Consider the following 107832-nt stretch of genomic DNA (forward strand, 5'->3'; position numbering starts at 1 on the left):
GGACCCCAATAGGCCCCCGGGGAAACCGGGGGCACGGGGGGCCGTTTGTGGCACCCAACCCACCCCCCCGGTAACCCCGGCCCCCCGGGGGGCAAGAGCCCCCGGGGGCCGCCGTTTGCTCTGACAGCAAAGAGTACCGGCGCACAAACGCGCCGGTACTCTTTCTCTCGCGGATCAGCGGATCTTTTTGGCCTCCATATAGTAGCGCTTCTCCTGGGCCTCGCCCATGGAGAAGGTCTTGCGGGGCAGGACGCCGTCCAGCACCACGCCGCGGAACAGGTCCTCCTTGGCCAGCTCGGGCAGCTCGAAGCCCAGGTTGCCGCTCTGGGCGGACAGCCTCTCCAGGGCGGCGCTGCCGTGGATATAGTCGATCTTGGCGTCGGGGGTCTTGCTCAGGTAGTCGTCCAGGAAGGCCTGGAGGGAGGCCACGGGCAGGGCCCACTTGGAGTTCTCCACCACCAGGTAGCTCACGCCCTTCTCGGTGGTGCAGGGGAACACCTGGGCGCAATCGCAGGCGGGGCGCTCCTGAGCCACATAGGCCTTGCCGCCGTTGGCGGCGAAGAACTCGCCGGCGGCCTTGAGCACGCAGTCGGGGCAGACGTTGAAGAGCACGCGGTGGATGGGCTCGATGAGCAGGCTCTCGTCATGGATGTTGACCACCTCGGCCAGCACCCAGCGGGCGGGATGGTCCACCTGCTCCTCGGGGGACAGGGTGGCCTTGACCTTCTCCCAGTTGGCCTTGGCGGTGGCCATGGAGTGGTTGCCGTCGCCGGTGGCGAACTGCAGCAGGGGGGCCTTGCCGTCCACGCCGTACTTGGCCTCGAAGGAGGCACGGTCGCACAGGGCGTCCAGCGCGGTCTGCACCTGCTCGGTCAGCTCGCCCTCGGGGATGAACCAGCCCTCCAGATGGCCGCCGTTCAGCATCAGCTCCACGTCGTATTTCTTCTCCAGCTCGGCGGCCCTGGCGTACACCGGCTCGATGACGGTGCGCTGGGGATCGTCGATGAGGAGCATGATGTGGGGCAGCTCCATGGGGGCGTTCTCACGGACCTTCAGGCGGGGCGGGATGCGCTCCACCACGGTCTTTTCGGTGGGCCGGATCAGGGAGGTGGAGCCGGGGGTGTACTCATAGGCCTCCAGGTCGAAAGCCATCACCAGGCCCAGGCGGGCGCAGGCGCCGCCGGTGTCCCGGCTGAGGAGCATCATGCCGGCGGGCAGCTCCTCCAGCACGCCGTCAGCCATGTACTGGTCCATGGTGGCGTTGATCTTGCTGATGCGCTCTTCCACACCGGGCTGCTCCAGATAGACCTCGGGCAGGGTGATGCGGAGGGTGGAGGGTGCGTCGCCCACGATCTCCTCGGCCTGGGCCCAGTACTCGGGCTCGGAGGTATACTGGTCGCAGGCGATAACGGACCACTTCTGCAGGTCGGTGCCCTTGCGGGGGAAGAGGATCTTGGCGGTTTTGGTGCAGCGGTTCATGGGGTTTTACCTCCTACAATTCAGATAAGGAAAACGCCAGCCTGACCCGGCAGGCGGACAGGCTGGCGTTTGATGGGATCAGGATCAGATCACGCGGACACGGAGCACGCCGGGCAGAGCCTTGACCTCGCCCAGGCAGACGTCGCAGACCTTGTTCACGTCGGCCAGGATGCAGCAGTAGTCGCCCTTGACGGCGGAGGTGCTGTTGGCCACGTCCAGCTTGCTCAGCACGGCGTCCACATCCAGGCCCTTGCCCAGAATGGAGACACGCTGGCAGCTGCCCTTCTCGCCCAGGGAGACGGCGGGGTAGTTGACGGAGTTGCGGATGTTGCCGTTCTCCACATAGTCCCGCAGCTGCTCCACGGCCATCTTGGCGCAGTTGTCCTCGGACTCCTCGGTGGAGGCGCCCAGATGGGGGATGACGATGGCGCCGTCCATGTTAGCCACGGCGGCGTTGGGGAAGTCGGAGACGTACTTGCCCACCTTGCCGGAGGCCAGGGCCTCGGCCAGGGCGGCGTCGTCCACCAGCTTGTCGCGGGAGAAGTTGAGCAGGATGGCGCCGTCCTTCATCTTGGAAAAGACGTCGGCGTTGATCATGCCCTTGGTGGCGTCGCTCAGAGGCAGGTGCAGGGAGATGTAATCACAGTTTGCATAGATCTCCATGGGATCGGACACGCAGTTGACCTCGGCGGAGAGCTTGGCCTTCTTGTCGTCGGTCAGGTGACGGGTGTAGCCATAGACCTCCATACCCAGGGCCGCGCCGGCGTTGGCGACCTTGATGCCGATGCCGCCCAGGCCGATGATGCCCAGCTTCTTGCCCAGGATCTCGGTGCCGGCGAACTTCTTCTTGGCCTTCTCGGCGGCCTTGCCCACCTCGGGGTCTTCCTTATTGGCCTTGACCCACTCGATGCCGCCCACCACGTCACGGGCAGCCAGCAGCATACCGGCCAGGACCAGCTCCTTCACGCCGTTGGCGTTGGCGCCGGGGGTGTTGAAGACCACGATGCCCTGCTCGGCGCACTTGTCCAGGGGGATGTTGTTCACGCCGGCGCCGGCACGGGCCACGGCCAGCTGACACGCGGGCAGCTCCAGGTCGTGCATGGCGGCGGAACGGACCAGGACCAGCTCGGACTCGGCGTACTCGGCGCCCACCTCGTACTTGTCGTCAAACAGGCCCAGGCCCAGCTTGGAAATGGGGTTGAGACAACTGACTTTCATGCTTTTGTCCTCCTCGTCTTAGGCGTTCTCGGCCTCGAACTTCTTCATGAACTCCACCAGGGCCTTGACGCCCTCGATGGGCATGGCGTTGTAGATGGAGGCGCGCATGCCGCCCACGCTGCGGTGACCCTTCAGGTTCACGAAGCCGGCAGCGGTGGCCTCGGCCACGAACTTGGCGTCCAGATCCTTGTCGCCGGTGACGAAGGGAACGTTCATCAGGGAGCGGTCCTCGGGGACCACGGTGCCCTTGAACATCTTGCTGGAATCCAGGAAGTCATAGAGGATCTTGGCCTTCTCCTCGTTGTGCTTCTGCATGGCCTCCAGGCCGCCCATCTTCTTGATCCACTTGAAGACCTTGCCGCAGATGTAGATGCCGTAGCAGGGAGGAGTGTTGTACATGGAGCCGTTGTCGGCGTGGGTCTTGTACTTGAGCATGGTGGGCACGTAGTCGGCGGTCTCCTCGGGGATCAGGTCCTCGCGGATGATGGCGATGACCACGCCGGCGGGGCCGATGTTCTTCTGCACGCCGCCGTAGATGACGCCGTACTTGGTCACGTCAACGGGCTCGGACAGGAAGCAGGAGGACACGTCGGAGACCAGGATCTTGCCCTTGGTGTTGGGCAGAGTCTTGTACTTGGTGCCGTAGATGGTGTTGTTCTCGCAGATGTAGACGTAGTCGGCGTCCTCGCTGATGGGCAGGTCGGAGCAGTCGGGGATGTAGGAGAAGGTCTTGTCCTCGGAGGAGGCGATCTTGTTGGCCTTGCCGTACTTCTGGGCCTCCTGCCAGGCCTTCTTGGCCCACTGGCCGGTGACGATGTAGTCGGCCACGCCGTTCTTCATCAGGTTCATGGGGATCATGGCGAACTGCTGGGAAGCGCCGCCCTGCAGGAAGAGCACCTTGTAGTTGTCGGGGATGTTCATCAGCTCGCGCAGGTCCTTCTCAGCCTCGTCGATGATCTGCTGATAGACCTTGGAGCGATGGCTCATCTCCATGACGCTCATGCCGCTGCCCTGATAGTCCAGCATCTCGGCGGCAGCTTCCTTCAGGACCTCCTCAGGAAGCACGGCGGGACCGGCGGAAAAGTTGTACACTCTGCTCATTGCAATCGACTCCTTTACGTTTGATTCATTTCGGACCGTCCCTCCCGGGAGGGCATGCCCGTTTTTCACTGGATCTCCGTGCCGTCCCTCGGCTTAAGGCCGGCGCGGTCCGTCTTTGCAGGAGCTGTGTCCGCGGGACGCCGCCTGGCACAGCTGTACTGTCAACTCATTATAACAGATGGGCGTGATTTTTGCAATAAAATTACTTAGCTGCTGCATAGAAAAACAAAATAATCGTTTAATGGCTTTCTATGGCGGACGCTATTTGCGTTTTTGTCTGTTTTGTCATAATTTCCAGATAGTAAGGTCGATCTTTTATCTATTTTATTGTCTCAAATCGTCCTTTATGCGGAAAGCCCGGCCCGGCGGATGCCGGGCCGGGCTTTCCGGTGCAGGCTTATTTCTCGTAGAACAGGTTGGACCGGGTGACCGTGGCGGGAGGCGCGGGGTCCAGGTGTTTCCCGGCGATGCCCAGCACGTCCTCGGGCCGGATCCAGGGCCGGTTCTGGATGGCGCTGGTCTCCTCGTGGGTCAGCTTGCCTTTATAGACCGTCAGGCTGCGGCGGTAGAAGCCGTCCTTCTCACAGCAGCCGGCCACGCCGTCATTGAGGATGCTGAGGATCATGGGCAGCATCTCGGCGGCATAGGCGGTGGAGGTGGAGTTGGCCACGGCACTGGGGATGTTGCTCACGCAGTAGTGGACCACGCCGTTGACCACATAGCGGGGATCGTCAAAATGAGTCTCATGGCTGGACTCGATGGCGCCGGGATCGTCGTTGGAGATGTCCACCAGCACGGAGCCGGGCTCCATGAGCTTGAGCATCTCCTTGTCAATGAGGAAGTCCTTGCGCTCCTTGGGCCACTTGACGCAGTTGAGGACCATGTCGGTCTGGGGCAGCACGGAGGCGATGGTCTCACGGTTGCAGAACATGGTGTCGATGGTGCCCTTGTACTGGTTCATCAGAGTACGCAGGATGCCAACGTTGATGTCCATGACGGTGCACTTGGCCCCCAGTGCGTGGAGGACCTGAAGGGCCGCCTGGCCCACGGTGCCCGCGCCCAGGATGAGCACGTTCATGCCGGGCGCGCCGGCAAAGCCGCCCACGTATTTGCCCTTGCCGCCGTTGACGGTCATCATGGACTCCAGGCCCAGCAGCGCGCCCGCCTTGCCGGCGGCCTCGCAGTTGGGGGAGCCGTAGCGGTGGGCGTCCTCCGCGGTGAAGGCGATGCAGCCGCTCTTCAGCAGGGCGTCCACCTCCTCCGGGTGGGCGGCGGGATGGATGCAGCCCAGCAGGATCTGGTCCTTGCGGATCAGGCCGAATTCAGGGGTCTGGAACTCCTTGACCTTGGCGAGCATGTCGCAGCCGGCGTACATCTCCTCCATGCTCTCCACGATCCGGGCCCCGGCGGCGGCGTAATCCTCATCGGAGAAGCCGGACAGCTTTCCGCAGTCATGCTGGGCCCACACCTCGTACCCGGCGGCCACGATGCTGCGGACCTCCATGGGAGTGCAGATGACCCGGCACTCCCCTTCCTTGATATCCTTCAGAATGCCAAAAACCATAGTTTTGCACCCGTTCCTTTCACGGCGCGCCCTGTGCGCCCTTTTTTGCAGATAAAGGATAGCACTTGTCCGCAGGAAATGCAACGGCTCTTTGCGGTTCCTGCACTTTTTTGTAATTCCCGGCACATTTCATTTCCTTTTCTCTTATTCCCTTTATAAAAATGGGAAAAATTCAAATTACAGAGCGGTATATATTGACACATGACTGCATATTTGATAAAATTTTTACAAATGTTTTATTGTTTCAGCGTGCAAAAGTATCTGGAGCAATGATGCAATGGTAGAGGCGCGGAACGGATCAGTAGCCGGACGCAGGGGCGGGCGCCCCCCGGCGAAAGGACGCTCCGCCGAAGGGCCGTCCACCGCCCGGGGGACGGTTGCCTGGGCTGCGGGAGAATATCCCCCAGACTGCCACATTCGTGGAGCGTTATCATTGACTGTTTTTATGGGCCGCCGCCTGTATTCTGCCATGGATGTTCCGCCGGTGTGGGATTATCCGTGGCTTTTATTTTACGTAAGGAGGAACCAACCATGCAAAAGACCCCCATTCGCGTACTCAGCGCCCTGATGGCGGCCGCCATGCTCATGGGCGTTCTCAGCGCCTGCGACGGCGGCGGCAACCAGCCCCAGCCCAGCAGCGGCGCCGCTGCTCCCGCCGCCTCCGCTTCCGGCGGCTTTGTGGAGGGCACCGGCGATGACCGGCTCGGTCAGGACAGCACCGCCGAGGAGGCCAAGTACGGCGGCACCATGAAGCTCAACTTCAACGGCGCCACCAACTCCCTGGACCCCGCCCAGTTCAACACCAACCAGAACTACACCCCCGGCTATCATATCTACGAGTCCCCGGTCCAGGTGGCCGACGACGGCTCGGTCTGGGCCAGTGTCTGCACCTATGAGCTCAGTGAGGACAACCTGCAGCTCACCCTCACCGTGCGGCCCGACGTGAAGTTCCACAACGGCGACACGGTGGACGTAAACGACGTGGTGGCCTCCATCGAGCGCTTCCTGGTCTACTCCACCAGCGGACAGGCCAACTTCGGCGACTACATCGCTTCCACCGACGTGAAGGATGACATGACCGTGGTCTACACCCTGAAGGACGTGGCCCCCATGGCCCTGCTCACCATCGGCGAACTCAAGGGCGGCTGCAAGGTCATGCCCGCCGAGATTGCCCAGGCCCACATGGACTCCTACATCACCGACGACGCGGAGATCGTGGGCACCGGCCCCTACATGCTGGAGACCTGGAACCGCGAGGTGGACCTGACCCTGAAGCGGTTTGAGGATTATGTGCCCTACGAGTCCGGCGGCACCGGCCCCGCCGCCGCCAAGAAGGCCTACTTCGACAAGATCTACTGCAGCGTGGCCAGCGACCAGACCGCCCGCACCAACGGCATGATCGGCGGCAACTTCGACTACTCCACCTCCATCCTCACCGACATGGCCCCCCAGCTGGAGGCCGCCGGCTGCTGGAGCGACAAGAACTGGAACGGCTGGTCCCCCACCATCGTCTTTAACCTGAGCGCCGCCAACTCCGGCAGCATCGTGCAGAACGTGGACTTCCGCCGGGCTGTCCGGGCCTGTCTGGACGCGGACCAGATTCTGCTCTCCACCAAGACCGATCCCAGCCAGTATGAGGTGGGCTCCTGCCCCGTGATGCCCTCCAGCGCCTACTACAATGAGCTTGCCGACGCCAACATGGGCCAGGATCTGGACAAGGCCAGGGAGTATCTGGCCGCCTCCGGCTACAACGGCGAGACCATCCGCTGGTGGTGCGCCGACTCCGATTCCTACTACACCACCGCCCTGCCCGCCTCCGAGATGCTCAAGGCCATCGGCGTGAACGTGGACCTGCAGGTGAAGGACGTCACCACCTACGAGACCAACTACAATGACCCCGCCTGCGCCGACTTCGACATCTGCTGCCGCGAGACCCAGAAGTCCTATCTCCACCCCCTGCTGAGCCAGTTCGTGGCCAGCTACGCCATGTGGGACACCCCTGAGCGCACCGCGCTGGTCAACAAGCTGGGCACCACTGCCGCCGGCAGCGAGGAGAGCATCCAGGCCTTCGCCGACTTCTGCGCCCTGCTGGACGATCAGGTCCCCTACATCATCCTGGGCGACTTCGGCACCGTGTGCTGGTACTCCTCCGACATCATCCCCGACCGCCAGGGCGTGGATGTGTACTGGTGGAACTCCTACTTCAAGGCCCAGTAAGGCTTCACACCATACCGCTCATTTCAGGCAGGGGAGGCGTCATGCCTCCCCTGCCTTCCCGGTAATACCAGGCCGGTCCAAAGGCCGAGAATTTCCCCATAAAGGGAGGAAGGTATCCTGTGTTAAAATACACCGTCAAGCGCATCCTCTCCGCCATCCCCGTGCTTCTCATCGTGGTGTTCATCACCTTTTTCCTGATGCGGATGCTCCCCGGCGACGTGGCCGTTCTCATTCTGGGCAAGGACGCCGCCCCCGGCGACCTTGCCATCCTCCGGGAGACCCTGGGTCTCAACGAGCCCAAGCTGGTCCAGTTCGTCCACTACATCCAGGACCTGCTGCGGGGCGACTGGGGCGTGTCGCTCTACAACAGCATGCCGGTGTTTGACAACATCCGCGCCAGCCTGGAGCCCACCATCCTCATCATGGTCCTCAGTGTCCTCATCTCCATCGTGGTGGGCATCCCCGTGGGCATCATCAGCGCCGTCAAGCGCAATTCCATCTGGGACTATCTCCTGATGAGCGTGTCTGTGCTGGGATTGTCCATCCCGGTGTTCTGGAGCAGCATCATGCTGGCCTATTTCATCGGCGCCGTCCAGGGCTGGCTGCCCAGCATGTACTACACCCCCATCGCCCAGGCTGGCTTCTGGGGCGCTTTGAAGTGCGTCATCCTGCCCTCGGCGGCTTTGGGCTTCCAGAGCATCGCCTCCATCGCCCGCTATACCCGCTCCACCATGCTGGACGTGCTGGGCGACGACTATATCCGCACTGCCCGGGCCAAGGGCCTGGCCGAGCGTGTGGTCCTCTACCAGCACGCGCTGAAGAACGCCATGTCCCCCGTCATCACCCATGTGGGCACCAACGTAGCCTCTCTCATGGGCGGCGCCTGCGTGTGCGAGACGGTGTTTAGCATCAACGGCATGGGCAAGCTGGCCTACGATTCCCTGATCCGCCGGGACTATCCCCAGGTCCAGGCCATCATCCTGGTGGTGGCCATGGTGTATATCGTGGTCAACCTGGTGGTGGACCTGCTCTACAAAGTGTTCGACCCCCGGGTCGAGCTGAATTGAGGGAGGTTGGAATATGCGTCGTCAATCACAGCTTTCCGCCTCCCAGAAGCGGCCTTTCCGTAAAAGGGCGGCTGTTTTCCTGCGGAAATACGGCCGTATCCTGCTGGGCGGCGGCGTTCTGGCCGCCATCCTCTTCGTGTCCATCGCCGCCCCCCTCATCACCACCTACGACCCCAACGCCGTCAACCCCTACGACCAGAAGCTCTTCCCCAGCGCCGTCCACTTCATGGGCACCGACCGCTTCGGCCGGGACATCTTCTCCCGGGTGCTCTACGGCGGGCGCGTCTCCCTGCTGGTGGGCTTCTGCGTGGCCGCCGTGTCCACCGCCGGCGGCATCGTGCTGGGCCTGCTGATGGGCTACTACAAGACCCTGGACAAGATTGTCATGCGCATTCTGGAGGGTATCTCCGCCTTCCCTGAGATGCTGCTGGCCCTGACTCTGGCCTGTATCTTCGGCAACGGCGTGGACAAGGTAATCATCGCCCTGTCCATCGTGGGCACCCCCAGCGTGGCCCGCATCGTCCGCAGCCAGGTCCTCTCCATCAAGGAGAGCGAGCATGTGGAGAGCGCCCGGGCCATGGGCGCCACCGACCTGCGGATCATGTTCCGGTACATCCTGCCCCTGTGCGTGTCCCCCCTCATCATCCGCTTTACCACCACCATGGCCAGCGCCATTCTGACCGAGGCCTCCCTCAGCTTCCTGGGCGTGGGCGTCTCCCCCACCATCCCCACCTGGGGCGGCGTGCTCAGCATCGCCAAGACCTTTGTCATCTCCCACCCCTATATGGCCATCTATCCCGGCCTCGCCATCGTGATCACGGTGCTGAGCATCAGCATCCTGGGCGACGGCCTGCGGGACCTGCTGGACCCCAAAATGAAGTAAGGGAGGCGGACCATCCATGAACGACGAGAACATCGCCCTGCGGGTACAGGACCTGCGGGTACAGATCGAGACCGATACCGCCACCCTGGACATCCTCCACGGCGTCAGTTTTGACATCCACAAGGGCGAGACCCTGGGCATCGTGGGCGAGTCCGGCTGCGGCAAGAGCATGACCGCCCTGTCCATCATGCGCCTGACCCAGAAAAACGCCAGGGTCACCGGCCGCATCGAGCTGGACGGACAGGATCTCCTCTCCATGCCCATGAAGGAGTTCCGCAAGATCCGGGGCAACCGGGTGTCCATGATCTTTCAGGAGCCAATGACCTCCCTCAACCCCGTCTTTACCGTGGGCCACCAGCTGATGGAGGTCTTTCGCCTCCACCAGGGGCTGGACAAGAAGGCCGCCCGGCAGCAGGCCATCGAGGCCCTGCGGATGGTCAACGTCCCCATGCCCGAGAAGCGGGTGGACTGCTATCCCTTTGAGCTCTCCGGCGGCCTGCGCCAGCGGGTGATGATCGCCATGGCCCTGGCCTGCCGGCCGGAGCTCCTCATTGCCGATGAGCCCACCACCGCCCTGGACGTGACCATCCAGGCCCAGGTGCTGGACCTGATGTGCAAGCTACGGGACGAGCTGGGCACTGCCATCGCCTTCATCACCCACGATCTGGGCGTGGTCAGCGAGCTGTGTACCCGCACCGTAGTCCTCTACTGCGGCGACATCATGGAGCAGGGCGCCACCGAGGAGATCTTCACCGAGCCGCTCCATCCCTATACCCAGGGACTGAAGGCCTCTCTGCCCCAGCGGGGCAGCCGGGAGAAGCTCCACGTCATCCCCGGCGCGGTGCCCTCCGCCCTGGACTTCCCCAAGGGCTGCGTGTTCGCCCCCCGGTGTCCCTATGCCACCGAGCGGTGCCAGTGCGAGAAGCCCCCGCTTTACGATTTGGGCAACGGACACACGGTCCGCTGCTTCCGGTATGAGGAGGTGGCCAGGTAATGGAACAGACCGCCGACCGCAAGATCCTGCTCCAGGCCAGGGACGTATGCAAATGGTTCCCCATCAACGGCTGGTTCTTTGAGAAAAAGCGCTATGTCCAGGCCGTCGATCACATCAGCTTTGACCTCTACCAGGGCGAGACCCTGGGTCTGGTGGGCGAGTCCGGCTGCGGCAAGACCACCCTGGCCCGCACCGTGCTCCGGCTCATCGAGCCCACCGGCGGCCAGATCCTCTTTGACGGCAAGGACCTGATGGCCCAGAGCAAGACGGAGTTGCGCGCCCTGCGCAAGGACATGCAGATCGTTTTTCAGGACCCCTACAGCTCCCTTCATCCCCGCATGAGCGTCCGGCAGATTATCGAGGAGCCCATGCGCATCCGTGGCCTCTACACCGGAGCGGGAGAGCGGGAGAAACGGGTCAAAGAACTTCTGAATATGGTGGGCCTCAACGAAACCCACATGGACCGCTATCCCCACGAGTTCTCCGGCGGCCAGCGCCAGCGCATCGTCATCGCCCGTGCCCTGGCCACCGAGCCCAAGCTCATCATCTGCGACGAGCCGGTCTCCGCCCTGGACGTGTCGGTCCGGGCCCAGATCCTCAATCTCCTGCGGGAGCTGCAGGAAAAGCTGGGGCTCACCTATCTCTTCATCAGCCATGACCTGAGCGTGGTGGAGCACCTGTGCGACCGGGTGGCCATCATGTATCTGGGGCAGATGGTGGAGCTGGGCAGCACCGACGCCATCTTCAGCCGTCCCCTTCACCCCTATACCAAGGCCCTGCTTTCGGCCGCCCCACAGGTGGGCCGCTTCGGCCGCCGGGACCGGATGCTGCTGGAGGGCGATATCCCCAGCCCTGCCGATCCTCCCTCGGGCTGCCGCTTCCGCACCCGCTGCCCTTACGCCACCGATGCCTGTGCCCAGCTTCCCCAGTGGGAGGAGGTCGAGAGCGGCCACTCCGTGCTCTGCCACCGCTTCCGGGAGCTGGAGGACATTCATTGACCCCATTGAAAAACGCCTGTGTCTCTAAGGGAGACACAGGCGTTTCTGTTTTGTTATTTCTGATACTCAAATTCCAGGTTGTAGAGGGAGACGATATCCCCGTCCTGGATCCCCATCTCCTCCAGCCGGTCGTACAGGCCGGACTGGCGCAGCATCTTGTCAAACCAGCTCCGGGACTCAAAGTCGCCGAAGTTGACGTTGGCCATGAGCCGCTGGAGCCAGGGTCCCTCCACAATCCAGGTGTCGTCCTCGTGGGCGATGTCCAGCGGGGCGCTGGTGTCCACCTCCGGGGGCCGCTCCACATAGGTGGGCTCGTACACCGTGATGGGGGGCAGCTCCTTCAGCCGCTGGGCGGCGGCCATCACCAGCTCCCGGGTCCCCTGGTGGGCGGCGGCCGAGAGCTCGAAGAAGGGCATCCCCAGCCCCTCCACATGGGCCTTCAGGGCCTCCAGTCCGGTCCGGTCGGCGGCGATGTCCACCTTGTTGCCCGCTACCATCATGGGCCGGGCGGCCAGCTCGGGGCTGTACTCCTTCAGCTCGGCCTGGATGGCCTCGAAGTCGGCCACCGGGTCCCGTCCCTCGGAGCCGGACACGTCCACCACGTGGATGAGGAGCCGGCAGCGGTCGATGTGGCGCAGGAAGTCGTGGCCCAGGCCGGCGCCCTCGCTGGCCCCCTCGATGATGCCGGGGATATCGGCCAGCACGAAGGAGACCCCCTCCTCCACATACACCACGCCCAGGTTGGGGAAGAGGGTGGTGAAGTGGTAGTTGGCGATCTTGGGCTGGGCCTTGCTCACCACCGACAGCAGGGTGGACTTGCCCACGTTGGGGAAGCCCACCAGTCCCACGTCGGCCAGGAGCTTGAGCTCCAGCAGCACGTCCCGGGTCTGGCCGGGCAGGCCGGCCTTGGCGAAGTTGGGTACCTGGCGGGTGGGGGTGGCGAAGTGCTTGTTGCCCCAGCCGCCCTTGCCGCCCCGGGCCAGGATAAAGGGCTCGCCGGAGGACATGTCGCAGATGATCTCCCGGCTCTCGGCGTCCCGGACCACGGTGCCCCGGGGGACCTTGATGACCAGGTCCTCCCCGTCCCTGCCGGTGCAGCGCTTGCCGCTGCCGTCCATGCCGTTGCCGGCGGTATACTTGCGCTTATAGCGGAAGTCCATCAGGGTGGAGAGATGGTCGTCCACCTGGAGCACAATATCTCCCCCCCGGCCGCCGTCGCCGCCGTCGGGTCCGCCGGCGGCCACGTACTTCTCCCGGTGGAAGGCCACCGCGCCGTTGCCGCCGTTGCCGGAGCGGACGGTGATCCGGGCGGTATCAATAAATTGAGGCATAGCTGCCCCCTCCTTCTCATAAATAGGCGGGCCGTGCCGCCCCGTGTCCTAGTGTGTCCGGTTTCAGGACGCCCATCCCGGCGTCCCGCGGCGCCTCTTCCGCAAAAAGAGCCTCGAACGCATCCCGTCCGAGGCTCTTTCAATACCCGATATTACTGGGCGATCTCCACGATAGAGACCTGCTTGCGATCCTTGCCCAGGCGCTCGAATTTGACCTTGCCGTCCTTCAGAGCGAACAGGGTGTCATCGCTGCCCTTGCCCACATTGACGCCGGGATGGATGTGGGTGCCGCGCTGGCGGACCAGGATGTTGCCGGCCAGAACGAACTGACCGTCCGCGCGCTTGACGCCGAGCCGCTTGGACTCGGAATCGCGGCCGTTACGGGTGGAGCCGACGCCCTTCTTGTGGGCGAAGAACTGAAGACCGATGTTCAGCATTGTCGTACACCTCCAAACGTGTGTCGATGATCCGCGGCGGGGAGGTCACTCCTCCGCCACCACGAGAATATTTTCAGGATACTCCTCGTGCAGCTCGGTGAGATAGAGCATGAGCGCGGTCAAAAGGGTCTGGCCGGTGCTCTCGCTGGTCTGACTCAGGCCGCCGGGGAGCTTGAGGGAAATGGAGTCGTCCCGCACCTTGACCGACGCCTCCAGGCCAAGCACGTCGTTGAGGGCGCACTCAGTCATGCGGATGGCGCTGGTGATGGCGGCGCAGACGATATCGCTTCCCGCTTCGGCGTAGCCGCTGTGGCCTTTGCATGTAAAGCCGGTCACACGGCTGCCTTCCATGTGAAAGGATATGGTAGTCATATCCTTATTACACGGAGATCTTGCCGATGGTCACCTTGGTGTAGGGCTGACGATGACCCTGGCGCTTGTGATAGCCCTTCTTGGGCTTGTACTTGAAGACCAGGACCTTCTTGCCCTTGCCGTTCTTCACCACGGAGGCGTCCACCTTGGCGCCGGCCACCACGGGGGTACCGAAGGTGGCCTTCTCGCCGTCGATGACGGCCAGGACCTGATCAAACACGATGGCGTCGCCAGCCTCCACGGGCAGCTTCTCGACGAAAATGGTATCGCCCTCAGCCACCTTGTACTGCTTGCCGCCGGTCACAATGATTGCCTGCATTCTGTTTTTCACTCCTTTATTACGGGCTCGCTATCGGGGGCGGGAGCAAACTCCACTTGCAGACCCATTCAAAGCGGCTTTAATAGTATATCAATGCTCTTTTGGATTGTCAATCATTTTTCCGAAAAACCGTGCCTTTTTTGTGGAAACCCAGTGTTCTGCACCCCTCACCGCCGGAGCCGACCTCCGTACCAGCCGGTGACGCCGTCCTTTTTGCACAGGCAGCCCCGGGAGGTGGCGCGGACAATGGACAAAACATCCCCCGGCTCCACCGGCAGGCGGTAGTCGGTGGAGTCCTCGCACCGGGTGACGCCGCCCTTTTCGTAGATGTATTCGGTCAGGATATCCAGCACCCGGCCGCTGGCGATGTGGCGGCAGCGGCAGAACTCCTCGCCCCGTTCCAGCACCTCCACCGGGTTCTCGCTCCAGCGGATGTTGATGGAGCCGGTGCTCGCCTCCTGCCGGTCCAGGGCCACCCCGGTGGGGAGCCCGTCGTACCGCTGCCAGGAGAACTCCTCCGATGTCCCGTCCGGGATGATGAGCATGTTGAGCTGGCCGTCCCACTTGAGCTGGCAGCCGCCGTCGATGCTGATGATATGCCGCTCGGGCAGCACCATGGGGTCGGCGCCGGGGATGTCGGGGCGGTACAGGGTCACCGGCCAGTGGCCCACCACCACCCACTTGTGAAACGCTCTGCCAAGACTTAGAAAATCGTCGTTCTTCATGCACCGCCAGGCGGCCAGGGTCTCCATGTGCTCCTCCCGGAAGATGCCTCCATGGACGAAAATAAACCGTTCCGTCTCGATGATGGTAGGCAGCCCCCGGAGAAATTCCAGCTCCGGGACGTACCGCTCCCGGATCACCCGGCGCAGGGCGGGGAAATCCGCGGGGCTCTCCAGCCGTGTGCCGGTCTCCTCCGCCATCTGCCAGAGCACGCACTTCCTCCCCCAGCCGAACACATAGTTATCGTAGAATTCCGGCGGGATGTCGGGGATCTCGTCCACGAAATTATAGGCCAGGTTGTCGCAGTTGCCGCAGAGCATGTGGACCTCGTAGTCCTTTTGCAGCTCCATCACATAGCGCAGGGTCTCCAATCCCCGCTCGCCCTTTTCCAGCACGTCCCCCAGAATGATGAGGATGTCGTTCCGGCAGAAGCCCACCTGCCTCAGCAGAGCCTGAAAAAAATCCAGATTCCCGTGGATATCGCTGACCGCCAGCACCCGCCGCCCGGCGGGCAGCTCCAGTTTTTGTACCTTTGCCAGTTCCATGGCCCGACCTCGTCTTATCTGTCAGAATTTTTTTATTTTATCACAGTTTTTCCGGTATGAAAAGCAGGGATGCAGAATACCGTTCCGGCTTGCAGATCCACCGGACGTATTGTATCATGGCTTCAAGGGGACATGCCCCATATTTTCTAATGACAGGAGCGCTGCACCATGGGATCCAGCCGCCGTTTTGAGACTACCTCCATGTCGCTGCACGTCATAGCCATGGCGTGCATGCTCTGCGACCATCTGTGGGCCACCGTGGTCCCGGGGAACGACTGGCTCACCTGCGTGGGCCGCCTGGCCTTTCCCATCTTCGCCTTTCTGATCGTGGAGGGCTACTTTCATACCGGAAGCCTGCGCCGCTATGCGGGGCGGCTGCTGCTGTGCGCTCTGCTCTCCGAGGTTCCCTTTGATCTGGTTATGGGCGGTACGGTCTTCTACCCCTTCCACCAGAACGTGCTGTGGACCTTCCTCATCGCGCTGCTGCTCATCCGGCTCAACGAACGGGCCAGGGCCACCGGTCGGCTGTGGGTACGGCTGCTGACCGGGGCGGGCACACTGGCGCTGGGCTATGTGCTGGGGCTTCTGTCCATGGCGGACTACCACTTCGCCGGGGTGTTCACCGTTCTGGCCTTCTACTTCTTCCGGGGCCGCGGATGGCGGCAGTTCGCCGGCCAGGCGCTGGCCCTGGCGTGGATCAATCTGGACATTCTGAGCGGCTATTGTTACCAGTTCATCCTGGCCGGGCATACCGTTCTTCTGCCCCGGCAGGGGCTGGCCCTGCTGGCCCTCATCCCCATCTGGCTCTACCGGGGCCGTCAGGGGCCCCACGGCAGGGGACTTCGTATCCTCTTCTATTCCTTCTATCCCGCACATCTGCTGCTTCTTGGCCTGATCCGGATGCTGTAAGCCCTGTACTGCGCCCCGCCTGTCGGAAAGGCGGGGCCTTTTTCCGTCCGCCCGAATTTGTAAACATTTTTTGAACCCCCTTGAAATTTTCCATGCGAAGGGCTATCATACGTTTAGCACTCATCCATTCAGAGTGCTAACATTTCGGTTAACAAATTATGTTTTTATATGGAGGCGCACACACCATGGAAAAGAAAGCGTTTCAGGCCGAATCCAAACGGCTGCTGGACCTGATGATCAATTCGATCTACACCCACAAGGAGATCTTCCTCCGGGAGCTCATCTCCAACGCCAGCGACGCGGTGGACAAGCTGGCCTACAAGGCCCTCACCGACGACCAGGTGGGGCTGGACCGCTCCGATTTCAAGATTACCATCACTCCCGACCAGATCGCCCGCACCCTGACCATCTCGGACAACGGCATCGGCATGACCCGTGACGAGCTGGAGTCCAACCTGGGCACCATCGCCAAGAGCGGCTCCCTCCAGTTCAAGCAGGACATGGCCCAGCGGGAGAACGGCGAGGGCAAGAGCGACGTGGACATCATCGGCCAGTTCGGCGTGGGCTTCTACTCCGCGTTCATGGTGGCCGACAAGGTCACCGTCCTCTCCAAGGCCTACGGCAGCGACGAGGCCTGGCGCTGGGAGTCCGAGGGCGAGGACGGCTACACCATGGAGCCCTGCGAGAAGGCGGGCGCCGGCACCGACATCATCCTCCACATCAAGCCCAACACCGAGGATGACCACTATGACGAGTATCTGGAGCAGTACCGCATCGCTGACCTGGTGAAAAAGTACTCCGACTATATCCACTATCCCATCGTCATGCTCATGCACAAGTCCCGCCAGAAGCCCCGCCCCGAGGACGCCGGCGACGACTACAAGCCCGAGTGGGAGGATTACGACGAGTGGGAGACCCTCAACTCCATGGTACCCCTGTGGCAGCGGCCCAGGAGCGAGGTGACCGAGGAGGAGTACAACCAGTTTTATAAGGAGAAGTACGGCGACTGGGAGGATCCCATGAAGGTCATCCACGTCAGCGCCGAGGGCGCTGTGGACTACAAGGCCATGCTCTATATCCCCTCCCACGCTCCCTATGACTTCTACACCCGTGAATATGAGAAGGGCCTGCAGCTCTACTCCTCCGGCGTACTCATCATGGACAAGTGCGCCGACCTGCTGCCCGACCACTTCCGCTTTGTCCGCGGCGTGGTGGACTCCCAGGACTTCTCGCTGAACATTTCCCGCGAGATGCTCCAGCATACCCGCCAGCTGAAGGTCATCGCCTCCAACCTGGAGAAGAAGATCAAAAACGAGCTCATGAAGCTCCAGAAGGAGGAGCGGGAGAAGTACGAGCAGTTCTGGAAGGCCTTCGGCACCCAGATCAAATACGGCATCCTGGGGGACTACGGCGCCCACAAGGACCTGCTGAAGGACCTGCTGCTCTTCTGGTCCTCCAAGGAGGGCAAGCTGGTCACCCTGGCCGAGTACAAGGAGCGGATGGGTGAGGACCAGCCCTATATCTACTACGCCAGCGGCGAGAGCGTGGACAAGATCGCTCAGCTCCCCCAGACCGAGCGTATCCTGGACAAGGGCTACGAGATCCTCTATCTCACCGAGGATCCGGACGAGTTCATCATGAACATGCTGGGCGAGCTGGACGGCAAGGCCTTTAAATCGGTGAACGACCAGGACGCCCTGCCTGAAAGCGACGAGGAGAAGGCCGACGCCGAGAAGAAGGTCCAGGACAACAAGGACGTGCTGGACTTTGTCAAGGAGGCCCTGGGCGACCGGATCAAGGAGGCCCGGATCTCCCGCATCCTCAAGACCGGCGCGGTGTGCATGACGGCCGACGGTCCCGTCACCCTGGAGATGGAAAAGTACTTCCGCCGCACCGACCCCGAGCACGCCGGCGAGATGAAGGCCCAGCGGGTGCTGGAGCTCAACCCCGATTCCGAAGCCTTCGCCGCCCTGCGGCAGGCCATGGAAAACGACCCCGACAAGGCCAGGACCTACGCCGAGGTGCTCTACCATCAGGCCCTGCTCATCGCCGGCCTGCCCATCGAAGATCCCGCCCGATATACCGAGCTGGTATGCTCCCTGATGCGGTGATCCTCCGATTCTTTACTTTGGAAAAGGAAATATTCTCGGCCATTTTACCAAAACAGCGCTGTTTTTCCTCGTTCAAAACTGGCCGAAAAAAACTCATATAATCTTTCACTTTTTCAGCCCGTGTAGTATAATAACAGCAGGAATGTACAACAGGGGGAATCACCGATGGTCATTACAAAGACGTTCTCCACCACGGAGGACATCCAGCGTCTCCGGGATCTGGCGCTCACTGTACCCGAAGAAGTTATCATCCGCTCTCTGGACGGGGAGATCAGCCTGAATGTCAAATCTCCCATGGGCATCTATGCTCTGGACTTTTCCCAGCCGGTAGAGATCGTTACCGACTCCGCGGCGCTTCTGCAGGAGATGGAGCGCTGGTAAGCATCCTCAGCACGACAGGACCAGGTCCGCGCCGCAAAACGGCGCGGACCTTTTATTTTAATGCGTACTGAACAAAGCCGCAAGCCTTGAAAGCCAAGGCTTGCAAGGCTCATTAGCTTTGTTCAAGTGCAAGGTTTTTGGACTAAATTGTCCAAAAACCTTGCACCTTCCACTGGAGCGCCGCGGTACTCCAGTGGAAATACGCATTGTAACAATGGCTGAATTCCATAAAAACGGCTCCTTTGAGCCGTTTTTATGGAATTGCGCGGCCGCCGCCGCGCGAATAAACCGCAAAGCGGTTTATTCAGTAGACATTATTTTACCTTAATTCACTTTCCTTCTTGCACTTATTCGATATTTCCTCCTTGTTGTCTGTAAATTTCATTTTACATTAATCTTACTTTATATATGACCATCTATTTTGCTTGTATATCACTTTTAATTTCCTACCATCTTTATATAAGTTTACTATTGATTGATTATCTGCCCCGTGATATACTCTCGTTCGAACAAGGAGGTATGACTTATGGTCATCGAAAAGAAATTCAATTCCATTGAAGAGCTTGCCGCCTTCCAGCGTCTCGCCAGCATGGCGGATAAGGACGTGTTCATCGCCAATCAGGACGAATCCATTAAGGTGGACGCACGCTCCTTCGTGGGCCTGTTCGCCCTGGATTTCACCAAGCCCGTGAAGATCATCACCGATTCCCTCTATGTCTTCCGTATGGTGGACCTGGACCTGCGGCAGCATGCGGCTGCGGCCGTCTGATCATTCTTGCTTTTTCTCTTTCCCCCCTCACAAATATATGCGTGACAGCAAAGGACGCGGCGCCGGTTTTCCGCCCCCGCGTCCCTTTTTGCCCGATGCCCTCTTTTCTCTCCTTTAAAGGGGGCGGCTCGGGGTTGTTACTTGCCTTCTCCCTGTGTTATAATAATGCGTACTGAACAAAGCTGTAGGCCTTGAAAGCCAAGGCTTACAAGACCAAACAGCTTTGTTCGGGTGCAAGGTTTTTGGGCGAAACCGCCCAAAAACCTTGCACGTTCCGATGAAGCGCTGTGGCGCTTCATCGGAAATACGCATTGTAACAATGCCTGAATTCGATCAAAAGGGCCGAGAATGGCCCTTTTGATCGAATTGTGCGGCTGCTGCCGCACGAATAAACCGCAAAGCGGTTTATTCAGCAGACATTATAATAACGTTTACCGCATAACCGCATTGCGGCTTCGTCCGGTACGCATTATAATGTTCTCAGTGAACCGCGCCGCTTTTCCGCATGGTCTGCATATATTACCGGGACCGCTTCCCGTGAATGGAGGATCTCCCGCCTATGGACAAGACTCTTTTGCAGCAGCTTCCCAAGATGGACGTGCTCCTCGCCCACCCTGCCATTCTCTCCGCCCAGGAGGAACTGCCCTACCACGCCCTGAAGGAGGCCGCCCGGACGGCGCTGGACAGCCTGCGCCGGGCCATCCTGGACGGTTCGGCCGCCGCTCTTCCCACCCTGGACGCCCTGGCGGAGGACACGGTCCGCCGCGCCGCGCAGGCCTGCCGTCCCCACCTGCGTCATGTGATCAACGGCACCGGTGTGGTGCTCCACACCAACCTGGGCCGCGCCCCCATGGGGGAGGCGGTGGCCCGGGCGGTCTATGACGCCGCCCGGGGCTACTCCAACCTGGAGTACAACATCGACAGCGGCGCCCGGGGCAGCCGCTTCTCTCACGTGGACCGGCTGCTCTGCTCCCTCACCGGCGCGGAGGCGGCCCTGGCCGTCAACAACAACGCCGCGGCCGTGTTCCTGATGCTCTCGGCCCTGGCCGCCGGGAAAAAGGTGGCCATCTCCCGGGGCGAGCTGGTGGAGATCGGCGGCTCCTTCCGGGTGCCCGAGATCATGGCCCGCAGCGGGGCCGAGCTCATCGAGGTGGGCACCACCAACAAGACCCACCTGTCCGACTACCGCCGGGCCATTGAGGAGCAGGGCGCCCAGATCCTGCTCAAGGTACACACCAGCAATTTTCAGATCATCGGCTTTACGGAGGAGGTCTCCATCGGTGAGCTCACTGCCCTGGGCCGGGAATTCGGCGTGCCCGTGTTCCACGACCTGGGCAGCGGCGCCCTCTTTTCCGACGCGGCCCTGGGCGTGCCCGCGGGGCCCACGGTGGAGGACAGCATGCGCGCCGGGGCCGACGTGATCTGCTTCTCGGGGGACAAGCTGCTGGGCGGCCCCCAGGCCGGCATCGCCATCGGCAAAAAGGCCTGTATCGAGGCCATGAAGAAAAACCAGTTCGCCCGGGTGGTCCGTATCGACAAGCTGACCCTGGCCGCGCTGGAGACCACTCTGCGCTTCTATCAGGACCCGGCCCTGGCCGCCCGGAGCATCCCGGTGCTCTCCATGCTGGGCGCCCGGCCGGAGGAGCTGGAGCGGGAGGCCCGGTCCCGGGCCTCCGCCCTGGAGGAACGGTTCGGCGCCCACTGCGCCTTCACCGTGGCCGCCGACAACGGCGAGGTGGGGGGCGGCAGCCTGCCCGGCGTTCCCCTTCCCACCTGGGTGGTGGAGCTCTCGCCCCACGCCATGACGGTGGACCAGCTGGAGCAGCGTCTCCGCCTGGGCGAGCCCCCCATCGTGGGCCGCATCCGCCGGGACCGTTATGTACTGGACGTGCGCACCCTCACCGCCGCCGACTGGGACGAGATCGAAGCCGCACTCAGCCGTCTGTTCAACCGATAAGCACAGGAGGTAGTTCCCCATTATGAAGCATATCATCATCGGCACCGCGGGCCATGTGGACCACGGCAAGACCTGCCTGACCCGGGCTCTTACCGGCGTGGATACCGACCGGCTGAAGGAGGAACAGAAGCGGGGCATCACCATCGAGATCGGCTTTGCCCAGCTCACCCTGCCCAACGGCCAGACCGCCAGCATCATCGACGTGCCCGGCCACGAGAAGTTCATCCGCAATATGCTGGTGGGCGCGGCGGGCATGGACGTGGTGCTCATGGTCATCGCCGCCGACGAGGGCTTTATGCCCCAGACCCGGGAGCATCTGGGCATCCTCTCCCTGCTGGGGGTGCAGAACGGCATCATCGTGGTCACCAAGGCCGACATGGTGGATGAGGAGTGGCTGGAGGCCATTGAAGAAGAGGCCCGGGAGACCGTCCAGGGCACCTTCCTGCAGGACGCGCCCATCATCGCCGTCTCCTCCTACACCGGCCAGGGCATCGAGGAGCTCAAGGCCCTCATCGTCCAGCTGGTGGAGGGCGCCGAGCAGCGCAACCAGGACCGGCCCTTCCGCCTGCCGGTGGACCGGGTCTTTTCGGTAGACGGCTTCGGCACCGTGGTCACCGGCACCCTCATCGAGGGCTCCATGCAGCTGGGGGAGGAAGTCTGCATCTATCCCTCCGGGAAGAAGGCCCGTATCCGGGGCCTTCAGAACCACGACAAGCCTGAAGAGCGGGCCAGCGCCGGCATGCGGGTGGCCGTCAACCTGTCGGGCATCGACAAGGCCGATATCCATCGGGGAGACACGGTGGCCAAGCCTGGCTCCATGGTCCTCTCCCGCCAGATGGACGTGCAGCTCACCGTTCTGAAGGACTCTCCCTATCCCATCAAGAACGACACCCAGCTTCATTTTCACCATGGCAGCCGGGAGCTGGTGTGTAAATGCGTGATTTTGGGGCAGGATATTCTGGAGCCCGGCAGCACCGGCTTTGCCCAGCTCCGGTTCCAGGAGGATGTGGCCGTCAAGAACGGCGACCACTATGTGGTCCGCTTCTTCTCCCCCATGGTCACCGTGGGCGGCGGCGTGATCCTCAACGCCGATCCCGGCCGCCACAAGCGCAGCGACCCCAAGATTCTGGAAGGTCTGGCCGCCCGGGCCTCCGGCTCCTCGGAGAAGCAGGTGGTGGAGGCCCTGCGTCAGGCGGGTTCCTCCATGCTGAAAAAGCACGACCTGGCCAAGGCCGCCGGCCTCACCGAGGCTGAACTGGACGAGGCCCTCTCCCTTCTGATGGAGGAGGGGAAGGTGGTGGAGCTGGGCGGCCGCTATGTGGATCACGACACGGTGGAGGCCCTGTGGGAGAAGGCTGTGAAGCTGCTGGGCAGCTATCACAAGGCACAGCCCCTCCAGCCCGGTATGAACCGGGGTGAGTTCCGGGGCAAACTGCTGCCCACCGCCTCCCCCGTGGCCATCGACGCCCTGGTGGACTACTACGCCTGGCACCGGGGCCTGCGGCTGGAGGGCCCCACCATCGCCCTGCCCGACTTCCAGGTGGTGTGGAACTCCTTCTATTCCGGACTGAAGGACCAGCTTCTGGACCTGTACGGCAAGGCCGGGCTCAGCCCGGAGAATCTGGATGACATTCTCTCCTCCTTCGGCAAAAAGCAGGACGGCGCCCGCCAGGTGGTGCAGCGCCTGCTGTACGACGGAGACCTGGTGGCCCTGACGCCCCAGATCCTGCTGCGGAAGGACCACTACCAGTCTGCCGTGGCCGGCCTCCTCTCCCTCTTCGACCAGAAGCCCGAGCTGCTGCTGGCCGAGTTCCGGGACGCCCTGGGCATCTCCCGCAAGTACGCCCTTGCCCTGCTGGAGTACTGGGACGGCACCGGCGTCACCCGCAAGACCGGCGACGTCCGGGTCCTGGTCAAGCGTCCCTGACGCAAAATTTCCAGGGGTTTTATGGGGAAAGTGATACGGTTCCGGTTGACCTTTTCCCGGTTTTCAGCTATAATAACATCTGTTGTATGCGGCCGTCCTCAATAGCGGCCTGTACAGCGGATGATATGGGAGCAGAAGGGTATCTGGTGAGCCCCGCGGTCTTCAAAACCGTAGAGGGCGGCGATCCCGCCTTGGTGAGTTCGATTCTTACCTGCTCTCGCCAAAAAAGCTCCGTTCCGAACTTCGGAACGGAGCCTTTTTTATTTATTCTATTTTCCCTCCGGGGGCGTCCGCCCGGCGATGAGGATGGCCTCGTGGACCGGGTCCAGCTCCCGCTCGGGGATGACGCCCCAGGCAAGGTCGAAGCGGCGCAGGATCTGGGCCAGGTCCTCCGGCAGGCGGGAGAAGGCCTCCTGCTTCCAGGCCTCATCGACGCCGTAGTACCCCTCGGCGATGCTCCCCGCGATGGCGGCGAGGGTGTCGCTGTCGCCCCCCAGGGAGACGGCGGTGCGCAGCACATCCTCGAAGCTCTCCCCCTCCAGAAAGGCGGTAATGGCCTCGGGCACAGTCTCCTGGCAGCTCTCCACATGGCGGTAGTGCGGGCGGATCTCATCGCAGGTGCGGCTCAGGTCGTAGCCAAAGGTACCCTCGATGCAGCCCCTGATCTCACTCTTGCTATGGCCGGTGCGGGCCAGAAAAATGGCCGCCGCGGTGGCCTCCGCTCCCTTTATGCCTTCCGGATGATTATGGGTCACCTCCGCGGAAAGCCGGGCCGCATGCCGGACAGAAGCCAGATCATCGTAGAGCCAGGCGGCCGAGGACACCCGCATGGCCGAGCCGTTGCCAAAGCTGTTGTACGGTCCGGATCCCTCAAAAGAGAGCCAGGCGCCGAACCGTGCCCCGTAGCCGGCATCCGGATACCGCCGACCCAGCTCGTGCATGGCGCGGGCGATGCTCTGCCGGATGGTATCGTCATCTGCACCGGGGGGAGCATCCATAAATCCCTTCGCCACCGCCAGGGTCATCACGGAATCATCGGTAAACACAGAGCGGCCGCTGAACAGCGGAAAATTCTTGGTCTTGATGTTATTGCAGTCGAACTCGTAGGGGCTGCCCACGATGTCGCCCAGGATGGCTCCGAACATTTTTATGCTCCCCCTCTCTTTTCCCATTTCCGCCGGGCAGGCCGGGCTCAGGTCCCGGTCTGCTCCAGGTCAGCCTTGAACTGTTCCCATGCCTCCGGGTGCTGAACGTAGTAGCGGGGGCACTCCTTTCCGGTCACGTCATAGTGCCGGATGATCTGCTCCCCGTCCAGGTCAAATTCCTCCTGGAGCCACCGGACCAGCCGCAGCAGGGACTGATAAGTGGCGTCGGTAAATGCTCCCCCGTCGTCCGGGTGGCAGCACTCGATGGAGATGGTGTCCCGGTTCCGCTCCCCCGTGCAGTAGGCCCACTCGTCCAGTGGGATGCACTGGATGATCTCCCCGTCCAGTCCGATGAGGAAGTGGCTGCTGGCGGACACCGTATTCTCCGCCCCCTCGGTCTGCTCGGCCAGGCCGGCGAAGAAGCTGCGGTTCTGCTCCGCCGTGGTGCCGGGATTACCCACATAGTGGACCACCACGCCGTTCACTTCCTCCAGCCCGGTCCCGGGACGGGAGAAGGGATTCACCGGCAGATACTCCTTTGTGACCCACTCGGGGGCGGGATGCTTTTCCCGCGTCTCCCCTCCGGCTGTGGAAAACCGCTCCAACCCCAGCTTGACGCCCAGCAGGAGCACTACGACCACCGCCAGTATTCCGGGGAGAAGCAGGGGGCTGCGCCCCTTTTTCCGTCTTTTTGCTCTGGGCGCCACCCGCTTTCCGCCCCGCGCCGCCTGTGCCATACGCCATCTCTCCCCTGCGCCGTCTTTCCGGCCGATTTTTCTCCATTATAATACCAATCTCCAAATTAAAATGCAATATATTGCATTTTAATCCCATGGCTGTGGCCGTGGGATTAAAATCATGTCTGCTTTTCATTGCGAATAGTATAACAGGTTTTGCGACACGGGTCCTTAAAATTTTCTGAAAATTCCCCGGCCCCAGGCAGGCAAAAAGCCCCTGCCGGACACGGCGGCGTCCGGCAGGGGCACGGTTCGATTTTCTATGCCGCTCTTACGGCGCGGCGGAACGGAGGTACTCCTCCACCGCCCGGCTGTCGTCCAGGACCATGGCGGCATCGGCGGTGCGGGCGGCGGCGTCATCGCTCCAGCGCCCGATCTCCCTGCGGACGGCCAGCACCGCGGAGGGGCTGACGCTGAACTCGTCCAGTCCGAAGGAGAGCAGCAGCGGAATCATGGCCGGGTCGGCGGCGGCCTCGCCGCACATGCCCACCGGGATGCCCGCAGCCTTTCCGGCGGCGATCACACTGCGGATGCTCCGCAGCACGGCGGGATGGAAGGGGGAGCACAGCCCCTCCACCCTGGCGTTGCCCCGGTCCGCCGCCACGGTATACTGGGTCAGGTCGTTGGTGCCGATGGAAAAGAAGTCGGCCTCCCGGGCCAGCAGGTCGGCCACAAGGGCGGCGGCGGGGGTTTCGATCATCACGCCCAGGGGGATGCGGCCGTCAAACTCCCGCCCCTCGGCGGTGAGCTCGGCCTTGCACTCCTCCAGCAGGGCCCGGGCCGCCCGCAGCTCCTGCACGCCGGAGACCAGGGGCAGCATGATCTTGATGTTGCGGTGCTCCGCCCCCGCCCGCAGCAGGGCCCGGAGCTGCACCTTGTAGAGCTCGGGACGGCCCAGGCAGTAGCGGATGGCACGGTATCCCAGGAAGGGGTTCTCCTCTTTCTCCATCTCCAGATAGGGGATGCCCTTGTCCCCGCCCACGTCCAGGGTGCGGATGATGACCTCTCTGCCCGCCATCTGTCCGGCCACCGTGCGGTAGGCCTCATACTGCTCCTTCTCGGTGGGAAGGGCGGTCCGGTCCATAAAGAGGAACTCGGTGCGGAACAGGCCGATCCCCTCCGCCCCGGCGGCCGCGGCGGCCGCGGCGTCTGCTGTGCCGCCGATATTGGCGTACAGGTCCAAACGCCTTCCGTCGGCGTTCACCGTGTCCCGTCCCCGGTAGAGCTGGAGGAGCAGCTTTTCCCGGTCCTGCTTCCTGCGCCGCTCCAGATATTCCTCCTGTATGCCGGAGTTGGGGTCCAGCATGGCATACCCTTTCCCGCCGTCCACGATGACCAGCATCCCATCCCTGGTCTCGGAAAGAAGGTCGGGGATGCCCAGCACCGCCGGCACTTCCAGCGCCCGGGCCAGGATGGCCGAGTGGCTGGTCTTTCCCCCCACCTCGGTGAGGATGGCCTCCACGTTTTCCCGCCGGAGGCCCACCGTCATGGAGGGCGTCAGGTCATGGACCACCAGCACGGTGTGTTCCGGCAGCTCAGAGAGATCCACGTTCCCGCTCCCCAGCAGGATGCCCAGCATGCGGGTGCGGATGTCCTCGATATCGGTGGCACGCTGGCGCATCATCTCGTCGTCGATGCCGGAGAACATGTCGATGAACGACCGGCACACGGCGTCCAGCGCGGCCTCGGCACAGAGCCCGCCGCCGATCTGCTCCTCCATCTGGGAGAGCAGAAAGGGATCGCCTAGCATCACGATCTGGCCGGAGAGGATCTCCGATTCCTTCTCACCCACCCGGGCCTTCACGTCGTCGGCCATGGCCTGGGTCCTGGCACAGAAGGTCTCCATTGCCTCTTTCAGCCGTGCCTTTTCCCGCTCCGGTCCGGAAAAGGCCACGTGGGAGTAGTCCAGATCCTGCTCCCGGACGCACACTGCGGTCCCAAGCCCGATCCCCGCGGAGGCGCCAACGCCACGTAATACCATCGTCATGTTCCTTTCTGTTAAAAGATGTTCAGCGGGGGCCGGGCCTTACTCACCCAGGCCGGACTCCACCAGGGCCACGGCGGCCTTCAGGCACTCGTCCTCCCGCTCGCCGTCGCAGCGGATCTCGATCTCGGTGCCCTGCTTGATGCAGGCGGCCATCAGGTTCATGATGCTCCGGGCGTTGATCTCCCGGCCGTTGGCGGCGATGGTCACGTCGCAGGCGAAGGGGGTGATAGTCTTGACGAATAGCTGGGCGGGGCGCATATGCATGCCCATGGGGTTGATGACGGCAGTCTTGGCTGATACCATGTCAGATCTTCCTTTCTTTTTTTGCGGGGTGCGGCCCCGGTTTCAGTCTCGTTTTTTCTTCAGCAGGGCCAGCAGCACCATGCCTACGGCGGAGCCGATGGCCAGCGCCGCGATATACATCAGCGCGTTGTGCATAACGGGGAATACAAACAGGCCGCCGTGGGGCGCGGGGGAGGCACAGCCGAAGAGCATGGACAGAGCTCCGGCCACGCCGGAACCCGCGATGCAGGCGGGCAGCACATGGAGGGGATCCGAGGCCGCGAAGGGGATTGCGCCCTCGGTGATGAAGCACAGGCCCATGATATAGTTCACCGGGCCGGACTTGCGCTCTTCCTCGGTAAAGCGGTTCTTGAAGAAGGTGGTGGCCAGGGCGATGGCGATGGGGGGCACCATACCGCCGATCATCACCGCCGCCATGACGCCGGAGCCTCCGGCAGCGATGTCGGCCGCAGCCAGGGTGGACGTGCCGAAGAGGTAGGCCGCCTTGTTGAAGGGGCCGCCCATGTCGATGGCCATCATGGCGGCCACCACGAAGCCCAGGGCGACGCGGCTGCCCTCGTTCATGGCGGCCAGGCCGCTGTAAAGGGCGTTGTTCAGCATGCCCACAAAGGGGTTGACCACGCACATGAACACGCCGATGAGCACCAGGCCCGCCACCGGGTAGATGAGCACCGGCTTGATGCCCTCCAGCGCCCGGGGCAGCTTGTCGCACAGGCGGCGCATGCCCAGCATCAGGTAGCCCGCGGCAAAGCCGGCGATGAGGGCGCCCAGAAAGCCGGCGGAGGTGGAGCCGCCGCCCGGTGCGGCGAAGGTGGCGCCCGAGACTGCCAGTGTGCCGCCCACAAAGCCCACCATCAGCCCCGGGCGGTCGGCGATGGCCATGGCGATATATCCCGCCAGGATGGGGAGCATGAAGTTGAAGGCCGTGCCGCCGATGTTCTTGAACCAGGCGGCCACAGGGGTGTTGGTGCCGAAGTTGGCGTAATCAATGCTGGGATCGTCCAGCAGGAAGGCCAGTGCGATGAGGATGCCGCCGCCGATGACAAAGGGCAGCATATGGCTGACGCCGTTCATCAGCTGTTTGTAGAGCTTCCGGCCCAGGCTCTCGCTGACCTCCTCCCCGGCGGTCTCGCCCACATGGTGGTAGACAGGGGCCTGCGCGGCCTTGCGGATCAGTTCCTCCGGCCTGTGGATGCCGTCGGCCACCGGGACCCGGAGGACGTGCTTGCCGTCAAACCGGGCCAGATCCACCTTTTTGTCGGCGGCGATGATGATGGCGTCGGCCTTCCTGATCTCCTCCCGGGTCAGAACGTTTTTGGCCCCGCCGGAGCCCTGGGTCTCGGCCTTTACCGGGACGCCCAGCTCCCTCCCCTTTTTCTCCAGGGCCTCGGCGGCCATGTAGGTGTGGGCGATGCCGGTGGGACAGGCGGTGACGGCCAGAATACGGAAGCCCTCTTTCCCGCTCTCCTCCGCCGGGATCTCCGCAGCGGAGACCTCGTCGGGGTACTTCTCCCGCTCCTGCCGGTCGATGCAGGCCAGAAATTCCTTTACGTCCCGGACGGCCAGCAGCTTTTGACAGAATGCCTCGTCCATTAGCATCACCATCAGCCGGGACAAAATCTCCAGATGGGTGTCGGCCCCCGCCTTGGGGGCGGCGATCATGAAGAAGAGCCTGGAGGGCAGGCCGTCGGGGGCGTTGTAGTCCACGCCGGCGGGGACGGTGATGGCCGCCAGTCCGGGCCGCCTGACCGCGGCGCTCTTGGCGTGGGGCACGGCAATGCCGCTGCCGATGGCGGTGGTGCCCTGGGCCTCCCGGGCCAGGATGTCGGCCTTGTAAGCCTCCCGGTCGGTGAGGTTGCCTGCACGGTCCTGCAGGCTCACCAGCAGGTCGATGGCGGCGTTCTGATCGGCGGGGGCGGCCCCGAGCGCGACGCCCTCGGCTTTGAGAAGGTCGGTGATACGCATAACGCTCATCCTTTCCTGTTTGAATGTGATCTACATGGTCCTCAGAAGAGCTTCCACCTGCTGCCGGGTGGCCAGTCCGTCGGAGAAGGCGGTGGCGCTCCCGGTGGCGGCGCCCATACGCAGGGCCGCGGCGTAGTCCCCGGTGCGGAACCATCCGGTGAGAAACCCGGCTACCATGGAGTCGCCGGCCCCCACCGAGTTGCGGACGGTCCCTCTGGGCGCGGCGATCTTGTGGAAGGCGCCCGTCTCGTCCAGCAGGATGGCTCCGTCCCCCGCCATGGAGACCAGCACATTCCGCGCGCCCTGCTGCTGCAGCTCGGCGGCGCACGCCCGGATCTCCCCGTCGGTATGCAGCTCCCGGCCAAAGATCTCCCCCAGCTCCAGACTATTGGGCTTGATGAGGAAGGGCCGGTATCGGAGCACGCTGCACAGCAGCTCCCGCTCGGCGTCCACCACTGCCTCCACGCCCCGGCCGTCCAGCCGCTCCAGGATCTGCCGGTAGATGTCCCCGGGCAGGCTGGCCGGGATGGACCCGGCCAGCACCAGCACGTCCCCCTCCCCCAGCTGCTCCAGGCGGCGGAAGAGCTGCTCCAGCGCCTCAGGGCCGATCTCAGGCCCCCGGCCGTTAATCTCGGTCTCGGTCCCGGCCTTAATCTTCACATTGATCCGGCTGAACCCCCGGTCCAGGTGGATAAAGTCAGTGCGCACCCCGGAGCGGGACAGGCCCTGCTCGATGGCATGGCCGGTGAAACCCGCCAGAAAGCCCAGCGCCACATTTTCCACCCCCAGGTTCCGCAGGACGCCGGACACGTTGATGCCCTTGCCCCCGAACTGGATCAGTTCCTCCGCCGTCCGGTTGACGGCCCCCGGCTCCAGGGCATCCATCCGCACCACATAGTCAATGGCGGGATTGAAGGTCACGGTATAGATCATTCCTCATCCACCCCCACTTCCTTGACCACCGCGTACTGCCGGTAGCTCTCCTCGGGCAGCCGGTCCGTGATGATGCACACGTCCTTCAGCGGGCAGATCGTCACCGCGGTGACCTTTCCGAATTTACTGGAATCCGCCAGCACGTAGGTCATGTAGGCCTGCTCCGCCGCCCGGGTCTTGACGGCGGCCTCCTCGATGTCCGGGGTGGTGCAGCCCTGCCGGACGGTAATGCCGTTGGTCCCCAGAAAGGCCTTAGTGAAGTTATACTGCCCGATGGCGGCCAGGGCCTCTGCTCCCACGATGGCCTCGGTGCCCAGCTTGAGCCGTCCGCCCACCACATAGACCTTGCACCCCAGCTCCCCCAGCTTCCGTGCGCATGCGATGCTGGTGGTGACGAAGGTAGCCTTGGAGCCTTCCAGGTAGTTGGCCATAGCCAGGGTGGTGGTGCCCGCGTCCAGGAACACAAAGTCCTCGTCGTAGACCAGAGCGGCGGCGTAGCGCCCGATACGGTCCTTCTCGGTCACGTGGCGCTGGGCCTTCGTAGGGAGGTCGGGCTCCTCCGGATCAAATTCGCCGCCCAGAGCCATGGCCCCGCCGTGGACCTTGGTCAGCTTGCCCTGCCGGTCCAGCAGGAGCAGATCACGGCGGATGGTGGCCTCGGAAGCCCCGGTCTCCCGGCACAGCTCCGCCACACTGATGGCCCGCCGCTTTTCCACTGCTGCCAAAATGGCCGCCAGTCTCTCTTCTGCCAGCATCTGTCTTGCCCCTTCCTGATTGTATTTGATTGTTTTTGATTTGTTGTGACGCTATTGTAGCACGCAATCCAATCAATTTCAATCATTACCAATCAATTTCCCGCTCTCGTTTTTCACAAAAATGTGCTGCCCTTTTTATGCACTTTGGCTGCACCTCTTTCCCGCCATATCTTCTCTCCTCTTTTTACCCAAATAAACGGAACTTATTCCCTACCTGCCGAATGGCACGGACCGGGAAGGCAGTGCGCTTTCCGGCCCAAAAAATACTTGCATTTCCCTTCGGTCCATATTATACTGATTCCAATTTCTGATTGGAGTCTATCCGGTCAAAGATAATGACCGCTCTCCTCCGGGAGAGCCAAGGCTACACGGACGGCCGGGTCAAATGCCGAAAACCCGTCGAAGAGCCGGGGACCGCACCGCGGGTGCGGGTTGGCAACTTTCGTTGCCTTATTGATTGAGTTAAAAGCTCAAATTTTATAAGTTGGAACAGGTCAACTTGTGAAACGGTCAATAAGAGTAGTAAAAGTATCTTTGCTGTATAGACTCTGAACTGCCAGCCGGTCCCGGCCTCATGCCCGTTTTGGGCGGATGTGGTCGTTTGCTTTCACAGGTGACACGTTTCCATACGTGTCACCTGTTTTTTTATAGATCCATCTATTCATCCAAGGAGGAAACACGATTGAAAAAAGTCCTGACCGCGCTGCTCACATTTGCCCTGCTTTCCGGCCTTTCGGCCTGCGGCCCCACACCTTCCGATCCCGTTGAGACTTCTGTCCAGGCAGCTGTGCCCTCTCTGGAGGAGCAGTACACGGGCTATCTGAGTGCCGTCTCCTCCAGCTTTGCCTATGAAACCGCCCTGGAGCTGACCACCAATCCCGCCTACTTCAACTCTGCGCAGGGCGGACGAAATGCCGGCAGCGACGCCGAACACGCCGCCGCCGATTATCTGGCCGGCCTGATGGAGGATATCGGCCTGACCGATGTGGAAAAGGCTGCCGCCCAGTGCGACCGCTGGCAGTTCAACGGCGCCAGCTTCACTGTGGACGGAAAGGACTATCCGGTCTATTCCTACGCCGCTGCCGCCACCCCGGCGGAGGGCATCACCGCCGAGCTGGTCTATGTGGGCAAGGGAACCATGTGGGATTACGAGGGTCTGGACGTGACCGGCAAGATCGTTCTCATCGATATCGACCAGCGCAATGACTGGTGGATCACCTATCCCATGCTGGAGGCCGAGCACCAGGGGGCCGCCGCCGTCCTGGCCGCCAACACCGGCGGCTTTGCCCAGATCGCCGATGACGCCCTGAACTGCCAGGATATCTGCGGCCCGGACAACATCCCCACCCTGTCCATCAGTCTGGCCGATTCCCGCCAGCTGCAGGAGAAGCTGAAGAGCGGCCCCGTCACCGCCACCCTGACGGTGGACAACGAGGTGGACGTGGACGCCGGCACGACCTACAACATCACCGGCGTACTCAGGGGCAAGTCCTCCGGCCACCAGATCATCGTGGGCGGACACTACGACGCGCATTTCTGGGGCTTCCAGGATGACAACTGCGCCGTGGGCCTGGTGCTCTCCATGGCAAAGGCCATGATCGACTCCGGCTACCAGCCTGAAAACGACATCGTATTCTGCCTCCACGGCGCCGAGGAGTGGGGCTCCTCCTACACCCAGTACGACTGGACAGTGGGCGCCTGGGAGATGATCAACAACGTCCATCCCGAGTGGGTGGGCAGGACCCTGGCCTTTATCAACTTCGAGCTGCCCGCCTATGAGTTTGACACCTACACCAGCACCTACTCCGCCCCCGAGATGTTCACCATGCTAGATTACTTTGCCAACGAATATGAGTACTCCCCTGACCCGGAGGGCTGCTTCCCCGACGGCGTGCTTACCGGGGGCTATCAGACCTACACTTACTCCGATGACTTCTCCTATTATGCCGCAGGCGTCCCTTCCACTGTCAACGGCTTCCTGCTGCAAAAGGATATGGAGACTGTATTCCCCTTCTATGTGGACATCTACCACAGCCAGTACGACACTCCGGATACCTATAACGAGGCCGTCATGAACTTCAACCTCCGCTACTACGGCGCCCTGGCCATGTACATCGACCAGACCCCCGCCCTCTATCTGGATTTTACCGCCCAGTATGACCGGGTGCTGGCCTCCATGGACGAGGAGCTGATGGCCGAGGCCGGGGTGGACATGGCCGCTTTCCGTTCCGCGCTGGAGGAGCTGAACACCGCCGCCCAGGCTATGAAGGAGCGGGTCGAGCAGGTCAATCGGGATTACCGCCGGGCCCTGGAGGAAAATGACGCCGAAAAAGTGTCCTCCCTCCGGGCTGAGGGCGCCCAGCTCACCGACCGGAACCTGAAGGCCTTTGAATACGCGCAGAAGCATCTTCTGGGCCTGATGTACGAGCGGCCCATCGTTCCCCACGAGGCGCCTCAGGAAAACGTCCGCCTCTGCCGGGACATCATCGCCTGTCTGGAGACCGGCGACGTGGCCGCCGCGGTGGATGAGTACGCCTGGACCGTGAACAACGTGCTGGAGTGGTATGCCATGTACTTCTCCCCCGAGGTCATCGCCGTACAGGACGACATGCTCTGGGGCGAGGGCAACCGGGACAACCTGTACTGGGGCACCGGCATCGGCTTTGCCAAGGCCGACGTGGACGCCGCCACCCGCAGCATCTTTGCCCGCTATGATGAGACGGGCGGGGACTTCTCCTCCGAGATCGCCGTCTACCAGGCCGCCGCGGAGGCCCAGCTCCGGATCCTCCGGGACCTGGGGACCCGGGAGACCGGGGCCATGTCCGAGCTGGCCGGCCTTCTGGCCTGACATCTAGTCAAAACGCCCCACAGCATACGAAAAAAGGGGGCCTCCCATGGGAGGCCCCCTTTTCATGGCTCAAAAAACGGCACGGATATCCTCTCACCGTTCTGTCCCTGCACGCGCGGGCGCAGGAACAATGCGGGCTTCACAGGCATCCTCTTTCCGGTCGGGGCAGAGCCTGCGCAGCCTGCGGATACACGCCGCACATGCGGGCACCAGAAACAGGTCGGCACACACCCAGGCCGCCGGGGAGGCGAAGCACGCCGCCGTATAGCCCATGGCTGGGACAAAGAAGCGGCCTGCCGCTGCCCGGGCCGCCATCTCCATCACACCGGCCAGGACGGCAAAGGAGCTAAAGCCCATACCCTGAATGGAAAAGCGGAAAATATTCACCAGGGCCAGGGCGAAGAAAAAGGCGCAGCTGGTGACGATATACCGGCTGGTCAGGTCCACCAGCAGGGTCAGTTCCTGTTCTTTGGGGTCCAGAAACAGCATGGCGCATTGGGGAGCCAACACCAGCATGGCGGCAAAGGCCATCACGGCATAGACAAATCCCATGAGCGTACAGGCCCGGACGCCCCGGCCCAGCCGGTCCAGCCGGCAGGCCCCTGCATTCTGGCCGCAGTAGGTGGCCATGGCGGCACCCATGGCGTCATAGGGACAGGCCAGCAGCTGAAAGAGCTTGTTCCCGGCGGCCACCGCCGCCACATAGAGGCTGCCCAGTCCGTTCACCGCCGTCTGCAGGACGATGGAGCCGATGGCAGTGATGGAATACTGCAGGCCCATTGGGATCCCCATGGCGCACAGCACCCTGCAGGAGGGAAGGTCCAGCCGCCGCTCCTCCCGGCTCAGGTGCAGGATGGGGTACTTTTTCCGCATATAAAACAGGCAGGCCACCCCGGATACGCCCTGGGACAATACTGTGGCTGCCGCCGCTCCCGCCACCCCGGCATGAAACCAGAGGATCAGGGCAAAGTCCAGAAATATATTCAGGAAGGAGGACATGGCCAGGAAATACACCGGCGTCCTGCTGTCCCCCAGGGAGCGGATAATGCCCGCCAGCAGATTATAGAGGATGGTGGCCGGGATGCCCATGAATATGATAAAAATGTAGGCGCGGGAATCTTCAAAAATATCCGCCGGGGTATTCATGGCCGTCAGGATCGTCCGGCACAGAAGGCCGGTAGCCACTGTCAGCACCAGGGCGAAAGCGGCCGCCAGATAGGCGGCATTGGCCACGCATCTGCGCATCTTTCCCGGCTCCTGCGCCCCCATCCGCTGGGCGACCGGAATGGCGAACCCGCTGCACAGTCCCATGCAGAAACCGATGACAAAAAAGTTAATGGATCCGGTGGCGCCCACCGCCGCCAGGGCGCGGGCCCCCAGCAGCTTACCCACCACCATGGTGTCCACCAGATTGTAGAGCTGCTGGAACAGCATCCCGAACAGCGTCGGCACAGTAAAGCCCAGGATCAGCCGCATCGGGCTGCCCCTGGTCAGGTCCTTGGTCACAGAGATCCCCTCCTCAGGGCGTTTCACCGTCTTGCTTAAATACCGCACTATTATAGCCATCTCAGGCAGGGCTGCATAGCGCCGTTTTTCACAATCTTTCCCGGTTTTTCCCTGAAAAATGCCGCCGAAACGGCGAACACAGCGCGGCGGATCGCGTCCAAACGTGAAGGGAGCGTGTATCCGTATCTCCAGGAAGTCCCTTGGCAAACAGCCGGACCGCCCTGAACTGTGATCGGTATCATCAGGAAGATCGAAGTTTGGCCCAGGCTGCAGACTTTCCGTTTTTCAAACCCGCAATATGATACCGTATCAAGTGCCTTAATCTAATCAACTTCAAGAAGTCCATGAGATATACCCCCCTGGCCTACATCCGGTCAGAGGAAGATATCCTGAAGCTGGTGAACGCCCTGTAGTCACGAAACGCTATGCGTACATTCTGGATGAGGACCGAAGAATGTTAACTTCTGAAATAGAGCAGCAATTCTATCAGCAGGGCGGCACTGCAATACAGCCAGCAGCAACAGAAAAAGCGCCCGCGATGGACGCAGATGCCCTGGCTGCGCTGATTCCCAACAGGCACGACCAGCCGGCAGGCAGTTCGGAAAAGGTGGGAAATTCAAATTAGCAAACTCCCGTTTTTTCTTAGCAAACTGGTGAAAACCGTTCAAATCCAATTAGCAAACATACATCATGCAGCGCATAAAAACCTCCCAGCTTCGGAGAACCGGCTGCCGTGAGAAATGAGAACAAAAAACGCTGCAAGCCTTTGGAAAAAGGCTTGCAGCGTTTCTTTTGGCACCCCCGACCAGACTCTAACTGGTGGCCTACCGCTTAGGAGGCGGTCGCTCTATACAACTGAGCTACGGAGGCATATACAAGAATTATTCAGTTTTCCGGCTTAGCAGGACTCGAACAAACTGCCGCTTAGGATGTGGCCGCTCTATCCGGTTGAGCTGCAGACGCGTATGACAAAATCGGGAAATACGTTTTAAAAGCGGACACCCCATCCAGTTGAACGATCAGGGCATGCCCTATCCCTCCGGGAGAATTACTTTTCTATTGTAACCCAAAGCTCCGCCGGTGTCAACGCCCGCCGGCCCGCCGGGGCGGAGATTTGTCCGCCGCAAAACCGCCTGTATCCTCCGCCGGAGCCTCCCGTTCCATTGGGAAAATAGCTGAAACAACACTTTTTTGAGAATTAAAGTTGCGCTCTTTATTGCATTCGGTTATAATAGATGGTCGGAATTACAGAGATCCTGTTTTTTCGCTTCCCAATGGCCGGACAGAGCCCCGCTCTGCCCTGCCCGGGTCTCCATTCCCCGCGTTATTCATATGTCCGCCGGACAGGGCCCCGGTAAGGGGGCGTCCGGTGGTCTTGCCATACAGGAGGAAGTTCAACTATGCAGAACACAAAGCTGAGAAACGTAGCCATCATCGCCCACGTCGACCATGGCAAGACCACGCTGGTGGACGAAATGCTCAAGCAGGGCGGTATTTACCGTGACAACCAGGCCACGGTGGAGCGGGTGATGGACTCCGGCGACCTGGAGCGTGAGCGCGGCATCACCATTCTGGCCAAGAACACCGCTGTCCACTACAAGGACGTGAAGATCAACATCGTGGATACCCCGGGCCATGCCGACTTCGGCGGCGAGGTGGAGCGCATCCTGAAGATGGTCAACGGCGTCATCCTGCTGGTGGACGCCGCCGAGGGCCCCATGCCCCAGACCCGCTTCGTCCTCTCCAAGGCCCTGGAGCTGGGCCACAAGGTCATCGTGGTGGTCAACAAGATCGACCGCCCCGACCAGCGCATCCACGAGGTCATGGACGAGGTGCTGGAGCTGCTGCTGGACCTGAACGCCACCGATGAGCAGTTCGAGTCCCCCACCCTGTTCTGCTCCGGCCGCCAGGGCACTGCCTCCTATTCCCCCGACGTGCCCGGCACCGACCTGACTCCCCTCTTCGAGACCATCGTCAACTATATCCCCGGCCCCGAGTCCGACGACGAGGGCCCCTTCCAGATGCTGGTATCCTCTATCGACTACAATGAGTTCGTGGGCCGGATCGCCATCGGCCGCATCGAGCGGGGCACCATCAAGCAGAACCAGGAGATCGCGGTGTGCAACTACCACGATCCCGACGCCCCCGCTCAGAAGGCCAAGGCGGTCTCCCTCTACCAGTTCGACGGCCTGGGCAGGGTACCCGTGACTGAGGCCACCTCCGGCAACATCATCGCCATGAGCGGCATCGGCGACATCACCATCGGAGACACCATCTGCGCTCCCGACTGTGTGGAGCCCATCGAGTTCGTGAAGATCTCGGCCCCCACCATCGAGATGACCTTCTCGGTCAACGACTCCCCCTTCGCCGGCCGGGAGGGCAAGTTTGTCACCTCCCGCCAGCTCCGGGACCGCCTGTTCCGGGAAACTCTGAAGGACGTATCCCTGCGGGTGAGCGAGACCGACTCCACCGACGCCTTCAACGTGGCCGGCCGGGGCGAGATGTCCCTGTCCATCCTCATCGAGACCATGCGCCGGGAGGGCTATGAGTTCCAGGTCTCCCCCCCCCGCGTGCTCTTCCGGGAGATCGACGGCAGGAAGTGCGAGCCCATTGAGCGTCTGGTGGTGGACGTGCCCGCCGACGCCATCGGCTCGGTGATCGAGGCCATTGGCCGCCGCAAGGGCGACCTGCTGGACATGAACCCTGTGGGCGAGCGGATGAAGGCCCAGTTCCTGGTGCCCTCCCGTGGCCTGTTCGGCTACCGCAACGAGTTCCTCACCGCCACCAAGGGCGAGGGCATCATGGCCTCGGTCTTTGAGAATTACGCCCCCATGAAGGGCGAGATTGCCCGGCGGAACACCGGCAGCCTGGTGGCCTTCGAGACCGGCGAGGCCGTCACTTACGGCCTGTTCAACGCCCAGGAGCGGGGCACCCTCTTCATCGGCGCAGGCGTGCCTGTGTACGGCGGCATGATCGTGGGCGAGTGCCCCAAGCAGGAGGACATCAGCGTCAACGTCTGCAAGAAGAAGCAGCTGACCAACATGCGGGCCGCCGGCTCTGACGACGCCCTGCGCCTGGTCACCCCCCGCACCCTCAGCCTGGAGCAGTGCCTGGAGTTCCTGGCAGATGACGAGCTGCTGGAGGTCACCCCCGAGAACCTGCGCCTGCGCAAGCGGGTGCTGGACCACGGCGACCGGATGCGCATCGCCAGCAAGAAGAAGTAAAATTTGAGCCCGCCGCGAAAGCGGCGGGCTCTTCCTTTGCCTGCTCGGGGGATGCGCCCGCCCCGTGGGCAGGACAGGATATAAACGGGCAGCCACAGGGGCTTATTGAGACTTAATAGACCTGGATATCCGCGATCGCGTGGCTGCCGCCGTTGAGCACGATCTTCATCTGAAGCGCATTATGGATATCTACCTCAAAATGTTTGGGCAGCTCATCCCAACTCATATCCGCTGAAAAGGCCAGCTCTCCATCCAGATAGATATCTACCTGCCCTTCTCCCCACGAGTCACCGCCGTCCTCATGGCCCATATCAAAGCTGAGAGTTTTATATTGACCATTCAGGTTGAACAGCGCCGTGGCGTCCATCTGTCCATGAATACATTTCATCACGTTTGCATACTTTTTTCCGCCCATTTCCAACGTAGCGGGCATTTCCACGCTGCTCGTCTGATACGGCGGGCAGACAGTGAGCAGGTACTGCTTCATCCCCGGGGCCTCGCCGATATAGACCCGCTGGTTCTTGCCGTCGTAGCTGACGGCCTTGCCCAGGTACTGGCTCACCGCCCGGAGGGGAACGTAGGTGGTGCCGTTGTAGACGAAGGTGTCCACCGGCTTGCCATTGGCATCGGTGGGCTTCATCTCCACTCCGTCCACGTAGATATCCACCCCCGTGAGGACCTGGATGGTCTTGCCCGCCAGGGCCGCCCCGGCGGGGGAGGCCAAAGCGAATACCAGGGCCATGGCAAGGGCTCCGGTCAGGATATCGCGCACTCGGTGCATTTTTTTCATATGGTTTCCTCCTCTTTGTTTGATTTCATTTCAATATACGAATAAAACGACAATCCCCGCCTTGCCAAAGGCGGGGAATTCCCGTATAATTGCCATGCGGTGCGGCGAATACCGCCGTCAGGCGCCGAAGCACCTGCAAGTTCCGTTTTAAGGCGTGTCTCCCCTTGGACGTGCCGTATTTTCCAGGGATGATTTTACCATATTTCAGTGCAAATTGCAACCGGTGCAGGGCCCTGTGGGCGGCCTCCGCATCGGAAAAACAGCATGTCAGAAAGGACCTGATCTCCTTGTCCATCCTTATCCGCAACGTGACCCCCGCCGACCTGGACGGGGTGTGTGCCGTGGAAAACGCCGGGTTTCCCCCGGCGGAAGGGGCCACCCGTGCCGCCTTCCAATACCGCATCTCCGCCTTCCCCCAGTGGTTCCTGGTGGCCGAGGACGCCGGCCAGGTGGTGGGGCTGCTCAACGGACCGTCCACCGGGAAGCGCTTCCTCTGCGACGAGCTGTACGAGCCCGGCGGGGCCGACGAGGGGGGCGACGCCCTGGCCATCCTGGGCCTGGCCGTACTGCCCGCTTACCGGAAACAGGGAATCGCCGCCCGGCTGATGGAGGAGTACATCGCCAGGGCCCGGGCGGCGGGCAAGCGCCGCATCGTGCTCACCTGCAAGGAGGGGCTCATTCCCTACTACGAGAAGTTCGGCTACCAGAACCGGGGCGTGTCGGCCTCGATCCACGGTGGGGTCGTGTGGTATGATATGGAGCTGATCCTGTGATCTTTCCCCCAATCGGGCGAATTACGGTACAAAAGGGGCGTGTCTGCGGACACGCCCCTTTTTCGCGCAAAAATTTTACTTGACATTCTGCCCCGCTGTGATTACAATATCGCTTAAATCATTTTAATTAAATTTTTTTAATTAAAATAGTTGAATCAACAAAACCGGCAACTGCCGAAAGGAGCCAATCACCATGTTTGAAAAAGTCCGCGATATCATCGTCAGCAACCTGAACTGCGACCTGGAGGCCGTGACCCCGGAGGCCAAGCTCACGGATGACCTGGAGCTGGACTCTCTGGACGCGGTGGACCTGATCAGCGCCCTGGAGGAGGAGTTCGACGTGACCATGCCCGATGACGCCGCCGTCTCCTTCCAGACCGTGGGCGACATCGTCCGCTATCTGGAGGCCAACGCCCAGTAATCATGGAGCTCAACGACATTTTCGCCCTGATGGACCGGCTGGAGGGCAGCTCCCTTACCCGCCTGGAGCTGGAGGACGGGGACTTTAAGCTGGTCCTGGACCGGACCGCGCCCTCCGTCTCCGCTGCCGCCGCCCCGGCTCCGGTCCCGGCGGCAGCCCCCGCACCGGCTGAACCTGTCCGGGAACAGGAAGCCCAGCCGGAGGGAGCCGTAATCCGCGCCCCGTTGGTGGGTACCTTCTACGCCGCCTCCGCCCCCGGCGCCGCCCCCTTCGCCCCGGTGGGCACGGCGGTGAAAAAGGGCCAGACGGTCTGTATTCTGGAGGCCATGAAGATGATGAGCGAGGTCCCCGCCCCTGCCGACGGCGTGATCGCCGAAGTGCTGGCCGCCGACGGCGAGCTGGTGGGCTTCGACCAGCCCCTCTTCCGGCTCAAGTGAGGAAACGTTTATGTTCAAGCGCGTTTTGATCGCCAACCGGGGCGAGATCGCGGTGCGTATTATCCGGGCCTGTCAGGAGATGGGGGTGGAGACGGTGGCGGTCTACTCGGCTGCTGACGCCGACTCCCTCCACGTACAGCTGGCCGACCGGGCGGTGTGCGTGGGCCCGGCCCGCTCGGCGGAGAGCTATCTCAACATCCCCGCCCTCCTCACCGCCGCCCTGGAGAGCGGGTGTGACGCCCTCCATCCCGGCTACGGCTTTCTCTCCGAAAACGCCGACTTTGCCGATCTGTGCGTGAGGAGCGGCCTCGTTTTTATCGGCCCCACCGGGGACATGATCCGGCAGCTGGGGGACAAGGCCGCCGCCCGGGCCCTGATGCGCGCCCACGGCGTGCCGGTGGTGCCCGGCTCCGACGGGCCGGTGTCCGGCCCCGCCGCCGCCCTGAAGCTGGCGGAGCAGGTGGGCTATCCCGTGCTCCTCAAGGCCAGCGCCGGCGGCGGCGGCCGGGGCATGCGCCGGGTGGACGCCCCCGGGGACCTGCCCCGGCTTTTTGACGAGGCCGCGGGCGAGGCCCGCTCCTGCTTCGGCAACGGGGAGCTCTATCTGGAAAAGCTCATCCTCCGTCCCCGGCACATCGAGTTTCAGATCCTGGCCGACACCCAGGGCCATGTGATCCACCTGGGGGAGCGGGACTGCTCCATCCAGCGCAAGAACCAGAAGCTGGTGGAGGAATCCCCCTCCCGCGCCCTGACGCCCCAGCTGCGCCGGGCCATGGGAGAGGCCGCCCTGTCCGCCGCCCGGGCCGCCGGGTACGTCAGCGCCGGCACGGTGGAATTCGTACTGGACCAGGAGGGAAAATTCTACTTCATCGAGATGAACACCCGCATCCAGGTGGAGCACCCGGTGACCGAGCTGGTCTCCGGCCTGGATCTGGTGAAGGAACAGCTGCGCATCGCCGCGGGGCTGCCCCTCTCCCTGGCGCAGGAGGACGTGACCCTCACCGGCCACGCCATCGAGTGCCGGGTCAACGCCGAGGACCCGCGGAAGGGCTTCCGCCCCTGCCCCGGCCGGACCGAGTTCCTCCACCTGCCCGGCGGGCCCGGCGTGCGGGTGGACACCCTGCTCTACAACGGCTGCGAGGTCAGCCCCTTCTATGACAGCCTGGTGGCCAAGGTCATTGTCCACGCCCCCACCCGGCTGGAGGCCATCCGCCGGATGCGCCGGGCCCTGGCCGAGCTCATCATCCAGGGCTATCCCACCACCGCCCCCTTCTGCTACCTGTTGCTCCACCACCCGGACTTCGTCCAGGGCCGGTACGACACCGGCTTTCTGGCCGGGCACCTGGAGGAACTGCTGGACTGGGAGGACGGGGCGTCGTGAACGCGTAAGGAGGAAGACCCACTGTGAACCATCTCTTTCGAGCCCGCCGGGAGCATCTGGATCAGCTGCGGGAGCGCCGGGGCCTGCGGGAAAAGGCGGATATTCGCCGCCGTCCGGAAGCCGCCGTGTTCCAGCAGTGTCCCGCCTGTGGGACCATGGTCTCGGAGCGGGATCTGGCCCGGGCCCTCTACGTCTGCCCCCGCTGCGGACACCACCATAAGATCAGCGCGTACCCGCGCCTGTCCATGCTGCTGGATCCCAACACCTTTCAGGAGCTGGACGAGACTCTCACCGGCGGCGACCCGCTGGACTTTCCCGGCTATCCCGACAAGCTCTCCGGCCTGCGGGAAAAAACCGGCCTCACTGAGGCGGCGGTCACCGCCCGGGGAAAGATCAACGGCCGTCCGGTGGCCGTGGCCGTGCTGGACAGCCGCTTCCTCATGGGCAGCATGGGGGTGGCCGTGGGGGAGAAGATCGCCCGGCTGGCCGAGCTGGCCCGAAAGCAGCGCCTGCCCCTCATCATCTGCTCGGCCAGCGGCGGCGCCCGCATGCAGGAGGGCATCCTCTCCCTGATGCAGATGGCCAAGACCAGCGCCGCCCTGGAGCGGTTCTCGGCCGCCGGGGGGCTGTATATCTCAGTGCTCACCCACCCCACCACCGGGGGCGTCACCGCCTCCTTCGCCTCCCTGGGGGACATCACCCTGGCCGAGCCCGGCGCCCTCATCGGCTTCGCCGGGCCCCGGGTCATCGAGCAGACCATCGGCCAGAAGCTCCCTGAGGGCTTCCAGAGCGCCGAATACCTAGAGGAGCACGGCTTTGTGGACCAGATCGTCCCCCGTGCCCAACTGCGGGAGACCATCTCCCGGCTGCTGGTCCTCCACGAGAAGGGGGGCAGGCTCCGTGATTAAGGACTGGGAGGCCAGGATCGAGGCCATGGACCGGGAGCTCGCTGCCCTGGAGGGCAGCGAAGAGGCCGCCGCCCTCATCCGCCGTGCCCAGCTCCGGCGGGACCGGGACGAGCTGCTGGAGGCCTGCCGGGACTGCACGCCGGAGGACCGGGTCTATCTGGCCCGCCACGCCGGCCGCCCCGGCACGGCGGATTTTATCTCCGCCCTGTGTACCGGCTTTTTCGAGTGCCGGGGGGACCGCCAGTGCCGGGAGGATCCCAGCATCCTGGGGGGCGCGGCGCTGTACCACGGCCTGCCCGTCACCGTCATCGGCCACCGGAAGGGCAAAAACCTGGAGGAGAACATGGCATACAACTTCGGCATGCCCTCCCCCGAGGGCTACCGGAAGGCCCAGCGGCTCATGCGCCAGGCGGAGAAATTCCGCCGTCCGGTGCTCACCTTTATCGACACCCCCGGCGCCTATCCCGGTCTGGAGGCCGAGGCCAGGGGCCAGGGAGAGGCCATCGCCTCCAGCCTGGCCCTGATGAGCTCCCTCACCGTTCCGGTGGTCTCGGTAGTCATCGGCGAGGGGGGCAGCGGCGGCGCCCTGGCCCTGGCGGTGGCCAACCGGGTGCTCATGCTGGAAAACGCGGTCTACTCCGTCCTCTCTCCGGAGGGGTTTGCCTCCATCCTGTGGAAGGACGCCGCCCGCTCCGGCGAGGCCGCGGGGCTGATGAAGCTCACCGCCGCCGACCTCTTTTCCCTGGGGGTGGCCGACCAGGTCATTCCCGAGCCCCCCGGCGGCGCCCACCGGGACCCCCGGGCCGTCTTTCAGGCGGTGGACAAGGCGGTGTACGCCCATCTCTCCCGGCTGCTCAAGCTGCGGGACCCGGCGGCCCACCGCTATGAAAAATTCCGTGCCATGGGCCAGTGCGCCCGAAAGGAGGCCCCATGAGAGGACTTCGCATCGTCTCCACCGGCCGCTGTCTGCCCGCCCGGGTGGTGACCAACGACGACCTGAGCCGTCTGGTGGACACCAGCGACGCGTGGATCCGCTCCCGCACCGGCATCGGGGAGCGCCGCTTCTCCCGGGAAGAGACCGCCTGGGACCTGTGCGCCGGGGCGGCCCGGCAGGCGCTGGAGCGCGCCGGCGTCCACCCCGAAGAGATCGCCGCCTGCGTGACGGCCACCTGCACCCCCGGCTGCTCCGCCCCCGCCAACGCCTGCATGGTGCAGGCCGCCCTGGGTCTGCCGGAGGATATTCCCTGCTTCGACCTGAACGCCGCCTGCTCCGGCTTTGTCTATGGACTGGAGACCCTCCGGGGCCTGCTGGCCGTGAGCGAGCGGAAATACGCCCTCCTTGTCGGCGGCGAGCAGCTCAGCCGGGTGCTGGACATGTCCGACCGCAGTACCTGCGTCCTCTTTGGGGACGGCGCCGGCGCGGCGGTGGTGACCCTCACCGACGGGCCGTGGCACGCTGCCCTGGGCTGCCGGGGGAGTGCCGATCTTCTCCGGATCGACGGAGCGGGACCGGAGCGCGCCTATCTGCACATGGACGGCCCCGGCGTCTACCGCTTCGCGGTGGAGGCCCTGCCCGCCTGCGTCCGCACCCTGCTGGAGCGCAGCGGCCTCACTCTGGAGGACATCGACTGGATCGTCCCCCACCAGGCCAACCGCCGCATCATCGACACGGCGGCCAAACGCCTGGGCGCCCCTGTGGACAGGTTCTATCAGAACATGGAGCGCTACGGCAACACCTCCGCCGCCAGCATCCCCATCGCCCTGGACGAGATGGCGGAGCAGGGCCTGCTGCGGCGGGGACAGAAGATCATCTGCGCCGCCTTCGGCGCCGGCCTCACCTGGGGCGGCGTTCTCTTTGAATGGTAGCGGAAAGGAAGGTTCCAATGAAACTCAACGAGCTGCTGGGGACCGAGTTCCCCTTTATCCAGGGCGGCATGGCCAACATCGCCACCGGCGAGTTCGCCGCCGCCGTGTCCAACGCCGGGGCTCTGGGCCTCATCGGCGGAGGCGGCATGACGCCGGAATCCTTCCGGGAGCACATCCGCCGCTGCCGCAGCCTGACCAATAAGCCCTTCGGCGTCAATATCATGCTCATGCACCCCCAGGCCGCCGATATGGCCCGCATCGCCGCCGAGGAAAAGGTGGCCGTGGTCACCACCGGCGCGGGCAGCCCCGGCCCCTATGTGTCCATGTGGAAGGAGGCGGGGGCCAGGGTGTTCCCCGTGGTCTCCGCCGTGTCCCTGGCCAAGCTGATGGCCAAGGCCGGAGTGGACGGCGTCATTGCCGAGGGCACCGAGAGCGGCGGCCACGTGGGTGAGACCACCACCATGGCCCTGGTCCCCCAGGTGTGCGACGCGGTGGACATCCCCGTCATCGCCGCCGGCGGCATCGCCGATGGACGCCAGTTGCTGGCCGCCTACGCCCTGGGAGCCTGCGGCGCCCAGCTGGGCACCTGCCTGCTGGTCAGTGAGGAGTGTCCCATCCACCCCAACTATAAAGAGGCCCTGCTCAGGGCCAAGGATACCGGCACCACCGTCACCGGGCGCATCGCCGGCACCCCCGTCCGGGTGCTGAAAAACCAGATGACCCGGGACTACATTGCCCACGAGAAGGCGGGGGCCGATAAGATGGAGCTGGAGCAGTTCACTCTGGGCAGCCTGCGCCGGGCCGTGTTTGACGGCGACACCAAAACCGGCAGCCTGATGGCCGGCCAGGTGGCCGGTATGCTCCGGGAGATCCGCCCCCTGCGCGCCATTTTCCAGGAGCTGCAGGACCAGGCTGGGGAGCGCCTCAAAGAACTCAACGCCTGACCCGGGCGGCTCCCCTCCGCCCCGGAATATCCCTCCCTCTCTCCACACCAACCGACAAGGAGCGCACCCGATGAAACTCGCTTTTCTATACGCCGGCCAGGGCGCCCAGCATGTGGGCATGGGCCGGGACTTCTATGACCGTTCTCCCCTGTTCCGGGAGGTCTTCGATTTGGCCCCCGTGGATTTTGATCTGAAGGCCCTGTGCTTTGACGGACCGGAGGACCGTCTGGCCGACACCCGTTATACCCAGCCCTGTATGGTGGCCTTTGCCGCCGGGGTCACCGCCCTGCTCTTTCAGGCGGGCGTCCGCCCCGCCATGGCCGCGGGGCTGAGCCTGGGGGAATATTCCGCCCTCCAGGCCGCGGGGGTCTTTACTCCCGCCCAGGCCATCGCCCTGGTGGCCTTCCGTGGGAAGGCCATGGCCGAAGCCGTTACCGGCCGGGACACCGGCATGGCCGCCGTGCTGGGGCTGGACCGGGAAACGCTGGCGGCGGCCTGCGCCGCCGCGTCCCCCCTGGGCACGGTGGAGATCGCCAACTACAACTGCCCCGGCCAGCTGGTCATCGGCGGCGACGCTCCGGCAGTAGACCGGGCCGGGGAGCTGGCCCGTCAGGCCGGCGCCCGCCGGGTGGTGCCGCTGAAGGTCAGCGGTCCCTTCCACACCTCGCTGATGGCCCCCGCCGGAGAAGCCCTTCGCCGCCGCCTTCAGGACACCGTGTTCGGCCCCATGGCCTTCCCCGTCCTCTTCAACTGCAAGGGGGATGTGATGGAACCGGGGGACACCATCCCCGCCCTGCTGGAGCGGCAGGTGCAGTCCAGCGTCTACCTGGAGGACACCATCTGCGCCATGGCCGCCCACGGCGTGGACACCATTGTGGAGATCGGCCCGGGCAAGACCCTCTCCGGCTTTGTCCGCCGGACCGTGAAGGACATCCAGACCTATTCCATCGACACGGCGGAGGACTTTGACGCCGCCGTGTCCGCCCTGAAAGGAGCGTAACGCTATGGATCTCACCGGAAGAAACGCCCTGGTCACCGGAGGCAGCCGGGGCATCGGCCGCGCCGTCTGCCTGGAGCTGGCCCGCCGGGGGGCCAATGTGGCGGTGAACTACGCCGGAAACGCCCGGGCCGCTGAGGAAACGGCGGCAGCCTGCCGGGAGTTGGGCGTACAGGCCTTTGCCGTCCAGGCCGACGTGTCCGACTCCGCCGCCGCCGGGGCCATGGTCAAAGCGGTCATTGAGCGCTTCGGCCGGCTGGACATCCTGGTCAACAACGCCGGGATCACTCGGGATAAGCTGGCCCTCCAGATGAAGAACGAGGATCTGGACGCCGTGCTGGACACCAACCTCAAAGGGGCCTTCTACTGCATGCGGGCGGCCTACCGGCCCATGATGAAGCAGCGCTACGGCCGCATCGTCAACCTCTCCAGCGTGGTGGGCCTGCGGGGCAACCCGGGCCAGGCCAACTACGCCGCCAGCAAGGCCGGGCTCATCGGCATGAGCAAGTCCATCGCCAAAGAGCTGGCCAGCCGCAACGTCACCGTCAACCTGGTGGCCCCCGGCTTTATCGACACCGACATGACCGCCGTCCTCCCGGAAGCCGCCAGGGAGGCGCTCCTCAAGTCCATCCCAATGGCCCGGCTGGGCCAGCCGGAGGACGTGGCCCGGGCGGTGGCCTTCTTCGCCGCCGAGGACGCGAGCTACATCACAGGCCAGGTCCTGTGCGTGGACGGCGGTATGGCGGTGTAAGGCCGCCTGTGACCCAATCTCTCCGAAAGGGGCTGTCTGAATGAACAAACGACGTGTGGTCGTCACCGGCATGGGGGCAATTACCCCCCTGGGCGGGACGGCCGGGGACTCCTGGGCCGCCGCCAAAGCGGGCGTGTGCGGCATCGGGCCCATCACCCTCTACGATCCCTCGGCCATGAAGGTCAAGCTGGCCGGCGAGGTGCGGGATTTTGACCCGGAGCGCTATATGGAGCACCGGGAGGCCCGGCGCATGGACCGCTTCACCCAGTTTGCCATGGCGGCCGCCGCCCAGGCGGTGGAGCAGAGCGGCCTGGATATGGAGCGGGAGGACCCCGCCCGCTGCGGCGTGATGGTCTCCAGCGGCATCGGCGGCATGAACACCATCCAGTCCGAGTGCGCCAGGGGGGCGGCCAAGGGCTATGACCGCATCTCCCCCTTCTTTATCCCCATGATCATTCCCAACATGGCGGCGGGACAGATCGCCATCAAATACGGCTTTCAGGGCATGTGCGTGTGCCCGGTGGCGGCCTGCGCCGGCGGCGGCAACGCCGTGGGCGACGCCTTCCGTCACATCCGGGACGGCTATGCCGAGGTGATGCTGTGCGGCGGCGCCGAGGCCGCCGTGGCTGAGATGGGGGTGGGGGGCTTCACCGCCCTCAAGGCCCTGACCACCTGCGCCGATGTGGAACGGGCCTCCATTCCCTTTGACGCGGAGCGCTCCGGCTTTGTCATCGGCGAGGGGGCCGGCATCCTGCTGTTGGAGGAATACGAACACGCGAAGGCCCGGGGCGCGGTCATCCTGGGCGAAATAGCGGGCTACGGCGCCAACTCCGACGCCCACCACATTACCGCCCCCGCTCCCGGCGGCGCCGGCGGCGCGGCCTGCATGCGCCTGGCCCTCTCCGACGCGGGTGTCAATCCGGAAGAGGTGGACTACATCAACGCCCACGGCACCTCCACCCACATGAACGACGTGTGCGAGACCCAGGCGGTCAAGGCCGCCTTCGGCCCCCATGCCCACACGCTGATGATGAGCTCCACCAAGTCCATGACCGGCCACCTGCTGGGGGCCAGCGGCGCGGTGGAGGCCATCTTCTCGGTGCTGGCCCTGCGGGACCAGTTCGTCCCCCCCACCATCCACTACGCCGTACCCGACCCGGAGTGCGACCTGGACGTGGTACCCAACACCGGCCGCGAGGCCCGGCTGCGCTATGTCCTCTCCAACTCGCTGGGTTTCGGCGGGCACAATACCAGCCTCATTTTCAGGCATTGGGAGGGATAAAGCATGGAGCTGAACATCGAACAGATCATGGAGATCCTGCCCCACCGGCCGCCCTTCCTGCTCATCGACCGCATCACTGACTGTCAGCCCGGCCATTCGGCCGCCGGCATCAAATGCGTCACCATGAACGAGCCCTTCTTCACCGGCCACTTTCCCGGCAGGCCCATCATGCCCGGCGCCCTTATCATCGAGGCCCTGGCCCAGACCGGCGCGGTGGCCGCCCTCAGCCTGCCCGAAAACAAGGGCAAGCTGGCCATTTTCGGCGGCATCAAAAACGCCCGCTTCAAGCACCCGGTGACTCCGGGGGACGTGCTGGAGCTCTCCTGTGAGCTCATTGAGCAGCGGGGCCCCGTGGGGTATGGAAAGGCCGTGGCCCGGGTGGGCGGGAAGATTGCCGCCCAGGGGGAGCTCACCTTCGTCATTCAGTAGTCCGGTTGCTCCCGCGGCCAAAATCTGCTACAATAATGTCTGCTGAATAAACTGCAGCGGGAGGGATCTTATGCTGGACCAGGCCTTTGACAGCGTGTATACCAAATTCAAGCTTCACTTCTACCGGGCGGTCTTTTCCCGGTTCCAGAAGCGGGAGGCCAGCCTCACCACGGTGGAGACCTTCTGTATGGAGATCATCATGGCCCTGGGCCGCCCCACCATCAATGAGTTCGCCCGCTTTGTGAACATCTCCCCGCCCAACGCAGCCTACAAGGTGAACAGCCTCATCCAGAAGGGCTATGTCCGCAAGGAGCAGTCCCCCGAGGACAAGCGGGAGTACCATCTGGAGGTCACCCAGAAATATATCGACTACTATAATATCAGCTATGGCTACCTGACCACGGTGATGGACCGGATCAAAAACCGGTTCCCCGAAGAGGACGTGGACCGGCTGGAGCAGATGCTGCGCGTCATCTCCTCCGAGCTGATGCCTGAGATCTCCCTCCCCGCCCACGCGGAGCAGTCCCGCTGACCATCCCGCCGGAGGTCCCCTTTTTTGGGGGCCTCCGGTCTTTTTACCGCACCGACCCTCCCGGCACAGCATATGGTGGAATGAATGAAATCAGCGAAACGGAGGGTCTTTTATGGCTGATAACCCACAGGTCCGGTTTTATCTGGGGGCCAACTCCCCCTCGGGCTTTTATTCTCTTTATGACCAGCTCATCGATCCCGCCCAGGCCGAAGACTATTTCCTCATCAAGGGCGGGCCGGGCTGCGGCAAATCCACCCTGATGCGCCGGGTGGGCCGTGCCATGGAGGAGCACGGGCTGGAGGTGGAGTACATCCAGTGCTCCGGCGACCCGGACTCCCTGGACGCGGTGGCCGTCCCCGCTCTCAGGTCCGCCCTGGTGGACGCCACCGCGCCCCACGTCATCGAGTCCAAATATCCCGGCGTCACCGAGCGGTATCTCAACCTGGGCGAGTGTTACGACACTCCCGCTCTCAAAGAGATCAAAGACCAGATCATCGGCTGCATGAAGGGCTATCAGGGCTGCTATGCCCGGGCCACCCGCTGCCTCTCAGCCGCCGCCGAGATCGACGGGGACTGCCGCACCCTTCTCCTTACCCCGGCACTGGAGGAGAAGCTGGCCAAGCGGGCCCGGGGCATCCTGTCCCGGGAGTGCAGGCGGACCGGCGGCGGGCCGGGGAAAGCCGTCCAGCGCTTTCTGGACGCGGTCACCTGCCAGGGTGTGCTGTGCAATTTCGACACCGCGGAGGCCCTGTGCAAGCGCATCTACGAGCTGTGTGACACCTACGGCCTGGCCCATACCCTCCTCACCCACCTGGCGGCCGGGGCCATGGCGGCGGGTTACGATGTGATCGTCTGTCCTGATCCCATGGCTCCCCAGCGGATGCGCCACCTGCTCATCCCCGCCCTCTCCCTGGGCTTTGTCTCCAGCAGCGGAGAACTGCCCTATACCGGCCGGCGGCCCTACCGCCGCCTGCGTCTGGACCCCATGACCGATCCGGAGCTGCTGCACCGGAACAAAGCCCGTCTGCGCTTCTCCCGCAAGGTATCCGCCGCCCTGGTGGGCGAGGCGGTGGAGTCCATGGCCCAGGCCAAGGCCATGCACGACGAGCTGGAGGCCCTCTACAATCCCCATGTGGATTTTGAACGGGTGAACGCCATCGCCGACCATATTGCGGAGGAACTGCTTTCCCATCTTTGAAATGGCCTCCTTTCTTCCCAATATTCTCCGTATCTCTCGTTCTAAGTTACAAATTTTTTCTTTAAAAAGGAAAAAACTTGTTTCAGTATTCCATCTTGTATTCCGTTCTTTACAGTGGTAAAACTTTATCATCACAGACAGAGACATGCTGCGAACGGGACAGACCGCAGGGAATTCTTCCTTTCAGAGAGCCGCCGGATGGTGTGAGACGGCAGGGACCCTCTGCGGCATCACCCTGGAGCTCCTCACCGAGGCTGCGGCGGTAGGCTGAGGCGGTATCCCACCGTTACCCGGGAGACGGCCTTACGGCCGGGAGCGGCCGCGGCAAAGCGCGGCAAGCAGAGTGGTACCACGGAAGAGTGATCTTTCGCCTCTGCAGTCCGGACAGACGGACTGCAGAGGCGTTTTTGCTGTGCAAAGCGCAGCAAAAACAGCCATGTGATCCCCCGGCACAGCAGGTACTGTTTGCAAATGGGAATAGAAATGAGGGAACACTATGAACGGAATCCTGATGATGATCATCGCGATCGTCGTCCTGGGCGGCGCCTATCTGCTTTACGGGCGCTACCTGGAGAGAAAATGGGGGATCTCCCCCGACGCCAAGACTCCCGCCTATGAGCTGGAGGACGGCGTGGACTATGTCCCCGCCGACACCAACGTGGTCTTCGGCCACCAGTTCGCCTCCATCGCCGGAGCCGGCCCCATCAACGGCCCCATCCAGGCCGCCATGTTCGGCTGGCTGCCCGTGCTGCTGTGGGTGCTGCTGGGCGGCGTGTTCTTCGGCGCGGTGCAGGACTTTGCCGCCATGTACGCCTCGGTGAAGAACAAGGGCCGCACCATCGGCTACATCATTGAGGAATACATCGGCAAGCTGGGCAAAAAGCTCTTCCTGCTCTTCTGCTGGCTCTTCTGCATCCTGGTGGTGGCCGCCTTTGCCGACGTGGTGGCCGGCACCTTCAACGGCTTTACCACCGACGCCAGCGGCGCCGTCACCCAGGTGGCTGCCAACGGCGCTGTGGCCACCACCTCCATGATCTTCATCGTGGAGGCCGTGGCCCTGGGCCTGCTGCTGCGGTACGGCCGCCTCAACAAGTGGCTCAACACCGTCATCGCCATCGGCCTGCTGGTGGCCGCTGTGGCGCTGGGCATGAACTTCCCCGTTTTCGTGGGCCGCGGCACCTGGCACATTATCATCTTCCTCTATGTCATGGTCGCCTGCGTGGTCCCGGTGTGGGCCCTGCTCCAGCCCCGTGACTACCTGAACAGCTACCTGCTGGTCTTTATGATCCTGGCCGCCATCGTGGGCGTGTTCGTGGCCAACCCGGCGTGCAACCTGCCCGCCTTCACCGGGTTCAATGTGGACGGCCAGTATCTCTTCCCCATCCTCTTCGTCACCATCGCCTGCGGCGCCGTGTCCGGTTTCCACTCCCTGGTCTCCTCCGGCACCGCCTCCAAGCAGATCAAGAGCGAGAAGAGCATGCTACCCGTGTCCTACGGCGCCATGCTGATGGAGAGCATGCTGGCTGTACTGGCCCTCATCGCCGTGGCCTCCTTCGGCCAGGGCGAGGCCGCCGCCCTGGGCCTCAAGACCCAGCCTCAGATCTTTGCCGGCGCCATCGCCAACTTCCTGGTGGCCACTGGCCTGCCCTATCAGTTGGTGTTCACCCTGATCAACCTGGCGGTCTCCGCCTTCGCCCTCACCTCTCTGGACTCGGTGGCCCGCATCGGCCGCCTGTCCTTCCAGGAGTTCTTTGTGGACGACGACACCGATCTGGAGCATGCCGGTCCCGTCCTCAAGCTGGTCACCAACAAGTACTTCGCCACCGGCCTGACCCTGGTGCTGGCTTACCTGCTGGCCAAGGTGGGCTACGCGGAGATCTGGCCTCTCTTCGGCTCCGCCAACCAGCTTCTCTCTGTGCTGGCGCTGGTGGCCTGCGCCGTATTCCTGAAGAAGACCAACCGCCAGGGCGCCATGCTCTGGTTCCCCATGGGCTTCATGATGGCCGTCACCTTTACCGCTCTGAGCATGACCATCTACAAGCTGGGTAAGGCCTTCCTCACCACCGGCCTGACCCTCGGCACCACCCTGCAGCTCATCTTTGCCGTGCTGCTGCTCATCCTGGGCGTCCTGGTGGCCATCCAGGGTATCCATAAGCTGACCGAGCGCAGCCCCAAGAAGGCCGCGCAGGCCTGATCCCCGTCCCATCCGCGCATGCAAAAGAGGCTCCATCCTTCCGGATGGAGCCTCTTTTTTCGTCCGATTCAGTCCAGCGCCCCCAGCAGCAGGGCGCACAGGGCAGTGCGCTGCCGGATGGAGGGGATGGACACCTTTTCCTCTGTGGTGTGGATGCCCTCCGCCATGGCGGAGAGGGCGTCCACCGTAGGTACGCCGAAGGTGCTGAGGTAGGCAGCGTCGGTGGCGCTGGGGTCGGAGATCTCCAGCGGTTCCAGCCCCATGGCCCGGGCGGCCGCCGCCGCGTACTCCCAGGCCCGATGGTTGGCCGGGCTCTCCTCCATGGCGGGGAAAAGGGTGCGGTAAGTCACCCGCACGGTGCAGCCCTCCACCGTCACCTGCTCCGCCATACCGTCCAGTTTGGCCCGGATGGCGGGGAAATCGGCGTTGGCGGGGATCCCGGCGCAGCAGAACTCCCCCCGGGCCTCTCCGGCCACCACGCCGTTGGGCCGTCCCCCCGAGATGGGGGCCACATTGAAACAGATCCCCCGCTCCTCGTCGTTGAAGGAGTAGAGCCGGATGATCTGATGGGCCAGCTCCAGCACGGCGCTGCGCCCCTCCCGGTAGGCCTTTCCGGCGTGGGCCTCCCGGCCGGTCACGTCAATGGCCCCCAGGATGACCCCCCGGCGGGCGGTGACGAAGGCGGGATGCCCCTCCCGCTCCCGGCCTCCCTCAAAGACCAGGGCCAGATTTGCCCCCTCCGCCTCCCGCCGGTAGACCCTGCTGCCCGACTGTGAGCCGGTCTCCTCGTCACAGGTCAGGCAGTACACCAGCTCCCAGGGCGGCAGCAGCCCGGCCTCCTTCAAAATCAGCGCCCCGAACAGGGAGATGAGCACGCCGCTCTTGCAGTCCCCAGCTCCCAGGCCGTGGGCCCAATCCCCCTCCATATGAAAGGGGAAGCGGGCCGCAAAGCCCGGGCCGAACACCGTATCCAGATGGGCGGAGAGCAGGACTTTACCCTTGGATGCCCCCGCAGGCCGCACCCGGGCCACCAGATGGGTCCCCAGGCCGGGTTCTGTAATCTCCTCCACCTGGGCGCCCAGCTCATGGAGCACCGGGCGCAGCAGCTCGATGACCTGCCGGTTCCCCGCCTCGTTCCCGGTGCCGCAGTCCACCGAGCACAGCCGCTCCAGCAGCTCCAGCATCCGGGGCAGGACCCGTTCCGCTCCCGCCAGGGCGGCGGCGCACAGGCTCTCACGCTTTTCCACGGCTTACTCCCCCAGCAGGTCCACCATGACCTCCGCAGGGTCGAAGGTGGTCTCGATCATGCCGGTCTCATAGAGCCAGTCGATGTTCTCCTGCCACACCGCCGCGTCCTGGGACAGGAAGGGGGTGCCCTCCTTCTCCATAATGGGGAGGAGCACGTCAAAGCTCTTCCGCTCCACCGACTCGGTAAGGGGGAAGTTCTCAGCGTTCTGGTTCTCCATCATCAGCTTGAGACTGCCCTCCGGGTCATTTTTCATGTCCTGGAAGCCCTTTTCACAGGCCCGCAGGAAGCGGGTATACTTGTCCCGGTTCTGCTCCAGCTGCTTTTCTCCGGTGACCAGCATCAGGGCGTAGTAATTGGGTACGCCGTAGTCGGGCAGCTCCATATAGTCCATCTCAAAGCCCTGTTCCTCCAGGGCGGGGATCTCGTGGTTGACAAAACAGCCGAAGGTGGCGTCCACGTTGCCGGTGGTCATGGAGCTCATCAGGTCAAAGCCCACATCGATCATGGTCACGTCGTCCAATGTGGCCCCCGCGCCTTTCAGCAGCTCCGCCACCGCCACCTCGGCAAACTTGGTGCCGGAGTAGCCGATGGTCTTGCCCACCAGGTCGGCGGGAGTGGTGATGCCCTTCTCCTTCAGGGCGGCCACGATGCTGATAGGCTGCTGGACCACCGAGCCAAGGACCTTCACCGGTACATTCTCATTGGCCTTGGCAATAATGGTGTCCTCCTGGTAATAAAAGCCGATGTCCGCCTTGCCCGCCGCAGGCATGGTCAGAGGGTCGCTGGCGTTGGAGGGGAAGAGAATGTTGACCTGCAGGCCCTCGTCGGCAAAATATCCCTTATCCATAGCCTGGTACACAAAGGCGTGGACCGCGTTGGGATACCAGTCCAGCACCACGTCCACCGTCTCCAGCTTCTTCTCTTCCGGCCCGGAGGAGGAGCCGGAGCAGCCCGCCGCCGTCAGCAGCAGTGCGGCAGCCAGAAAGAGCGTCAATTTCCGTTTCATATCATGTTCTCCTTTCCGTGATGGGGCGGCGCTCCCGCCGCCCTAGCCCCGCCAGCGGACCAGCCTGCGCTCCAGCAGCTCCACCGCCGCCACCAGCAGCATGGCCGCCGCCGACAGGAGCACGATGGGGGCGAACACCCCCGCGCCGTCCAGCTGGGTCATCATCCGCCGGGAGAAGTAGCCCAGGCCGCTCTGGGCCCCCAGCCACTCGCCGATGGCGGCGCCGATGATGCTCATGGGGATGGCCATCTTGATGGCCGAGAAAAAGTAGGGCAGGGCGCAGGGGGCCTTGACCTTCCAAAACACGGTCCAGCGGCCGGCCCCGTAGGTCTCCAGCAGCTCGGCCATCTCCCCGTTGGCCGAGCGCAGGCCGTCATACACCGTGATGGTGACGGGGAAAAAGGTGATGAGCACCGTCACCAGCACCTTGCTCCAGATGCCGTAGCCGAACCAGAGCACGAAGAGCGGCGCAATGGCGGTGGTGGGGATGGTCTGGGAGGCCACCACCACCGGGTAGAGCATCTTCTGGATCAGGGCGCTGCGGTCCATGGCCACCGCCAGTGCCAGGCCCAGCCCCACCGAGATGGCAAGGCCGATGGCGGTGACCTCCATGGTGGCGGGCAGGTGGACGGTGAAGAGGGGCCCCCGCAGCTCCCACAGCTTCTGCACGATCTGCGCGGGGGTGGGCAGGATATAGGCCGCGTCCAGCTCCATGGCCCCCAGCTGCCACAGCATCAGCAGGGCGAAGAGGAACACCAGGGCAGGCAGATTCCCTTTACAGGCTCGTTTCATGGCTGCACCTGCTTTCTCAGCGTGGCGATGAGGGACTCCTTCAGCCCGGCCAGCTCGGGCCGGGCCAGGCAGGACCGGTCCCGTGGGAAGGGCGCAGGCACGGGGACTTCCTCCAGCCGCCGGATGGGGGTCTCCGCCGCCACCAGCACGCTGGAGGAGAGGAACACCGCCTCCTCCACGTCGTGGGTGATGAAGAGAATGGTCTTTTTATGCCGCTGCCACTGCTCCAGCAGCCACTCCTGCATGGAGATGCGGGTGAGGAAGTCCAGGGCGGAGAAGGGCTCGTCCAGCAGCAGCAGGTCGCTGCCGGTGAGCATGGTGCGGGCAAAGGCCGCCCGCTGCCGCATACCGCCCGAGAGCTCCTGGGGCATCTTTCCGGCGCACCCGGCCAGGCCCACATCGCCCAGGGCCTCCTCCACCCGGTCCCGGCGCTCCGCCCGGGTCAGCCCCCCGGCAATCTCCAGGGGCAGTCCCACGTTCTCCCCCACCGTGCGCCAGGGAAAGAGCAGGTCCTTCTGGGGCATATAGCCGCAGTAGCGCTTCTGCTCCCCGATGGGCTTTCCTCCCACCAGGATCTCCCCGGCCTTGGGCTTGAGCAGACCGTTGGTCATGCGGAAGATGGTGCTCTTGCCGCAGCCGCTGACGCCGATGATGCAGTGGAAGGATCCCGGCTCCACCCGGAAGGAGAGCCGGTCGATGATGTCAAAATCCTCAGAGGGATATTGATAGGAGACCGATCGGAATTCCAGCATCTCAGTACTCCTGCTTCCAGGCCATGTCCCAGAAGCCCAGCTCATACCGGCTGCAGGCCACAAAGATATCCTCCAGCCGCCGGTACTCCGCCTCGGAACAGCCCCGGGCCAGTTCATCCATCAGCTTCACCAGGGCGCCGTTGGTGGCCTGATATTCCGCTCCGGCATAGCCGCGCACCCACTCGCCATAGAAGGAGTGGTCCGGAGAGGCGGGATACCGCTCCGCCAGCCGGGCGCCGATCTCGGCATAACTCCAGGAGCAGGAGAGGATGGCGGCGATGATCTCGGCCGGGCCGCCGGCGGCGGCCACTGAGAGCATATAGTTGGTGTAGGACAGATTGGCCAGGGCGGGCTTCACCGCAAAGACCTGCTCCTCGGTAATGCCCAGCCGGGCCATATAGGCCCGGTGGATCTTCATCTCGCCCCCCAGGATGCTGTCCACATTGGCCGAGAAGGTGCGCATCAGCTCCGGGTCCCGGGCCTTGATGACCCCCCAGGCGAACACCCGGGCGTAATCGAAGAGGTACAGGTAATCCTGGAGCAGGAAAAAGCGGAACTTCTCCACATCCAGGGTGCCGTCCCCCATCCCCCTGACGAAGGGGTGGTCGTGGCATTTCTGCCAGATGGGACGGGCGGCCTCGTAGAGGCGCTCTGTCACGGTCATCGGGCCTTCCTCCAATCTGAAATGGTCTCGTCGGCCAGGGCGGATATCCGCCCCCAGTCTTTGTCATAGGCCGGCTCGTAAATACCGACGGTATAATACCCTGCCTGCTTTGCGGTCTGTACTGCATAAAGGGCGTCCTCAAAGACGGCAATCTCCGCCGGAGGGGCCCCCAGCCGCTCCGCGGCCAGGTGGTAGATGTCGGGGCGGGTCTTGCCCACGCCGATGGTCTCGCAGCTCAGGATGAAGTCAAAGCAGCCGTCCACCCCCAGCCGGGAGAGGCAGGCGTGGGACAGGGGCTCGGCGGTGGCGGTGGCCACGCACATGCGCACCCCCCGCTCCCGCAGCTCCTCCAGATATTCCTTTACCCCCGGCTTCAGGGGCACGTCGTTCCGGTAATGGCTGTCCATCACGGCGTGCATCTCGTCCACAATGCGCTGGGCCGGACCAGCAATGCCGAAGGTCTCCATAAAATAGGCGGCGCTCTCCAGCATGGTCATGGGGCCGATGGGCTCCAGCTGCTCCGCCGTGGCGCGCACCCCCAGCCCGGCCAGATAATCCCGGCCCAGGGCCTTCCAGTAGCCCATGGAGTCCACCAGGGTGCCGTCCATGTCAAAGATGGCGTACCGCTTATCCATGGGAGGCCACCATCTCCCGGGAGAGGGCCAGCAGCTTCCGGGTGGCCTCCCCCACGTCCTTCTGGGCGAAGATGGCGGAGACCACGGCCACGCCGTCCACCCCACTGCCTTTGAGCTCCAGAATGTTCCCGGCGCTGATGCCGCCGATGGCCACCACCGGGATGGTCACCGCGTCGCAGATGGCCCGGAGCTGGGGCACGCTCAGGCATTTGGCGTCCTTCTTGGTGGTGGTGCCGAACACCGCCCCCACGCCGATATAGTCGGCCCCGGCCCGCTCCGCCGCCAGGGCGGTCTCCACCGTGTTGGCCGAGATGCCCAGGATCTTGTCCGGACCGATCATGGCCCGCACGTCCTTGCCCACGATGTCGGACTGGCCCACATGGACCCCGTCAGCCCCGATCTCCAGGGCAATCCCGATATCGTCGTTGACCACAAAGGGCACATGGTACTCTTCGGCCAGCGCCTTCAGCGCCCGGGCCTCGGCGAGAAAGGAATCGCGGCAGAGCTCCTTCTCCCGGATCTGGAGGAAGGTGGCCCCGTTTTTCAGCACCGTCTCCACCTCCTGGGCCAGGGTGTGCTCCCCCAGCCAGGTGCGGTCAGTGACGGCGTACAGCAGCATGGACTGCCGGATCTCATCCCTGGTAAATCTCATAGCGTACTCCTTGTATCAGTTGTGTCTCGGTCAGGTTAAAGACCGCGTCGATCAGATCGTTGCGGAAGGTGGCGTTGCCGGTGCCGTTTTGAAGGCGGCGGACCTCAGCCGCCTCTCCCGCCACGCCCATGGCAGCCATGGCGGCGGCCGCCGCGGCCAGGGGCCGGCCGGGACTGGCGGCGCAGAAGGCCCCGGTGAGGGCGGTGAGCATACAGCCGCTGCCGGTGATGCGGGCCATGGTGGGACAGCCGCCCCGCAGGAGGATGGTCTCTTCCCCGTCAGTGACGATGTCCACCGCGCCGGACACCGCCGCCACCGTGCCGGTGCGCCGGGCCAATCCCCGGGCCAGCTCCACCGTCCGGGACAGATTTTCTTCGGTCACCGCGTCGGCGGCGCTGACGTCCACCCCGCTGCCGCCGCTCCCGCCGCCGGCCAGTGCCTTGATCTCGGAGGCATTGCCCCGGATGACGGCAAAGCGCAGGTCGGAGAGCAGCCGGGCCGAGGCCTCCCGCCGCAGGGTGGTGACGCCGGCGGCCACCGGGTCCAGCACCACAGGTATGCCCAGCTCATTGGCCTTTTTCCCGGCCAGAAGCATGGCCTCTACGTCCCCGATGGCCCCCAGGTTGCACACCAGGGCGTTCACACCGGCCACTGCTTCCTCCACCTCCCGGATGTCGTGGGCCATGGTGGGGGAGCCGCCGGCGGCCAGAATGATGTTGGCGCAGTCGTTGACAGTGACGAAATTGGTGATGCACTGCACCAGGGGCGCGGTATCCCGCACCGCCCGGAGGCAGGCGGCAAAATCGGTCTCTCGCATGGCCGGCCTCTTACCGGTTGAGCTGGTCCAGCATCCGGTCCAGGGTGCCGGAGCGCTTGAGGATCAGGATCACCGCGCAGCCCAGCAGACCGCCCATCAGGGAGGAGGGGGTGTAAGCCGGGATATAGAAGAAGGGGGAGTGCTTGGGCAGGCCGTAGAACATGCGCATCAGGGGATAGGCCACCATGGCGCTGATGAAGCCGGTGCCGATGACCTCGCCGATAAGGGCGGCCCACAGCTTTTTGGTCTTCTGGTAGAGCAGGCCGGAGAGGAAGGCGCCGAAGATGGCGCCCACCACCGCCTGGATGGTACGGCCGGTCATCATGCGCATCAGTCCGGTGAGCAGGGCGGCGGCAAAGCCGTACCAGGGCCCCAGGAACACGGCGCCGATCACGTTGCAGAAGTGCTGGAAGGGCGCCATGGAGGGGAAGTACACGAAGGTGGAGAGCACGAAGCCCAGGCAGGCCAGCATGGCGGTGAGCACCATCTTGCGCACGGAGAGGGTCCCCCGGACCACAGCAGTTTTACTTGCAGTAGATTTCATAGTAAACATTCCTTTCCGTTGTTATGATTTCTGGTATTTCGCGGTCTTATCGTCGATGGTCCACACGCCGCCGGGCTTGTAGCTGATCTTCACATAGCTCATGACGCTGGGGGCCCCCGCCCGGATGCAGATGCGCTGGCACTCCTTCACGATGTCCATGAGGGCGTCCAGTTCCCCCTCCAGAGTGGTCTCAAAGGGGCCCACCACATAGTGTAACCCGGTGGAGGCAATATAGGCGATGACCTCGTCCACGATGCGGCGGGTCTCCTCCTGCTCCAGCACCTTGGGCAGGACCTGAATGGCAACGCTGGCGTCCATCACTGCACCGCGCCCCCTTCCGGCACGGCGTAGTTGTGCTTGAGGGGGCCGCTGCCCGCGCCCAGGTCCAGCCCGGCCTCCATGGCGGCGGTGATGTAGGCCTTGGCCTTCCCCACCGCCGTGGGCAGATCGCAGCCCAGGGCCAGGAAGGAGGCGATGGCGGAGGACAGGGTGCAGCCCGAGCCGTGGTTGTTGGGGTTGTCCACCCGGGGAGAGCGGTACCAGTGGGCCTGTCCGTCCAGCCACAGCAGGTCGTCCGCCGTGTCGGTCAGGTGGCCGCCCTTGATGAGCACGCCGCCGGCCACCGAAGGGGCGATGGCCCGGGCCGCCCGGAGCATGTCCTCCTCCCCCTCGATGGCAAAGCCGCACAGCCGCTCCGCCTCCGGGATATTGGGGGTGATGACGGCGGCCAGGGGGAAGAGCTCCCCGGTCAGCGCGGCGACGGCGCCCTCCTGCATCAGGCTGCTGCCGCTGGTGGCCACCATAACGGGGTCCACCACCACATGCCGGGCCTTGTACTCCCGCAGCTTGGCGGCGATGGCCCGGATGATATCCCCGTTGGACACCATGCCGATCTTCACCGCGTCGGGCCGGATGTCCTGAAAGATGCAGTCCAGCTGGAGGGAGACAAAGTCCGGCGTGGCCTCCATCACGCCGTAGACGCCGGTGGTGTTCTGGGCGGTGAGGGCGGTGATGGCGCTCATGCCGTACACCCCCAGGCAGGTCATGGTCTTGAGATCGGCCTGAATGCCGGCCCCGCCGCTGGAGTCGCTGCCCGCGATGGTAAGTACCTTCTTCATATCATCAGTCCTTTCCAAAAATCCGATGCGGTAAATGAAAAAGCGGGACGTCCCTTCCGGGACGTCCCGCCTCAAGCGTCGTCAGAATCCGTTTCCTCCATGCGGAGGAGACTCCGCACGTTACTCTGTGCCGCGTCCCTACGTTGGCATTACCCACATCAGGTAAGGTCGAGGGACTCGCCCCTCCTCTCAGCCTCCTCGCGGAAGCTCCCTTGCGGTTTTTATTGTAGGACAAACCTTTGTCCCTGTCAAGAAAAAAAGAGGCATGCCGCGGGCATGCCTCCTTTGGTGCCGGGACCATCTGCCGGGCACTTACAGTCCCAGCAGGTCCTTCAACATCCGGATAAAATGAAATTTCTGCTCATATCCCACGACAAAGATGATGAGCACGATGACGGGCAGGATCCAGGTGAAGTAGAACCGCAGGCTCGCCGGGAATTTGATGCCCTCGCCGGTGTCAGCCTCCTTCAGGAACTTGCGGTAGCCCCAGCCAAAGCGCTCCGGCGTCACGCAGAAGAGCAGGTAGAGCAGTGAGCCCAGGGGCAGCAGGTTGTTGGAGACGATGAAATCCTCCACGTCCAGCACGCCGCCCACCATGGGCACCTGGAGCCCGGAGAGCACATTGAAGCCCAGCAGGCAGGGCAGGCTGAGCAGGAAGATGAGCACGGTGTTCACGGCCACCGCCTTGTTCCGGCTCCAGCCCCACTTGTCCATACAGCAGGAGAGGATGTTCTCAAACACGGCAATGACGGTGGACATGGCCGCGAAGGACATGAACACGAAGAACAGCGCGCCCCACAGCCGGCCGCCGGGCATGGCGTTGAAAATATTGGGCAGGGTGATGAAGATCAGGCTGGGGCCCGCGTCGGGCTGCACGCCGAAGGCGAATGCGGAGGGGAAGATAATCAGGCCCGCCACAAAGGCCACGCCGGTGTCCAGCAGCGTTACGTTGATGGCTTCACCCATCAGACGGCGCTCCTTGCCGATGTAGCTGCCAAAGATGGCCATGGCGCCAATGCCCAGGCTCAGAGTGAAGAAGGCCTGGCCCATGGCGGCAAACACTGTCTCGCCCAGGATAAAGTCCCCCTGGGCGTTATGAACGAGATTGCCGAAGTCGGGTTTCAGGTAAAACTCCAGGCCTGCCCCGGCGCCGGGCAGAGTCACCGCCCGGACGGCCAGCACCACCATCAGCACCAGCAGGCAGAGCATCATGGATTTGTTGACCTTCTCCACGCCGTTCTGCAATCCCCGGCTGCACACCAGCATGCCCAGGGCCACTACCAGGCCCATAAACAGGATCTGGATGCCGGGGTCGGCCGTCATATCCCCAAAGATCTGCGCCACGCCGGCGGCGTCATGGCCCACAAAGTCGCCCTTGGCCATCTTGATGAAATACAGGAGCAGCCAGCCGGCAATGGTGGTGTAGAACATCATCAGCAGGTAATTGCCCGCCATGCCGAACCAGCCGTACCAGTGCCATCTGGTCCCTTTGGGCTCCAGCTCCTGAAAAGAGCAGACCACGCTCTTCCGGCTGGCCCGGCCCACGGCAAATTCCATGACCATGATGGGCAGGCCCATGATGAACAGGAAAAACAGGTACACCAGAACGAAGGCCGCGCCTCCATACTGTCCCACGATATACGGAAAACGCCACACGTTCCCCAATCCGATGGCGCACCCGGCCGATATGAGCACAAAGCCCAGCCGGGAGGCAAAGGTTTCTCTCTCCTTCACAGGCGGTATTCCTCCTCACATTTCCTCAGGGGTGCGGCGCTCTCTCCCGCCGCATTCCGAACATATGGTGACATTTTACCTGTTTTCCCCCCTATTGTCAACGAAATCAGGCGTTCCGCCCCCGCCGGTTTGACATTTGGGCTCTGTTCCGATAGAATAGTTTCTACTTGGAAAAAGGTGGTGCGTTTTGTGGCCTTCCTCTCCGCCCGCTATCTGCTGTTCTTCCCGCTGGTGACAATTCTGTACTACCTGGCGCCCGGCCGGGCCAAGGCCCCCCTTCTGCTTGCGGCCAGCTGGGTCTTTTACCTGTGCACCGGGCCCCGGTATTTCCCCTTCCTGCTGGCTGTGATCCTGATCTCCTACGCCGCCGGGCTGCTCATGGAGCGCCGGCACAAAAAGGCGGTGCTGGCTGTCTCCCTGATTCTGTGCATCGGGATACTCTTCGTCTTCAAGTACTTAAATTTTGCCCTGGAGCTGCTCTCCGCCGCCCTGGCCGCCGCCGGGCTGTCCTTCTCCTCTCCGGCGCTGGAGCTGCTGCTGCCGGCGGGCATCTCCTTCTACCTCTTTCAGGCCATGGGCTATCTGATGGACGTATACCGCGGCAAGGAACAGGCCCAGCGCTCCTTTATCCGCTATGCCCTGTTTCTCTCCTTCTTCCCCAGCCTGCTCTCCGGGCCCATCGCCCGCTCGCCCCAGCTCATGCCCCAGCTGGGGCGGCCCCGCCCCTTCTCCCGGGACGACCTGCGGGAGGGGCTCTTCCGCTTCCTGTGGGGCGCGTTCCAGAAGCTGGTGCTGGCCGACCGGCTGGCCGTTCTGGTGCGCACCGTGTTTGCCGCGCCGGAGTCCTTCGGCCGTCTGCAGATCCTCTCCGCCGCCGTGGCCTTTTCCCTCCAGATCTACTGCGACTTCGCCGCCTACTCCAACATGGCCATCGGCTCTGCACGGGCCATGGGCTTCACCCTGACGGAGAATTTCCGCACCCCCTATTTCTCCCGCTCCATTCAGGAATTCTGGCGGCGGTGGCATATCTCCCTGTCCTCCTGGTTCCGGGACTATCTGTACATCCCCCTGGGGGGCTCCCGCCGGGGGACTGCCCGAAAGTATCTGAACGTGCTCATCGTCTTTGCCGTCAGCGGCCTGTGGCACGGCGCCGCCCTCACCTTCGTGGTCTGGGGGCTGCTCAACGGGCTCTATCAGGTGGCCGGCGCGGTCACCGCTCCCCTCCGTGCCCGGGTGCGGCGGTTCTTCCGTCTTTCGGACGACGGTCTGCCCACCGTGCTGCTTCAGACCGGGATCACCTTTCTTCTGACCACCGCCGCCTGGGTCTTTTTCCAGGCCGGCAGCCTTTCCACCGCATGCAGCATGTTTGCCGGGCTCTTTACCGGGCCGGTGTGGGTGTATACTTCCATGGGCCTGGACTGGAAGGAGCTGCTGGTGGCCGCTGCCGGGCTGCTGCTCCTGCTGGCCGCCGACCTCTTTTCTCTCCGCCAAGACCTGTGGGAGAGCTGGCGCACCTCCCCCCGGCCGGTACGCTGGTGCGCGGTGTGGGTCCTGCTGCTGGCCTCGGTGATCTTTGGCAGCTACGGGCCGGGCTATGACGCCCAGTCCTTCATCTATTTTCAGTTTTAGGAGGTGGCCGCCATGGGCTCTCGCAAGCCACTGCGGGAAGCGGGCTTTGCCGCCCTCTTCCTGCTGCTCACCGTCTTTCTCCTTCAGCTGGCCGGGGCGGTCCTCCGCCCGCCCCAGGTCTCCTTCGGCTCCACCTGGCGGGCCTACCGGGCCGAGCCGAAGAATTCCATAGATGTCCTCTATTTCGGCAGCTCCTATGCCTACTGCGACTACGACCCGGTGGAGGTCTACCGGGAGACCGGCCTCACCGGCTATGTGATGGGCGGCTCGGAGCAGACCATGTCCATCACCTACTGGTATCTCCGGGAGGCGCTGGCCACCCAGACCCCCTCGGCAGTGGTCATCGAGCCCACCGGCGTGTTCTTTGAACGATATCAGAGCTTTACCCAGACCAACCTGGTGTACATGCCCTTCTCCCTCAACAAGCTGGGGGCCGTCTTTACCGCCGCCGAGCCCGCTCTCCGCCCGGGACTGCTCTTTGACCTGTGGTTCTATCACGACCGCTGGCGGGAGGTCACCCTTTCCGACGCGCTGGAGCGTCTTTCCCCCGCCCGGCCCGACGAAAAAAAGGGCAATACCCCCGTCCAGGGGACCGCTCAGGAGCTGCCCGGCGCTCCCGTCCGCTCCGGGATGTCCATCTCCGGGGAACAATATCAGGAAAACCTGAACTGGCTGGACCGCTGCCTCTCCCTCTGCCGGGCGCGGAAGATCCCCGTCCTGCTTCTGGTCAATCCCACCTACAGCCAGTATCTCCCGGAGGTCTACGGCGAACTGGAGGAGCACGTCCGCCGGACCGTGCCGGAGGCACACTTCGTCAACTGGAGCGACGCCTGGGACGCTCTGGGCCTCACCCCCGCCCTCCACCTGTATGACGGCGGCCACCTCAACCACGACGGCGCCATCCTGTATTCCCATGCGGTGGGCCGCCTGCTTCAGGAGGAGTTGGCCCTGGTCCCCCGTCCCCAGTCCGGCGCCAACGCCGCCGCCTGGGACGCTCTTCTCCAGCGCTGCGACGCCCCAAATGCGTGAAAAAGGCCGGGTCATCCCCGGCCTTTTTGCTGTAACATGCGATTCAACATCAGAGCCAGTCCTCCACCACATCCCTCAGTGAAACAGGCGTCACCACATTGCGCGTCAGCAGCTCCATCAGCTCGTCGATGCGCGATATGCTCACCGTAATGTTGGGGAGCTCGGCCGCGTCACCCCGGTCAGAAGCGGCTATCTTCACGCCATAGCTCTCGCACGCGAAGCCTTCGGACATCTCCATCTGATCCACCAGAATGTAGTAATCAAACCGGTAGCGCTGTCCATCCTCTCCTTCCTTTTCGCGCTGGTCAATATACAGTTCCCTCATTCCATATGTTCCCCCTCGGTTTATGATATCTTCCCTGCCATTATATTGCATTTTATGCCTGCCGCAAAGAACTATCGACCGCAATTATCGTCATTTTTCGTTCTTATTCTCTCTGATTTTACAATATTTTATCCAATTTCACGCTGTATTTGTCGAAACATAGGAGAAATGCACGTACCTTGACGTACGATTCCTCCTTGCCAATTCCGTGATTTACCGCTTGTGTCTTCCCGGTTTCTCTGATACGCTCCGTTTAACAAGGAGTGAACTGTGCTATGGATTTTCTCTCGATGCTTCGCCGTGTATCCCCTCTGTCCAGACTCTTTATGGAGCTGGGTACCCGGCTCTGCGCCGCCATGCTCTCGGCCGCCCTTTTGATCCTGGTGTGGGCCGACGCGGCGGATGGGCGCACCGCCCTCTTGCTGGATTATGCCCAAACCATGACCGCTCTGGCTCTGGTTCCTCTGGCCGCGGGCCAGATCGGTGCGGCCCTGCTGGAAGATATTCTGTGGAGCACTACATAAAAACGCGGGGGCGTGACCGCCTCCGCGTTTTTCCATTCTATGATTTTCCTTTCCTGCAGTCCGCCCCGCCTCTGCCATTGAAGTCCCGGTCGAACCACGCTGAGAGGGGCGCCCCGGTGGAGACACTCGCCATAAACTCCCGCAGATGGGCAGCGGCTGCCGGCACCTCGCTGTGAAAGAGCTCCAATATCCGGTCGCCACACTCCCGGCTCTCCGGCGCGGGCTCCCGCCGGAGGATGACCCCCCTGAGCTCCCGGCAGGCGGGGATGAGCCCGATCACCTTGTCGGCCAGCCAGCCGCCCCGGGTGCCGTACCGCTGGGCAAGGAGACGGCTGTAGTACCGCATGGCCTCATAGCCCCGGCGCAGCTGGGCCGGGGCAGCCGTCTCATAGGCGGCGGCCGCCGCCGTGTAGACATGCTCATCCTCAATGGGCGGCAGGTAGACCCGCCCTGCCGACACCAGGCCCCGGTTCTCGATGAGACGCCGGTCCAGCTCTGCCTCCATGGCCAGATGGGCGATGCGCCCGGCCTCAGCCTGAGACCGGATAAAGCCGTGACAGGCGGCATCCAGCGCAAAATGGCACAGGAAACCGGCGGCATAGCTGCCGCTCTGGGGCACGCCGTCCCGGATGGCCCCGGCCAGCCGCTGGAATACCGGCAGGGCGCTCTCTCCGTGCAGGCGCATGGCCTCCCGCCGGCAGGCGGTCACCAGGGCAGGACGGTAGAAATACAGCGGATCCGGCCCCAGACACCCCAGGTTGAAGGCCTCCCGCTCCCGGCGGATGGGGTCGGAGAGCTCCTCCGGCGTCTCCCGCAGGACTTTGGCCCCAAAGATCAGATGTGCGAAATAATTGGGCATGCCGCGCTCACCTCCCTCCGCCGCGCCGCTTGATCTGAACGCAGCCCGGTCCCTTAGTTTACCACGTTTTTTCACTTCAAATCATGGAATGTAAAGGAAACCAGCTCCCGGCCGGAGGGCCGGGAGCTGGTTCTTCTTCCGGTAGTCGTTCGGTCAGCCGCCCAAATAGGCCTTCTTGACGGCCTCGTCCTCCAGCAGCTCGGCGCCGGTGCCGGTGGCCACGATCTTGCCGGTCTCCAGCACATAGCCCCGGTGGGCGATGGACAGGGCCATCTGGGCGTTCTGCTCCACCAGCAGGATGGTGGTGCCCGCCCGGTTGAGCTCCTTGATGATGTCGAAGATCTGCTCCACCAGAATGGGAGCCAGGCCCATGGAGGGCTCGTCCAGCATCAGCAGCTTGGGACGTGACATGAGGGCACGGCCCATGGCCAGCATCTGCTGCTCGCCGCCGGACAGGGTGCCGGCCACCTGCCTGCGCCGCTCCTTCAGGCGGGGGAAGCGCTCATACACATCGGCCAGGCCGGGCTCGATGGTACTGTTGGGCTGGGTGAAGGCGCCCATCTCCAGGTTCTCCTCCACGGTCATCTGGAGGAAGACCCGCCGCCCCTCGGGCACCTGGGCCAGACCGTGGGCCACCACTTTGTGGGGCGGTACGCCCACGATATTCTTGCCCATGAACTCGATGGACCCGGTGCGGGTGTGGAGCAGGCCGGAGATGGTCTGCAATGTGGTGGACTTTCCGGCGCCGTTGGCGCCGATGAGGGTGACGATCTCGCCGTCGTTGACCTCGAAGGACACGTTCTTGATGGCGTGGATGGCGCCGTAGTAGACGTTGATGTCATTGACCTTCAGCATACCGCTCACGCCTCCTTCTTCTTTTTCTGGCTGCCCAGATAGGCCTCGATGACCTTGGGGTTGTTCTGGATCTCCTCCGGCGTGCCCTTGGCGATGATGCGGCCGAAGTTGAGCACGCAGATGCCCTCGCAGATGCCCATGACCAGGTTCATATCGTGCTCGATAAGCATGATGGCGATGTGGAAGGTATCCCGGATCTTCAGGATATTCTCCATCAGGTCGGCGGTCTCGGAGGGGTTCATGCCGGCGGCGGGCTCGTCCAGCAGCAGCAGGGAGGGATTGGTGGCCAGGGCCCGGACGATCTCCAGCCGGCGCTGTGCGCCGTAGGGCAGGCTGCCCGCCTGATGGTCGGCCAGATTCTCCATGTCGAAGATGTGCAGCAGTTCCATGGCGCTCTCATGGGCCAGCTTCTCCTTCTTCCAGTAGCCCGGCAGGCGGAAGATGCCGTCCCACATGGGATAGCGGATCTGGTTGTGGAGGCCGATCTTCACGTTGTCCTCCACGCTCAGCTTGTCGAACAGGCGGATGTTCTGGAAGGTACGGGCGATGCCGGCCTGGTTGACCTGGGCGGTGGTCATGCTGTGGGTGTCCTTCCCGTCCAGCAGTATGGTGCCCCGGGTGGGCTGGTACACCTTGGTCAGCAGGTTGAATACGGTGGTCTTGCCCGCGCCGTTGGGGCCGATGAGACCGGCGATCTCGGTGCGGCCGATGGCCATGTCAAAGCTGTCCACGGCGGTCAGACCGCCGAAGTCGATGCCCAGATTGCGGCACTCCAGGATGGGCCGCTTGTCCACGTCCCGCTCAGGGACCATGTTCACGCTGGGCACCGGGACCAGCTTGGTGGGGGTGCGCTTTTCCATTCGGCTCATGCCTGTCTGCCTCCTTTCGCCTGGACGGGGTTCTTACGGGCCCGCTTGGTCAGGCCAAAGCGGCCGAAGAATTCCTTGATGGTGGGATTGTTGGTGGCCAGCATCACCAGGATGAGCACGATGGCGTAGACCAGCATCCGGTAATCGCTGAACCGGCGCAGCATCTCAGGCAGCACGGTGAGCAGGGTGGCCGCCACAACGGAGCCCCACATATTGCCCAGGCCGCCCAGCACCACAAACACCAGGATCAGGATGGAGGTGTTGAAATCGAACTTGTTGGCGGTAATGGTGGAGAAGTTCATGCTGAACAGCGCGCCCGCCGCGCCCGCCAGAGCGGCGGAGATGACGAAGGCCATCATCTTGTACTTGGTGATGTTGATGCCCACGCTCTCGGCGGCGATGCGGTTGTCCCGCAGGGCCATGATGGCACGGCCGGCACGGCTGTTCACCAGATTGAACACCACCGCCAGGGTGATGAGGATCAGGATAAAGCCGGCGGTGAAGGTGGAGATCTTGGCCACGCCGGACACGCCCATGGCGCCGCTGATGAGGACCTTGCCGCCCTCGCCCAGCTTGAGCTCATTGGCGTTCTGGAGCATGAGGCCGAAGTGGAGGCCCCGGCCGTCCACGCCCACGTAGAGGTTGTTGATGATGCTCTTGATGATCTCGCCGAAGGCCAGGGTGACGATGGCCAGGTAGTCGCCGTTGAGCCGCAGCACCGGGATGCCGATGAGGAAGCCGGCCACAGCGGCGCACAGCGCGCCCACCGCCATGGCGACCGCCAGGCGCAGCGGCGCGAAGGGGATGGCCTCGGCCAGGCTCATGGCCGCCACCACGCCGGAAAAGGCGCCCACGCTCATAAAGCCGGCGTGGCCCAGAGAGAGCTCGCCCAGCACGCCCACTGTCAGGTTCAGGGAGATGGCCATGACGATATAGGCGCAGATGGGTACCAGCTGGCCCTTCAGGGAGCTGCTGATGCTGCCGCCGGCCAGCAGGAGCTGGATGACCACGTAGCCTGCGATGACCAGGGCATAGGTAAACAGACTGCTGCGGGTGCTCTTTTTCATACGTTTGATCTGTTTCATGACCGCCACCTCAGACTTTCTCACGGATCTGCTTGCCCAGCAATCCCGCGGGCTTGACCAGCAGAACGATGATGAGGACGGCGAACACGATGGCGTCGGACATCTGGGTGGAGATCAGGCCCTTGGCAAAGATCTCGATGATGCCCAGCAGGATGCCGCCCAGGAACGCGCCGGGGATGGAGCCGATGCCGCCGAACACGGCGGCGGTGAAGGCTTTGATGCCGGGCATGGAGCCGGTGGTGGGCTGCAGGGTGGGGTAGGCGGAGCAGAGCAGCACGCCGGCGATGGCGGCCAGGGCCGAGCCGATGGCGAAGGTCACCGAGATGGTGGTGTTCACGTTGATGCCCATGAGCTGGGCCGCACCCTTATCCTCCGAGCAGGCCCGCATGGCCTTGCCCATCTTGGTCTGGCCGGTGAAGGTGGTCAGCGCGATCATGATGACCACACAGGCCGCGATGGTCACCAGAGTGGTCAGGGACACGGAGATGGGGCCCAGGGACAGGCTCACATTGCCGAAAATGCTGGGGAACACCTTGGGGTTGGAGCTCCAGCGCAGCTGGGCCGCGTTCTGCAGGAAATAGCTCATACCGATGGCGGTGATGAGGACAGCCAGGGAGGGAGCCTGCCGCAGGGGCTTGTAGGCCAAGCGCTCGATGACCACGCCCAGCACCGTGCACACCGCCATGGCGGCCAGCACGCCCACGATGGGGGGCAGGTGGTAGGAGTTGATGACGAAGAAGCAGATGTAGGCTCCCACCATGATGACGTCGCCATGGGCGAAGTTGAGCATCTTGGCGATGCCGTAGACCATGGTATAGCCCAGGGCGATGATGGCATAGACGCTGCCCAGACTGATGCCGTTGATCAGGTAGGTCACGAAGGTCAGAAGATCCATATGCACACCTCAATTTCTCTCTTGGGATGGGCTGATCGGAAAAAAGCCGGACCGCCCGCCGGCGCTTTTCCGATCAGCCTTTTCTTTGCGGAAAACAGAAGAAAGAGGGCTGCCGTTTCCGGCAGCCCTCCTGGAACTTCCGTAAAGGGCAAATCGCTTGGGGATGCGGTGCGGGGGATCAATCCATGCCCACGTAGCCGCCGTTCTCGATGACCATGCCCTTGGGGGCCTTGGACACGGCGCCGGTCTGATCCCAGGTCATGCCCTCGCCGGTCAGGCCGTCCAGGGTCACGCCCTCATGGCCGTCATAGGTGGGGAAGGTCTCGACCAGCTTCTCGCAGATGTCCTGGGCGCTCATGTCGGGGGTGCAGCCGGCCTTCTCCAGGGCGGCTGCGTAGGCGTAGACGCAGTCATAGGCGTCGGCGGCGAACTGGTTGGGGATCTCGCCGAACTTGTCCTGATAGGTCTTGACAAAGTTCTGGGTCTTCTCATCAGTGGAGTCGGCATTGAAGGGGGTCAGGAGCATGACGCCCTCGGCCAGGGAGGTGTCGAAGCCCTCCAGGGTCAGGATGCCGTCCATGCCGTCCACGCCGAAGAACTTGGGCGCGTAGTTCATGGCCTTGGCCTGGGAGAGGATCAGGGAAGCGGGGGTGTAGTACATGGGCAGGAAGATCAGGTCCGCGCCGGCGCTCTTGGCCTCGTTGAGCTGCACGCTGAAGTCGGTGTCGTTGCCGTCGGCGAAGGCGCCCTCACTGACCACCTCAAGGCCCAGCTCGGCGGCCTTGGACTTGAAGGTGTCGGTGATGCCCATGGAGTAGACGTCGTCGTTCTTGTAGATGATGCCGATCTTGGTGCCCAGCTTCTTGTCAAAGATATACTGGGCGGAGGCGGAGCCCTGGTTGGGGTCCACGAAGCACATCTGGTACATATTATCCTTACCCTCCAGAACAGCGGTGGAGGAGGCGGAAGGAGTCAGGGCGAAGATCCGGTCGGCAAAGGTCTCGGAGCTGGTGGCCTCGCAGGGCTTGGAGGTCACGGAACCCAGGGAGATCTGCATGCCCCAGTCCTTCAGGGCGTTGTAAGCGTTGACAGCCTTCTCGGCGTCGTGGGTGTCGTCCTCGTACTTGAGCTCGAACTGGATGGCGCCGCCGGCGGCGTTGATCTCGTCCACAGCGATCTGGGCGCCGTTCTTGGCAGCGTTGCCGTAGATAGCGGCGCCGCCGGTCAGGGGGCCGGTGCCGCCCAGCTTGAAGGCAGCGGAAGCGGAGCCGGCCGGGCTGCTGGACTCAGGCTGCTTGGCGGTGCCGCCGCCGCAGCCAGCCAGGAGCGAAAGGCTCATCGCGGCTGCCATTGCAAGAGACAGAAAACGCATCTTTTTCATATTCATGTACCCTCCTTACAGGTTGTTGACATTATACGCCGTGCCCAAAAAGTTGTCAACCTGTTAAAATAGCCAATGCGGTCTCCTGCCCCATGGGGATTCATGTCAGTAAAGCACAAAATCAGATCAAAATACCGCCATTGGGGCTCAAGACCTGCCCAGTCATAAAGGAAGCGGCCTCCGACGCCAGGAAAAAGACGCTCTCCGCCACGTCCTCCGGCCGGCCGATGGTCTCCAGAGGCGTCTCCTGCCGGAGAACTTCCAGATCTTCCGGCGTCAGATTGCCGTTCATCTCGGTGTCGATGACCCCCGGGGCCACACAATTCACCGTGATCCCGGAGGGCCCAACCTCCTTGGCCAGAGCCCTGGTAAGGCCGATTACAGCGGCTTTTGAGGCCGAATAGGCCACCTCGCAGGAAGCGCCGGTCAGTCCCCACATGGAGGACATGGTGATGATCCTTCCCGCCTTCCGGTGAATGAAATGGGGCAGCACCGCCCGGCAGCAGCGGAAGGTCCCATCCACATTGACATTGAAGAGCTCCCGCCAGTCCCGGTCGGAAATATCGGTGAAGAGCTGCTGTTTTGCCACGCCTGCGTTGCACACCAGAATGTCAAGTTGACAAAATTTATCCAACACATTGTCAACCATTCGCTCCACCTGCGCCGTATCGCCCACGTCGGCCTGAAAGAGTTCCACCCGGGCTCCCGCCGCCCGCAGCTCCTCCGCCAGAGCCAGGGCCCGCTCCTCCGCACGGCAGTAGTTCAGCGCCACCCGGTCCCCCGCCGCGGCAAACCGCCGGGCACAGGCCGCGCCGATCCCCCGGCTGGCCCCTGTGATGAGCACTGTCCTTCCACGTTCCATGCTTCTCCCTCCTTATCCAAACAAAAAAGAAGCACCTGCGGGCAGGTGCTTCTTTTTCTGGTGGACGATACAGGACTTGAACCTGTGACCTCCCGCACGTCAAGCGGATGCTCTACCAGCTGAGCTAATCGTCCAAACAGCGTAGTTTATTATAGCGGAAGTATTCTTTGTTGTCAACCCCTTTTTTATCTTTTCCTGCTTTACGGCCGCCGTACCGGAGCAAGCTCCGGCACGGCGGCCGTTTTTGCGATACAGGGCGGCAGACGGGTACTCAGATCCGCTCCCCTTCCGGAGCATCCGGCTTTTTGATGATCTTCATCATGGTGCCGTCCTCTTTCCAGACCAGCTCGTCCAGATTGAGGAACTCTTTTACAAAATCCCCGGCGGGATGCCGGTAGATATGGTAGGGCGTGTCGTTCTGGATCAGCCTGCCCTGTTCCATAATGGCCATGGAGTCAGAGAGGATCATGGCCTCCTCCTGGTCGTGGGTGACGAACACCATGGTCATATCCAGCTCCCGCTGGAGCTTTTTCAGCTCGGCGCGCATTTTGACCCGCAGCGCCGCGTCCAGGTTGCAGAAGGGCTCATCCAGCAGGCAGAGCTTGGGCTCCACGATGAGGGCCCGGGCCAGGGCCACCCGCTGCTGCTGTCCGCCGCTGATCTCATGGATCCGGGCGCCGGCATAGTCGGTGAGGCCCACCATATCCAGATATTTCATTCCCTTCTCCCTGGCGGCGGCTTTGCCACAGGACTGGAACTTCAGCCCGTACATCACATTCTGCAGCACCGACATGTGGGGAAACAGGCTGTAGGACTGGAACACCGTGGTCACCGGCCGGCGCTCCGGCGGGAGCGCCGTGATGTCCTGCCCATCCAGCCGGATGGTCCCCCCATCCGGCATCAGGAAGCCGCCGATCATGTTCAGCGTGGTGGTCTTGCCGCAGCCGGAGGAGCCCAGGATGCACAGCAGTTCTCCCCGTTCCAGGGAAAGAGAGAGGTCCTGGACCACCTCTTTTTCGCCAAATCGCTTCTTTAAGTGGCTCAGCTCAAGATACACGAGGTCTCGCCGCCTTCCATGAGATGAGATAGGCCAGTCCCTCCACCGCCAGCACGATCACGATGATGAGCGTGGAGATCAGGGAGGCCAGCGCATAGTCGCCCGCGTACACTGCGTCGAACAGTTTGAATACCGCCAGCTTCTTCCCGGGGTTTATCAGGAAGAGGATGGCCCCGGCAGTGGTCATGCTGCTGGAAAAATTGTAGACAAAACAGCTCAGGAACGCCGGACGCAGGCTGGGCAGGATCACGTCCCGCATCACCGCAAAGGGGCCGCCCCCCAGGTCCCGGGCTGCCCGCTCCAGGGATTCGGGCACCTGGGTCAGGGTAGCCGTGCAGATCTTGGTGCAGGTGGGCAGCTGCTTGAACAGCATGTTGGCCAGAACGATGACCGCCGTGCCGGTAAGCTTCAGCGGCTGGGAGTTGAAGGCCAGGATATAGCCGATACCGAAGCAGGTGCCGGGCAGCATGTAGGGCAGAGTCACCAGACAGTCGAAGAAGCTGCGCCCCGGCACGTGCCGACGCTCCATATAATAGGAGAACAGGATGGCGAACAGCGTACCCGCCAGAGAGACGATCAGGGCGTACCAGATGCTGCGCAGCATGGTGGAGGCGTCATATTTCAAAAGCTGCTCCAGATACCGGGTGGTAAAGGCGTACTTTCCCCGGGTGCTCTTGAGGAATCCGGAGAGGAAGATACAACCGTACTGCAGCACCATCATCCCGAAAAAGAGCATACTCACTCCAATGGCCGCGGCACCCATGGGACCGCAGCGGGAGAGCTTGAGCTCCAGCCCCTCCTGCCGTCCCCGGCTCCCCTCGGTCAGGCGGTCAGACTGGCGCAGCAGATACCGGTAGAGGAAAAACGCCGCGATGGAGGGCAGCAGCAGGAACATGTTCATGGCGGAGGCCTTTTCCAGATTGGAATAGCCCACCAGCTGAAGGTAGATCTCCGACGCGATGGTGGAGAACCGGCCGCCGATGATCACCGGCGTGCCGAAATCGGCCAGCGAGCGGACAAAGGAGAGCAGCAGGGACACCAGGATGCCCGGCCGCATCAGGGGGAGCACAATATCCCGCAGGATGGCGGCGGGACTGGCCCCCAGGTCCCGGGCGGCCTGCAGGCTGCCCCCGTCCAGCTTGGAGAGGATCCCGCCCAGGAACAGGGCGTTGAGGGGCACGAAGGAGATGCTCTGCATCCAGATCACGCCCCAGCAGTTATAGGGGTCCCAGGACAGGTGCAGCAGCCGGTAGGTGATCCACCCCCGGCGGCCGTAGAGCTGGATATAGGCCAGCGAGGACACAAAGGGAGGCGAGACCATGGTGATGAGCAGCAGTCCCATACACAGCAGCCTGACCCACCCCCGCCTGGTGGCGATAAACAGCGCCGTGGCCACCGACAAAATGGTGCAGAACACCGCCGTCAGTACACCCACAAAGACGCTGTTCCAGAGATTGACGCGGTATTGCTCCCACACCGCCTGATAGGCCCCCGCGCCGAAGCTCCCGCCCCCCTGAAAGCTGCGCAGCAGGATGCACAGCATGGGGTAAAAAACGAACAGGCACACGCTGCCCAGCAGCGCCAGCAGCAGGAGCTTGTCCATACCATAGCCGCAAGCGTGAAAAAGGGCATCTCTCGATGCCCTTTTCGCGGAAACGGAACCGCTTCGATCATTCATTGGCAGCCTTGTCGCCCATCAGGGTCTCAAAGCGCTCCAGGATCTCGGTGCGCTGGGCGCCGAACAGGGACAGGTCCTCCTCCATCAGGATAGAGGTGTCATAGCCCAGCTCCACACCCTCCAGAGAGGGCTTGACCAGCTTGACGCCGTCCTTCTGGTCGATCTCGGCCAGCATGCGCAGGTTGTCGTCGTTGCTGAAGAGCCACTCCACGAAGTACTTGGCGGCCTCCACATTGTCGGCGTTCTTAAAGACGGCCACTCCCTCGGGCACCCAGGGGATACCGTCGGTGGGATAGACGATGGAGACAGGGTACTCCTCGGTCAGGGCCTCCACGCCCCGGTCGATATAGGAGATGCCAATGGCGTACTCGTCGGCAATGGTCTTGTTCTTGGGGTCGGAGCCGCGCTTGCCGTAGTAGGCGATGTTCTCGTTCAGGCCCTCAAAGTACTTCCAGCCCTCTTCCTCGCCCATGGTCTGCAGCAGGGCGTTGACCACGGCGTAGTTGGTGCCGGAGACCGCGGGGTTGGACATGATGATCTCACCGGCATACTCGCTCTTGAGCAGGTCAGTCCAGGAGGTGGGAGCCTCCAGCTTCAGCTCCTCCAGGAGCTTGTCGTTGACCAGGAAGCCCACGATGGTGATGCCCTTGGAGTACCAGTAGCCGTCAGCGTCCTTATAGGTGTCGGACAGATCGGCCGCCGCGTCGAACTGCACCTGCTCCAGCAGGCCGTCGTCCTTGGCGCTCATGAAGGCGTCGATGCCGCCGCCGAACCACAGGTCGGCGGCGGGGGTGCCGCCCTCGGCCCGCAGCTTGGAGAGGACCTCGCCGGAGGACATGGAGAGCAGCTCCACCTTCACGCCGGTCTCCTCGGTGAACTTGTCAAAGAGCGTCACATAGTCTTCGCTGGTGGCGACCACCTTCATGGTGCCGCTCAGCTCGGGCGCGGCAGCCTCCGGCGCGGGGGTGGCAGTGGGGGCCGCAGTGGGGGCGGGGGTGGCGCTGGGTGCGGCGGAGCCGCCGCAGGCCGCCAGTCCAAATACCATGGCTGCGGCCAGGCAGAGGGAAAGCAGCTTTTTCTTCATTTTTAAGTACCTATCCTTTCATGCTTGTCGGCAAAGCTGGCCCGCACGTCGGTCTCTGACGCCTGGACCGGTCTTTTGCAGGAGCCACTATAGCACACCCGACTTCACTTTTCAATTCCCCATCGTCATTATAGGATAATTCAATAAATTTCTGCCGTGTCATTATCAATCGCCTTTTACGAAAAATCAGCTCCGCAGGGTGGCCCGGAGCCGGTCGGGCCGGAGCAGCAGATCCAGGCCGCTGACCGCTGAGGGGACCAGTACATCCGCGCGGGACAGCAGGGCGGCGCACACCCCCTCCTCCTCCAGCACTGCCACCGACAGGGCGGCAGCGTCAAACATGGGGATGTCGTTAAAGCCGTTGCCCAGGCAGACCGCTCCTCCCCCCAGCTCCCGCACGATCTCTGCTTTACAGGCCGCCGCCCCCTCCCGGGGGAAGGTGCGTACCTCCACCCCCAGCGGAGCGCACTGTTCCCGCACTGTCCCATAGGTGTCCGCCGTCAGGACCAGGATCTCCAGCCGGTCTTTCAGGGCCGCCAGCCGGTCCGCCACGCCGGGCAGCAGAGCCCCATCCACCGCGATGGTGCCGTTATAATCCAGCACCAGATAGTTCAGCTCCAGTGTCTCCCGTCCAGGGATCGAAACAGTCAGCATACCCATCTCTCCTTCCGTCTCTCCGCACGCTTTGGCGCTTTTATTCTTATTATGACTGTATTGTCCGGAGCTGTCCAGCCGCTTTGGTCCTGCGCGGCTCTTTTTTATTGTTTTGGTCAGAATGTCCAAAATTCAACCGAACAGAATAGGAAAACTTCCGAATCTTCACATGGTGCTTGACTTTCGAATATGTCACTCATATAATAGCGACATAGCGAACAACCTATCAAGCGATAAAGAAAAGGAGCTGGTAGATTTGAAGATCACCAAGATCGAAGTATTTCGCCTCCCCACCGCCAATAGCAAGCAGAACAGCCCCATCGGCTGCCGCATCCACACGGACGCCGGCATCTGCGGCGACGGCGAAGCCGGTATGGCCTACGGCGTGGGCGGCACCGCCGCCTTCGGCATGGTGTGCGACCTGGCCGAGCTGGTGGTGGGCATGGATCCCCTCCAGACCGAGCTGATCTGGGAGACCATGTACAAAAAGACCTTCTGGGGCCAGAACGGCGGTCCTGTGGTATTCTCCGGCATTGCCGCCATCGACGTAGCCCTGTGGGACATCAAGGGCAAGTTCTTCAACGTTCCCGTGTACCAGCTGCTGGGCGGCAAGGTCCGGGACAAGCTGCGCACCTATGCCAGCCAGCTGCAGTTCGGCTGGGGCCAGGTGGGCGTCAGCGAGCACCTGTGGGCCGTTACCCCCGAGGATTACGCCCACAACACCAGGCTGGCAGTTGAGGAAGGCTTCGACGCCATCAAGGTGGACTTTTTCGACCGTGACGAGGAGGGCAAGCCCCTCAGCTTCCTGGACACCACCGGCATTCTCACGCCCAAGCAGCTCAAGATGGTGGAGTCCCGCATGAAGGCCGTCCGCGAGGCCGCCGGCGACGATGTGGACATCATCATGGAGAACCACTCCTATCCCGACGCCCTGGGCGCCGTGCAGCTGGCCAGGCTGGCTGAGAAGTACAACATCATGGCCTTTGAGGAACCCAACACCCCCACCACCCAGACCGTGGAATACATCGCCAAGTACACCAGCGTGCCCATTGCCAACGGCGAGCGGCTCTTCTCCCGCTGGCAGTACGCCGACTACTTCAAGCGCAACCTGCTCCAGCTGGCCCAGCCCGACATCGGCAACTGCGGCGGCATCTCCGAGGTCAAGAAGATCTGCGACATGGCCCACGCCTATGACGCCGGCATCCAGGTCCACGTGGCGGGCAGCCCCCTGGCCACCAACGCCGCCCTGCATGTGGAGTGCACCATCCCCAACTTCATTATTCATGAGCACCACACCTGCAACCGCATGGACACCTGCCTGGGCCTGACCAAGTACAACCTGCAGCCTGAGAACGGCTACTTCACCGTTCCCGACCTGCCCGGCATCGGCAACGAGTTCCTGCAGGAGGCCATTGATAAGGCCACTCTGTACAAAGTCGTGGAAGCTCCGGTATAATTCTCCCGAATAACCGTTCATTCTGGTAAAATGCCATGGCATTTTGCCGGCGCGTGCGCCGGCAGTGTCCTTCCCCGTGATTTCCGGCATTGTCTCCCGGAGAGGCGCCGCTCCGGGAGACAATGCATCACCCGCTTTTGAATTGAGTATTGGAGGAGTCATTATGGCAATTAAGGTAATCCGCGAAAAAGAGCCCGGTCCCGGTACGCTCGGCAAGCCTGAGCTGTACGCGCTGGCAATCGGCCAGGTCATCGGTGCCGGCGTCATCACGCTGATCGTTCCCGCCATCAAGATGACCGGCTATTCCGCCTGGCTGGCCTACTTCATGGCGATCATCATGGGCTTTTTGATGATCCTTCCCACAGTGTTCATTTCTTCTACCGTCCGAATGGGCGGCGGCAACTACTCCATGCTGTGCGGCATGGCCGGTCCCCGTGTGGCCGGTGTGTTCGCCTTTATGTACCTGACCCAGTGTGTCAGCCTGTCCCTGTTCGGTGCCTCCGCCGCCGCTTATCTCGGCGACATCATCCCCGCTCTTGGCACTCCCGTCGCCAAGGTCATCGTAGGCGCCTCTCTGCTGACCTTCTTCTATGTGGTCAACCTGATGGGCGTGGATATCATGGCCAAGGCACAAAAGCTGATGACCTGGCTGCTCATCGCCGCCCTGATCCTCTTTGCCATCGTAGGCATCTTCAAGATCCGTCTGCCCATTTTCGATTTCTCTGATCCCAACTTCCTCATCAACGGCTGGGGCATCACCTTCACCAACGGCCAGATCTCCGGCGGCTTCTGCGGCGCGGTGCTGCTGTTCGTTTACTCCACTCAGGGCTATGCCCATGGTGGCTGTATTTACAGCCATTTCGTTTCTCTACTACGGTCTGCTTCAGCTTTTGTCCGTCCCGTGACCTGTTTTCCTGCCGTTTCCAGATATTCTGAAAATACAGGGTGACAAACCGAGGTTTTTTCTATATAATTAGAATGTAAAATAACATAAAAACCCGTTTGATATGGAATGTTCCTCAGCGGGAAAGTAAGTCAGGTGGATACTGAAATGGAAAACGAACGGGTTCGGCCGGCCCGGAAACGGCAAAAAATCACCCGTATGTCTGTGGTGGATCAGGTATGTGCCTCCATCAAGCAGGACATTGCGGACGGCGTATGGAAAGCAGGGGACAAGATCCCTTCGGAAGGGGAATTTGCGGAGCTGTTCGGCGTCAACCGTCTGAGCGTCCGCATGGCCCTGCAGAAGCTCAGCACGCTGGGTATCATCGAGACCCGGGTGGGCGAGGGTTCCTTCGTCCGTTCCTTTTCTCTGCGGCCTTTTCTCAGCGAGATCGCTGTCTTTTACGATGATGACGAAAAATACCGCGAGGTGCAGCAGCTGCGCAACCTGCTGGAGGGCGAGTGCATGAATCTGGCCATCCAGTACGCCACGGAGGAGGAAAAGGCCCGGCTCCATGAACTGCTGGAGCAGTACAACGCGGACACGAAGGAATTTCACAGGAACATTGACGACCAGGAGCTGCTGGACCGGGTGGTGGACGCCGATTTGGCGTTTCACTACCAGGTGGTCAAGATGGGCCATAACAGTCTCTATAAGGACGTCTATTTTATGGTGCAGCAGCTCATCCGGCGGCATATCGCCCACATGGTCAGCACCCGCACCCATCGGAGGGTGGAGGCCGGCCTGTCTCCGGACGCCATGGACGATACCCATATCCGGATCTATGAAAGCATTGTTCACGGCGATGCAGAGGCCGCCCGGCGCGCCCGGGAGGAAGTCCTGGGCATCGTCCCCGTCCACGGTATGGATGTGTTTGACTGATACTAATTTCAAATGAAAGCTTTCATTTGAAATTCCGTGCGCTGCGCGCACTGGCATCATGCGTTCCGCATGATGCCGCGCCAGGTTTTAGTGTGAGCGTCCTTTTTTAAATGGCAAAAGCCGAAGCCCATCCGGTTCGGATGGGCTTCGGCTTTTTTGAAAAGAGAGAGAGGAGGTAAATGAAAAACACGTATTTAACTCTATTTAGAAACACAGGCACGCCCATGTTGTCTTTTGTCCGCCCCCGCAGCCTGGGGCGGTGTTGTTTGGGTATTCCCTGACTGCACCTATAGGATACCACGCTTTCCCCGCCAAGAATTGGACAGTTTTTAAATCGTCTGTGAATAATATGTAAACTCATTCCGCTCCGTCTGTGCTCTGCCTCCCCCATCGGCATACGATATACATTCCGCAGGAGAGGATGACAGGCGGGGACAGCACCCGGAACAGGCCAACTGAGCAGAACCAAAAGTGCTCCGCGGGACTTTTCTCCCGCGGAGCGTTTTGTTTGCAGCATATGGTCTCAGGGCCGCAGTATCAGGCGAAGTAGGCCGCGCCGCTCTCGAAGAGGGGCTGGTGCTTGTCGCCGGGGATGTTCTTTCCCACGTACTCGCCCCGCCGCTCGGAATGGCCCATCTTGCCGAACACCCGGCCATCCGGGGAGAAAATGCCCTCGATGGCCATCAGGGAGCCATTGGGGTTCACGTCGATATCCATGGAGGGGATGCCGTCGGCGTCCACGTACTGGGTGGCCACCTGGCCGTTCGCCGCCAGCTGGTCCAGCAGGCTCTGGGGGGCCACAAAGCGGCCCTCGCCGTGGCTGATGGGGATGGCGTGGAGGTCGCCCACCTGGCTCTTGAGCATCCAGGGGGAGCGGACCGACGCGATGCGGGTGGTCACATACCGGCTCTGGTGGCGGCCGATGTTGTTGAAGGTCAGGGTGGCGCAGTTCTCGTCCATGGGCCGGATCTCGCCGTAGGGCACCAGACCCAGCTTGACCAGGGCCTGGAAGCCGTTGCAGATACCCAGCATCAGGCCGTCCCGGTTTTTCAGAAGGTCGTGTATGGCGTCGGTGATGCTGGGGTTGCGGAGGAAGGAGCAGATGAACTTGGCCGAGCCGTCGGGCTCGTCGCCGCCGGAGAAGCCGCCGGGCAGCACCACCATCTGGGCGGAGCGGATGGCGCTCTCCAGGGCCTGGGCCGACTGGGCCAGGGTGGCCGAGCTCAGATTGCGCACCACCAGGATCTCCGGCGCGATGCCCGCCCGCTCGCAGGCGGCGGCGGTGTCATACTCGCAGTTGGTGCCGGGGAACACGGGGATGACCGCCCTGGGCCGGGCGATGCGGCTCCCGGCCACAATGGGAGCGCGCTGGGCGCAGGTGAGCAGGGGCGGGGTGCCGGCGTCGCAGGTGCGGGTGGGATAGACCTCCTCCAGCACATGCTCGGAGATGGTCAGCAGTTCGGAAATGGGAGCCTCCTCGCCGGGCAGTTTGATGACGGGCTCCTCGGTGGTGTAGCCCAGCAGGAGGCCGCCCTCCACCTCGCTGTCACACTCGGCGATGATGGCCCCGCTTCGCACGCCGTACCACACGTTGGGCACGTCCTCCCGGGCGGCAAAGCCGATCTCATTGCCGAAGGACATCTTCATGATACCCTCGGCCACGTTCTCCTCCACCGCCCAGGCGGCCTTCACCTGACCGGCGGCGCACAGTTCATGGACATGGGCAAAGCACTGGTTGATCTCGCCGCAGTCCAGGGCGTTTTCCGCCTGGAAGAGGTACACCGGGTGGCCGGCCGCCTTGAACTCGGGGGAGAGCACGTCCCCGGCTTTGGCGGGGGCGATGGCGAAGGAAATGAGGGTGGGGGGCACGTCCATGTCCAGGAAGGAGCCGGACATGGAGTCCTTGCCGCCGATGGCGGCCACGCCCAGGCCCAGCTGGGCGGTCAGGGCGCCCAGCAGCGCGGCGAAGGGCTTGCCCCAGCGCTCCGGCTCGTCCCGCAGCTTTTCAAAATACTCCTGGAAGGAGGCGTAGGCCGCCTTGGGATCGCAGCCCGCGGCCACCAGCTTGGCCATGGAGGTGAGCACCGACACGAAGGCGCCGGTGTAGGGGTTTCGTTCCATCAGGTAGGGATCGAAGCCCCAGGCCATCACCGAGCAGGTGTCGGTGGTGTGGCCGGGACCCACGGGCAGCAGGGCGGCCATGGCCTGGGCGGGGGTGCGCTGCGTTTTGCCGCCGAAGGGCATGAGCACCGAGCCCGCGCCGATGGAGCCGTCGAACCGCTCGACGAGGCCCCGGCGGCTGGCGGTCTTGAGGCTGGCGGCGGTGGAGCGCAGGCTTCCCTTGTGGAACAGGCTCTCAGGAGTAAAGTAGTCGGGCACGGTGACGCAGGTATGCTTGGCCGCGCCGTTGGTGTTCAGGAAGGCCCGGGAGAGGTCGGCCACCTTCCTGCCCCGCCAGGTCATCACCATGCGGGGCTCCTCAGTGACCCGGGCCACAATGTAGGCCTCCAGGTTCTCGGCCCCGGCGGCGGCGATGAACTTGTCGGCATCCGCCTCAGCCACCACCACGGCCATGCGCTCCTGGCTCTCGGAAATGGCAAGCTCGGTGCCGTCCAGGCCGTCGTACTTCTTGCGCACCGCGTCCAGGTCGATGGACAATCCGTCGGCCAGCTCGCCGATGGCCACGCTGACGCCGCCGGCGCCAAAGTCGTTGCACCGCTTGATCATACGGGTCACGTCGCCGTTGCGGAACAGGCGCTGGATCTTGCGCTCCTCGGGGGCGTTGCCCTTCTGCACCTCAGAGGCCATGGTGGCCAGAGATTTCTTGTTATGGCTCTTGGAGGAGCCGGTGGCGCCGCCGATGCCGTCCCGGCCGGTGCGGCCGCCCAGCAGGATGACCACATCGCCGGGGGCGGGGACCTCCCGCACCACGTTGGCCGCGGGAGCGGCGCCCACCACGGCGCCCACCTCCAGGTGTTTGGCCACATAGCCGCTGTGGTAGACCTCGGCCACATGGCCGGTGGCCAGGCCGATCTGGTTGCCGTAGGAGGAATAGCCCGCCGCGGCGGTCTGGGCCAGCCTGCGCTGGGGCAGCTTGCCCTCGATGGTCTTGCTCAGGGGGGTGCGGGGGTCGCCGCAGCCCGTGACGCGCAGGGCCTGGTAGACATAGGAGCGGCCGGACAGGGGATCCCGGATGGCGCCGCCGATGCAGGTGGCCGCGCCGCCGAAGGGCTCGATTTCGGTGGGGTGGTTGTGGGTCTCGTTCTTGAACATGAGCAGCCAGTCCTGCTCCTCCCCGTCCACCGTAGCGGTGACGTGGACCGAGCAGGCGTTGATCTCCTCACTCTCGTCCAGGTGCTTCAGCACGCCCCGCTTCTTGAGCACCTTGCCGGCAATGGTGGCAAGGTCCATCAGAGTCTGGGGGCGGACGGCGGCCTTTTCTTTCCCATAGACCTCCTCCCGGGCGGAGAGGTACATCTGATAGGCGGCCTTCACGTCCTCGTCCAGGATCTCCACCGAGTCGATGTGGGTGGAGAAGGTGGTGTGGCGGCAGTGGTCGGACCAGTAGGTATCCACCACCCGCAGCTCAGTCAGGGTGGGGTCACGGCGTTCCTCGTCCCGGAAATACGCCTGGAGGAACTTCAGGTCGGCCAGGTCCATAGCCAGTCCGTAATCGGAGAGCATGGCGGCAAGGCCCTGCTCATCCTTGGAGCAGAAGCCCTCCAGCACCGCCACGTCGGCGGGGACGGCGTACTCCCGCTTCAGGGTGTCCACCCGGTCCAGTCCGGCCTCCCGGCTCTCCACCGGGTTGATGAGGTACTTTTTGACCCTGGCCAGCTCCTCCTCGCTGACCTGGCCCTGGAGGATATATACGGTGGCGGCGGCCACCAGGGGCCGCTCCCCGCCGGTGAGCAGCTGCACGCACTGGGAGGCCGAGTCGGCGCGCTGGTCGTACTGGCCGGGCAGTGCCTCCACGGCAAAGAGCCGGTCGTCGCCGGGGACGTCGGGGAAGGTCTCGTCATACGCCGCGTCCACCTGGGGCTCGCTGAGCACGGTGGTGCGGATGGCCTGATAGGTGGCCTGATCCACGCCCTCCACGTCGTACCGGTGGAGGATGCGCACCCCGGTCAGTCCCTCCAGCCCCAGCTCGTTCTTCAGCTCGCCGTACAGGCGGCGGGCCTCCACATCGAAGCCGGGCTTCTTTTCTGCGTAGCAGCGAAATACGTTACCCATTTCCATAACCCCTTTATGTCTATGTCTTTCGTTCGGTTTCGTCGCGCTGGTCTCTCTGTATCCACGCCGGAAACGGCGGGCCTGTTTTTCCATTCCTATTGTAATGCGTCCAGGGCCAGGCCGCAAGCCGGGAAAATGCCGGGCTTTTGCCGAAAATCCCGCTTTATTTTGTCACTTCCCAGTCCGCAAAGCGGTAAAACAGGTTCTGCTGGGTGGGCGTCATGCCCGACACCTGTCCCCACTGGGTCAGGGCCGACCGGTTCTTGAAGCAGAGCACCGTAAAGGGCACCTCCTCCAGCAGCCTGGTGTAAAAGACCCGGCCTGCCGCGGTCCGGGCCGCCCCCTGGGCCGCCCGCCAGGCGGACAGGGCGCCGGTCAGCTCCCCGCCGGTATACTTTCCGTAGTTGAGGGCGCCTCCCGCCAGCAGCGGCGAGGGGTCGAAATCCCCGGTGAGCAGCACCTCACCCAGATAGAGGTCGAAGTCGCCCCTCTCCAGCGCGTCCACATAGTCGCTCCAGGCCAGCTTCTTCACCGTCACCCCGACGCCGGCGGCCGTCAGCTCACGGGCCAGCTCGTCGGCCACGTCCAGCTTGCAGGCGCTGTCCTGGTTCACCAACAGCGTCAGCTCCATCTGCCGGCCCCAACGGCTGTATTTCCCGCCGCTCTTACTCCAGCCCGCCTGCTCCAGTCCCTGGGCCATGGCCTGTGGGGAATAGGCCGCCGTCTCCGCCAGTGTTTCGTCGTAGGCGGCGGAACCCGGGTGGACGGGCAGCACGGCCTCCGCGGCGTGGCGGGAGAGCAGGCCGGTACAGATGGTGGTGCGGTCCATCCCCAGGCTCAGCGCCCGGCGGACCGCCGCGTCCCGGCACACCCCGCCGGCGGTATTGAAGCCCACAAAAAGCATATCCGCCGTGGGGTAGTCCACCGTCTCAAAGCTGCCGGAAAAGCCCAGGGAGTTGGTCCCGGTGAAGTCCGTGTCCGCCAGGGAGATCTCCCTGGTATCGAAGAGATAGACCAGGTCCTCGGCCTGCTCCACCGGACGCAGGGGGATGGTCTCGGGCTCCGGCGTGCCCTGCCGCCAGCCGCCGGAGCGGCGGCGGAGGCTCAGGCCGGTGTCGTCTCCCTCCAGTACATAGAGTCCGGTGCCCGCCGGACGCTGGTCGTTCCCCTGCCGGACAATGGGGACGTCCAGCAGGGCGGGCAGGGCGCCGTTGGGGGCGGACAGAGTCAGCTCCACCGTCCCCTCTCCCGCCCGCACCCCGGCCACCTGGGCCAGCCGGGCGGCGTAGAGGGCGCTGGAGCGGGCCAGATCCAGGGAATAGACCACATCGGCGGGGGTCAGGGGGCTGCCGTCGGAGAAGGTCACCCCCTGCCGCAGGGCAAAGGTCCACACCAGGCCGTTTTCCGACACGGTATGGCTCACCGCCAGGGCGGGCCGGGGCTCAAAGCTCTGATCCAGCTCGTAAAGTCCGTCGTACATCAGCCCCGCCAGGGCCAGGTTGGTCCGCCCCGTCCCCGTGATGGGATGAAAGCTGGCCTGGGGATAGCAGGGCAGGGCGAATTCCATGGGCCGGGCCTGCGGCGTGGGGCTGGGGCTTTCCGTGGCCGCCGGTGTTGGCGACGGCTCCGGCGGAGTTCCGCAGCCGGCCAGTCCCGCCGCCAGCAGCAGGGCCAGGGCCCCCAGGGCCATACGCTGCCGTTTTCCCATCACAGCAGCTGGATCATGGCGGCCTGGCTCCCCCGCTCGCCCCTGGTGTAGCGGTGGGACCAGAAACGGTCATGCTGGCACATGGTGCATACATCGGACACGGCGATATGCTCCCGCTCCAGGCCCAGCTTCTCCAGCCGCAGGGCGTTGAGGCCCTTCAGGTCCACGTGGAACTTGCCGTCTCCCCCCATCTCCATGTGGCGCAGCGCGGCAGCTCCCAGAGCCCCGCTCAGGGCGTTGGGCACGTCCTCATCGGTCTCAAAGCAGCACTTGGAGATGCCCGGGCCGATGGCGGCCAGGATGTTGGCCGGCCGGGAGCCGTAGACGTTCACCATCTTCTCCACCGCCCGGTTCACGATGCCGTTAGCAGTGCCCCGCCAGCCGGCGTGGACCGCTGCGACCACACGGCGCTCCGGATCGTAGAGCAGGATGGGCAGGCAGTCGGCCCCGAAGATGGTCAGGCACACTCCGGGGATATCGGTGATGAGGCCGTCGGCCTCATAGTCCCCCTTGCTGTGGATGCCCCTGCCCCGGTCGGCCAGGGTCACCGTGCGCACCACGTCCCCGTGGACCTGATTGGAGAGGACCAGTCCCTCATAGTCGGTGCCGATGGCCCGGCACCAGCGCCGGTAGTTCTCCAGCACCTTTTCCCGGTCGTCCCCCCGGCAGAAGCCCAGGTTCAGCGAGGCGTAGATCCCCTCGCTGACGCCCCCCTCCCGGGTGGAGAAGCCATGGGCCACCCCGCCGGCGGCGTCAAAGCCGTCGCAGTGCAGAACGGGGATGCCCTGTTTGACAGATTCCGTAATTACCATACTCAGATCCTCAACAAGCGAGAAAAGCAGAATGGGCCCTCTCCGGCCGGGCCGGTCTGTCTCATTCCGCTTCTCTCATATATCACAGTCATGCTCCGCCGGGCCCCGCGGCCCGGCGGCTCTCTTTGTTATTGATACTCAGGGCCGTGGTACCCGGAAGGCGCGGGCGTTTTCTGCGGAAAACGCGTCGCTTCGCTTCCCGGCCGCGCCTTCCAGGGGGAACCAGTTCCCCCTGGATACGCGCCGCACAGCGGCGCGATACCCCCTCCGCTCTCCGAGGGGGCTCAGGTTTTGCGGATATGCGGCTCTTCCTTATTGATACTCGGGGCCGTGGTACTCGGCGCAGTCGCACTTTTTCCACTTCTTTCCGCTGCCGCAGGGGCAGGGGTCGTTTCGGCCGATCTTGCCCTGCTTCTTGACCGGCTGCTTCTTCACGGTCTGGTCGCTGCCGCCCGACTCGCCGGTGACCTTGGCCACCCGCTCGCGCTTGACCGCGCCGCCTACCTGGACCCGGGCCAGATAGATGCGGCGGATGGTCTCCTCCTGGATGGCCGCGATCATGTTCTCGAACATCTCGTAGCCCTCGCGCTTGTACTCGACCACCGGGTCGCTCTGGCCGTAAGCCCGCAGGCCGATGCCCTGGCGCAGCTCCTGCATGGCGTCGATGTTGTCCATCCAGTACTCGTCCACCACCCGCAGCATCATCACCCGCTCCAGCTCACGCATCAGGGGCTCGCCCAGCTCCTTCTCCTTGCGGGCATAGATGTCGGTGGCCCGCTCCAGCAGCATGTCGGAGAGCTGCTGGGGGGTGTACTGCTCCAGCTCGCTGTCGGTAAACTTGAACTCGTCAGGCCGCAGGAACAGTCCCCGGAAGGGCGCGCACACCTCCCGCCAGGTCTCGGCGTCCAGGTGCTTCTGCTCGCCCACGTGGCCCATAACGGCGTTCTCCACCACGGTGCGGAGCATCTTCTGGATGTTGTCCTTCAGGTTCTCGCCGTCCAGTACCTGGCGGCGCTGCTTGTAGATGACCTCGCGCTGGGTGTTCATCACGTCGTCGTACTCCAGCACCGTCTTACGGGTCTGGAAGTTGCGGGACTCCACCTGCTTCTGGGCGTTCTCGATGGCGCCCGAGAGCATCTTGGCGTCGATGGGGGTATCCTCGTCCACGCCCAGCTTCTCCATCATGCCCATGACCCGTTCGGAGCCGAACAGGCGCATGATGTCGTCCTCCAGGGACAGGTAGAACCGGGTCTCGCCGGGGTCGCCCTGGCGGCCGGCACGGCCGCGGAGCTGGTTGTCAATACGGCGGGACTCGTGCCGCTCAGTGCCCAGAATGAACAGTCCGCCCACGGAGCGGACCTTCTCGGCCTCCTCCTTGATGGACTCCTTGTACTTGGCCTCGGCCTCCTTGAACATGCGCCGGGCCTCCAGGATCTCCTGGTTGTCGGTCTCGGCAAAGCCGGTGGACTCGGCAATGAGCTCGTCGCTGAGGCCCGCCTTCTTCAGGTCGGCCTTGGCCAGGAACTCGGCGTTGCCGCCCAGCATGATGTCGGTGCCGCGGCCGGCCATGTTGGTGGCCACGGTGACGGCGCCGAATTTGCCGGCCTGGGCCACAATTTCGGCTTCCTTCTCGTGGAACTTGGCGTTGAGGACGTTATGCTTGATGCCCTTGCGCTTGAGCATTTCAGAGAGCTGCTCCGACTTCTCGATGGAGATGGTGCCCACCAGCACGGGCTGGCCCTTCTTGTGGCACTCCTCGATCTGGCCCACAATGGCGCGGTACTTGCCCCGCTCGGTCTTGTAGACCACGTCGGGGTTGTCCTTCCGGGCCAGGGGCTTATTGGTGGGGATCTCCACGATATCCAGAGAGTAGATGGTGCCGAACTCCTCCTCCTCGGTCATGGCGGTGCCCGTCATGCCCGAGAGCTTGCCGTACAGGCGGAAGTAGTTCTGGAAGGTGATGGTGGCCAGGGTCTTGGACTCCCGGGCAACGGTGACATGCTCCTTGGCCTCGATGGCCTGGTGCAGGCCTTCGGAGTACCGGCGGCCGTACATCAGGCGGCCGGTGAACTCGTCCACGATGATGACCTCGCCGTCCTTGACCACGTAGTCGATGTCCCGCTTCATCAGGCCCCGGGCCCGGATGGCCTGATTGATGTGGTGGGACAACGTGGTGTTCTCCACGTCGGCCAGGTTCTCCAGATTGAAGGCCTGCTCGGCCTTTTTGATGCCCCGGGCCGTCAGGGTGACGGTCTTGGCCTTTTCGTCCACGATGTAGTCTGCGTCCTCGTCGGGGTCCTCCTCCTCCTTGGTGTCCACGCTGGCCACCCGCTTGCCCTTCAGGCGGGAAACAAAATTGTCCACGATGGTGTAGAGCTGGGTGGACTGGTCGCCCTGACCGCTGATGATGAGAGGGGTGCGGGCCTCGTCGATGAGGATGGAGTCCACCTCGTCCACGATGGCGAAGGAGTGGCCCCGCTGGACCATCTCGCCGGCGTAGATAGCCATGTTGTCCCGCAGGTAGTCAAAGCCGAACTCGTTGTTGGTGCCGTAGGTGATGTCGGCCTGGTAGGACGCCTTGCGCATCTGGGGGGGCACGTCGTGGATGATAAGACCCACGGTCAGGCCCATGAAGCGGTACACCTTGCCCATCCACTCGCTGTCGCGCTTGGCCAGGTAGTCGTTGACGGTGACGATGTGCACGCCCTCGCCAGCCAGGGCGTTGAGGTAGGCGGGCAGGGTGGCCACCAGGGTCTTACCCTCGCCGGTCTTCATCTCGGCGATGCGGCCCTGGTGCAGGATGATGCCGCCGATGAGCTGCACCCGGTAGGGCTTCATGCCCAGCACACGCCAGGCCGCCTCCCGGCAGGCGGCGAAGGCCTCGGGCAGGATGTCGTCCAGGGTCTCGCCGTTCCGGAGGCGCTCCTTGAACTCCGGCGTTTTGGCCTTGAGCTGCTCGTCGGTAAGGGCGGAGTACTCCGCGTCCAGCTTCTCGATCTTATCCACAATGGGATTGATGGCCCTGAGCTCCTTGGCGGAGCTGTTGCCAAACAGCTTTTTGAGAATATTCATGTCTGGTCAGATCACCTTTCTCGCATGGTACGGGGACAACCAATGTCTGCAAAATATCAGGTTAAAGTATATCACAACCCATCCCGATAAAAAAGGGGAAAATTATGAATAAATCCATGTCCCTCCCCGTTCCCGGTATCCATTCGGTATTCTCCCGGTAAAAAAACAGAGAACCCGCTCCCGGCGTATCGACTTTTCCGCCGTTTTGCGGTAAACTATGGTAGAAGGGCGGTCCTATGCCCCGGACCGCCGGTTCTTCCGCCATATCGTCTGTAAAGGAGTGGATCTCATGAAAAAACGTCCCCTGCGCACGCTTCTGACCGCCCTCATGACGGCGGCCATGCTGCTCTCCCTGATGCCGGCCGCCTTTGCCGCCGGCGAGACCCATATCACCATCCTGGGCACCTCCGACATGCACGGCAACATCTGGGGCTACAGCTATGAGGACAACAAGGAAAGCGCCAACAACGGCATGGCCCGCCTCTACACCTACATCCAGCAGGTTCGGGACGAGAATCCCAACACCATCCTCATCGATGCCGGCGACGATATCCAGGGCACCATCATGACCGACGACATCTACAACAAGACCCCCGACCAGCCCCATCCCGTCATCGCCGCCATGAACTTCATGGGCTATGACGCCATGACCCTGGGCAACCATGAGTTCAACTGGGGCATTTCCACCATGCGCAAGATCCTGGGCCAGGCCGACTTCCCGGTGCTGGCCGCCAACGTCAAGGACGCCGGCGCCAAGCCTGTCACCGGTGCCGGCTGGACCATCGTGGAGAAGGGCGGCGTGAAGGTGGCCGTCATCGGCGTGGTCACCCCCGACGTGCCCATCTGGGACGGCGGCAAGGAGGGCGTTGAGGACTGCGCCTATTCCGCTGCCAACACCGCCGTCAAGGCCGCCATTGCCGAGATCGGCGGTCAGGCCGACGTGATCGTGGTCTCGGCCCACATGGGCATGTATGCCGAGTTCGACGAGGAGAACGGCTCCGACTCCGCCCAGAAGATCCTGGACGACAACCCGGAGGTCGACGTGCTCCAGGTGGCCCATAACCACGTGGTGGTCAAGGACCAGCAGGGCTCCACCGTCATCGGCGGCGCCCGCAACGGCGGCCGGGATATCGTCCGCTTTGACCTGACGCTGGACAGCGCCAAAAACGTCACCGCCTCCTCCGTGGAAGTGGTTGACATGAACGGCGTCACTCCCAGCGAGGAGATCCGCTCCATCCCCCTGGTGAAGGAGGCCCATCAGAAGACCATCGACTTCATCCAGGGCGGCTCCGGCGCGGACGGCGAGGGCGGCTCCGCCCTGGGCACCACCACCGCCAAATTCCAGCCCGCCAATGAGATCGCCGGCCTGCCCCAGGGCAAGCTGGAGGACACCGCCGTCATGGATCTGATCAACCGCATCCAGCTGGAGGCCTCCGGCGCCGACGTATCCGCCGCCGCCCTGTTCAAGGACACCAGCGACCTGCCCGAGGGCGACATCAACTACGGCAATATCTTTGACATCTACAAGTTCGACAATACCCTCTACCGGGTCCCCGTCACCGGCAAGGAGCTCAAGGCCTACATGGAGTGGTCCGCCGAGTGCTACAATCAGTGGGTCCCCGGCGACCTGAGCATCTCCTTCGACCCCGAGTACCCCGGCTATCTCTACGACATGTTCGCCGGCGTGGACTATGAGATCGACCTGTCCCAGCCCAAGGGAGAGCGCATCAAGAACGTGATGTTCCAGGGCGCTCCCCTGGCCGACGACCAGGAACTGACCCTGGCGGTGAACAACTACCGCTACTCCTCCGCCCTGAAGAGCCAGGGCCTCGTCTCCGGCAAGAAGGAGTGGGAGTCCTCCAACGCCATCCGTGACATGATCGTGGCCTATTTTGCCGAGCACTCCCCTGTGGCCCCCGCCGTGGACAACAACTGGAAGATCACCGGCGTGGACCTGCAGCTTGACAATCCCGCCCGGGCCAAGCTCATCGCTCTGGTGAACAACGGCCAGCTGGAGACCCCCTACAGCGCATCCCTGAATCTGGACGCCTATGCCGGCGTGCTCTCTCTGGCGGATAACGTGACCCTGGCCGGAGGTCAGACCGGCACCGCCGCCGCCATCACCCTGGCCGACGGCACCACCTACTACCGCCTGCGTGACCTGGCCTTCCTGTTCTCCGGCAGCGAGGCCCAGTTCAACGTGGGCTGGGACGGCCGCGTGACCGTTACCACCGGCGCGGCCTATGACGGCGCCGTGGTCACCCTGCCCATGCAGGCCCCCGCCGCCCAGTCCCCCGCCGACATCACCGTCAGCGTGGACGGCAGGGACGTGACCGTGTCCGCCATCGCTTTTGAGGGCCACTACTACCTCTCCGCCGCCGGCGTGAACGCCCTGCTGGGCGCCTCTCCCCTGGCTGGCTGAGTCCTTTATTCTCCCGTACTGCCGGGGCCCGGCGGCGGTTGCCGCCGGGCCCCTTTTATGTTAAGATAATGTCTGCCGAATAAACCGCTTTGCGGTTTATTCGTGCGGCAGCAGCCGCACAATTCGATCAAAAGGGCCATTCTCAGCCCTTTTGATCGAATTCAGACATTGTTACAATGCGCATTAAGATAAGATGATCTGATTTTAAGGGATAAGGAGTGGGGACCATGGCCCTGCCGAAACTGATCGTGATCCTGGGCACCACCGCCTGCGGCAAGAGCGGGCTGGGGGTGGAGCTGGCCAAGTGCGTGGGGGGCGAGATCGTCTCAGCCGACTCCCGCCAGGTGTACAGGGGGCTGGACCTGGGCACCGGAAAGGTAACGGCCGAGGAGATGGACGGCGTGCCCCATCACCTGCTGGACGTGGTGGAGCCCAACGAGTCCTACTCGGTGGCCCAGTTCCAGCGGGACGCCTATGAGGCCATTGACGGCATCCTCTCCCGGGGGAAGGTCCCCATCCTTGTGGGGGGCACCGGGCTCTATGTCCGCTCTGTCACCGAGGGCTATACCTTCCGGGACGCCCGGCCCGACCCTGCCCTGCGCGCGGAGCTGGAGGAGAAGAGCGCCGACGAGCTCTACGCCCTGTTCCGGGAAAAGACCGGCCGCACCCTCTCCGGCGGCGAGGAGAAGAACCATCAGCGCCTGGTGCGCACGCTGGAAAAGCTCCTCTCCGGCGAGGAATTGTCCGAGGCCCCCCGCTCTCCCCGCTACCAGTGTCTCCTGCTGGGGGTCAACTACCCCCGGGAGGTGGTGTGCCGCCGCATCGACGAGCGGCTGCACCGGCGCATCGACGCCGGCATGATCGACGAGGTGGCCCGGCTCCGGGAAGCGGGCGCTACCGACGCCTTTCTGGACGCTTTGGGGCTGGAGTACCGCTACATCCTCCGGTATCTTACCGGGGAGATACCCTCTCCGGACGCCCTGGCCGACGAGCTGGGCCGGGCCATCAAGCGCTTTGCCAAGCGGCAGGTGGTCTGGTTCAAAAAGGACAGGGACGTGCTCTGGCTGGACATGGAGCACGATCCTCTGGAGCAGGCTCTGGGAGCCTCCCGGTCTTTTCTGGCCCAATGATGCAGGAAAAGCCGCCGCGGACAGTGTTCCGCGGCGGCTTTTTGCCGTACCGGGTCTCCGGAAATGGGCCTCAGGTCAGCGCCTGGAAGCCCAGGACCACCACCCCCAGCACCACCAGGATCACGCCGGTGGCCCGGTTCAGGGTGCGGGGGTCGGCCCGGTTGGCCAGTCTGGCGGCGACGCGCGCCCAGAGCAGGGTGAAAAGTACACATAGCGCCAGGACCCGCAGGTCGGGCATCCCGCCGATGACAAAATGGCTTACCGAGCCGGTGAAGGCGGTAAAGGCCATGATGAATACGCTGGTCCCCACCGCGGTCTTGAGCTCATACCCCAGGACGCTGGTGAGGATGAGAAGCATCATCATTCCGCCGCCCGCTCCCACGAAGCCGCAGATAAAGCCCACCAGAACGCCGCACACCACCGACTGCATGAACCGCTTCCGGGGGCTGACGGCCGCCATGGCCTCCTTGCTGGTCATCACGGGGCGGACGATGAACTTGACGCCCAGCAGCAGCGTCATGAACACGGAGAAGCTGCCCATGGTCTGATTGGGCACCCGGCTGGAGACCCAACTCCCCACCATCGTGAAGCACAGGACGGAGATCATCATCACCAGCCCGTTCTTTACGTCCAGATTTTTATTGCGGTGATAGATCCAGGCGCTGACCGCGCTGGCCAGTACGTCGCTGGCCAGCGCAACGCCCACGGCCTGATAGGCGTTCATGTGCAGAAAGGTAATGAGCACCGGGCTGATCACCGCCGCGGCGCTCATACCGGCAAAACCGGTGCCCAGACCGGCGCCGGCGCCGGCCAGAAAACAGACGAGAATGGTATAAAGCATGCAGGGTCTCTCCTTTTAAAATGGCATCTCTTCCAGATTGCGGGCCATCCGGGCCAGGCCGCGCTCCACGCTCCGGATCTCCTCCGGCTCCAGCCCCCGGGTCAGCCGGGCAAAAAATCGCTCCTGGGCGGCCCGGCCCGCCGCCACCGCCTCCCCGGCGGCAGGCTGCACCGCCAGATGGACCCGCCTGCGGTCTCCTCTGGAGATGATCCGGCGGAGAAAGCCCCGGCGCGCCAGATCGGCCGCCGCCAGGGACACATGGGACTTGCTCAGGCCCTGGCGCTCAATGATATCTGCGGCCGTATCCAGATCGGGATGCCGGTCCAGAAAGAGCAGGATATTCAGCTCCATGCGGGTCAGGCCGTAAGGCACGGCGGCTTCCTCCAGGGCCTGCGCGTAGAGGCGGCGGGCCAGAGACAGGATGTTCCAGAAATCAGGGGACATGATGGCCTCCTCTAAATAGTTCTATTTTGAACATATTGTATGATAAACACGCGCTCCCCATTTGTCAAGTCCATCCGGGGAGCGCGCTGTTTTATTTCTGCGCCGCCGCAGGCACGTCTTTCACCTTTCGCTCCGTCTCCCGCAGGGCCTCCTCTCGCAGCTCCTTCAGGAAGGGGAAGGGGGCGCACTCTTCGGAGGCATAGGTGCGGTTCAGGTCATACTCCAGCGGGAGCCAGGTGTCCAGCGGGGCCTCGTTGTGCTGAATGACGGCCTCCAGCTTGTCCAGGGCCTTGTACACGCGGGCCTCCGCCGTCTCCATGGCGTCCATCTCGGTGAAAAGGGCCGAGAGTTCCTCCCCCGCCTTGCCGGAAAGCTGGAGGAGCAGGCCGGCCACCGCTATATTCTCCACCGCCTCGTCCACCTCTTTTTTCTCAAACGCAGGGATGTCGCCGGTGACCGCCTCGCCGAAGTCGTGGATGAGACACATGCGCATCACCTTGTCCATATCCACGCCGGGCATGGCCTCCCGCAGCAGCAGGGCCATCACCGCTAGGCGCCAGGAGTGCTCGGCCACCGACTCGTGCCGGCCGGTGGAGGTCCAGGAATGGCGGGTGTTGCACTTGAGGGCTTCGATGGTATGAAGAAAATCCATCAGTGCGCCCGGCTCCAGCGGCGTATTGGGTTCCAGCATCATTTTCTTTCCTTCCCTTCCCGGCCCGGCCGGCCGTTTCTCTATTTTCCCACGCAGAAGCGCTCAAAGATGCGGGCCGTCACGTCCTCCCGCAGGCTGCGGCCGGTGAGCTCTCCCAGGGCTTCCATGGCACCCTCCACGTCCACCAGCACCGCGTCGGGGGTCATGCCGGCGGCCAGGCTCTTTCGGGCAGAACGCACCCCCTCCAGGGCCCGGCCCGCCGCCCCGGCCTGCCGGGCGTTGGTGAGCATTTCACCGCTGTCCTGGGCGGCGTCCGGCGGGAACAGGGCTTCAATGGCCTGTTCCAGACGGTCCAGGCCGTACCCGGTCCGGCTGCTGATCTCCAGCACCGGCGGCAGGTCCTCCCCCGCAAGGACAGGGGGCGTGTCCGTCCCCTCCCACAGGTCCTGCTTGGTAAGGAGGAGCAGCACCCGCGGCACCTGCTCCATGGCGCAGCGCAGCAGGGCCATATCCTCCTCCCCTACGTCGCCGCCGTCCACCAGCACCAGCGCCAGCTCGGCCCCCTTCAGGGCGGCCCGGCTGCGCGCCACGCCCATGCGCTCCACCGCGTCCCCGGTCTCCCGGATGCCCGCCGTGTCAATGAGCCGCAGCAGCCGCCCGCCCAGGGTGCACCGCTCCTCCACCGTGTCCCGGGTGGTGCCGGGAATATCGGTGACGATGGCCCGCTCGTACCCCAGCAGGGCGTTGAGCAGGGAGGACTTGCCCGCGTTGGGCCGGCCCACGATGGCGCAGGGGATGCCCTCCATCAGCAGCTTCCCCCGGCGGTAGGTATCCAGCAGGGCGGAGAGCTCCCCCTCCGCTGCCGCCAGGGCCCGGTCCAGGCTGTCCGCCCCAAAGGCGTCGATGTCCTCGTCCGGGTAGTCCAGCACTGCGTGGAAATGGGCGCTTACGTCCACCAGCGCCCGGTAGATCTCCTCCACCCGGCGGCTGAGCCGGCCGGAGAGCTGCCCTCCGGCGCAGCGGGCGGCCTGGGCGCTCTCGGCGTCGATGAGGTCGGCCACCGCCTCGGCCTGCAGCAGGTCCAGCCGGCCGTTGAGAAAGGCCCGGCGGGTGAATTCCCCCGGCCCCGCCTGGCGGACTCCCTGGGCAAAGAGGGCCTCCAGCCCCAGGGCCAGCACCGCCGGAGAGCCGTGACACTGCAGCTCGGCCGTATCCTCCCCGGTATAGCTCTCCGGTCCCCGGGAGATGGTGGCCAGCACCTGGTCCACCGGACGGCCCTCCCGGTCCAGCAGGTTTCCCAATACCAGCCGGCGGCTCTCATATTCCGCCAGGGGCCGCCCGCTTTTGGCCCGAAAGACCGCTCCCGCCGCCCGGATGGCCTCCGGCCCGGACAGGCGCAGTATGCCGACCGCGGCCCGGGCAGGCCCTGTGGCGATGGCGGCAATGGTATCCCTCATCCGATCCACCTTCCTCACCCGCGCTCCGCGGGGATATCTGTCCCATTCTACCACGCATCCCCCATCCGGGGCAAGCCGCCTTCTGTTTTGCGCCCTTTTCTTTTTTAGTCGATTTTACCATCTTTTTTCCTTCTGTTTACTTTATGTAAACGCTTAGCTGCATATTGTGTCCGCTTTTTCTTTCCACATGTATGTGGATAACTGTGTGGATAATGTGGAAAAGCCTGCGCTGCAATCCACCCCTTTTTCTTCCAATTCTTCTTTCGTGCATATCACTTTGCATAAGCGCCTACAAAACCAAATTATTTTTTTGCCGGCAGATATAAAGTCTCTCCTTTTCTCCCAATTTAAGTCATATTATGTCTTTTTTTCGTGTAAAAACCTTTGGACAAGTCATATTAAGTGTACTATAATCTAAACTGGAGGTATCAATTTTATCAGCCGCGCTTGCAGCGAAGGCGCGGAGGGGAGCGGAGTTCTTTTCTCATCTTACTTCACCCCTATGCCTGTATACTGATCCGGCCGGTTCTCCGCCCGCGGGCGGGGAAATCCCACCGCCGGCTGACAGGTAAGCGGCATATCCCACATCCCCGGATCATGCCGCTTCGTCCGCAACGAGATGAGATAGCTTGGAGGGGACCGTCCCCTCCGTCGGACATCCTGTGGAGGGATATCTAAATTGAATATCAAACAGAACACAGCAAAGAGCAATGCCATCTATGAGCTGGATGGACGCCCGTCCATCCTCCAAGCCTTCCCCCTGGGACTCCAGCAGCTGCTGGCCATGTTCGTGGGCAACATCGTCCCCATGATCCTGGTGGCCAGCGCCGCCGGAATGAGCAGTGCGCAGGGTACCCTGCTCATCCAGTGCTCGGTCCTGGGCGCGGGCGTCGCCACCCTGATCCAGGCTTTCCCCCTCAGACTGGGAAAGATCCGCATCGGCTCCGGCCTGCCTGTCATGATGGGCCTGACCTATACCTTCCTGCCCATCTGCCTGGCCATCGCCACCAACCAGTCCCTGGGACTGGGCGTGCTCTTCGGCGCGCAGCTGGTGGCCGCCTTCACCTCGATCTTCGTGGCCTTCATCCTGCCCTACATCCGCAAGTTCTTCCCGCCCATCGTCACGGGCACCATCATCGTATCCATCGGCATCTCCTGCTTCCCCATCGCGGCATATAACCTGGCCGGCGGTCAGGGGGACCCCGCCATCGGCCAGCTTCACAACTGGCTCATCGGCGCGCTGGTCATCGTGGTCATCGTGGCCTGCTCCGCCTTCGGCAAGGGCATGGTCAGCGCCGCGGCGGTGCTCATCGGCATCATCGCCGGCTACCTGGTAGCCGCCTTCGCCGGATACGTTGATTTCTCCCCCGTGAAAGAGGCGGCATGGTTCGCTATTCCCCGTCCCCTGGCCTTCGGCGCGCTGAAGTTCGATGTGACCATTATCCTGGTCTTTATCCTGCTCTACTTCATCAACGCCGTGGAGATGGTGGGCGACATGACCGTGTCGGCCACCGGCGGCCTGGGCCGTCAGCCCAGGGACGAGGAGCTCTCCGGCGGTATCATGGGCAATGCTGTTGCCTGTATGTTCTCTTCTATTTTCAACTGCTTCGCCACCGGCTCCTACAGCCAGTGCTCCGGCATCGTGGCCATGACCAAGGTCTGCTCCCGCTATGTCATGGGCGCCGGCGGCCTGACGCTGGTGGTGGCCGCCTTCTGTCCCAAGCTGGCCTCGGTGCTCTCCACCATCCCCAACTGCGTGGTGGGCGGCGCCACCATCGTGGTCTTCTCCATGATCACCATGAGCGGCATGAGCCTGGTGGCCAAGAGCCGCTTCACCAGCCGCTCCATGCTGGTGTGCGGCATCTCCCTGACGCTGGGTCTGGGCATCTCCTTCGCCAAGGACAGCCTGGACGTCATCGGCGGCTATGTGCAGATGTTTTTCGGTGAGTCCAGCATCATCCTGGTGGCTCTCACCGCCATCGTTCTCAATATCGTTCTGCCCAAGACACAGGAGGACCGGGACGCCGAGGTGTCCGCCGACTGATTAACAGAAAGGAGCACGTACATCATGATCGACCATCTGCTGAAAAACGGTATCATCGTCACTGTCAATCCCGACCGGGAGGTGTTCTTCCACGGCGCTGTCGCCGTCCAGGGCAACAAAATCGTGGACGTGGGCGAGAGCGCCGCGCTGGAGGCCAAGTATCCCGACGCGGCCCAGGTCACCGACCTGGAGGGCAAGATCGTCTTCCCCGGCTTTGTCAACACCCACAACCACCTCTTCCAGACCCTGCTCAAGGGCCTGGGCGACGACATGGTGCTCAAGGACTGGCTGGAGACCATGACCTTCCCCGCCGCCACCAACCTGACCCGTGAGGACTGCTACCTGGCCGCCATGCTGGGCTGCATGGAGGGCCTGCACAGCGGCATCACCACCATGCTGGACTACATGTATCCCCACCCCACCGGTGAGCTCTCCGACGGCGTCATCGACGCCATGCGTGAGCTGGGCATCCGCGGCATCCTGGGCCGGGGCTGCATGGATACCGGCGCGCAGTTCGGCGTCCATCCCGGCATCATGCAGGACATGGATACCATCGAGAAGGACCTGCGCCGCCTCTTTGAGACCTATCACAACAGCGAGAACGGCCGCATCAAGATCTGGGTGGCCCCCGCGGCCATGTGGTCCAATTCCCGCCCCCTGCTGGAGATGCTGTGGCGGGTGACCAATGAGTACAAGTCCGGCTTCACCGTCCATATCTCCGAGACTCCCTTCGACCGCGACGCCGCCGAGGAGCTCCACGGCAAGCCCGATGCCGAGCTGCTGGAGGAGATGGGCATCGTAGGTCCCAACGTGCTCATGGTCCACTGCTGCTACCTCACCGACAAGGACATCGCCATGGCCAAGAAGTATGACATGAAGGTGTCCCACAACGTCTGCTCCAACCAGTACCTGTCCTCCGGCGTGGCCGATGTGCCCAAGATGCTCAGAAACGGCATCACCGTCTCTCTGGGCGTGGACGGCGCCGCCTCCAACAACGCGCAGGACATGGTGGAGCTGATGAAGTTCACCGCCCTGCAGCACAAGGTGGCCACCCGGGATCCCCTGGCCATGACCGCCGAGAAGGTGCTGGAGATGGCCACCATCGACGGCGCCCGGGCCCTGGGCATGGAGGATGAGATCGGCTCCCTGGAAGTGGGCAAGAAGGCCGACCTGGTCATCTTCGACCCCGTGGAGTGCCCCAAGGCCATTCCCATGCACAACCCCGTCTCCACCCTGGTCTACTCCGCCTCCATGAAGAACATCGTGGGCGCCATGGTGGACGGCAAGGTGGTCATGGAGAACGGCGTCATCACCACCGTCAAGGACGAGAAGGAGATCTACCGCCGTGTCCAGAAGTGCGCCGAGGACCTGTGCGAGCGCGGCCACATCACCAACCGCCGCGAGGGCCACAAGTGGAACCGCTCCTTCGGCTGAGCCTTACCCCGTAAAAACATCCGGCCCGCCTCCTCCGGGAGGCGGGCTTTTTTTCTTCCGGCACCCGATTGTGGTCACATATTTTGGCTGTCTATTTCATTTTTGTATCCATTTTGTTACCGTACTGTGACCATCCTCTGCTATACTGTCCCCATCTTCCGGGCCGCGGGCGGCCCGGCCCGCGACAGGAGGGCTCTTCATGACGTTCCGGAACCGCGCCTGGAAACGGGGCGCGCCCCATCCTTATCCCATCCGTCAGGCCCTCTGGGATTACCAGCTGGAGGAGGCGCGCCAGCTCCCCGGCCACTGCCTCCGGCGGCTGGGGCTGGCCGGGGACGCGGTGTGGGCCGTGACCATCGACTGCTTCTTCTTCCACACCCGGGACGGTTCCGCCCTCTTTGCCCCTCCGGTACTCGATCCGGTCAGGGACCGGTACTGCTTCTCCCTGCCCATCCCGCCGGAGGAACTGACCGGTGTGGAGATCCATCTGACCTGTTATCAGGGGCCCCGGCGGAAGCGCCGCGCCGCCGCTCTCTCCTTTCCCCTGTGGGAGCTGTCCTTCGCCCGTGTTTCCCCCCGGCTGCTCCGGTTCACCCTGGCTCCGGGGGACACCGGCTGCTCGGTGGCCGCCCCCCTCCCGCTCAGGGAGGGGTGGGAATCCACCGTCTGCTCCGCGGACGGCGGCGTCCACTGTTTTGCCTTTTCCTCCCCTCCCGGCTGACCGCATCCCTGCCAGCCGGGCAAAAACGCGCCCCCGGTCTTTTGAGACCGGGGGCGCGTTTTCTTCTTTCACAGGTCACAGGCAGGCCGGCTCACGCGCCGGTACCGCCGCCGAATTCCCGCAGCGTCAGGTTTTTGTTGCGCTCCGCCGTCCAGTCGATGGCCCACTGGGATCCGAACAGCAGGAGCTGGTTGCCCTTGTAATCCTCCACCAGCTTGGTGTCGGAACCCAGGATCAGGTCCTCCTCCTTCAGCGGCTCGGCGTCCTCCTCTTCCCGGACGATCCAGCGCAGGTACTCGTAGGGCAGGCCCTCCATGTAGAGGTCCACGTTGTACTCGTTCTTCAGCCGGTACTCCAGCACGTCGAACTGCAGGGTGCCCACCACGCCCACGATGACCTCCTCCATGCCGGTGTAGGGGGTCTTGAAGATCTGGATGGCGCCCTCCTGAGCGATCTGCTCCATGCCCTTGAGGAACTGCTTGCGCTTCATGGTATCCAGGCTCCGCACCCGCTTGAAGTGCTCGGGGGCGAAGGTGGGGATGGGATCAAATCTGAACTTCTTCCCCGGGGCGCACAGGGTGTCGCCGATGGAGAAGATGCCCGGGTCAAACACGCCGATGATGTCGCCGGCGTAGGCCTCCTCGATGATCTCCCGCTCGGCGGCCATGAGCTGCTGGGGCCGGGAGAGGCGGAGCTTCTTGCCGCCCTGGACATGGTAGACTTCCTTATCGGCCTCAAACTTGCCGGAGCACACCCGCATAAAGGCGATCCGGTCCCGGTGGGCCTTGTTCATGTTGGCCTGGATCTTGAACACAAAGGCGGAGAAGGAATCGTCCATGGAGTCAACGACCTCGTCCCCGGCCTTCCGGGGCAGGGGGGCGGTGGTCATGCGGAGAAAATGCTCCAGGAAGGGCTCCACGCCGAAGTTGGTCAGGGCCGAGCCGAAGAACACCGGCGAGAGCTTGCCGTGGCGCACCCGGTCCAGGTCGAACTCGGCGGCGGCGCCGTCCAGCAGCTCGATCTCGTCCACCAGCTGCTGGTGCAGGCCCGCGCCGATGAGACCGTCCAGATTGGGATCTCCCAGCTCCACCTCGGTGGCGGTGGCCGCCTTGGCGCCGCCGTTGCTGGTAAAATGGATGATCTTTCCGGATCCCCGGTCGTAGACGCCCTTGAAATCCTTGCCGCAGCCGATGGGCCAGTTCACGGGATAGGTCTCGATGCCCAGCTCCTTCTCCAGCTCCTCCAACAGCTCAAAGGAGTCCCGGGCCTCCCGGTCCATCTTGTTGATGAAGGTGAAGATGGGGATGTCCCGCATGGCGCAGACCTTGAAGAGCTTCCGGGTCTGGGCCTCCACGCCCTTGGCCGCGTCGATGACCATGACGGCGCTGTCGGCCGCCATCAGGGTGCGGTAGGTGTCCTCAGAGAAGTCCTGGTGGCCCGGAGTATCCAGGATGTTGATGCAGTATCCCTCGTACTGGAACTGCATCACCGACGAGGTGACAGAGATGCCGCGCTGCTTCTCAATCTCCATCCAGTCCGAGGTGGCTGCCCGGGTGTTCTTCTTGCCCTTGACCTGGCCGGCCTGGGCGATGGCCCCGCCATAGAGCAGGAACTTCTCGGTCAGCGTGGTCTTGCCGGCGTCGGGATGGGAGATGATGGCGAAGGTGCGGCGGCGCTTGATTTCCGCTTCATATTTTGACAAGGGATGTCCCTCCAAACCTAAAATAGCCTATATCGCAATACATAGCGTAATATTTTATCATATCTTTCGGTATATCACAAGGGAATCTCCTCCTGTTTCTCCGCAAAACCGTCCTCACCGGGGCTGTGCAGCCCCGCCAGCAGCCCGGGCAGGTCCCCGAAGGCCCTCAGGACCGGATATTTCCCCTCCACGGTCCCAAAGCCGTAGGCCGCGTGGATAAAGGGCACTCCCGCCGCCTCCGCCGCATTGCAGTCCCCCTGGGTGTCCCCCACGTAGACCGGGTGCTTCAGACCGTTGCGCTCCGTCACAAGGCGGATATTGGCCGCCTTGTCCAGCCCCGTGCGGCCGGGGCACTCAAAATCCCGAAAATACCGGCCCAGGCCGGTGACGGCGAAAAAGCCCTCGATATACCCGCTCTGGCAGTTGCTTACCACGAAGAGGGGATACCGCCCGGCCAGCCGCTCCAGCGTCTCCTCCAGCCGGGGATAGAGCCTGCCGCCGTGGACCGCCAGATACTCCGCCTGCCGCCGGGCGCACTCGGCCATCACCCGCTGCCGCTCCTCCGGCTCCAGCCAGAGCATCAGCCGGTCGGCGATGTCCCGCAGCAGCATGCCCATGCAGGCGCGCACCTGCTCCGGCTGAAAGCGCCGGGTCTGACCGCATGCCGCCAGAGCCAGGTTCCAGGCGGCGCAGATGCTGTCCACCGCGTCCCAGAGCGTGCCGTCCAGGTCAAAAAGCACTCCGTCCACCATATCCGGACCTCCTGTCCGTTGTGATCTCAACTTATTTTACCACGGCCCGGCAGGGGCATACAATGGGGCAGACGGTCAAAAAAAGCCGGCCCTGCGGCCGGCTTTTCAGCATGTCGATCACTCTTTCGCCTCGTCGATATAGCTGTACAGGGTGTACTTGGAGATGCCGAAGAATTTGCACACCTTGTCGCCGCTCTTGGTGATGAGAAAGGCCCCGGTGTTGTTGAGGAACTGGATGGCCTTCACCTTATCCTCCTTGTTCATCAGCGCCACCGGCTTGCCCACCACCCGGACGCTCTGCTCAATGAGCTCGTCCAGCAGGTCGCTGACGTTGCGGGCGATGGGCTCGGGCTCCCGGGTCTCCTGCTCCGTACTGGTGAACTGCTTGAGATTGTTCTCCATGGCCAGCATCAGGGTGATGTCGTAGTTGATGCCGAAGATGCCCACGGCCTCCCCGCTGTCATCCCGGATATAAAAGGTGCTGGACTTGAGGATCTTGCCGTCCTTGGTGCGGGTCAGGTAGGCTACATGGTCTTTCAGCTTGGTGCGGTCGCTGTTCAGGGCCTCCAGCACCACATGGGAAGGTCCGTCCCCCACCTTCCGTCCGGTGACATGGCCGTTCTCGATGGCCACGATGGAGCTCTCTGCGTCGTTGGAGATCAGGTCGTGGACCACCACCTCGCAGTTTGGCCCGAACTGCTGGGCGATCCCCTTGGCCAGCTGAAACAAAAACTGGAGCACAGATGCCTCAGGCATAAAACATCTCCTCCTTTTCCGGTGTATGGCGCGGTCCCGGAGCCGGGCGGATGGAGGAATATTTCCCACACCATCGGATTTTGCCGCGCTGTATCATTTTTATCTATTTTATCATATCAGGTCACAATTACAAGAAAAAATCTGTTTGCTAAAAAAATTTTTGCCAAGCTGAAAAAGGGTTGATTTTCTCAAAATAATATGTTAGACTGTGAGTGTAAAAAGAGTTATATCTATGCAAATTGACCAAACTCATCATATCAGTTGTGGCTGCAACGAAGTGCTTCGCGCACGGGCTGAATGAACGTCTTTCATTTCGGCCGTCCGCGGCGGCCGGGCTGGAAGGACGCTCATTTCAATGGGGGTCCTTTTTCTTTTTCCCGCCGGACGCCGGACCCCCATCACATCCATCCAAAAAGGAGGAATTACACATGCTGCTGGTCGGAAACGGAAAACTCATCACCCGCAACGAAACACTCCCCTATCTGGAGGACGGTGCCGTCGCTATTGACGGTCAGCTCATCAAGGAAGTGGGCCCCTTTGCCGAGCTCAAGGCCAAATACCCGGACGCTCAGTTTGTGGACGCCAAAGGCGGCGTCATCATGCCCGGCCTCATCAACGCCCACACCCATATTTACTCCGGCCTGGCCCGGGGACTGAGCATCAACGGCTTCAACCCCACCAACTTTTTTGAGGTGCTGGATGGTCAGTGGTGGTATATCGACCGTCACCTGACTCTGGACGGCACCCGGGCCTGCGCCTACGCCACCGTGCTGGACTGCATCCGGGACGGCGTCACCACCATCTTCGACCACCACGCCTCCTTCTGTGAGATCCCCGGCTCCCTCTTCGCCATCAAGGACGTGTGCCAGGAGCTGGGCATTCGCGCCAACCTGTGCTATGAGGTCAGCGAGCGGGACGGCATGGAAAAGTGCGACCAGGCCATTCAGGAGAACGCCGACTTCGCACGCTGGTGTAAGGAGCAGGACGACGATATGATCCAGGCCATGTTCGGCGGCCACGCCCTGTTCACCATCTCGGACCAGACCTTTGAGAAGATGGTCAAGGCCAATGATGGGCTCACCGGCTTCCACATCCACGTGGCCGAGGGCATGAACGACGTGTACGACTCCCTGCGCAACTACGGCTGCCGCCCGGTGAACCGCCTGCTCTACAACGGCATTCTGGGCGAAAAGACCATGCTGGGCCACTGCATCCACGTCTCCCCCGCCGAGATGGAGATCATCAGGGAGACGGGCACCATGGTGGTCAACAATCCCGAGTCCAACATGGGCAACGCCGTGGGCTGCGCCCCCACCCTCCAGCTCTGCCAGAAGGGTATCCTGGTGGGCCTGGGCACCGACGCCTACACCCACGACATGCTGGAGAGCCTGAAGGTCATCCTGCCCATGCAGCGCCACAATGTGGCCCAGCCCAACGTGGGCTGGTGCGAGACCACCGGCATGCTCTTCCGCAACAACCCCCGGATCGCCGCCCGCTATTTCAAGAAGCCTCTTGGCATCCTGGCGGAGGGCGCCGCCGCCGACGTGATCGTCATGGACTACAAGCCCTTCACCCCCTTCTCCGACGCCAATATCGACGGCCACATGCTCTTCGGCATGATGGGCAAAAACTGCCGCACCACCATCATCAACGGCAAGGTGGTCTACCAGGACCGGGAGTTCGTGGGCATCGACGAGGACCGCATCAACGCCTGGTGCATGGAGCAGTCCAAAAAGCTCTGGGGCGAGCTCAACCACTGTACTTATTAAATGCGCAAAGCAGCGTTGATGCGGTCCTCTCCAAGTGTTTTGCCAACGGCAAAACCTTGATGCCGGGGCAATTCATTTGCCCCGCGCAGATCAAAGCATATGGGCCCCCGCACGGCCACGCCGGGCGGGGAAGGCGCATCAACGCCTGGTGCATGGAGCAGTCCAAAAAGCTCTGGGGCGAGCTCAACCACTGTACTTATTAAATGCGCAAAGCAGCGTTGATGCGGTCCTCTCCAAGTGTTTTG

At 63.1% G+C, this 107832-nt stretch carries 95 protein-coding genes, 3 tRNA genes, 2 pseudogenes and 2 riboswitches; of the genes and pseudogenes, 44 read left to right on the plus strand and 56 right to left on the minus strand.

Annotated elements, in window-relative coordinates; translation table 11 throughout:
• Positions 1-174: 174 nt before the first annotated feature.
• The 4 genes from ACTNBZ_RS04270 to ACTNBZ_RS04285 form a co-directional block, all read right to left on the minus strand.
• On the minus strand, positions 175-1479 hold the full coding sequence (locus ACTNBZ_RS04270; RefSeq protein WP_441208459.1) for a DUF1015 domain-containing protein: 1305 nt from the start codon (positions 1477-1479) through the stop codon (positions 175-177).
• An 84-nt stretch (positions 1480-1563) separates the two neighbouring features.
• The gene (locus tag ACTNBZ_RS04275; RefSeq protein WP_441208460.1) at positions 1564-2697 is read right to left on the minus strand and encodes a 3-phosphoglycerate dehydrogenase; all 1134 of its coding nucleotides are present in this window, start codon (positions 2695-2697) and stop codon (positions 1564-1566) included.
• A gap of 18 nt (positions 2698-2715) precedes the next feature.
• Positions 2716-3798, minus strand: coding sequence for a 3-phosphoserine/phosphohydroxythreonine transaminase (serC, locus tag ACTNBZ_RS04280; protein WP_441208461.1), 1083 nt, complete (start codon positions 3796-3798; stop codon positions 2716-2718).
• A gap of 397 nt (positions 3799-4195) precedes the next feature.
• Positions 4196-5362 (minus strand): alanine dehydrogenase, encoded by a 1167-nt coding sequence (locus tag ACTNBZ_RS04285; RefSeq protein WP_441208462.1) that lies wholly within the window; start codon positions 5360-5362, stop codon positions 4196-4198.
• Positions 5363-5635: 273 nt separating this feature from the next.
• A riboswitch (Lysine riboswitch) is annotated at positions 5636-5800 on the plus strand.
• A gap of 93 nt (positions 5801-5893) precedes the next feature.
• Between ACTNBZ_RS04285 and ACTNBZ_RS04290 the strand changes: the two genes are divergently transcribed.
• The 5 genes from ACTNBZ_RS04290 to ACTNBZ_RS04310 all read left to right on the plus strand — a co-directional run bounded on the left by ACTNBZ_RS04290 (position 5894) and on the right by ACTNBZ_RS04310 (position 11521).
• Positions 5894-7579, plus strand: a complete 1686-nt coding sequence (locus ACTNBZ_RS04290) for an ABC transporter substrate-binding protein (RefSeq protein ID WP_441208463.1) — start codon at positions 5894-5896, stop codon at positions 7577-7579.
• 119 nt (positions 7580-7698) lie between these two features.
• On the plus strand, positions 7699-8646 hold the full coding sequence (locus ACTNBZ_RS04295; RefSeq protein ID WP_441208464.1) for an ABC transporter permease: 948 nt from the start codon (positions 7699-7701) through the stop codon (positions 8644-8646).
• Between the two features lie 13 nt (positions 8647-8659).
• Entirely contained in the window at positions 8660-9529 is an 870-nt protein-coding gene (locus ACTNBZ_RS04300; protein ID WP_441208465.1) for an ABC transporter permease, read from the plus strand.
• Positions 9530-9545: 16 nt separating this feature from the next.
• Complete coding sequence (locus ACTNBZ_RS04305) at positions 9546-10523, plus strand: ABC transporter ATP-binding protein (protein WP_441208466.1); 978 nt, start codon at positions 9546-9548, stop codon at positions 10521-10523.
• The gene (locus ACTNBZ_RS04310) at positions 10523-11521 is read left to right on the plus strand and encodes an ABC transporter ATP-binding protein (protein WP_441208467.1); all 999 of its coding nucleotides are present in this window, start codon (positions 10523-10525) and stop codon (positions 11519-11521) included. Before ACTNBZ_RS04305 ends, ACTNBZ_RS04310 begins: the two co-directional genes overlap by 1 nt.
• A 53-nt stretch (positions 11522-11574) precedes the next feature.
• On the opposite strand, the gene obgE is transcribed toward ACTNBZ_RS04310, so the two are convergent.
• The 5 genes from obgE to ACTNBZ_RS04335 all read right to left on the minus strand — a co-directional run bounded on the left by obgE (position 11575) and on the right by ACTNBZ_RS04335 (position 15248).
• Positions 11575-12852, minus strand: a complete 1278-nt coding sequence (gene obgE, locus ACTNBZ_RS04315) for a GTPase ObgE (protein WP_441208468.1) — start codon at positions 12850-12852, stop codon at positions 11575-11577.
• 152 nt (positions 12853-13004) lie between these two features.
• On the minus strand, positions 13005-13289 hold the full coding sequence (gene rpmA, locus ACTNBZ_RS04320; protein WP_441208469.1) for a 50S ribosomal protein L27: 285 nt from the start codon (positions 13287-13289) through the stop codon (positions 13005-13007).
• 45 nt (positions 13290-13334) lie between these two features.
• The gene (locus tag ACTNBZ_RS04325; protein ID WP_441208470.1) at positions 13335-13661 is read right to left on the minus strand and encodes a ribosomal-processing cysteine protease Prp; all 327 of its coding nucleotides are present in this window, start codon (positions 13659-13661) and stop codon (positions 13335-13337) included.
• Between the two features lie 7 nt (positions 13662-13668).
• On the minus strand, positions 13669-13980 hold the full coding sequence (gene rplU / locus ACTNBZ_RS04330; protein ID WP_441208471.1) for a 50S ribosomal protein L21: 312 nt from the start codon (positions 13978-13980) through the stop codon (positions 13669-13671).
• A 167-nt stretch (positions 13981-14147) separates the two neighbouring features.
• Positions 14148-15248: a metallophosphoesterase gene (locus ACTNBZ_RS04335; RefSeq protein ID WP_441208472.1), complete on the minus strand. Its 1101-nt coding sequence runs from the start codon at positions 15246-15248 to the stop codon at positions 14148-14150.
• Positions 15249-15416: 168 nt separating this feature from the next.
• Between ACTNBZ_RS04335 and ACTNBZ_RS04340 the strand changes: the two genes are divergently transcribed.
• From ACTNBZ_RS04340 to ACTNBZ_RS04370, 7 genes are all read left to right on the plus strand, one after another.
• Positions 15417-16157: a TraX family protein gene (locus ACTNBZ_RS04340; protein ID WP_441208473.1), complete on the plus strand. Its 741-nt coding sequence runs from the start codon at positions 15417-15419 to the stop codon at positions 16155-16157.
• A 185-nt stretch (positions 16158-16342) separates the two neighbouring features.
• Positions 16343-18268: a molecular chaperone HtpG gene (htpG, locus tag ACTNBZ_RS04345; RefSeq protein WP_441208474.1), complete on the plus strand. Its 1926-nt coding sequence runs from the start codon at positions 16343-16345 to the stop codon at positions 18266-18268.
• 165 nt (positions 18269-18433) lie between these two features.
• Positions 18434-18649: a hypothetical protein gene (locus ACTNBZ_RS04350; protein WP_441208475.1), complete on the plus strand. Its 216-nt coding sequence runs from the start codon at positions 18434-18436 to the stop codon at positions 18647-18649.
• Positions 18650-19175: 526 nt separating this feature from the next.
• Positions 19176-19418 carry a hypothetical protein gene (locus ACTNBZ_RS04355; RefSeq protein ID WP_441208476.1) on the plus strand — a complete coding sequence of 81 codons (243 nt, stop codon included), beginning with the start codon at positions 19176-19178 and terminating at the stop codon, positions 19416-19418.
• 559 nt (positions 19419-19977) lie between these two features.
• Entirely contained in the window at positions 19978-21375 is a 1398-nt protein-coding gene (gene selA, locus ACTNBZ_RS04360; protein WP_441208477.1) for an L-seryl-tRNA(Sec) selenium transferase, read from the plus strand.
• A 22-nt stretch (positions 21376-21397) separates the two neighbouring features.
• Entirely contained in the window at positions 21398-23302 is a 1905-nt protein-coding gene (selB, locus tag ACTNBZ_RS04365) for a selenocysteine-specific translation elongation factor (RefSeq protein WP_441208478.1), read from the plus strand.
• A gap of 127 nt (positions 23303-23429) precedes the next feature.
• Positions 23430-23525 (plus strand) — tRNA-Sec (locus ACTNBZ_RS04370).
• A gap of 46 nt (positions 23526-23571) precedes the next feature.
• Here the strand turns inward: ACTNBZ_RS04370 and ACTNBZ_RS04375 are convergent.
• The 7 genes from ACTNBZ_RS04375 to ACTNBZ_RS04405 all read right to left on the minus strand — a co-directional run bounded on the left by ACTNBZ_RS04375 (position 23572) and on the right by ACTNBZ_RS04405 (position 31127).
• The gene (locus ACTNBZ_RS04375) at positions 23572-24447 is read right to left on the minus strand and encodes an ADP-ribosylglycohydrolase family protein (RefSeq protein WP_441208479.1); all 876 of its coding nucleotides are present in this window, start codon (positions 24445-24447) and stop codon (positions 23572-23574) included.
• Between the two features lie 47 nt (positions 24448-24494).
• Positions 24495-25184, minus strand: coding sequence for a peptidoglycan recognition protein family protein (locus tag ACTNBZ_RS04380; protein WP_441208480.1), 690 nt, complete (start codon positions 25182-25184; stop codon positions 24495-24497).
• A gap of 271 nt (positions 25185-25455) precedes the next feature.
• Positions 25456-27171 (minus strand): phosphoenolpyruvate--protein phosphotransferase, encoded by a 1716-nt coding sequence (gene ptsP / locus ACTNBZ_RS04385; RefSeq protein ID WP_441208481.1) that lies wholly within the window; start codon positions 27169-27171, stop codon positions 25456-25458.
• Between the two features lie 39 nt (positions 27172-27210).
• Positions 27211-27474 carry an HPr family phosphocarrier protein gene (locus tag ACTNBZ_RS04390; protein WP_441208482.1) on the minus strand — a complete coding sequence of 88 codons (264 nt, stop codon included), beginning with the start codon at positions 27472-27474 and terminating at the stop codon, positions 27211-27213.
• Between the two features lie 42 nt (positions 27475-27516).
• Positions 27517-29439, minus strand: coding sequence for a PTS fructose transporter subunit IIABC (locus ACTNBZ_RS04395; protein ID WP_441208483.1), 1923 nt, complete (start codon positions 29437-29439; stop codon positions 27517-27519).
• Positions 29440-29469: 30 nt separating this feature from the next.
• Positions 29470-30372: a 1-phosphofructokinase gene (gene pfkB, locus ACTNBZ_RS04400; RefSeq protein WP_441208484.1), complete on the minus strand. Its 903-nt coding sequence runs from the start codon at positions 30370-30372 to the stop codon at positions 29470-29472.
• On the minus strand, positions 30369-31127 hold the full coding sequence (locus tag ACTNBZ_RS04405) for a DeoR/GlpR family DNA-binding transcription regulator (RefSeq protein ID WP_441208485.1): 759 nt from the start codon (positions 31125-31127) through the stop codon (positions 30369-30371). The genes pfkB and ACTNBZ_RS04405 overlap by 4 nt, the downstream gene beginning before the upstream one ends.
• Before the next feature lie 682 nt (positions 31128-31809).
• Between ACTNBZ_RS04405 and ACTNBZ_RS04410 the strand changes: the two genes are divergently transcribed.
• Positions 31810-33975, plus strand: a complete 2166-nt coding sequence (locus ACTNBZ_RS04410) for a M28 family peptidase (protein ID WP_441208486.1) — start codon at positions 31810-31812, stop codon at positions 33973-33975.
• A gap of 93 nt (positions 33976-34068) precedes the next feature.
• Here ACTNBZ_RS04410 and ACTNBZ_RS04415 read toward each other — a convergent pair whose 3' ends face one another.
• Positions 34069-35481 carry an MATE family efflux transporter gene (locus ACTNBZ_RS04415; RefSeq protein WP_441208487.1) on the minus strand — a complete coding sequence of 471 codons (1413 nt, stop codon included), beginning with the start codon at positions 35479-35481 and terminating at the stop codon, positions 34069-34071.
• Positions 35482-35783: 302 nt separating this feature from the next.
• Here ACTNBZ_RS04415 and ACTNBZ_RS04420 point away from each other — a divergent pair.
• Both ACTNBZ_RS04420 and ACTNBZ_RS04425 read left to right on the plus strand, forming a co-directional pair.
• Positions 35784-35891, plus strand: a pseudogene (locus tag ACTNBZ_RS04420) (type IV secretory system conjugative DNA transfer family protein); the annotation flags it as partial.
• Positions 35892-35935: 44 nt separating this feature from the next.
• On the plus strand, positions 35936-36106 hold the full coding sequence (locus ACTNBZ_RS04425; RefSeq protein WP_441208488.1) for a hypothetical protein: 171 nt from the start codon (positions 35936-35938) through the stop codon (positions 36104-36106).
• Between the two features lie 168 nt (positions 36107-36274).
• Here the strand turns inward: ACTNBZ_RS04425 and ACTNBZ_RS04430 are convergent.
• Positions 36275-36351 (minus strand) — tRNA-Arg (locus ACTNBZ_RS04430).
• 530 nt (positions 36352-36881) lie between these two features.
• Between ACTNBZ_RS04430 and typA the strand changes: the two genes are divergently transcribed.
• Positions 36882-38705: a translational GTPase TypA gene (gene typA, locus ACTNBZ_RS04435; RefSeq protein WP_441208489.1), complete on the plus strand. Its 1824-nt coding sequence runs from the start codon at positions 36882-36884 to the stop codon at positions 38703-38705.
• Between the two features lie 112 nt (positions 38706-38817).
• Here typA and ACTNBZ_RS04440 read toward each other — a convergent pair whose 3' ends face one another.
• Positions 38818-39495, minus strand: a complete 678-nt coding sequence (locus ACTNBZ_RS04440) for a stalk domain-containing protein (protein ID WP_441208490.1) — start codon at positions 39493-39495, stop codon at positions 38818-38820.
• Between the two features lie 287 nt (positions 39496-39782).
• Between ACTNBZ_RS04440 and ACTNBZ_RS04445 the strand changes: the two genes are divergently transcribed.
• From ACTNBZ_RS04445 to ACTNBZ_RS04520, 16 genes are all read left to right on the plus strand, one after another.
• The gene (locus ACTNBZ_RS04445; RefSeq protein WP_441208491.1) at positions 39783-40268 is read left to right on the plus strand and encodes a GNAT family N-acetyltransferase; all 486 of its coding nucleotides are present in this window, start codon (positions 39783-39785) and stop codon (positions 40266-40268) included.
• A gap of 193 nt (positions 40269-40461) precedes the next feature.
• Complete coding sequence (gene acpP, locus ACTNBZ_RS04450; protein WP_441208492.1) at positions 40462-40689, plus strand: acyl carrier protein; 228 nt, start codon at positions 40462-40464, stop codon at positions 40687-40689.
• A gap of 2 nt (positions 40690-40691) precedes the next feature.
• A complete protein-coding gene (gene accB / locus ACTNBZ_RS04455) occupies positions 40692-41126 on the plus strand; it encodes an acetyl-CoA carboxylase biotin carboxyl carrier protein (RefSeq protein WP_441208493.1) in 435 nt (144 codons plus the stop codon).
• A 10-nt stretch (positions 41127-41136) separates the two neighbouring features.
• Positions 41137-42507, plus strand: a complete 1371-nt coding sequence (accC, locus tag ACTNBZ_RS04460; RefSeq protein ID WP_441208494.1) for an acetyl-CoA carboxylase biotin carboxylase subunit — start codon at positions 41137-41139, stop codon at positions 42505-42507.
• A 23-nt stretch (positions 42508-42530) separates the two neighbouring features.
• Positions 42531-43415, plus strand: coding sequence for an acetyl-CoA carboxylase, carboxyltransferase subunit beta (gene accD / locus ACTNBZ_RS04465; protein WP_441208495.1), 885 nt, complete (start codon positions 42531-42533; stop codon positions 43413-43415).
• Positions 43408-44349, plus strand: a complete 942-nt coding sequence (locus ACTNBZ_RS04470) for an acetyl-CoA carboxylase carboxyltransferase subunit alpha (protein WP_441208496.1) — start codon at positions 43408-43410, stop codon at positions 44347-44349. The genes accD and ACTNBZ_RS04470 overlap by 8 nt, the downstream gene beginning before the upstream one ends.
• Positions 44346-45281, plus strand: coding sequence for a beta-ketoacyl-ACP synthase III (locus ACTNBZ_RS04475; RefSeq protein WP_441208497.1), 936 nt, complete (start codon positions 44346-44348; stop codon positions 45279-45281). The genes ACTNBZ_RS04470 and ACTNBZ_RS04475 overlap by 4 nt, the downstream gene beginning before the upstream one ends.
• Positions 45282-45298: 17 nt before the next feature.
• Entirely contained in the window at positions 45299-46225 is a 927-nt protein-coding gene (locus ACTNBZ_RS04480) for a nitronate monooxygenase (RefSeq protein ID WP_441208498.1), read from the plus strand.
• 70 nt (positions 46226-46295) lie between these two features.
• Positions 46296-47225, plus strand: a complete 930-nt coding sequence (gene fabD, locus ACTNBZ_RS04485) for an ACP S-malonyltransferase (protein WP_441208499.1) — start codon at positions 46296-46298, stop codon at positions 47223-47225.
• 4 nt (positions 47226-47229) lie between these two features.
• Positions 47230-47973, plus strand: coding sequence for a 3-oxoacyl-[acyl-carrier-protein] reductase (gene fabG / locus ACTNBZ_RS04490; protein WP_441208500.1), 744 nt, complete (start codon positions 47230-47232; stop codon positions 47971-47973).
• A 40-nt stretch (positions 47974-48013) separates the two neighbouring features.
• Positions 48014-49255, plus strand: coding sequence for a beta-ketoacyl-ACP synthase II (gene fabF / locus ACTNBZ_RS04495; RefSeq protein WP_441208501.1), 1242 nt, complete (start codon positions 48014-48016; stop codon positions 49253-49255).
• 3 nt (positions 49256-49258) lie between these two features.
• Positions 49259-49684, plus strand: a complete 426-nt coding sequence (gene fabZ, locus ACTNBZ_RS04500; protein ID WP_441208502.1) for a 3-hydroxyacyl-ACP dehydratase FabZ — start codon at positions 49259-49261, stop codon at positions 49682-49684.
• A gap of 70 nt (positions 49685-49754) precedes the next feature.
• The gene (locus ACTNBZ_RS04505) at positions 49755-50216 is read left to right on the plus strand and encodes a MarR family winged helix-turn-helix transcriptional regulator (protein ID WP_441208503.1); all 462 of its coding nucleotides are present in this window, start codon (positions 49755-49757) and stop codon (positions 50214-50216) included.
• 112 nt (positions 50217-50328) lie between these two features.
• A complete protein-coding gene (locus ACTNBZ_RS04510) occupies positions 50329-51414 on the plus strand; it encodes a hypothetical protein (RefSeq protein ID WP_441208504.1) in 1086 nt (361 codons plus the stop codon).
• Between the two features lie 145 nt (positions 51415-51559).
• Positions 51560-51685 carry a hypothetical protein gene (locus tag ACTNBZ_RS04515; protein WP_441208505.1) on the plus strand — a complete coding sequence of 42 codons (126 nt, stop codon included), beginning with the start codon at positions 51560-51562 and terminating at the stop codon, positions 51683-51685.
• Positions 51686-51910: 225 nt separating this feature from the next.
• Entirely contained in the window at positions 51911-53608 is a 1698-nt protein-coding gene (locus tag ACTNBZ_RS04520; protein WP_441208506.1) for a carbon starvation CstA family protein, read from the plus strand.
• Positions 53609-53676: 68 nt separating this feature from the next.
• Here the strand turns inward: ACTNBZ_RS04520 and ACTNBZ_RS04525 are convergent, their stop codons facing one another.
• The 12 genes from ACTNBZ_RS04525 to ACTNBZ_RS04580 all read right to left on the minus strand — a co-directional run bounded on the left by ACTNBZ_RS04525 (position 53677) and on the right by ACTNBZ_RS04580 (position 63571).
• On the minus strand, positions 53677-54855 hold the full coding sequence (locus ACTNBZ_RS04525) for a M20/M25/M40 family metallo-hydrolase (protein WP_441208507.1): 1179 nt from the start codon (positions 54853-54855) through the stop codon (positions 53677-53679).
• A 3-nt stretch (positions 54856-54858) separates the two neighbouring features.
• Positions 54859-55863: an ABC transporter substrate-binding protein gene (locus ACTNBZ_RS04530; RefSeq protein ID WP_441208508.1), complete on the minus strand. Its 1005-nt coding sequence runs from the start codon at positions 55861-55863 to the stop codon at positions 54859-54861.
• Positions 55864-55905: 42 nt separating this feature from the next.
• A complete protein-coding gene (locus tag ACTNBZ_RS04535; RefSeq protein WP_441208509.1) occupies positions 55906-56655 on the minus strand; it encodes an ABC transporter permease in 750 nt (249 codons plus the stop codon).
• Entirely contained in the window at positions 56652-57407 is a 756-nt protein-coding gene (locus tag ACTNBZ_RS04540) for an ABC transporter ATP-binding protein (RefSeq protein WP_441208510.1), read from the minus strand. Before ACTNBZ_RS04540 ends, ACTNBZ_RS04535 begins: the two co-directional genes overlap by 4 nt.
• A 1-nt stretch (position 57408) precedes the next feature.
• On the minus strand, positions 57409-58071 hold the full coding sequence (tenA, locus tag ACTNBZ_RS04545; protein ID WP_441208511.1) for a thiaminase II: 663 nt from the start codon (positions 58069-58071) through the stop codon (positions 57409-57411).
• Entirely contained in the window at positions 58068-58706 is a 639-nt protein-coding gene (locus ACTNBZ_RS04550) for an HAD family hydrolase (protein ID WP_441208512.1), read from the minus strand. Before ACTNBZ_RS04550 ends, tenA begins: the two co-directional genes overlap by 4 nt.
• A complete protein-coding gene (thiE, locus tag ACTNBZ_RS04555; protein WP_441208513.1) occupies positions 58699-59358 on the minus strand; it encodes a thiamine phosphate synthase in 660 nt (219 codons plus the stop codon). The genes ACTNBZ_RS04550 and thiE overlap by 8 nt, the downstream gene beginning before the upstream one ends.
• Complete coding sequence (thiM, locus tag ACTNBZ_RS04560; protein ID WP_441208514.1) at positions 59339-60175, minus strand: hydroxyethylthiazole kinase; 837 nt, start codon at positions 60173-60175, stop codon at positions 59339-59341. The genes thiE and thiM overlap by 20 nt, the downstream gene beginning before the upstream one ends.
• Before the next feature lie 10 nt (positions 60176-60185).
• A complete protein-coding gene (thiW, locus tag ACTNBZ_RS04565; protein WP_441208515.1) occupies positions 60186-60719 on the minus strand; it encodes an energy coupling factor transporter S component ThiW in 534 nt (177 codons plus the stop codon).
• Positions 60720-60740: 21 nt separating this feature from the next.
• Entirely contained in the window at positions 60741-61037 is a 297-nt protein-coding gene (locus tag ACTNBZ_RS04570) for a thiamine-binding protein (protein WP_441208516.1), read from the minus strand.
• Positions 61037-61837 (minus strand): bifunctional hydroxymethylpyrimidine kinase/phosphomethylpyrimidine kinase, encoded by an 801-nt coding sequence (gene thiD, locus ACTNBZ_RS04575; protein WP_441208517.1) that lies wholly within the window; start codon positions 61835-61837, stop codon positions 61037-61039. Before thiD ends, ACTNBZ_RS04570 begins: the two co-directional genes overlap by 1 nt.
• 117 nt (positions 61838-61954) lie before the next feature.
• Positions 61955-62061, minus strand: a riboswitch (TPP riboswitch).
• An 88-nt stretch (positions 62062-62149) separates the two neighbouring features.
• Positions 62150-63571, minus strand: a complete 1422-nt coding sequence (locus ACTNBZ_RS04580; RefSeq protein WP_441208518.1) for a sodium-dependent transporter — start codon at positions 63569-63571, stop codon at positions 62150-62152.
• A 189-nt stretch (positions 63572-63760) separates the two neighbouring features.
• Between ACTNBZ_RS04580 and ACTNBZ_RS04585 the strand changes: the two genes are divergently transcribed.
• The gene (locus ACTNBZ_RS04585; RefSeq protein WP_441208519.1) at positions 63761-65200 is read left to right on the plus strand and encodes an MBOAT family O-acyltransferase; all 1440 of its coding nucleotides are present in this window, start codon (positions 63761-63763) and stop codon (positions 65198-65200) included.
• A 12-nt stretch (positions 65201-65212) separates the two neighbouring features.
• Positions 65213-66229 (plus strand): hypothetical protein, encoded by a 1017-nt coding sequence (locus tag ACTNBZ_RS04590; protein ID WP_441208520.1) that lies wholly within the window; start codon positions 65213-65215, stop codon positions 66227-66229.
• A gap of 49 nt (positions 66230-66278) precedes the next feature.
• Here the strand turns inward: ACTNBZ_RS04590 and ACTNBZ_RS04595 are convergent, their stop codons facing one another.
• On the minus strand, positions 66279-66554 hold the full coding sequence (locus ACTNBZ_RS04595) for a DUF6514 family protein (RefSeq protein WP_441208521.1): 276 nt from the start codon (positions 66552-66554) through the stop codon (positions 66279-66281).
• Positions 66555-66829: 275 nt separating this feature from the next.
• On the opposite strand from ACTNBZ_RS04595, the gene ACTNBZ_RS04600 reads away from it, so the two are divergent.
• Positions 66830-67078 carry a hypothetical protein gene (locus tag ACTNBZ_RS04600; RefSeq protein ID WP_441208522.1) on the plus strand — a complete coding sequence of 83 codons (249 nt, stop codon included), beginning with the start codon at positions 66830-66832 and terminating at the stop codon, positions 67076-67078.
• A 37-nt stretch (positions 67079-67115) separates the two neighbouring features.
• Here ACTNBZ_RS04600 and ACTNBZ_RS04605 read toward each other — a convergent pair whose 3' ends face one another.
• The 12 genes from ACTNBZ_RS04605 to ACTNBZ_RS04660 all read right to left on the minus strand — a co-directional run bounded on the left by ACTNBZ_RS04605 (position 67116) and on the right by ACTNBZ_RS04660 (position 78357).
• Positions 67116-67937: a zinc dependent phospholipase C family protein gene (locus ACTNBZ_RS04605; protein ID WP_441208523.1), complete on the minus strand. Its 822-nt coding sequence runs from the start codon at positions 67935-67937 to the stop codon at positions 67116-67118.
• Positions 67938-68090: 153 nt separating this feature from the next.
• Positions 68091-68792 (minus strand): ABC transporter ATP-binding protein, encoded by a 702-nt coding sequence (locus ACTNBZ_RS04610; RefSeq protein ID WP_441208524.1) that lies wholly within the window; start codon positions 68790-68792, stop codon positions 68091-68093.
• 5 nt (positions 68793-68797) lie between these two features.
• Positions 68798-69604, minus strand: a complete 807-nt coding sequence (locus ACTNBZ_RS04615; RefSeq protein ID WP_441208551.1) for an ABC transporter ATP-binding protein — start codon at positions 69602-69604, stop codon at positions 68798-68800.
• 53 nt (positions 69605-69657) lie between these two features.
• The gene (locus tag ACTNBZ_RS04620) at positions 69658-70746 is read right to left on the minus strand and encodes a branched-chain amino acid ABC transporter permease (protein ID WP_441208525.1); all 1089 of its coding nucleotides are present in this window, start codon (positions 70744-70746) and stop codon (positions 69658-69660) included.
• A gap of 10 nt (positions 70747-70756) precedes the next feature.
• Positions 70757-71632: a branched-chain amino acid ABC transporter permease gene (locus tag ACTNBZ_RS04625; RefSeq protein ID WP_441208552.1), complete on the minus strand. Its 876-nt coding sequence runs from the start codon at positions 71630-71632 to the stop codon at positions 70757-70759.
• A gap of 187 nt (positions 71633-71819) precedes the next feature.
• Complete coding sequence (locus tag ACTNBZ_RS04630) at positions 71820-73022, minus strand: ABC transporter substrate-binding protein (protein WP_441208526.1); 1203 nt, start codon at positions 73020-73022, stop codon at positions 71820-71822.
• A 121-nt stretch (positions 73023-73143) separates the two neighbouring features.
• A complete protein-coding gene (gene ymfI, locus ACTNBZ_RS04635) occupies positions 73144-73884 on the minus strand; it encodes an elongation factor P 5-aminopentanone reductase (RefSeq protein WP_441208527.1) in 741 nt (246 codons plus the stop codon).
• A gap of 58 nt (positions 73885-73942) precedes the next feature.
• Positions 73943-74018 (minus strand) — tRNA-Val (locus ACTNBZ_RS04640).
• A 137-nt stretch (positions 74019-74155) separates the two neighbouring features.
• A complete protein-coding gene (locus tag ACTNBZ_RS04645) occupies positions 74156-74941 on the minus strand; it encodes an ABC transporter ATP-binding protein (RefSeq protein ID WP_441208528.1) in 786 nt (261 codons plus the stop codon).
• On the minus strand, positions 74931-76544 hold the full coding sequence (locus ACTNBZ_RS04650) for an ABC transporter permease (RefSeq protein ID WP_441208529.1): 1614 nt from the start codon (positions 76542-76544) through the stop codon (positions 74931-74933). The genes ACTNBZ_RS04645 and ACTNBZ_RS04650 overlap by 11 nt, the downstream gene beginning before the upstream one ends.
• A 67-nt stretch (positions 76545-76611) precedes the next feature.
• Complete coding sequence (locus tag ACTNBZ_RS04655; RefSeq protein ID WP_441208530.1) at positions 76612-77703, minus strand: ABC transporter substrate-binding protein; 1092 nt, start codon at positions 77701-77703, stop codon at positions 76612-76614.
• A gap of 186 nt (positions 77704-77889) precedes the next feature.
• Entirely contained in the window at positions 77890-78357 is a 468-nt protein-coding gene (locus ACTNBZ_RS04660; protein WP_441208531.1) for an HAD family hydrolase, read from the minus strand.
• A 256-nt stretch (positions 78358-78613) separates the two neighbouring features.
• Here ACTNBZ_RS04660 and ACTNBZ_RS04665 point away from each other — a divergent pair, with 256 nt between their 5' ends.
• From ACTNBZ_RS04665 to ACTNBZ_RS04675, 3 genes are all read left to right on the plus strand, one after another.
• Positions 78614-79813: a mandelate racemase/muconate lactonizing enzyme family protein gene (locus tag ACTNBZ_RS04665; RefSeq protein WP_441208532.1), complete on the plus strand. Its 1200-nt coding sequence runs from the start codon at positions 78614-78616 to the stop codon at positions 79811-79813.
• 163 nt (positions 79814-79976) lie between these two features.
• A complete protein-coding gene (locus tag ACTNBZ_RS04670) occupies positions 79977-80762 on the plus strand; it encodes an amino acid permease (RefSeq protein WP_441208533.1) in 786 nt (261 codons plus the stop codon).
• Positions 80763-80864: 102 nt separating this feature from the next.
• A complete protein-coding gene (locus tag ACTNBZ_RS04675; RefSeq protein ID WP_441208534.1) occupies positions 80865-81638 on the plus strand; it encodes a FadR/GntR family transcriptional regulator in 774 nt (257 codons plus the stop codon).
• 537 nt (positions 81639-82175) lie between these two features.
• On the opposite strand, the gene ACTNBZ_RS04680 is transcribed toward ACTNBZ_RS04675, so the two are convergent.
• From ACTNBZ_RS04680 to secA, 4 genes are all read right to left on the minus strand, one after another.
• A complete protein-coding gene (locus ACTNBZ_RS04680; RefSeq protein WP_441208535.1) occupies positions 82176-85871 on the minus strand; it encodes a phosphoribosylformylglycinamidine synthase in 3696 nt (1231 codons plus the stop codon).
• A 163-nt stretch (positions 85872-86034) separates the two neighbouring features.
• Positions 86035-87579, minus strand: a complete 1545-nt coding sequence (locus ACTNBZ_RS04685; protein WP_441208553.1) for an ABC transporter substrate-binding protein — start codon at positions 87577-87579, stop codon at positions 86035-86037.
• Positions 87579-88391, minus strand: coding sequence for a peptidoglycan editing factor PgeF (gene pgeF / locus ACTNBZ_RS04690; RefSeq protein ID WP_441208536.1), 813 nt, complete (start codon positions 88389-88391; stop codon positions 87579-87581). The genes ACTNBZ_RS04685 and pgeF overlap by 1 nt, the downstream gene beginning before the upstream one ends.
• Before the next feature lie 312 nt (positions 88392-88703).
• The gene (gene secA / locus ACTNBZ_RS04695; RefSeq protein WP_441208537.1) at positions 88704-91463 is read right to left on the minus strand and encodes a preprotein translocase subunit SecA; all 2760 of its coding nucleotides are present in this window, start codon (positions 91461-91463) and stop codon (positions 88704-88706) included.
• 289 nt (positions 91464-91752) lie between these two features.
• Here secA and ACTNBZ_RS04700 point away from each other — a divergent pair, with 289 nt between their 5' ends.
• Together ACTNBZ_RS04700 and miaA are read left to right on the plus strand one after the other, a co-directional pair.
• Positions 91753-93885 (plus strand): bifunctional metallophosphatase/5'-nucleotidase, encoded by a 2133-nt coding sequence (locus ACTNBZ_RS04700; protein ID WP_441208538.1) that lies wholly within the window; start codon positions 91753-91755, stop codon positions 93883-93885.
• A 227-nt stretch (positions 93886-94112) separates the two neighbouring features.
• Positions 94113-95015, plus strand: a complete 903-nt coding sequence (miaA, locus tag ACTNBZ_RS04705) for a tRNA (adenosine(37)-N6)-dimethylallyltransferase MiaA (RefSeq protein WP_441208539.1) — start codon at positions 94113-94115, stop codon at positions 95013-95015.
• Between the two features lie 70 nt (positions 95016-95085).
• Here miaA and ACTNBZ_RS04710 read toward each other — a convergent pair whose 3' ends face one another.
• The 4 genes from ACTNBZ_RS04710 to mnmE form a co-directional block, all read right to left on the minus strand.
• Positions 95086-95856, minus strand: coding sequence for a sulfite exporter TauE/SafE family protein (locus tag ACTNBZ_RS04710; protein ID WP_441208540.1), 771 nt, complete (start codon positions 95854-95856; stop codon positions 95086-95088).
• 15 nt (positions 95857-95871) lie between these two features.
• The gene (locus tag ACTNBZ_RS04715; protein WP_441208541.1) at positions 95872-96300 is read right to left on the minus strand and encodes a MarR family winged helix-turn-helix transcriptional regulator; all 429 of its coding nucleotides are present in this window, start codon (positions 96298-96300) and stop codon (positions 95872-95874) included.
• 91 nt (positions 96301-96391) lie between these two features.
• Complete coding sequence (locus ACTNBZ_RS04720; RefSeq protein ID WP_441208542.1) at positions 96392-96991, minus strand: HD domain-containing protein; 600 nt, start codon at positions 96989-96991, stop codon at positions 96392-96394.
• A gap of 41 nt (positions 96992-97032) precedes the next feature.
• Positions 97033-98409: a tRNA uridine-5-carboxymethylaminomethyl(34) synthesis GTPase MnmE gene (mnmE, locus tag ACTNBZ_RS04725; RefSeq protein WP_441208543.1), complete on the minus strand. Its 1377-nt coding sequence runs from the start codon at positions 98407-98409 to the stop codon at positions 97033-97035.
• A 679-nt stretch (positions 98410-99088) separates the two neighbouring features.
• Between mnmE and ACTNBZ_RS04730 the strand changes: the two genes are divergently transcribed.
• The 3 genes from ACTNBZ_RS04730 (at position 99089) to ACTNBZ_RS04740 (ending at position 102608) form a co-directional block, all read left to right on the plus strand.
• Positions 99089-100453: a uracil-xanthine permease family protein gene (locus ACTNBZ_RS04730; protein ID WP_441208544.1), complete on the plus strand. Its 1365-nt coding sequence runs from the start codon at positions 99089-99091 to the stop codon at positions 100451-100453.
• Positions 100454-100477: 24 nt separating this feature from the next.
• On the plus strand, positions 100478-101887 hold the full coding sequence (locus ACTNBZ_RS04735; protein WP_441208545.1) for an amidohydrolase family protein: 1410 nt from the start codon (positions 100478-100480) through the stop codon (positions 101885-101887).
• 199 nt (positions 101888-102086) lie between these two features.
• Complete coding sequence (locus ACTNBZ_RS04740) at positions 102087-102608, plus strand: hypothetical protein (protein ID WP_441208546.1); 522 nt, start codon at positions 102087-102089, stop codon at positions 102606-102608.
• Between the two features lie 91 nt (positions 102609-102699).
• Here the strand turns inward: ACTNBZ_RS04740 and ACTNBZ_RS04745 are convergent, their stop codons facing one another.
• From ACTNBZ_RS04745 to ACTNBZ_RS04755, 3 genes are all read right to left on the minus strand, one after another.
• Positions 102700-104310 (minus strand): peptide chain release factor 3, encoded by a 1611-nt coding sequence (locus ACTNBZ_RS04745; protein ID WP_441208547.1) that lies wholly within the window; start codon positions 104308-104310, stop codon positions 102700-102702.
• Positions 104311-104384: 74 nt separating this feature from the next.
• Positions 104385-105062 (minus strand): HAD family hydrolase, encoded by a 678-nt coding sequence (locus ACTNBZ_RS04750; protein WP_441208548.1) that lies wholly within the window; start codon positions 105060-105062, stop codon positions 104385-104387.
• Positions 105063-105179: 117 nt separating this feature from the next.
• Positions 105180-105818, minus strand: a complete 639-nt coding sequence (locus ACTNBZ_RS04755; RefSeq protein WP_441208549.1) for a helix-turn-helix transcriptional regulator — start codon at positions 105816-105818, stop codon at positions 105180-105182.
• Between the two features lie 428 nt (positions 105819-106246).
• Here ACTNBZ_RS04755 and ssnA point away from each other — a divergent pair, with 428 nt between their 5' ends.
• Positions 106247-107587: a putative aminohydrolase SsnA gene (gene ssnA, locus ACTNBZ_RS04760; RefSeq protein ID WP_441208550.1), complete on the plus strand. Its 1341-nt coding sequence runs from the start codon at positions 106247-106249 to the stop codon at positions 107585-107587.
• Here ssnA and ACTNBZ_RS04765 read toward each other — a convergent pair.
• Positions 107584-107832, minus strand: a pseudogene (locus ACTNBZ_RS04765) (hypothetical protein); the annotation flags it as partial. The gene ssnA and the pseudogene ACTNBZ_RS04765 sit on opposite strands and share 4 nt — an antisense overlap.

This window comes from Pseudoflavonifractor sp. HCP28S3_F10 (genome assembly GCF_052065415.1).
Lineage (GTDB): Bacteria > Bacillota > Clostridia > Oscillospirales > Oscillospiraceae > Pseudoflavonifractor_A.

Excerpts from the sequence above, each read along its gene's own strand:
- mnmE (WP_441208543.1), bottom strand. The coding sequence starts at position 98,409 with ATGAGGGATACCATTGCCGCCATCGCCACAGGGCCTGCCCGGGCCGCG.
- ACTNBZ_RS04610 (WP_441208524.1), bottom strand. The coding sequence starts at position 68,792 with ATGCTGAAGGTCAATGACATCAACGTCTACTACGGCGCCATCCACGCC.
- ACTNBZ_RS04390 (WP_441208482.1), bottom strand. The coding sequence starts at position 27,474 with ATGGTATCAGCCAAGACTGCCGTCATCAACCCCATGGGCATGCATATG.
- ACTNBZ_RS04290 (WP_441208463.1), top strand. The coding sequence starts at position 5,894 with ATGCAAAAGACCCCCATTCGCGTACTCAGCGCCCTGATGGCGGCCGCC.
- rpmA (WP_441208469.1), bottom strand. The coding sequence starts at position 13,289 with ATGCTGAACATCGGTCTTCAGTTCTTCGCCCACAAGAAGGGCGTCGGC.
- ssnA (WP_441208550.1), top strand. The coding sequence starts at position 106,247 with ATGCTGCTGGTCGGAAACGGAAAACTCATCACCCGCAACGAAACACTC.
- serC (WP_441208461.1), bottom strand. The coding sequence starts at position 3,798 with ATGAGCAGAGTGTACAACTTTTCCGCCGGTCCCGCCGTGCTTCCTGAG.
- ACTNBZ_RS04700 (WP_441208538.1), top strand. The coding sequence starts at position 91,753 with ATGAAAAAACGTCCCCTGCGCACGCTTCTGACCGCCCTCATGACGGCG.
- ACTNBZ_RS04570 (WP_441208516.1), bottom strand. The coding sequence starts at position 61,037 with ATGGACGCCAGCGTTGCCATTCAGGTCCTGCCCAAGGTGCTGGAGCAG.
- fabD (WP_441208499.1), top strand. The coding sequence starts at position 46,296 with ATGAAACTCGCTTTTCTATACGCCGGCCAGGGCGCCCAGCATGTGGGC.
- ACTNBZ_RS04480 (WP_441208498.1), top strand. The coding sequence starts at position 45,299 with ATGAAACTCAACGAGCTGCTGGGGACCGAGTTCCCCTTTATCCAGGGC.
- ACTNBZ_RS04655 (WP_441208530.1), bottom strand. The coding sequence starts at position 77,703 with ATGAAGAAAAAGCTGCTTTCCCTCTGCCTGGCCGCAGCCATGGTATTT.
- ACTNBZ_RS04680 (WP_441208535.1), bottom strand. The coding sequence starts at position 85,871 with ATGGGTAACGTATTTCGCTGCTACGCAGAAAAGAAGCCCGGCTTCGAT.
- accB (WP_441208493.1), top strand. The coding sequence starts at position 40,692 with ATGGAGCTCAACGACATTTTCGCCCTGATGGACCGGCTGGAGGGCAGC.
- pfkB (WP_441208484.1), bottom strand. The coding sequence starts at position 30,372 with ATGATCTATACCGTGACCTTCAATCCCGCCATTGACTATGTGGTGCGG.
- acpP (WP_441208492.1), top strand. The coding sequence starts at position 40,462 with ATGTTTGAAAAAGTCCGCGATATCATCGTCAGCAACCTGAACTGCGAC.
- ACTNBZ_RS04740 (WP_441208546.1), top strand. The coding sequence starts at position 102,087 with ATGACGTTCCGGAACCGCGCCTGGAAACGGGGCGCGCCCCATCCTTAT.
- ACTNBZ_RS04755 (WP_441208549.1), bottom strand. The coding sequence starts at position 105,818 with ATGCCTGAGGCATCTGTGCTCCAGTTTTTGTTTCAGCTGGCCAAGGGG.
- ACTNBZ_RS04300 (WP_441208465.1), top strand. The coding sequence starts at position 8,660 with ATGCGTCGTCAATCACAGCTTTCCGCCTCCCAGAAGCGGCCTTTCCGT.
- thiD (WP_441208517.1), bottom strand. The coding sequence starts at position 61,837 with ATGAAGAAGGTACTTACCATCGCGGGCAGCGACTCCAGCGGCGGGGCC.
- ACTNBZ_RS04650 (WP_441208529.1), bottom strand. The coding sequence starts at position 76,544 with ATGGACAAGCTCCTGCTGCTGGCGCTGCTGGGCAGCGTGTGCCTGTTC.
- ACTNBZ_RS04600 (WP_441208522.1), top strand. The coding sequence starts at position 66,830 with ATGGATTTTCTCTCGATGCTTCGCCGTGTATCCCCTCTGTCCAGACTC.
- accC (WP_441208494.1), top strand. The coding sequence starts at position 41,137 with ATGTTCAAGCGCGTTTTGATCGCCAACCGGGGCGAGATCGCGGTGCGT.
- ACTNBZ_RS04340 (WP_441208473.1), top strand. The coding sequence starts at position 15,417 with ATGGGATCCAGCCGCCGTTTTGAGACTACCTCCATGTCGCTGCACGTC.
- fabF (WP_441208501.1), top strand. The coding sequence starts at position 48,014 with ATGAACAAACGACGTGTGGTCGTCACCGGCATGGGGGCAATTACCCCC.
- miaA (WP_441208539.1), top strand. The coding sequence starts at position 94,113 with ATGGCCCTGCCGAAACTGATCGTGATCCTGGGCACCACCGCCTGCGGC.
- ACTNBZ_RS04395 (WP_441208483.1), bottom strand. The coding sequence starts at position 29,439 with ATGCGTATCACCGACCTTCTCAAAGCCGAGGGCGTCGCGCTCGGGGCC.
- ACTNBZ_RS04375 (WP_441208479.1), bottom strand. The coding sequence starts at position 24,447 with ATGTTCGGAGCCATCCTGGGCGACATCGTGGGCAGCCCCTACGAGTTC.
- obgE (WP_441208468.1), bottom strand. The coding sequence starts at position 12,852 with ATGCCTCAATTTATTGATACCGCCCGGATCACCGTCCGCTCCGGCAAC.
- ACTNBZ_RS04520 (WP_441208506.1), top strand. The coding sequence starts at position 51,911 with ATGAACGGAATCCTGATGATGATCATCGCGATCGTCGTCCTGGGCGGC.
- ACTNBZ_RS04475 (WP_441208497.1), top strand. The coding sequence starts at position 44,346 with ATGAGAGGACTTCGCATCGTCTCCACCGGCCGCTGTCTGCCCGCCCGG.
- ACTNBZ_RS04670 (WP_441208533.1), top strand. The coding sequence starts at position 79,977 with ATGGCAATTAAGGTAATCCGCGAAAAAGAGCCCGGTCCCGGTACGCTC.
- ACTNBZ_RS04550 (WP_441208512.1), bottom strand. The coding sequence starts at position 58,706 with ATGGATAAGCGGTACGCCATCTTTGACATGGACGGCACCCTGGTGGAC.
- ACTNBZ_RS04285 (WP_441208462.1), bottom strand. The coding sequence starts at position 5,362 with ATGGTTTTTGGCATTCTGAAGGATATCAAGGAAGGGGAGTGCCGGGTC.
- ptsP (WP_441208481.1), bottom strand. The coding sequence starts at position 27,171 with ATGACGATGGTATTACGTGGCGTTGGCGCCTCCGCGGGGATCGGGCTT.
- ACTNBZ_RS04540 (WP_441208510.1), bottom strand. The coding sequence starts at position 57,407 with ATGCTGGAATTCCGATCGGTCTCCTATCAATATCCCTCTGAGGATTTT.
- ACTNBZ_RS04675 (WP_441208534.1), top strand. The coding sequence starts at position 80,865 with ATGGAAAACGAACGGGTTCGGCCGGCCCGGAAACGGCAAAAAATCACC.
- ACTNBZ_RS04735 (WP_441208545.1), top strand. The coding sequence starts at position 100,478 with ATGATCGACCATCTGCTGAAAAACGGTATCATCGTCACTGTCAATCCC.
- ACTNBZ_RS04515 (WP_441208505.1), top strand. The coding sequence starts at position 51,560 with ATGCTGCGAACGGGACAGACCGCAGGGAATTCTTCCTTTCAGAGAGCC.
- ACTNBZ_RS04510 (WP_441208504.1), top strand. The coding sequence starts at position 50,329 with ATGGCTGATAACCCACAGGTCCGGTTTTATCTGGGGGCCAACTCCCCC.
- tenA (WP_441208511.1), bottom strand. The coding sequence starts at position 58,071 with ATGACCGTGACAGAGCGCCTCTACGAGGCCGCCCGTCCCATCTGGCAG.
- ACTNBZ_RS04305 (WP_441208466.1), top strand. The coding sequence starts at position 9,546 with ATGAACGACGAGAACATCGCCCTGCGGGTACAGGACCTGCGGGTACAG.
- ACTNBZ_RS04275 (WP_441208460.1), bottom strand. The coding sequence starts at position 2,697 with ATGAAAGTCAGTTGTCTCAACCCCATTTCCAAGCTGGGCCTGGGCCTG.
- ACTNBZ_RS04350 (WP_441208475.1), top strand. The coding sequence starts at position 18,434 with ATGGTCATTACAAAGACGTTCTCCACCACGGAGGACATCCAGCGTCTC.
- ACTNBZ_RS04530 (WP_441208508.1), bottom strand. The coding sequence starts at position 55,863 with ATGAAACGGAAATTGACGCTCTTTCTGGCTGCCGCACTGCTGCTGACG.
- rplU (WP_441208471.1), bottom strand. The coding sequence starts at position 13,980 with ATGCAGGCAATCATTGTGACCGGCGGCAAGCAGTACAAGGTGGCTGAG.
- ACTNBZ_RS04505 (WP_441208503.1), top strand. The coding sequence starts at position 49,755 with ATGCTGGACCAGGCCTTTGACAGCGTGTATACCAAATTCAAGCTTCAC.
- ACTNBZ_RS04440 (WP_441208490.1), bottom strand. The coding sequence starts at position 39,495 with ATGAAAAAAATGCACCGAGTGCGCGATATCCTGACCGGAGCCCTTGCC.
- ACTNBZ_RS04380 (WP_441208480.1), bottom strand. The coding sequence starts at position 25,184 with ATGGCACAGGCGGCGCGGGGCGGAAAGCGGGTGGCGCCCAGAGCAAAA.
- ACTNBZ_RS04325 (WP_441208470.1), bottom strand. The coding sequence starts at position 13,661 with ATGACTACCATATCCTTTCACATGGAAGGCAGCCGTGTGACCGGCTTT.
- ACTNBZ_RS04615 (WP_441208551.1), bottom strand. The coding sequence starts at position 69,604 with ATGGTCCCTGAGCGGGACGTGGACAAGCGGCCCATCCTGGAGTGCCGC.
- ACTNBZ_RS04535 (WP_441208509.1), bottom strand. The coding sequence starts at position 56,655 with ATGAAACGAGCCTGTAAAGGGAATCTGCCTGCCCTGGTGTTCCTCTTC.
- thiM (WP_441208514.1), bottom strand. The coding sequence starts at position 60,175 with ATGCGAGAGACCGATTTTGCCGCCTGCCTCCGGGCGGTGCGGGATACC.
- thiW (WP_441208515.1), bottom strand. The coding sequence starts at position 60,719 with ATGAAATCTACTGCAAGTAAAACTGCTGTGGTCCGGGGGACCCTCTCC.
- ACTNBZ_RS04715 (WP_441208541.1), bottom strand. The coding sequence starts at position 96,300 with ATGTCCCCTGATTTCTGGAACATCCTGTCTCTGGCCCGCCGCCTCTAC.
- fabZ (WP_441208502.1), top strand. The coding sequence starts at position 49,259 with ATGGAGCTGAACATCGAACAGATCATGGAGATCCTGCCCCACCGGCCG.
- ymfI (WP_441208527.1), bottom strand. The coding sequence starts at position 73,884 with ATGGAACGTGGAAGGACAGTGCTCATCACAGGGGCCAGCCGGGGGATC.
- ACTNBZ_RS04270 (WP_441208459.1), bottom strand. The coding sequence starts at position 1,479 with ATGAACCGCTGCACCAAAACCGCCAAGATCCTCTTCCCCCGCAAGGGC.
- pgeF (WP_441208536.1), bottom strand. The coding sequence starts at position 88,391 with ATGGTAATTACGGAATCTGTCAAACAGGGCATCCCCGTTCTGCACTGC.
- ACTNBZ_RS04335 (WP_441208472.1), bottom strand. The coding sequence starts at position 15,248 with ATGGAACTGGCAAAGGTACAAAAACTGGAGCTGCCCGCCGGGCGGCGG.
- ACTNBZ_RS04710 (WP_441208540.1), bottom strand. The coding sequence starts at position 95,856 with ATGCTTTATACCATTCTCGTCTGTTTTCTGGCCGGCGCCGGCGCCGGT.
- ACTNBZ_RS04750 (WP_441208548.1), bottom strand. The coding sequence starts at position 105,062 with ATGGTGGACGGAGTGCTTTTTGACCTGGACGGCACGCTCTGGGACGCG.
- ACTNBZ_RS04355 (WP_441208476.1), top strand. The coding sequence starts at position 19,176 with ATGGTCATCGAAAAGAAATTCAATTCCATTGAAGAGCTTGCCGCCTTC.
- selA (WP_441208477.1), top strand. The coding sequence starts at position 19,978 with ATGGACAAGACTCTTTTGCAGCAGCTTCCCAAGATGGACGTGCTCCTC.
- ACTNBZ_RS04425 (WP_441208488.1), top strand. The coding sequence starts at position 35,936 with ATGTTAACTTCTGAAATAGAGCAGCAATTCTATCAGCAGGGCGGCACT.
- ACTNBZ_RS04620 (WP_441208525.1), bottom strand. The coding sequence starts at position 70,746 with ATGAAACAGATCAAACGTATGAAAAAGAGCACCCGCAGCAGTCTGTTT.
- ACTNBZ_RS04595 (WP_441208521.1), bottom strand. The coding sequence starts at position 66,554 with ATGAGGGAACTGTATATTGACCAGCGCGAAAAGGAAGGAGAGGATGGA.
- ACTNBZ_RS04660 (WP_441208531.1), bottom strand. The coding sequence starts at position 78,357 with ATGCTGACTGTTTCGATCCCTGGACGGGAGACACTGGAGCTGAACTAT.
- ACTNBZ_RS04605 (WP_441208523.1), bottom strand. The coding sequence starts at position 67,937 with ATGCCCAATTATTTCGCACATCTGATCTTTGGGGCCAAAGTCCTGCGG.
- fabG (WP_441208500.1), top strand. The coding sequence starts at position 47,230 with ATGGATCTCACCGGAAGAAACGCCCTGGTCACCGGAGGCAGCCGGGGC.
- ACTNBZ_RS04310 (WP_441208467.1), top strand. The coding sequence starts at position 10,523 with ATGGAACAGACCGCCGACCGCAAGATCCTGCTCCAGGCCAGGGACGTA.
- ACTNBZ_RS04720 (WP_441208542.1), bottom strand. The coding sequence starts at position 96,991 with ATGCTGGAACCCAATACGCCGCTGGAGCCGGGCGCACTGATGGATTTT.
- secA (WP_441208537.1), bottom strand. The coding sequence starts at position 91,463 with ATGAATATTCTCAAAAAGCTGTTTGGCAACAGCTCCGCCAAGGAGCTC.
- ACTNBZ_RS04630 (WP_441208526.1), bottom strand. The coding sequence starts at position 73,022 with ATGAAAAAGATGCGTTTTCTGTCTCTTGCAATGGCAGCCGCGATGAGC.
- thiE (WP_441208513.1), bottom strand. The coding sequence starts at position 59,358 with ATGAGATTTACCAGGGATGAGATCCGGCAGTCCATGCTGCTGTACGCC.
- selB (WP_441208478.1), top strand. The coding sequence starts at position 21,398 with ATGAAGCATATCATCATCGGCACCGCGGGCCATGTGGACCACGGCAAG.
- ACTNBZ_RS04685 (WP_441208553.1), bottom strand. The coding sequence starts at position 87,579 with ATGGGAAAACGGCAGCGTATGGCCCTGGGGGCCCTGGCCCTGCTGCTG.
- ACTNBZ_RS04405 (WP_441208485.1), bottom strand. The coding sequence starts at position 31,127 with ATGCTGGCAGAAGAGAGACTGGCGGCCATTTTGGCAGCAGTGGAAAAG.
- htpG (WP_441208474.1), top strand. The coding sequence starts at position 16,343 with ATGGAAAAGAAAGCGTTTCAGGCCGAATCCAAACGGCTGCTGGACCTG.
- typA (WP_441208489.1), top strand. The coding sequence starts at position 36,882 with ATGCAGAACACAAAGCTGAGAAACGTAGCCATCATCGCCCACGTCGAC.
- ACTNBZ_RS04590 (WP_441208520.1), top strand. The coding sequence starts at position 65,213 with ATGGGCTCTCGCAAGCCACTGCGGGAAGCGGGCTTTGCCGCCCTCTTC.